The sequence below is a fragment of the Aneurinibacillus uraniidurans genome, from assembly GCF_028471905.1.
GTDB classification, from domain to species: domain Bacteria; phylum Bacillota; class Bacilli; order Aneurinibacillales; family Aneurinibacillaceae; genus Aneurinibacillus; species Aneurinibacillus uraniidurans.
Window position 1 is genome coordinate 2,932,501 of record NZ_CP116902.1, and the last position, 115,343, is coordinate 3,047,843.

General features: G+C 46.1%; 111 protein-coding genes, 1 pseudogene and 2 riboswitches (1 of these 114 running past the window's edge). Of the genes and pseudogenes, 37 read left to right on the forward strand and 75 right to left on the reverse strand.

The window, feature by feature from the left end:
• Window positions 1-86 precede the first annotated feature (86 nt).
• A complete protein-coding gene (locus tag PO771_RS14705; RefSeq protein ID WP_272560429.1) occupies window positions 87-722 on the forward strand; it encodes a glucosaminidase domain-containing protein in 636 nt (211 codons plus the stop codon).
• A 56-nt stretch (window positions 723-778) separates the two neighbouring features.
• Here PO771_RS14705 and PO771_RS14710 read toward each other — a convergent pair whose 3' ends face one another.
• The 14 genes from PO771_RS14710 to moaA all read right to left on the reverse strand — a co-directional run bounded on the left by PO771_RS14710 (window position 779) and on the right by moaA (window position 15,543).
• The gene (locus tag PO771_RS14710) at window positions 779-3,055 is read right to left on the reverse strand and encodes a YcdB/YcdC domain-containing protein (RefSeq protein WP_272560430.1); all 2,277 of its coding nucleotides are present in this window, start codon (window positions 3,053-3,055) and stop codon (window positions 779-781) included.
• Window positions 3,056-3,200: 145 nt separating this feature from the next.
• On the reverse strand, window positions 3,201-4,076 hold the full coding sequence (locus tag PO771_RS14715) for an SDR family oxidoreductase (RefSeq protein ID WP_272560431.1): 876 nt from the start codon (window positions 4,074-4,076) through the stop codon (window positions 3,201-3,203).
• Window positions 4,077-4,185: 109 nt separating this feature from the next.
• Complete coding sequence (locus PO771_RS14720; protein WP_272560432.1) at window positions 4,186-4,644, reverse strand: pyridoxamine 5'-phosphate oxidase family protein; 459 nt, start codon at window positions 4,642-4,644, stop codon at window positions 4,186-4,188.
• A 12-nt stretch (window positions 4,645-4,656) separates the two neighbouring features.
• A complete protein-coding gene (locus tag PO771_RS14725) occupies window positions 4,657-5,385 on the reverse strand; it encodes an ABC transporter ATP-binding protein (protein WP_272560433.1) in 729 nt (242 codons plus the stop codon).
• Window positions 5,379-6,167 (reverse strand): ABC transporter ATP-binding protein, encoded by a 789-nt coding sequence (locus PO771_RS14730; protein WP_272560434.1) that lies wholly within the window; start codon window positions 6,165-6,167, stop codon window positions 5,379-5,381. The genes PO771_RS14725 and PO771_RS14730 overlap by 7 nt, the downstream gene beginning before the upstream one ends.
• Complete coding sequence (locus PO771_RS14735; protein ID WP_272560435.1) at window positions 6,167-7,246, reverse strand: branched-chain amino acid ABC transporter permease; 1,080 nt, start codon at window positions 7,244-7,246, stop codon at window positions 6,167-6,169. The genes PO771_RS14730 and PO771_RS14735 overlap by 1 nt, the downstream gene beginning before the upstream one ends.
• A gap of 12 nt (window positions 7,247-7,258) precedes the next feature.
• A complete protein-coding gene (locus PO771_RS14740; RefSeq protein ID WP_272560436.1) occupies window positions 7,259-8,140 on the reverse strand; it encodes a branched-chain amino acid ABC transporter permease in 882 nt (293 codons plus the stop codon).
• A gap of 106 nt (window positions 8,141-8,246) precedes the next feature.
• On the reverse strand, window positions 8,247-9,428 hold the full coding sequence (locus PO771_RS14745) for an ABC transporter substrate-binding protein (protein ID WP_272560437.1): 1,182 nt from the start codon (window positions 9,426-9,428) through the stop codon (window positions 8,247-8,249).
• Window positions 9,429-9,454: 26 nt separating this feature from the next.
• Window positions 9,455-10,441, reverse strand: a complete 987-nt coding sequence (hpaD, locus tag PO771_RS14750; protein WP_272560438.1) for a 3,4-dihydroxyphenylacetate 2,3-dioxygenase — start codon at window positions 10,439-10,441, stop codon at window positions 9,455-9,457.
• The gene (gene hpaE, locus PO771_RS14755) at window positions 10,428-11,951 is read right to left on the reverse strand and encodes a 5-carboxymethyl-2-hydroxymuconate semialdehyde dehydrogenase (RefSeq protein ID WP_272560439.1); all 1,524 of its coding nucleotides are present in this window, start codon (window positions 11,949-11,951) and stop codon (window positions 10,428-10,430) included. Before hpaE ends, hpaD begins: the two co-directional genes overlap by 14 nt.
• A gap of 4 nt (window positions 11,952-11,955) precedes the next feature.
• Window positions 11,956-12,876 (reverse strand): 2,4-dihydroxyhept-2-ene-1,7-dioic acid aldolase, encoded by a 921-nt coding sequence (gene hpaI / locus PO771_RS14760; RefSeq protein ID WP_272560440.1) that lies wholly within the window; start codon window positions 12,874-12,876, stop codon window positions 11,956-11,958.
• A 70-nt stretch (window positions 12,877-12,946) separates the two neighbouring features.
• Window positions 12,947-13,642: a GntR family transcriptional regulator gene (locus PO771_RS14765; protein WP_422664956.1), complete on the reverse strand. Its 696-nt coding sequence runs from the start codon at window positions 13,640-13,642 to the stop codon at window positions 12,947-12,949.
• Between the two features lie 387 nt (window positions 13,643-14,029).
• On the reverse strand, window positions 14,030-14,533 hold the full coding sequence (gene moaC, locus PO771_RS14770) for a cyclic pyranopterin monophosphate synthase MoaC (RefSeq protein ID WP_272560442.1): 504 nt from the start codon (window positions 14,531-14,533) through the stop codon (window positions 14,030-14,032).
• A gap of 2 nt (window positions 14,534-14,535) precedes the next feature.
• Window positions 14,536-15,543, reverse strand: a complete 1,008-nt coding sequence (moaA, locus tag PO771_RS14775; protein ID WP_272560443.1) for a GTP 3',8-cyclase MoaA — start codon at window positions 15,541-15,543, stop codon at window positions 14,536-14,538.
• Window positions 15,544-15,688: 145 nt separating this feature from the next.
• Between moaA and PO771_RS14780 the strand changes: the two genes are divergently transcribed.
• From PO771_RS14780 to PO771_RS14795, 4 genes are all read left to right on the forward strand, one after another.
• The gene (locus PO771_RS14780; RefSeq protein WP_272560444.1) at window positions 15,689-16,708 is read left to right on the forward strand and encodes a ThiF family adenylyltransferase; all 1,020 of its coding nucleotides are present in this window, start codon (window positions 15,689-15,691) and stop codon (window positions 16,706-16,708) included.
• Window positions 16,709-16,864: 156 nt separating this feature from the next.
• On the forward strand, window positions 16,865-18,454 hold the full coding sequence (locus PO771_RS14785; protein WP_272560445.1) for a YcdB/YcdC domain-containing protein: 1,590 nt from the start codon (window positions 16,865-16,867) through the stop codon (window positions 18,452-18,454).
• A 219-nt stretch (window positions 18,455-18,673) separates the two neighbouring features.
• Window positions 18,674-19,297 carry a hypothetical protein gene (locus PO771_RS14790; protein ID WP_272560446.1) on the forward strand — a complete coding sequence of 208 codons (624 nt, stop codon included), beginning with the start codon at window positions 18,674-18,676 and terminating at the stop codon, window positions 19,295-19,297.
• Window positions 19,298-19,315: 18 nt separating this feature from the next.
• Window positions 19,316-19,972: a DUF3862 domain-containing protein gene (locus PO771_RS14795; protein WP_272560447.1), complete on the forward strand. Its 657-nt coding sequence runs from the start codon at window positions 19,316-19,318 to the stop codon at window positions 19,970-19,972.
• A gap of 150 nt (window positions 19,973-20,122) precedes the next feature.
• On the opposite strand, the gene PO771_RS14800 is transcribed toward PO771_RS14795, so the two are convergent.
• Window positions 20,123-21,412 carry an insecticidal delta-endotoxin Cry8Ea1 family protein gene (locus PO771_RS14800; protein ID WP_272560448.1) on the reverse strand — a complete coding sequence of 430 codons (1,290 nt, stop codon included), beginning with the start codon at window positions 21,410-21,412 and terminating at the stop codon, window positions 20,123-20,125.
• 276 nt (window positions 21,413-21,688) lie between these two features.
• Here PO771_RS14800 and PO771_RS14805 point away from each other — a divergent pair, with 276 nt between their 5' ends.
• Together PO771_RS14805 and PO771_RS14810 are read left to right on the forward strand one after the other, a co-directional pair.
• The gene (locus PO771_RS14805; protein ID WP_272563183.1) at window positions 21,689-22,501 is read left to right on the forward strand and encodes a DNA alkylation repair protein; all 813 of its coding nucleotides are present in this window, start codon (window positions 21,689-21,691) and stop codon (window positions 22,499-22,501) included.
• A 96-nt stretch (window positions 22,502-22,597) separates the two neighbouring features.
• A complete protein-coding gene (locus PO771_RS14810) occupies window positions 22,598-22,918 on the forward strand; it encodes a hypothetical protein (protein ID WP_272560449.1) in 321 nt (106 codons plus the stop codon).
• A gap of 100 nt (window positions 22,919-23,018) precedes the next feature.
• Here the strand turns inward: PO771_RS14810 and PO771_RS14815 are convergent.
• Window positions 23,019-24,446, reverse strand: a pseudogene (locus tag PO771_RS14815) (DNA translocase FtsK); the annotation flags it as partial.
• 1,217 nt (window positions 24,447-25,663) lie between these two features.
• Here PO771_RS14815 and PO771_RS14820 point away from each other — a divergent pair.
• The 5 genes from PO771_RS14820 (at window position 25,664) to PO771_RS14840 (ending at window position 30,448) form a co-directional block, all read left to right on the forward strand.
• Complete coding sequence (locus PO771_RS14820; protein ID WP_272560450.1) at window positions 25,664-26,608, forward strand: MerR family transcriptional regulator; 945 nt, start codon at window positions 25,664-25,666, stop codon at window positions 26,606-26,608.
• 20 nt (window positions 26,609-26,628) lie between these two features.
• Window positions 26,629-27,027, forward strand: coding sequence for a hypothetical protein (locus PO771_RS14825; RefSeq protein ID WP_272560451.1), 399 nt, complete (start codon window positions 26,629-26,631; stop codon window positions 27,025-27,027).
• A 76-nt stretch (window positions 27,028-27,103) separates the two neighbouring features.
• Window positions 27,104-27,487, forward strand: coding sequence for a hypothetical protein (locus PO771_RS14830; RefSeq protein WP_272560452.1), 384 nt, complete (start codon window positions 27,104-27,106; stop codon window positions 27,485-27,487).
• Window positions 27,488-27,583: 96 nt separating this feature from the next.
• Window positions 27,584-29,260, forward strand: coding sequence for a dihydroxy-acid dehydratase (gene ilvD, locus PO771_RS14835; protein ID WP_272560453.1), 1,677 nt, complete (start codon window positions 27,584-27,586; stop codon window positions 29,258-29,260).
• Between the two features lie 81 nt (window positions 29,261-29,341).
• The gene (locus PO771_RS14840) at window positions 29,342-30,448 is read left to right on the forward strand and encodes a L,D-transpeptidase (RefSeq protein WP_272560454.1); all 1,107 of its coding nucleotides are present in this window, start codon (window positions 29,342-29,344) and stop codon (window positions 30,446-30,448) included.
• A gap of 52 nt (window positions 30,449-30,500) precedes the next feature.
• On the opposite strand, the gene PO771_RS14845 is transcribed toward PO771_RS14840, so the two are convergent.
• The 6 genes from PO771_RS14845 to PO771_RS14870 all read right to left on the reverse strand — a co-directional run bounded on the left by PO771_RS14845 (window position 30,501) and on the right by PO771_RS14870 (window position 37,310).
• Window positions 30,501-31,448, reverse strand: coding sequence for an EamA family transporter (locus tag PO771_RS14845; RefSeq protein WP_272560455.1), 948 nt, complete (start codon window positions 31,446-31,448; stop codon window positions 30,501-30,503).
• Between the two features lie 133 nt (window positions 31,449-31,581).
• Window positions 31,582-31,779 (reverse strand): FeoB-associated Cys-rich membrane protein, encoded by a 198-nt coding sequence (locus PO771_RS14850; RefSeq protein ID WP_272560456.1) that lies wholly within the window; start codon window positions 31,777-31,779, stop codon window positions 31,582-31,584.
• Between the two features lie 20 nt (window positions 31,780-31,799).
• Complete coding sequence (gene feoB, locus PO771_RS14855) at window positions 31,800-33,809, reverse strand: ferrous iron transport protein B (protein ID WP_272560457.1); 2,010 nt, start codon at window positions 33,807-33,809, stop codon at window positions 31,800-31,802.
• Window positions 33,806-34,033, reverse strand: a complete 228-nt coding sequence (locus PO771_RS14860; protein ID WP_272560458.1) for a FeoA family protein — start codon at window positions 34,031-34,033, stop codon at window positions 33,806-33,808. The genes feoB and PO771_RS14860 overlap by 4 nt, the downstream gene beginning before the upstream one ends.
• Window positions 34,034-34,868: 835 nt before the next feature.
• Window positions 34,869-35,756: an NAD(P)-dependent oxidoreductase gene (locus tag PO771_RS14865; RefSeq protein WP_272560459.1), complete on the reverse strand. Its 888-nt coding sequence runs from the start codon at window positions 35,754-35,756 to the stop codon at window positions 34,869-34,871.
• Between the two features lie 69 nt (window positions 35,757-35,825).
• The gene (locus tag PO771_RS14870) at window positions 35,826-37,310 is read right to left on the reverse strand and encodes an alkaline phosphatase family protein (protein WP_272560460.1); all 1,485 of its coding nucleotides are present in this window, start codon (window positions 37,308-37,310) and stop codon (window positions 35,826-35,828) included.
• A 124-nt stretch (window positions 37,311-37,434) separates the two neighbouring features.
• On the opposite strand from PO771_RS14870, the gene PO771_RS14875 reads away from it, so the two are divergent.
• The 4 genes from PO771_RS14875 to PO771_RS14890 are packed head-to-tail and all read left to right on the forward strand — an operon-like array spanning window position 37,435 to window position 41,228.
• Window positions 37,435-38,625 carry an HlyD family secretion protein gene (locus PO771_RS14875; protein WP_272560461.1) on the forward strand — a complete coding sequence of 397 codons (1,191 nt, stop codon included), beginning with the start codon at window positions 37,435-37,437 and terminating at the stop codon, window positions 38,623-38,625.
• Window positions 38,625-39,395 carry an ABC transporter ATP-binding protein gene (locus PO771_RS14880; protein WP_272560462.1) on the forward strand — a complete coding sequence of 257 codons (771 nt, stop codon included), beginning with the start codon at window positions 38,625-38,627 and terminating at the stop codon, window positions 39,393-39,395. Before PO771_RS14875 ends, PO771_RS14880 begins: the two co-directional genes overlap by 1 nt.
• Complete coding sequence (locus PO771_RS14885; RefSeq protein ID WP_272560463.1) at window positions 39,388-40,542, forward strand: ABC transporter permease; 1,155 nt, start codon at window positions 39,388-39,390, stop codon at window positions 40,540-40,542. Before PO771_RS14880 ends, PO771_RS14885 begins: the two co-directional genes overlap by 8 nt.
• Before the next feature lie 14 nt (window positions 40,543-40,556).
• Window positions 40,557-41,228, forward strand: coding sequence for a TetR/AcrR family transcriptional regulator (locus PO771_RS14890; protein WP_272560464.1), 672 nt, complete (start codon window positions 40,557-40,559; stop codon window positions 41,226-41,228).
• Window positions 41,229-41,281: 53 nt separating this feature from the next.
• On the opposite strand, the gene PO771_RS14895 is transcribed toward PO771_RS14890, so the two are convergent.
• From PO771_RS14895 to PO771_RS14935, 9 genes are all read right to left on the reverse strand, one after another.
• Window positions 41,282-42,013, reverse strand: a complete 732-nt coding sequence (locus tag PO771_RS14895) for a pseudouridine synthase (RefSeq protein ID WP_272560465.1) — start codon at window positions 42,011-42,013, stop codon at window positions 41,282-41,284.
• An 86-nt stretch (window positions 42,014-42,099) separates the two neighbouring features.
• Window positions 42,100-42,441, reverse strand: coding sequence for a hypothetical protein (locus PO771_RS14900; RefSeq protein WP_272560466.1), 342 nt, complete (start codon window positions 42,439-42,441; stop codon window positions 42,100-42,102).
• A gap of 78 nt (window positions 42,442-42,519) precedes the next feature.
• Window positions 42,520-45,042 (reverse strand): PBP1A family penicillin-binding protein, encoded by a 2,523-nt coding sequence (locus tag PO771_RS14905; RefSeq protein ID WP_272560467.1) that lies wholly within the window; start codon window positions 45,040-45,042, stop codon window positions 42,520-42,522.
• Between the two features lie 166 nt (window positions 45,043-45,208).
• Window positions 45,209-45,436 (reverse strand): YqgQ family protein, encoded by a 228-nt coding sequence (locus PO771_RS14910; RefSeq protein WP_272560468.1) that lies wholly within the window; start codon window positions 45,434-45,436, stop codon window positions 45,209-45,211.
• Window positions 45,426-45,854 carry a preQ(1) synthase gene (gene queF, locus PO771_RS14915; RefSeq protein WP_096467077.1) on the reverse strand — a complete coding sequence of 143 codons (429 nt, stop codon included), beginning with the start codon at window positions 45,852-45,854 and terminating at the stop codon, window positions 45,426-45,428. The genes PO771_RS14910 and queF overlap by 11 nt, the downstream gene beginning before the upstream one ends.
• Before the next feature lie 31 nt (window positions 45,855-45,885).
• Entirely contained in the window at window positions 45,886-46,581 is a 696-nt protein-coding gene (gene queC, locus PO771_RS14920; protein WP_272560469.1) for a 7-cyano-7-deazaguanine synthase QueC, read from the reverse strand.
• An 11-nt stretch (window positions 46,582-46,592) separates the two neighbouring features.
• Entirely contained in the window at window positions 46,593-47,318 is a 726-nt protein-coding gene (locus PO771_RS14925) for a 7-carboxy-7-deazaguanine synthase QueE (protein ID WP_272560470.1), read from the reverse strand.
• Complete coding sequence (gene queD, locus PO771_RS14930) at window positions 47,311-47,787, reverse strand: 6-carboxytetrahydropterin synthase QueD (protein ID WP_272560471.1); 477 nt, start codon at window positions 47,785-47,787, stop codon at window positions 47,311-47,313. Before queD ends, PO771_RS14925 begins: the two co-directional genes overlap by 8 nt.
• A 145-nt stretch (window positions 47,788-47,932) precedes the next feature.
• Window positions 47,933-48,742, reverse strand: coding sequence for an inositol monophosphatase family protein (locus PO771_RS14935; RefSeq protein ID WP_272560472.1), 810 nt, complete (start codon window positions 48,740-48,742; stop codon window positions 47,933-47,935).
• Window positions 48,743-48,876: 134 nt separating this feature from the next.
• Here PO771_RS14935 and PO771_RS14940 point away from each other — a divergent pair, with 134 nt between their 5' ends.
• Together PO771_RS14940 and PO771_RS14945 are read left to right on the forward strand one after the other, a co-directional pair.
• Window positions 48,877-49,566 (forward strand): class I SAM-dependent methyltransferase, encoded by a 690-nt coding sequence (locus PO771_RS14940; RefSeq protein ID WP_272560473.1) that lies wholly within the window; start codon window positions 48,877-48,879, stop codon window positions 49,564-49,566.
• 79 nt (window positions 49,567-49,645) lie between these two features.
• A complete protein-coding gene (locus PO771_RS14945; protein WP_272560474.1) occupies window positions 49,646-50,155 on the forward strand; it encodes a hypothetical protein in 510 nt (169 codons plus the stop codon).
• Window positions 50,156-50,195: 40 nt separating this feature from the next.
• Here the strand turns inward: PO771_RS14945 and PO771_RS14950 are convergent, their stop codons facing one another.
• Both PO771_RS14950 and PO771_RS14955 read right to left on the reverse strand, forming a co-directional pair.
• Window positions 50,196-51,005: an ABC-2 family transporter permease gene (locus tag PO771_RS14950; protein ID WP_272560475.1), complete on the reverse strand. Its 810-nt coding sequence runs from the start codon at window positions 51,003-51,005 to the stop codon at window positions 50,196-50,198.
• Window positions 51,006-51,172: 167 nt separating this feature from the next.
• Window positions 51,173-51,856 (reverse strand): TerC family protein, encoded by a 684-nt coding sequence (locus PO771_RS14955; RefSeq protein ID WP_272560476.1) that lies wholly within the window; start codon window positions 51,854-51,856, stop codon window positions 51,173-51,175.
• A gap of 343 nt (window positions 51,857-52,199) precedes the next feature.
• Between PO771_RS14955 and PO771_RS14960 the strand changes: the two genes are divergently transcribed.
• Window positions 52,200-53,789, forward strand: a complete 1,590-nt coding sequence (locus PO771_RS14960) for a M2 family metallopeptidase (protein ID WP_272560477.1) — start codon at window positions 52,200-52,202, stop codon at window positions 53,787-53,789.
• Between the two features lie 36 nt (window positions 53,790-53,825).
• Here the strand turns inward: PO771_RS14960 and PO771_RS14965 are convergent, their stop codons facing one another.
• Both PO771_RS14965 and PO771_RS14970 read right to left on the reverse strand, forming a co-directional pair.
• Complete coding sequence (locus tag PO771_RS14965) at window positions 53,826-54,674, reverse strand: flagellin N-terminal helical domain-containing protein (protein ID WP_272560478.1); 849 nt, start codon at window positions 54,672-54,674, stop codon at window positions 53,826-53,828.
• Window positions 54,675-54,872: 198 nt separating this feature from the next.
• Window positions 54,873-56,246 (reverse strand): DEAD/DEAH box helicase, encoded by a 1,374-nt coding sequence (locus PO771_RS14970; RefSeq protein WP_272560479.1) that lies wholly within the window; start codon window positions 56,244-56,246, stop codon window positions 54,873-54,875.
• 138 nt (window positions 56,247-56,384) lie between these two features.
• Window positions 56,385-56,499: riboswitch (TPP riboswitch) on the forward strand.
• A gap of 94 nt (window positions 56,500-56,593) precedes the next feature.
• Between PO771_RS14970 and PO771_RS14975 the strand changes: the two genes are divergently transcribed.
• The 4 genes from PO771_RS14975 to PO771_RS14990 are packed head-to-tail and all read left to right on the forward strand — an operon-like array spanning window position 56,594 to window position 59,321.
• A complete protein-coding gene (locus PO771_RS14975; RefSeq protein ID WP_272560480.1) occupies window positions 56,594-57,220 on the forward strand; it encodes a thiamine phosphate synthase in 627 nt (208 codons plus the stop codon).
• Window positions 57,207-58,331 carry a glycine oxidase ThiO gene (gene thiO / locus PO771_RS14980; RefSeq protein ID WP_272560481.1) on the forward strand — a complete coding sequence of 375 codons (1,125 nt, stop codon included), beginning with the start codon at window positions 57,207-57,209 and terminating at the stop codon, window positions 58,329-58,331. The genes PO771_RS14975 and thiO overlap by 14 nt, the downstream gene beginning before the upstream one ends.
• A 12-nt stretch (window positions 58,332-58,343) precedes the next feature.
• Window positions 58,344-58,547 (forward strand): sulfur carrier protein ThiS, encoded by a 204-nt coding sequence (gene thiS, locus PO771_RS14985; RefSeq protein WP_272560482.1) that lies wholly within the window; start codon window positions 58,344-58,346, stop codon window positions 58,545-58,547.
• A 6-nt stretch (window positions 58,548-58,553) separates the two neighbouring features.
• Entirely contained in the window at window positions 58,554-59,321 is a 768-nt protein-coding gene (locus PO771_RS14990; RefSeq protein ID WP_272560483.1) for a thiazole synthase, read from the forward strand.
• 62 nt (window positions 59,322-59,383) lie between these two features.
• Here PO771_RS14990 and PO771_RS14995 read toward each other — a convergent pair whose 3' ends face one another.
• A complete protein-coding gene (locus PO771_RS14995; protein ID WP_272560484.1) occupies window positions 59,384-61,084 on the reverse strand; it encodes a putative bifunctional diguanylate cyclase/phosphodiesterase in 1,701 nt (566 codons plus the stop codon).
• A 142-nt stretch (window positions 61,085-61,226) separates the two neighbouring features.
• Window positions 61,227-62,852: a citramalate synthase gene (gene cimA / locus PO771_RS15000; RefSeq protein WP_272560485.1), complete on the reverse strand. Its 1,626-nt coding sequence runs from the start codon at window positions 62,850-62,852 to the stop codon at window positions 61,227-61,229.
• A 161-nt stretch (window positions 62,853-63,013) separates the two neighbouring features.
• Between cimA and PO771_RS15005 the strand changes: the two genes are divergently transcribed.
• Both PO771_RS15005 and PO771_RS15010 read left to right on the forward strand, forming a co-directional pair.
• Window positions 63,014-63,763, forward strand: coding sequence for a DUF3109 family protein (locus tag PO771_RS15005; protein ID WP_272560486.1), 750 nt, complete (start codon window positions 63,014-63,016; stop codon window positions 63,761-63,763).
• A gap of 70 nt (window positions 63,764-63,833) precedes the next feature.
• Window positions 63,834-64,088: a DUF2621 family protein gene (locus PO771_RS15010; protein WP_272560487.1), complete on the forward strand. Its 255-nt coding sequence runs from the start codon at window positions 63,834-63,836 to the stop codon at window positions 64,086-64,088.
• A 444-nt stretch (window positions 64,089-64,532) separates the two neighbouring features.
• Here PO771_RS15010 and PO771_RS15015 read toward each other — a convergent pair whose 3' ends face one another.
• Together PO771_RS15015 and PO771_RS15020 are read right to left on the reverse strand one after the other, a co-directional pair.
• A complete protein-coding gene (locus PO771_RS15015; protein ID WP_272560488.1) occupies window positions 64,533-65,732 on the reverse strand; it encodes an MFS transporter in 1,200 nt (399 codons plus the stop codon).
• Window positions 65,733-65,808: 76 nt separating this feature from the next.
• Window positions 65,809-67,017 (reverse strand): MFS transporter, encoded by a 1,209-nt coding sequence (locus tag PO771_RS15020; protein WP_272560489.1) that lies wholly within the window; start codon window positions 67,015-67,017, stop codon window positions 65,809-65,811.
• A gap of 238 nt (window positions 67,018-67,255) precedes the next feature.
• On the opposite strand from PO771_RS15020, the gene PO771_RS15025 reads away from it, so the two are divergent.
• Complete coding sequence (locus tag PO771_RS15025) at window positions 67,256-67,615, forward strand: hypothetical protein (RefSeq protein ID WP_272560490.1); 360 nt, start codon at window positions 67,256-67,258, stop codon at window positions 67,613-67,615.
• Window positions 67,616-67,669: 54 nt separating this feature from the next.
• Here PO771_RS15025 and mnmL read toward each other — a convergent pair whose 3' ends face one another.
• The 3 genes from mnmL to cshA form a co-directional block, all read right to left on the reverse strand.
• Complete coding sequence (gene mnmL / locus PO771_RS15030) at window positions 67,670-68,617, reverse strand: tRNA modification radical SAM protein MnmL/YtqA (protein ID WP_422665015.1); 948 nt, start codon at window positions 68,615-68,617, stop codon at window positions 67,670-67,672.
• Between the two features lie 47 nt (window positions 68,618-68,664).
• Window positions 68,665-69,108, reverse strand: a complete 444-nt coding sequence (locus PO771_RS15035; protein WP_272560492.1) for a DUF441 domain-containing protein — start codon at window positions 69,106-69,108, stop codon at window positions 68,665-68,667.
• Window positions 69,109-69,194: 86 nt separating this feature from the next.
• The gene (cshA, locus tag PO771_RS15040) at window positions 69,195-70,715 is read right to left on the reverse strand and encodes a degradosome RNA helicase CshA (RefSeq protein ID WP_272560493.1); all 1,521 of its coding nucleotides are present in this window, start codon (window positions 70,713-70,715) and stop codon (window positions 69,195-69,197) included.
• A 364-nt stretch (window positions 70,716-71,079) separates the two neighbouring features.
• Here cshA and typA point away from each other — a divergent pair, with 364 nt between their 5' ends.
• The gene (typA, locus tag PO771_RS15045; protein ID WP_272560494.1) at window positions 71,080-72,906 is read left to right on the forward strand and encodes a translational GTPase TypA; all 1,827 of its coding nucleotides are present in this window, start codon (window positions 71,080-71,082) and stop codon (window positions 72,904-72,906) included.
• Between the two features lie 31 nt (window positions 72,907-72,937).
• Here typA and PO771_RS15050 read toward each other — a convergent pair whose 3' ends face one another.
• Window positions 72,938-73,390 carry a hypothetical protein gene (locus tag PO771_RS15050; RefSeq protein ID WP_272560495.1) on the reverse strand — a complete coding sequence of 151 codons (453 nt, stop codon included), beginning with the start codon at window positions 73,388-73,390 and terminating at the stop codon, window positions 72,938-72,940.
• A 182-nt stretch (window positions 73,391-73,572) separates the two neighbouring features.
• Between PO771_RS15050 and PO771_RS15055 the strand changes: the two genes are divergently transcribed.
• Window positions 73,573-73,773 carry a cold-shock protein gene (locus PO771_RS15055; RefSeq protein WP_272563184.1) on the forward strand — a complete coding sequence of 67 codons (201 nt, stop codon included), beginning with the start codon at window positions 73,573-73,575 and terminating at the stop codon, window positions 73,771-73,773.
• A 44-nt stretch (window positions 73,774-73,817) separates the two neighbouring features.
• Here the strand turns inward: PO771_RS15055 and PO771_RS15060 are convergent, their stop codons facing one another.
• Both PO771_RS15060 and PO771_RS15065 read right to left on the reverse strand, forming a co-directional pair.
• Complete coding sequence (locus tag PO771_RS15060) at window positions 73,818-74,606, reverse strand: alpha/beta hydrolase (RefSeq protein WP_272560496.1); 789 nt, start codon at window positions 74,604-74,606, stop codon at window positions 73,818-73,820.
• Window positions 74,607-74,674: 68 nt separating this feature from the next.
• The gene (locus tag PO771_RS15065) at window positions 74,675-75,016 is read right to left on the reverse strand and encodes a hypothetical protein (RefSeq protein WP_272560497.1); all 342 of its coding nucleotides are present in this window, start codon (window positions 75,014-75,016) and stop codon (window positions 74,675-74,677) included.
• A 392-nt stretch (window positions 75,017-75,408) separates the two neighbouring features.
• On the opposite strand from PO771_RS15065, the gene pckA reads away from it, so the two are divergent.
• Window positions 75,409-76,989, forward strand: coding sequence for a phosphoenolpyruvate carboxykinase (ATP) (pckA, locus tag PO771_RS15070; protein WP_272560498.1), 1,581 nt, complete (start codon window positions 75,409-75,411; stop codon window positions 76,987-76,989).
• 178 nt (window positions 76,990-77,167) lie between these two features.
• Window positions 77,168-77,353, forward strand: coding sequence for a hypothetical protein (locus PO771_RS15075; protein ID WP_272560499.1), 186 nt, complete (start codon window positions 77,168-77,170; stop codon window positions 77,351-77,353).
• A gap of 78 nt (window positions 77,354-77,431) precedes the next feature.
• Here the strand turns inward: PO771_RS15075 and PO771_RS15080 are convergent, their stop codons facing one another.
• The 6 genes from PO771_RS15080 to PO771_RS15105 form a co-directional block, all read right to left on the reverse strand.
• Window positions 77,432-78,640 (reverse strand): acyl-CoA dehydrogenase family protein, encoded by a 1,209-nt coding sequence (locus PO771_RS15080; protein WP_272563185.1) that lies wholly within the window; start codon window positions 78,638-78,640, stop codon window positions 77,432-77,434.
• 23 nt (window positions 78,641-78,663) lie between these two features.
• Window positions 78,664-79,905, reverse strand: coding sequence for a CaiB/BaiF CoA transferase family protein (locus PO771_RS15085; RefSeq protein WP_272560500.1), 1,242 nt, complete (start codon window positions 79,903-79,905; stop codon window positions 78,664-78,666).
• 201 nt (window positions 79,906-80,106) lie between these two features.
• Complete coding sequence (locus PO771_RS15090) at window positions 80,107-80,865, reverse strand: HAD-IIB family hydrolase (protein WP_272560501.1); 759 nt, start codon at window positions 80,863-80,865, stop codon at window positions 80,107-80,109.
• Complete coding sequence (locus PO771_RS15095) at window positions 80,807-82,075, reverse strand: glycosyltransferase (RefSeq protein ID WP_272560502.1); 1,269 nt, start codon at window positions 82,073-82,075, stop codon at window positions 80,807-80,809. Before PO771_RS15095 ends, PO771_RS15090 begins: the two co-directional genes overlap by 59 nt.
• Window positions 82,076-82,169: 94 nt before the next feature.
• Window positions 82,170-83,129 carry an MBL fold metallo-hydrolase gene (locus PO771_RS15100; RefSeq protein ID WP_272560503.1) on the reverse strand — a complete coding sequence of 320 codons (960 nt, stop codon included), beginning with the start codon at window positions 83,127-83,129 and terminating at the stop codon, window positions 82,170-82,172.
• 162 nt (window positions 83,130-83,291) lie between these two features.
• Window positions 83,292-85,031, reverse strand: coding sequence for a methyl-accepting chemotaxis protein (locus PO771_RS15105; RefSeq protein ID WP_272560504.1), 1,740 nt, complete (start codon window positions 85,029-85,031; stop codon window positions 83,292-83,294).
• 193 nt (window positions 85,032-85,224) lie between these two features.
• Between PO771_RS15105 and PO771_RS15110 the strand changes: the two genes are divergently transcribed.
• Together PO771_RS15110 and PO771_RS15115 are read left to right on the forward strand one after the other, a co-directional pair.
• Window positions 85,225-86,244, forward strand: a complete 1,020-nt coding sequence (locus PO771_RS15110; RefSeq protein ID WP_272560505.1) for a glycoside hydrolase family 16 protein — start codon at window positions 85,225-85,227, stop codon at window positions 86,242-86,244.
• Window positions 86,245-86,318: 74 nt separating this feature from the next.
• The gene (locus tag PO771_RS15115; RefSeq protein WP_272560506.1) at window positions 86,319-86,972 is read left to right on the forward strand and encodes a cupin domain-containing protein; all 654 of its coding nucleotides are present in this window, start codon (window positions 86,319-86,321) and stop codon (window positions 86,970-86,972) included.
• 72 nt (window positions 86,973-87,044) lie between these two features.
• On the opposite strand, the gene PO771_RS15120 is transcribed toward PO771_RS15115, so the two are convergent.
• The 5 genes from PO771_RS15120 to PO771_RS15140 form a co-directional block, all read right to left on the reverse strand.
• Complete coding sequence (locus PO771_RS15120; RefSeq protein ID WP_272560507.1) at window positions 87,045-90,152, reverse strand: S-layer homology domain-containing protein; 3,108 nt, start codon at window positions 90,150-90,152, stop codon at window positions 87,045-87,047.
• 175 nt (window positions 90,153-90,327) lie between these two features.
• Window positions 90,328-90,933, reverse strand: coding sequence for a YdcF family protein (locus PO771_RS15125; RefSeq protein ID WP_272560508.1), 606 nt, complete (start codon window positions 90,931-90,933; stop codon window positions 90,328-90,330).
• Between the two features lie 86 nt (window positions 90,934-91,019).
• Window positions 91,020-91,712: a LutC/YkgG family protein gene (locus PO771_RS15130; protein WP_272560509.1), complete on the reverse strand. Its 693-nt coding sequence runs from the start codon at window positions 91,710-91,712 to the stop codon at window positions 91,020-91,022.
• A 1-nt stretch (window position 91,713) separates the two neighbouring features.
• Complete coding sequence (locus PO771_RS15135; RefSeq protein ID WP_272560510.1) at window positions 91,714-93,126, reverse strand: LutB/LldF family L-lactate oxidation iron-sulfur protein; 1,413 nt, start codon at window positions 93,124-93,126, stop codon at window positions 91,714-91,716.
• Window positions 93,123-93,851 carry a (Fe-S)-binding protein gene (locus PO771_RS15140; protein WP_272560511.1) on the reverse strand — a complete coding sequence of 243 codons (729 nt, stop codon included), beginning with the start codon at window positions 93,849-93,851 and terminating at the stop codon, window positions 93,123-93,125. The genes PO771_RS15135 and PO771_RS15140 overlap by 4 nt, the downstream gene beginning before the upstream one ends.
• A gap of 181 nt (window positions 93,852-94,032) precedes the next feature.
• Here PO771_RS15140 and PO771_RS15145 point away from each other — a divergent pair, with 181 nt between their 5' ends.
• Window positions 94,033-94,215, forward strand: coding sequence for a hypothetical protein (locus PO771_RS15145; RefSeq protein WP_272560512.1), 183 nt, complete (start codon window positions 94,033-94,035; stop codon window positions 94,213-94,215).
• A 79-nt stretch (window positions 94,216-94,294) separates the two neighbouring features.
• On the opposite strand, the gene PO771_RS15150 is transcribed toward PO771_RS15145, so the two are convergent.
• From PO771_RS15150 to paaX, 12 genes are all read right to left on the reverse strand, one after another.
• The gene (locus tag PO771_RS15150) at window positions 94,295-94,924 is read right to left on the reverse strand and encodes a fumarylacetoacetate hydrolase family protein (protein WP_272563186.1); all 630 of its coding nucleotides are present in this window, start codon (window positions 94,922-94,924) and stop codon (window positions 94,295-94,297) included.
• A gap of 29 nt (window positions 94,925-94,953) precedes the next feature.
• Window positions 94,954-95,739, reverse strand: coding sequence for an SDR family oxidoreductase (locus PO771_RS15155; protein ID WP_272560513.1), 786 nt, complete (start codon window positions 95,737-95,739; stop codon window positions 94,954-94,956).
• Between the two features lie 154 nt (window positions 95,740-95,893).
• Window positions 95,894-97,471 (reverse strand): long-chain-fatty-acid--CoA ligase, encoded by a 1,578-nt coding sequence (locus PO771_RS15160; protein WP_272560514.1) that lies wholly within the window; start codon window positions 97,469-97,471, stop codon window positions 95,894-95,896.
• A 25-nt stretch (window positions 97,472-97,496) separates the two neighbouring features.
• A complete protein-coding gene (locus PO771_RS15165; protein WP_272560515.1) occupies window positions 97,497-98,330 on the reverse strand; it encodes a MetQ/NlpA family ABC transporter substrate-binding protein in 834 nt (277 codons plus the stop codon).
• Between the two features lie 147 nt (window positions 98,331-98,477).
• Window positions 98,478-98,587, reverse strand: a riboswitch (SAM riboswitch).
• A 76-nt stretch (window positions 98,588-98,663) separates the two neighbouring features.
• The gene (locus PO771_RS15170; protein ID WP_272560516.1) at window positions 98,664-100,640 is read right to left on the reverse strand and encodes a methyl-accepting chemotaxis protein; all 1,977 of its coding nucleotides are present in this window, start codon (window positions 100,638-100,640) and stop codon (window positions 98,664-98,666) included.
• 51 nt (window positions 100,641-100,691) lie between these two features.
• The gene (fliD, locus tag PO771_RS15175) at window positions 100,692-101,393 is read right to left on the reverse strand and encodes a flagellar filament capping protein FliD (protein WP_272560517.1); all 702 of its coding nucleotides are present in this window, start codon (window positions 101,391-101,393) and stop codon (window positions 100,692-100,694) included.
• A gap of 109 nt (window positions 101,394-101,502) precedes the next feature.
• Window positions 101,503-101,787, reverse strand: coding sequence for a hypothetical protein (locus PO771_RS15180; protein ID WP_272560518.1), 285 nt, complete (start codon window positions 101,785-101,787; stop codon window positions 101,503-101,505).
• A 14-nt stretch (window positions 101,788-101,801) separates the two neighbouring features.
• The gene (locus PO771_RS15185) at window positions 101,802-103,214 is read right to left on the reverse strand and encodes a radical SAM protein (RefSeq protein WP_272560519.1); all 1,413 of its coding nucleotides are present in this window, start codon (window positions 103,212-103,214) and stop codon (window positions 101,802-101,804) included.
• Complete coding sequence (locus PO771_RS15190; RefSeq protein WP_272560520.1) at window positions 103,204-103,968, reverse strand: prolipoprotein diacylglyceryl transferase; 765 nt, start codon at window positions 103,966-103,968, stop codon at window positions 103,204-103,206. Before PO771_RS15190 ends, PO771_RS15185 begins: the two co-directional genes overlap by 11 nt.
• 174 nt (window positions 103,969-104,142) lie before the next feature.
• Window positions 104,143-105,471, reverse strand: a complete 1,329-nt coding sequence (locus PO771_RS15195) for a phenylacetate--CoA ligase family protein (RefSeq protein ID WP_272560521.1) — start codon at window positions 105,469-105,471, stop codon at window positions 104,143-104,145.
• 15 nt (window positions 105,472-105,486) lie between these two features.
• Entirely contained in the window at window positions 105,487-106,275 is a 789-nt protein-coding gene (locus tag PO771_RS15200) for an enoyl-CoA hydratase-related protein (protein WP_272560522.1), read from the reverse strand.
• Window positions 106,276-106,314: 39 nt separating this feature from the next.
• Complete coding sequence (gene paaX / locus PO771_RS15205; protein WP_272560523.1) at window positions 106,315-107,142, reverse strand: phenylacetic acid degradation operon negative regulatory protein PaaX; 828 nt, start codon at window positions 107,140-107,142, stop codon at window positions 106,315-106,317.
• A gap of 192 nt (window positions 107,143-107,334) precedes the next feature.
• On the opposite strand from paaX, the gene PO771_RS15210 reads away from it, so the two are divergent.
• Window positions 107,335-107,619, forward strand: a complete 285-nt coding sequence (locus PO771_RS15210; protein WP_272560524.1) for a hypothetical protein — start codon at window positions 107,335-107,337, stop codon at window positions 107,617-107,619.
• A 46-nt stretch (window positions 107,620-107,665) separates the two neighbouring features.
• On the opposite strand, the gene PO771_RS15215 is transcribed toward PO771_RS15210, so the two are convergent.
• Genes PO771_RS15215 through PO771_RS15235 form a run of 5 tightly spaced genes read right to left on the reverse strand, consistent with a single transcriptional unit; the run spans window position 107,666 to window position 110,425 of the window.
• Complete coding sequence (locus PO771_RS15215; RefSeq protein ID WP_272560525.1) at window positions 107,666-108,070, reverse strand: thioesterase family protein; 405 nt, start codon at window positions 108,068-108,070, stop codon at window positions 107,666-107,668.
• 16 nt (window positions 108,071-108,086) lie between these two features.
• Window positions 108,087-108,866, reverse strand: coding sequence for an enoyl-CoA hydratase-related protein (locus PO771_RS15220; protein ID WP_272560526.1), 780 nt, complete (start codon window positions 108,864-108,866; stop codon window positions 108,087-108,089).
• 16 nt (window positions 108,867-108,882) lie between these two features.
• A complete protein-coding gene (locus PO771_RS15225; RefSeq protein WP_272560527.1) occupies window positions 108,883-109,656 on the reverse strand; it encodes an enoyl-CoA hydratase-related protein in 774 nt (257 codons plus the stop codon).
• A 38-nt stretch (window positions 109,657-109,694) separates the two neighbouring features.
• The gene (locus PO771_RS15230; RefSeq protein ID WP_272560528.1) at window positions 109,695-110,087 is read right to left on the reverse strand and encodes a PaaI family thioesterase; all 393 of its coding nucleotides are present in this window, start codon (window positions 110,085-110,087) and stop codon (window positions 109,695-109,697) included.
• Window positions 110,088-110,125: 38 nt separating this feature from the next.
• Window positions 110,126-110,425, reverse strand: a complete 300-nt coding sequence (locus tag PO771_RS15235) for an EthD family reductase (RefSeq protein ID WP_272560529.1) — start codon at window positions 110,423-110,425, stop codon at window positions 110,126-110,128.
• 337 nt (window positions 110,426-110,762) lie between these two features.
• On the opposite strand from PO771_RS15235, the gene PO771_RS15240 reads away from it, so the two are divergent.
• A complete protein-coding gene (locus PO771_RS15240; RefSeq protein ID WP_272560530.1) occupies window positions 110,763-111,830 on the forward strand; it encodes an HD-GYP domain-containing protein in 1,068 nt (355 codons plus the stop codon).
• A gap of 70 nt (window positions 111,831-111,900) precedes the next feature.
• On the opposite strand, the gene PO771_RS15245 is transcribed toward PO771_RS15240, so the two are convergent.
• On the reverse strand, window positions 111,901-112,290 hold the full coding sequence (locus PO771_RS15245) for a VOC family protein (RefSeq protein WP_272560531.1): 390 nt from the start codon (window positions 112,288-112,290) through the stop codon (window positions 111,901-111,903).
• A 150-nt stretch (window positions 112,291-112,440) separates the two neighbouring features.
• On the opposite strand from PO771_RS15245, the gene PO771_RS15250 reads away from it, so the two are divergent.
• Window positions 112,441-112,959: an acyl-CoA thioesterase gene (locus tag PO771_RS15250; RefSeq protein ID WP_272560532.1), complete on the forward strand. Its 519-nt coding sequence runs from the start codon at window positions 112,441-112,443 to the stop codon at window positions 112,957-112,959.
• A 35-nt stretch (window positions 112,960-112,994) separates the two neighbouring features.
• Window positions 112,995-113,339 carry a hypothetical protein gene (locus PO771_RS15255; protein WP_272560533.1) on the forward strand — a complete coding sequence of 115 codons (345 nt, stop codon included), beginning with the start codon at window positions 112,995-112,997 and terminating at the stop codon, window positions 113,337-113,339.
• Between the two features lie 263 nt (window positions 113,340-113,602).
• Here PO771_RS15255 and thiC read toward each other — a convergent pair whose 3' ends face one another.
• Window positions 113,603-115,343 carry the 3' portion of a phosphomethylpyrimidine synthase ThiC gene (gene thiC / locus PO771_RS15260; RefSeq protein WP_272560534.1) on the reverse strand. 23 nt of this gene lie beyond the right edge of the window, so 1,741 of the gene's 1,764 nt are visible here — the last part of the coding sequence; its start codon lies off the right edge, out of view — the gene reads right to left on this strand; the stop codon is at window positions 113,603-113,605.

Here is a 115,343-nt window from a genome sequence, read left to right on the forward strand (position 1 = left end):
ACCTTATTCCCTTCTTGTTTGCTGAAAACTATGGTAAAACTGGTTATAGCTTCACTAATTCTATTTAGAAAAGGAGAGTTGTTCACTTGTTTCGCATTGTTTACGTACGCGTGTCCACGGCCTTCCTACTAGCCGCCGCACTGTACACTGTTTTGTCATGGTTTCCCTCATCGGTACAGGCAGAGACTAACACTCAGTTTTACATCGATGAAAACGGAAGTCTTCAAATGAATACAAATACGATCACGGGCGAGTCCCAAGTTTCAGAAGAACAAATGCTTAATTTTGCCCGTAAGGTGAATCCAAAGTTCCCCGCCGATCTTCCGGCTCTGTATCTGTCTATTGGCAACAAATACGGCATTCGAGGCGATGTAGCCTTCTGTCAAATGCTTAAAGAGACCGGATACTATCGCTTCGGTGGTGATGTTCGCGCAAGCCAGCATAACTATGCAGGTCTTGGCGCCTCTGGCAAAGGAAAACAGGGGCTGGCTTTTGCAACCCCACAAGATGGGGTGCGGGCCCATATCCAGCATCTGTTTGCCTATGCTACTAAAGAAAATATTCCAGAGGATGAAAAAATCATCGACCCACGCTTCCGCTATGTTTCTCGCGGCAGTGCCCCTTACTGGACAAGCCTAAACGGAAAATGGGCCATTCCCGGGCGCGGATATGGTCAAGATATTCTTAGACTTCATGAGAAAATCATATCGCAAAAACCATAACAAAAGCCTGAAACTACTGCAAATGCAGTAGTTTCAGGCTTTTTTCTTACTTCATGTTATTGTATGCTAACCTTCTCTTTCACTTGCAGATAGCGATATAAAATAACAGCCGCTTCCGCTTTCGTTAGCTGGCGCTGCGGCTCAAATTCATTCTGCGCATCTGTATTCATAATGTGTAAACGTTTTACAAGACCTGCATACCCTTTATGCTTCATTGATGCTGCATCTGCTAAAGGTATATCAAAAACACCGTCGATCTCAGCTAACTTATCGTACCCAAGCCCCCGCACCACAATGTCTGCGATAAACTCACGTGTAGCTGCTCCATTCGGATCAAAGTTCATCGCTTCTTTCTTCAGGAGACGCTGCTGCACAGCCCATTCTACCGCCTGACTGTATTCACTGTCTTGCCCAACATCACTAAATGTCGGATTCGAAACACCTGGATAATAATTATACAGATAACGGTGCATCGAGTAGACAAGATTCATCAACTCTCCACGTGTAAGCTTCTGATCCGGGTTCACCTTTCCATCTTTCACTTCAATTAAGTTTGCTTCTATTATTTTTTGAAGCTCTTTTTCCAGTGCATGTCCTTTAATATCCTGAACTGGCAGTCCCGTATTATTTACAAGCTGATTTCCGTACGTTTTCCATTCCCCTGTTCGTGCGTCCATGTACTGTGTCATATAAGGAAGAAAAGTCTTATCCTTGAGACCAATCGTGTACATTAGCTTCGCCGAACGATTAGTCTTTCCATCTGATGGATTATATGGGCTTGGTGCTAGATAGTTTAACTCTGCTTTCAGAAGACCGACAATCTTCTCCTTTGCCTGCTCCGGAGAAATGACATTTTTTATTTCCGGAAGTGACTGCTTAAATCCATTGAAATTATAATTGGTAATATCTCCTGTTTCAGCATCTACTGTAACCCATGCTCCTTCACCGATGACACGGACACCCTTTTCTTTCCGCACAAATGTTATGGAGTAATTCAAAATTTTGTCCGGATCACCATTATACAAATTCGGTGTCACACTCGCGATGTACAAGCTTGATAGGCGCCCCGGAACTGCACGACGTACATACTCTTCCGCCTTTGCCTGCGCCTGTTGCTGTGTCACATTTACCTTGATTGCAGCGCCGTCTCTCATTTTCATGTCGTACGCCATTCCGTATGAGTTCATGTTAATGACCTCACCTGTCTCGGCATCTACTGTTGCATTTGTATATTTAGATGTACCATCTTTGGATTGCCAGGAGATATCCCATATTTTACGTTTATACGGCATCGTTTCTTCCCGGTAACTCTTGCCTTGTAATTCCATCTTATCATCCAACTGCACCATTTGACGTGCTCTCGCCATTGCCTGATCTGCATCAAGTTTCAAATTCGTCGGCACGGATACAGAAGTAGAGGACAATGGTGTAGCGCTTTGAACGGTATAGCCCGATTCCAATCCTGTGTTAATATCAAGCGGCTTACCTGTTCTCGCATCAATCGCAGCCGTCGGAAGTGTGCCATAGAACGAATCTGTCAACTGGACAGAAGGGACATAAGCTAGTTCCACTTTACCATTTGGTCGATCCGTGTTTGGTAAATACGCTACTTCCATTTGCAGATTATCTGTATAGTTCTTCAAAACCTCTTCCTTTGATTTCACCTGTCCTTTTTCAAATGTAAGCTTTTTGTCCCAGGAGAAGTCCAGATATCGCATATTTCCTTTGCGATCATATGAAAGGCGCAATCCCTGATTTACTACCGGAACTCCGTCTTCAAGTCGTTCAAAATAGAGGGAATGGTCAAAAAACTGATTCCCTGTATTACTACGAAATTGCTTCTCTGAATCGGCATTAAGTCGTAGATTGTTAGCATATGGCCCGTATTGTTTTTTTACAAAAGAGCGGGCATCCTCAATCACTTTTTCATAGTCCATCTTTGGAGGGAGCGGGCTTGCCAGCCCTTCCTGAGAAGACCAGCGCTGAATGCTCAACAGCGTTCCATCATTTGCATCAATCGATACAGTAATTCCACCTTGTTCCTCTGGTGTATCAGAACGCCATGACAAATTCCACTGGGTCCGTTTCAGATAATTGTTGGCGTCAAGCTCTACGCGCTCTTCCTTGTAAGAATCAGGGATCGAAACAATTTGTTTCGCTTTCTTTATAGCCTCTTCCCGTTTAATAGCTGTATCAGTTTCTTGTACGGTAGAAACCGCAACTTTATCTGCTTTTACCTCTTGTGCAAAAACATTATAGGGTAACATGCCCCCTGTTAGGATAACACCTGCCATAACTGCTCGCGTCCATCGATACTGTCTGCGCTTTTCCATGCACACACTCTCCCCTTGTACTTTTTCCATTACAATATGTATGACGAGATTTATAAGTAATTGTTTCAATTTTTTCTAAAAATAAGAAAAAAATAAGCACCCTGCTTTTCACAGAGAAAGGCAGGGTGCTTTATGTCAGATTATTTTATCCATTTAGTACGGTTCCCCCATTTACATGAATGACCTGGCCGGTAATATAAGAAGCATCCTCAGAGGCAAGAAACACATAGCTTGGTGCCAGTTCATCCGGCTGCCCTGGGCGCTTCATCGGCGTATTTTTACCGAACTGCGCCACCATCTCCGGTGGAAAAGTAGCGGGAATCAGTGGTGTCCAGATCGGTCCTGGTGCAACTGCATTGACGCGAATACCTTTTTCTACAAGCGATTGCGACAGCGATCGTGTAAAAGATACGATAGCACCTTTACTTGATGAGTAATCAATTAACATCGGATGTCCTTTATACGCTGTAATGGATGCCGTATTAATAATCGTGCTGCCCAGTTTGAGATGAGGAAGCGCAGCTTTTGTCAAATAGAACATGGAGAAAATATTCGTCTGAAATGTGCGATGCAGTTGTTCGGATGTAATGTTTTCGATCCCATTCTGCACATGCTGCTCACCCGCATTATTTACAAGAATGTCAAGACGACCGAATTCACTCACAACTTTTTGGACAGCATCCTCGCATACGTGCTCATTGCCCACGTCCCCAGTAATGAGCAGGCAGCGCCTTCCTTCCTTTTCGATGAACTGTTTCGTTTGTTCCGCGTCCTCATGCGCTTCCAGATATAAAATGGCAACATCTGCTCCCTCTTTTGCATATGCGATGGCCACTGCTCGCCCAATGCCGCTGTCACCGCCGGTAATAAGCGCAGCTTTTCCTTGTAGCTTTCCAGCTGCTTGGTACGATGCGCATTCTGCCGCAGGCTGTGGCGTCATTTGCGCTTCAATGTCTGGCTGTAGATATCCTTCTTGAGCAGGCTGAGTTGAAGGGGCAACGATACGATCTGACTGATTCATGTGGATCGTCTCCTTTCTAAAATACGTCTAGGCTACACTAGATGTTGTTCCCCTTTTTCCTCTTCCTGACACAAAAAAAGGACGAAACCACGCGGCTTCGCCCCTCCTACTATTTCAGCATTGCTGCATAGACTTGCTCATCAAGTGCCTTCGCTTTTTCCAAATCATACGTTTTCTCGAAAACGGGTTCCTGAGTGATTTTTGCGCCCCAGAACATCGTTTCGTACACGCCTTTGATCGCAACCTCAATGTTGGATAACGGCATCGCTACTCCTTCCATCTTATCTTCCAGAATGGTGCAGCTTCCAGCGATGGAATACACGGTACCCAGTCCGATCACACATAACGTTACGTTTGGATTCGCCTTTACGTTCGCTACGATTCGGGATGAATTCGTTACTGAGAAACGTACACGGTCAGCCGCCGCTGCCTTCACCCATGAAATTGCATTTACATTTGGTACATTCGTCTCTGCGTCAACTGTGCTTAAAAGCACCAATGTTTCACCGTTGAACAGTTCCATCTGCTGTTCTGTTAATGCTGTTGGGACCTCTTGTTTGCCTGCCATATTCGTTTCCTCCTACATCGCTTTTTTTCCTTTGCCGAGGTAAGCAGCACGCACTTCCGGATTCGTGGCAACTTCACGAGCAGTTCCGCCAATCACAATCTGACCGCGTTCCAGCACACAGGCATGATCAGCAATCCCTAAGGCAGCTTTGACATTCTGCTCGACGAGAATAATAGTCGTGCCGAATTCATCTTTTAACTGCCGCAGCATTTCCATAATGCCTTTGACAATGAGCGGTGCTAATCCGAGAGAGGGTTCATCGAGCATAAGCAGCTTCGGATTCGCCATCAGGCCGCGTGCAATCGCTACCATTTGCTGCTCTCCTCCACTCAAAAGCCCACCCGGACGATCAAGCATTGATTGTAAGCGTGGAAATACCTCAAGTACTTTTTCATAATCGTGCATAACCTGACGGTGCTCCCGGCGAAATCGATGGTACGACCCTAGCATAAGATTATCTTTTACAGAAAGAGAATCAAATATTTGCCGACGTTCCGGAACAAGCGCAATGCCTTTTTTCACAACACTCTCGGCTCGCATGCCTCTAATATCTTCGCCTTCAAACATAATTTTCCCTTCTTTTGGATTGTAAACTCCGGCAATGCTTCCAAGCAGTGTGCTTTTGCCTGCTCCATTCGATCCGACAATCGCAAAAATCTCTCCTTTTTCAAGCGAGAAGGTAATCCCGTTTAGGACATGCAAATAACCGTGATACGTATGGAGACCGTTTACGCTTAGCATATAATCTCCTCCTCGCCCTCTTCTCCGAGGTACGCAGCAATGACCCTCGGATTGTTATAGATCTCTTCTGGTGTTCCTTCTGCAATCTTGCCTCCGTAATCTAATACGACGATGTTATCGGCTACCGCCATAACGGTTTCCATGTCATGTTCAACAAATAAGAACGTCATGCCCTGCTCGCGCATTTGCAAAATTACCCGGACAAGCTCGCGTGATTCCTCTGGATTGAGCCCAGCCATCGGTTCATCAAGCAAGATCAGTTTTGGTTCAGACGCGGCTGCACGGGCAATCTCAAGCAGGCGTTGGTTGCCGTATGGTAGAAGAGCCGCGCTCTCGTATGCGTATGGAAGCAAACCTACCGCCTCTAGGTAGCCAAGCGCCTTTTCTACCATCTCTCGCTCTTCCCGTCCAACGCCAGGCAGGCGAAATCCTGCTCCAAGCAAGCCCGTGCGCGTCCGCAGGTGCATGCCGGTCATCACATTCTCAATTACCGTCATATTGTTGAAAACCTGTAAATTTTGAAAGGTACGGGTAATGCCAAATTTCGCAATCTGATGCGGCTTTTTGCCCGCAAGTTCCTGCCCTTGAAATCGAATCGATCCAGTTGTCGGTGGCATCAGTGCCGTAATCATATTAAACAGTGTTGTCTTCCCTGCTCCATTCGGACCGATAACCGCTACGATCTGCTGTGGATGCATAACGAATGACACGTCATGAACAGCTGTAACCCCCCCGAAACTTTTGGTTATATTATCAACTTCCAAGAGTATAGGCGCTGTCATTATTTCTCCCCTCCTGCCATCCGTACCGTAGTTTCAGTTTGTTCCTCTGAAGCTGTCACTACAGGAGCAGCCGCTATCGGTTTCACTTTCTTTGTGCTGAACCACCTACCTGCGACCTTCTGTAGGGACGGCAGCAAACCTTCCGGCATGTAGATCAGAAGCGCAACAAGCAAGATGCCAAAAAATACAATTTCGAATTCTCCGCCCGCATTGCTTATGACCATTGGGATCACTTCTTTTAATCCTTCGCTTAAAAAAACAAACGCCATGGCTCCTACCAGCGGCCCCCATATATTCGCCACACCGCCAATAATAACCATGATCAAAAAATTAATGGATGCTGTTGCTTCAAACAATTGTGGACTAATAAATGTAATGTAGTGAGCATACAAGCTTCCAGCAACAGCTGCATACGCAGCACTCATCATAAAAACTTGTAGTTTATACGTCTGGCTATTCACTCCGATTGCATTCGACGCTACTTCACTGCCGTGAATGGAACGAAGTGCCCGGCCAACCCGTGATTGAATGATATTACGCGCAAATAGAATGCCACAAAATGCAAGCGGCCAGACTAGATAGTAATAGTCCATATCTGTTATAAATTCCATACCAAACAAATTCAGTACTGGAATACCCGAAAATCCATCTAGACCACCTGTCAAGCTCTTAAACTGCTTAAAAAAGATAAAAATAATCACGCCAAAACCGAGTGTCGCTAGCCCAAGATAATGCTCTGTTAGCTTCAATGCTGGCACACCTATGATGTACGCAATCACAATCGCTACGAGAATACCAACCAGAATACCAGCCAAAGCGGGCCAGCCTAACTTCACCGTGCAAATCGCTGATACATATGCTCCTATTCCATAAAAAGCCGCATGTCCAAGCGAAATCTGCCCAGCATATCCCATCAGCATCGATAACCCCGTCCCGACAATCGTATACAAGCCGACCAGTACCATCATGCCATGCACGTATGGAGATGGGATAATGATTGGAAGAACGAGAAGGATCGCAAGCAGCAGGAGCGGGCCCTTAAGACTTCGATTGTACAGTAAAGCAACTCCCGTTTTCATACACACACCTCCTTACACCCGTTTTCCAGACGATTTAGCAAAAATTCCGTTTGGCAATAAAAATAAAACGAGCAGCAGTACCCCGAAACTGACCGCATCTTTAAAGCCGGTCGTCCACAATCCTTCTGTAAAAGATTCCAGCAGTCCAATAATCATCGCGCCAAGAATAGCTGCAGGAGCATTGGAGATTCCACCTATCACCGCAGCAATAAACGCTTTCATCCCAAGCATTAAGCCCATATTGTAGGAAGCACCGGAGATCGGTGCGATAATAATGCCTGCAATCGCGCCAAGTCCGCCACTCACACTGATAGACAGAAATGACATTTTTTCCGGTCGAATGCCCATCAGTCTGGCGGCAAACCGATTCACAACACAGGCAATGACCGCTTTGCCGACAAATGTTTTCTCAAAAAACAAATACATAGCTACCAGGCTTAAGAGGGAGACGACTATCGCCCATACGCTCTGCTGCTGAATAATCGCACCGCTAATTGAGAAGGGCTGCCCGTCAGTAAGCGGACGCAGCATATGCGGCTCTGTCCCCCATATGAATAAGGCAATCCCCCGAAATGCAATGGCAACACCAATCGTAATAATAATGAGCGTTGGCACACTCGAGTGTCGGGCCGGATAAATCGCCACCCGCTCAAACAAACCGGCGATCAACACGACAGCGAGAATGCTTATGATGATCGCCACCCCATATGGCAGACCTGCCCCAACCGCTGAAACACATATAAGAGCACCAAGCATCGCAAATTCACCCTGCGCGAAGTTAAGTACACCGGTAATGTTATACGTAATAACAAATCCCATCGCGATTAGCGCGTATATACTGCCAATCGTCAATCCGGAAAAAATAAGCTGAACGATCTGACTAAGGGACTCCACGCTCTATCACTCCCCTGGATTATTTTCTTGCCAAAATATCGTAAAAAGAAAGGAAGGCCGACTCCCGCTCCACCGGAAAGCGGATGCCGGAATCAGCCTGTCCCTATTAGTTCTCTTTCAATGTCCACTTGCCATCTTTGATTTCAATAATCGCCAGGGAGTCAGATTTCAGACCATTATGATCTTCTGCTGACATATTGAATGTGCCGGTTACCCCGACAAACCCTTTCGTATCTTCCATCGCTTTCACAATCTTCTCTTTATCATCTCCCGCTGTTTTCAGCGCACTTACGAGAATTTCAAATGCATCCGATGCGTGACCGCCGAATGTACCTGGGGAATAACTGTATTTTTCGGTAAACAGCTTGCTGTAAGAATCAAGAACCGGCTTTTGCTTACTATCAGCTGGTACCTGATCGGCTACAAGTAGGCGGCCTGCTGGAAGGATCACACCGTTCGCTGCCGGACCTGCCAGCTCGATGAATTTGTTATTCGCGATGCCATGCGATTCAATGATCGGCATTGTCATGCCTAGCTCACGGACGTTCTTTGTTACAACCGCTGATTCCTGTGCTGTTCCCCAGATTACAACCGCCTGTGGATTTGCCTGTTTCACGCGCGTTAGCATCGGTTTCGCATCGTTAACGGTTGCTTCAAATACTTCTCTGCTTACAATTTCGATGCCCACTGCTTTCGCCAGTGCTGCAAATTCTTCTTCGCCACTGGAACCAAATGGATTATCTACACCGAGCCAGGCTACCTTTGTCAATTTGTTCGCTTTCAAGTACGCAACAACGCGCGGTACTACAACATCGTCGCCCTGCGCTGTTTTAAACACATACTTTTTCACCGGCTTGTTAACCTTCTTGCTCGCTGCTAATGAAATGTATGGAACTTTCGATTTTTCGACCTGTGGAATCATCGCAAGCGAACTGCCAGATATTGTTCCCCCGATAACGGCTACCACTTTGTCCTGCTCGATCAGCTTCTTCACTGCAATAACCGCTTCATTCTGATCAGACTTGTCATCATACGCCACAACTTCGATTTTCCGACCATTAATGCCGCCTTCTGCGTTTATTTTGTCTGCCATCATCTTAATCGTATCCATCTCCGGCTTACCAAGTGAACTTGCACTGCCAGATGCGGAGAATACCCCGCCAATTTTGATCGTCTCGCCCGCTTTTGCATCACCGGATGCTGGTTTTGTTTCCGTTCCTTTGCTTGAACAGGCTGTGATGGAGGAAGCCAGGAACAAACTGCATACTACAAAAGGCCATTTCTTCATGTGATAAATTCCCCTTTTCTTCTCTTTTATTTTTTATGGTTACTGTGCAGCAGCGGTTCTGTGATCTCCATCAACTCTCCTGTTAGAATGTGCTGCACGGGCATGGCTTCTGTTTTCCAGCTATAAGGTGGTTCTGTTCCCCAAAATGTTGCCCGCTGCGGATCACTGAGATGCCACTTTACAGGTTCCCAGTCCGGGTCATTTGTGAAGTAATCTCCGGTGTACAATTCAATGCGATGCCCGTCTGGATCACGTACATATACAAAAAAAGCATTAGATGTACCATGACGCCCCGGGCTGCGCTCAATATTGGCCGAATATCCGGCCGCTGCCAAATGGTCACATGCATCAAGAATCGTTTTCGCATCATCAATCCAAAAACCAATGTGATGCACACGTGGACCGCTCTCATTAATGAGGGCAAGATCATGCACGCTCGGCTTACGATGCAGCCAGGATGCCCACAATGTCTCTTCTTCCGCCGCTCCCGTTACGGTATATTCTGAGCAGCGGAAACCTAGATTGTTCATATACCAGTCATTAATCATGTTAATATCCGTCACAAGACAGTTGGCATGATCAATCCGTTTCACACGTGCAGCCCGATGATGGGTGAACTTCTGCAACATCCGCTCGACTTTCTCCATCTCACAGAAAAATTCAACCGGAATACCTGACGGATCTTGAATCCGAATCGCTCGTCCCTGTCCTCGCTCCTCATCCTTTGCCAGCCAGCGTACTGGCAGATTATTTTCCAGGAAAAGCTGTGCCAGCCGATCCAGTTCATCTTCCGAACCGACGCGATATGAAATATGATGCAAACTTGCCTTCTCTGCTTTCGTCAGAACGAGACAGTGATGGTTCGCATCTTCTAAGGCACGCAAATATATATGATTGGCATCTGACTCGGTTTCAATGAAACCGAGTCCCCCCACATAAAAGTCACGTGCTTTTTCCAAATCTGTTACGCAAAATTCTGCATGAGCAAGCCGAATAATATCAAACTGGGCCATATGTTTGCTCCTTTGCACCCGTACGCGGTTTTTTGCCGAACTGTGGAATATGATGATCGCCTGTCGCTACGTGAACAACCTGTGTTTCAGTATAAAATTCGAAGCTGTAATGTCCCCCTTCTCGCCCGATCCCGCTTGATTTAGACCCCCCGAACGGAATACGCAAATCGCGCACATTTTGTGAATTCAGCCATACCATGCCGCTTTCGATTCCTTGAGCCATCCGGTGGCCTCGCTTAATATCTCTCGTCCAGATATACGCCGCCAGCCCGTATTTACTATCGTTTGCCATACAAAGCACTTCTTCTTCAGTCGTAAACTTCATAACGGCCATTACAGGCCCGAAGATCTCTTCCCGGGCTACACGCATGTCATTGGTACAGCCTAATAGAAGTGTAGGTGCTACATAGTTCCCTTCCTTATAAGCCTCCGGAATGTATCCGCTTACAACTCCTGCACCTTCCGTCTGGGCAATGGCGATGTAGTTCATAACATTCTCCCAATGTTTGCGATGAATGAGCGGCCCTACTTCCGTCTCTTTTTCCATCGGATCACCGACCACGATGTTTGCTACCCGCTCTTTTAGCGCATCAACGAACGTGTCATGAATGGATTCATGAAGGAATAAGCGAGAATTCGCGGTACACCGTTCTCCATTAAAAGAAAATATCCCCCACACGATTGCATCAAGTGCACTCTCGATATCTGCATCTTCAAATACAATAGCCGGGGACTTACCACCAAGTTCCATCGAGCAGCGTTTTAATGTATCAGCACTGTTCTTAATAATTTCTGAACCAGTTGTGGTCTCACCCGTGAAGGAAATCAATTGTACATCCGGATGCGCCACAAGCGATGCACCGGCTGTCTCACCGAAGCCATGCACGATATTGAAGACGCCTGACGGAAGCCCGGCTTCATCGATAATGTGTGCTAGCTTATTCGCCGTAAGTGGTGACCATTCTGCCGGTTTGAGTATACACGTATTACCAGTTGCCAGTGCAGGTGCTACCTTCCATGTTTCCAGCATAAACGGTGCATTCCATGGCGTGATGAGGCCTGCCACGCCTACTGGTTTATGAATGGTATAGTTAATGAACGATTGGTCGACTTGATACGCCTCCCCAATCATGCGGCTTTTGACCATCTCTGCATAAAAGCGGAAGTTCTCCGCCGCACGCGCCGCCTGCTTCTTGGTCTGACTCACAGGAAGCCCTGTATCAAGCGATTCCAAATACGACAGTTCTTCTGCATTCGCCTCGATTAATTCAGCAATTCTGATGATATAACCGAGACGTTTCTCCACACTCATCGTACGCCACGGTCCTTCATCAAACGCTCGCCGTGCTGCCTGAACAGCTCGGTCAATATCTTCCTTGAATCCTTCTGCTACCTCATTGATTGGCTGATTATTAAATGGACTGATATTTGTGAAGCTCTTGCCCGCCAGCCCTTCGACAAATTGGCCGTCTATATAATGAAGAACACGCTCAATGTTGGATGTGCTCATCGGCTTATTCCGCTCCTACTTTCTCGGTTAGCATCCCATAGCCTACTAGCGTCTGGCGAATCTCCTCCTGCAGGGCATCAGATGGCGGCCCCATCGGCAGGCGCAGAGCCGGATTAATTTTGCCCATCATGCCCATCGCTGCTTTTAACGGTCCCGGGTTCGTGTCTTTAAACAACACATCATTGAGCGGCATAAGCTTATAATGCAGGTCAATTGCCGCTTCCACATCACCAGCTGCCCACAGATTATAAATATCAGCCACTTCTTTTGGCGCAATATTAGCTGTAGCACTCACATGTCCGGCTCCTCCAATGGCAAGCATCGGGTAACAAAGAAGCTCGATACCCGAATAAAGCAGGAAGTCACGACCGCAGTTGAGTAACACACGATTAATATGTTCAAAGTCTTTATTCGATTCTTTCACACCAATGATGTTTTTGCAGTCTTCTGACAGACGCGCAAGCGTTTTCACTTCCAGGTTTGTAGCGGTACGTCCCGGAATATTGTAGATAATAACCGGAATATCAACGGAATCCGCGATAATCTTGAAATGGTTATACAGCGCCTGCTGGTTCGGCTTATTGTAATACGGCACGATAACCATCGCCGCATCCGCCCCCATCTCCTGCGCACGCTTCGTCAAATGCAGCGCTTCTGCATGATTGGTTGAACCTGTACCTGGAACGACAGGGACACGTCCTGCCGCCGTCTTGATCGCTGTCTCCATAACCTGCTCCCGCTCCTGGATGGTCAGCGAACTCGGTTCACCGGTTGTTCCGGTTACCGAAATTCCGTGACTGCCACTTTCGATGTGCCACTCGATCAAACTTTTCAATGCATCATAGTCAACATTCATCTCCTTATCAAATGGAGTCACAATAGGCGCAATCGAACCACGGAGTTTTTGTTTTGCTTCTTGGTACATGTATAGAACCTCCTATAATCATATATTATTATAAAATATTTTATTTTCAGATATTTTATCTGAAAAAAATTTATCTTTTTTGTGGCAGGCTTATGTCTGTTATCCCATTCTCTGATGGTTCCTGGCGATTTTGGAAGGCACGAACAGTGTTCATCTTATGCTCCCGAGCTACAGCTTCAATCTCAGAAGGCTGCGCTTTCTCACGCAATAGCTGAATAATTCGGCTATGCTCCTCAATGGAACGTCGTATTCGCTGAGGCACAAAGGTAAAAGCAGAGCGACGCAGTGTATCCATCCGGCTGGCCACACGTTGGATCTCATCTCGTACATAATCATTATGGCATTTGTCACAAATCACACGGTGGAACTCCTGGTTAAAGCTTCCAAACGCCTCAAATTCAAAATCATTAAGCGCCTGATTCATCTGTTCGTTCAGCGTTTCAAGTCTGATCAAATCTTCTTCTACCAGATACTGTGCACCAAGAGCTGTCGCATACCCTTCCAGCACAGCCCAGACAGACAGTGTTTCACTGTACTCTTTCTCATTAATGGTACTGACAATCGCTCCACTGTACGGCTTATACTGTATCAGTCCATCAGACTCTAACTGTCGAATCGCCTCCCTCACTGGTATAATGCTTAATCCGAGGTCTTTTGCGATCTGGTCAATCACAAGTCGATGACCAGGGCCGTACGTTCCTTCGAGAATTCTGGAACGAATCGAGTTGTACGCATACTGTGTCTTGCTCATCGTATTTTTTTTCATGTCTTAATCATATATAAAATCATATATGATTTCAATCTATTTTCCAAAAAAATCATATATGATTCGTCCATTCACATGTTTGGCACACTTTCGCTTTTACGGCAGTCGGAATAAGGGAACTCCCCTATTCCGACTGCGGCAGAAATATAGTAATTTTAAAAGCATAAGACAAACGAAAAAAATCAAAACAATAAAGGAGAACTTATACGACATGAGTCCTTTTCTAATTCTGTTTATCATTTTTAAACTCGGTCTGATCGCAGCCGTTGTCTATTTCTATCGTTTAATTAAAAACGCGTAAAAAGCAGTTCCTATGCTTCATACGCGTTTCTTCCCTTATAACTAACCCCGGAACTCTATGTTTAATGAAGAGAATCCGGGGTTTTTTCATTTTTTCGCTTCAATTAATACTTCGATATCGTTCACAAAGGTACCGCTTTTTCCACCTTCCTTGGCTACAAGGTATGTCGGACCGATGATCATTTCTTTATCCATCGCTTTGCACATGTCATACACCGTCAGCGCTGTAACCGAAGCGGCGGTCAGGGCTTCCATCTCGACACCAGTCATTCCTTTTGTTTTCGCTGTCGCCTCAATGTGCAGTGTATCTACCCCATTATCCGTGAATTGAATGTCGACCCCAGTCAGTGGAAGCGGATGACACATCGGAATCAGGTCCGCTGTTTTTTTCGCTGCCATGATACCCGCTACCTGTGCAACTCCCAGCACATCTCCCTTGCTGATCTGCCCCTCTTTAATGCGTGTGAGTGTCTCCGACTTCATGATCACACGGCTCCGCACAACAGCGGTCCGGTGTGTGACATGTTTTTCTGTAATATCTACCATACGGGCACGATTTTGCTCATTAAAATGTGTTAACGTATCACTCATCATTAACCCCCTATTTGTGACATACGCCGTGCTGTCGGTTTATGCGACTGCGTCTCCTGATTTAAGGCCAGTGCCATCTCATGATTTTCTGGTTTTGTATTAATGGAACGAACGAATAAGTCCTGAATCGCTTTCTCATCTCCGACAAGAGGACGCACATTCCACTCATCATCCCAATATAAACATGATTTAATATGACCATCTGCCGTCATACGCAGACGGTTACAATTCCCGCAAAAATGATCGCTTACCGGATGAATCAATCCGAACGTACCAGCCGCTCCCGGAATACGGTAATTCTCTGCCGGACCGTTCCCATATACATTCTCGACTGACTCGTACGTAAGCCCCATCTCTGTTACGCGGTCAAACACTGTCTGAAGCGATAAATAGCTCGTACGCCATCCATCATCATTATGTCCAATCGGCATGTATTCAATAAAACGAATCTGTAGCGGCTTATCTATAGATAGACGAAGAAAGTCCATAATCTCATCATCATTCTGCCCCTGCATGAGCACCACATTTAACTTGACGGGATTAAGACCGACACGCAGCGCTTCATCAATTCCTGCCAACACACGCGCTAGTTCCCCTCCGCGTGTAATCATGGCGAACCGATCTGCACGCAGCGAATCAAGGCTGATGTTAACGCGTGTTAACCCGGCCTGTTTAAGTGCTTCTGCTTTTTGTGCGAGAAAAATGGCGTTTGTTGTTAATGCAATATCTTCAATGCCTGGGATTACAGACAACATTCCAATCAGCTTTTCAATTTCTTTACGCACAAGCGGTTCCCCACCTGTAATACGCAGCTTACGGACCCCCATTTTGGCTACAGCTTCCACTACAGCAGCTATCTCTTCGTAGCTCATAATTTTTTCATGTGGTTCAAACTGCATCCCTTCAGCGGGCATACAGTACACACAGCGCAAGTTACAGCGGTCCGTTACTGAAATCCGCAAATAATCATGGACGCGATCAAATCTATCAATGAGGGTATTCACAGGCATCTAGCTCCTTACTACATTCTTTACACAACAACCAATACTATACCATTTTCCCTATTAGAAAAGAAGAGCGCCCACTACTTGCCGCAGACGTAAGCCTGCGCTACACTGAAAACATTCATTTGATAGAAGCTAAGGAGATACAAACATGGACACACGCTACTCAAGACAACTGTTATTCGCTCCAATCGGACGCAACGGACAGGAGCGCCTCGGTAAAAGTCGGGTCGCGGTCGTCGGCATGGGAGCGCTCGGCACCGTGCTTGCCAATCATATGGTACGAGCAGGCGTTGGCTTCGTTCGTCTGATTGACCGGGACTTCGTGGAACCAAGTAATTTACAACGTCAAATGCTGTATGACGAAAACGATGCACGCAATCACCTGCCAAAAGTAATAGCTGCCTACGAAAAACTGCATCAGATTAATAGCGATGTGACGATAGAGCCAATCATCGCTGATGTCACAGCAGTCAATGCCGAACAACTCCTGCAAGACTGCGATCTTATTCTAGATGGAACAGATAATTTTCAAATTCGTTTTTTGCTTAACGATGTTGCGGTCAAACACCGTATTCCATGGGTGTACGGCGGGGCTGTCAGCTCTAAAGGGATGTTTGCTGCGATTCGTCCACACGAGACACCGTGCTTGCGCTGCCTGTTCCCGAATCCGCCAGAAGGTGGGGAAACGTGTGATACGGCAGGCGTCATTGGCCCAATCATTCATATCGTCGCCTCCTATCAAGCAGTGGAAGGGTTAAAGCTTTTGCTTGGGGATGAGAAAAACTACAACCCGAATCTCGAACATATGGAAGTGTGGCGTAACCTTCATACGCAGATGAATATCGGAAGTTCTCGCAACCCGGACTGCCCGACATGTGGACATGAACAGTTTGATTTCTTGACGCTAACGGGAGACGAAGATACGGTTACCTCAATGTGCGGACGTAATAGTGTCCAGATTAGTCCCGCAAAAGAGCGCTCGCTTGATCTAGAACAATTAGAAGAACGGTTCCGTCCGCTTGGAGAGGTCGAGCGTAATCGCTTCCTGCTGCGGTTTCATGTTGGGGAGCATACACTTGTCATCTTCCCGAACGGGCGAGTAGTGATTCAAGGAACGGACGATATTTCGGTGGCGCGGACGTTGTATGCGCGGTATATCGGAGTCTAACATATCATACGAAGCCAAATAAAGCTGTCCTGAAATTAAGGGCAGCTTTTTTACAGTGAGAATCCACATAAGGAAAAATAAGGATCAAAATTGGAACATTTTTCTTGTCGAGTACGTCTTGTATATGTAATCATATTTTATATAGGAGGTTACTTGATGAAAAAGACAACATTCATGTTATCAGCAGTATTAGCTAGTAATTTGCTTCTGAGTTCGGCCGTCCTAGCAGAAATACACGAACCGTCTGCTTCTCTAGAAAAAGAGCACGTACTATCCATTCAGGAATTACCCCAGCCCGTAAAGGATTCACTGGATAAGCTGTACGTATATAAGCCAGAGTTGAAAGGGCTACCAATCAAGATTACCCAAACAAAAGACCCGGTTTTTTCGATAAATCAATACTCCTTAGATTTCAAAAACGACCCTACCATGATACAAGCTATTATTGGACAAGATGGAACCTTACATTATTTTCAGATGGATAAGCCCGATAAAAAGTCAGAACGTCGTCCATCCGATGAAGAGGCAATTAAAAAGGCAAAAGAATTCCTAACGGTTATATATGGTAGCAATAGTAACTACATAGTCTCACATGTTACAAATGGAGGGTATACCTCCACCGATAGAGATGGAAAAGAGTCCGTAAGAGCCTATGCAAGTGTTATATTTATTCCTCTTGTAAACGGAATACCATATGACGGTTCTTTTTTCCTTCAAATCGATGTCAATCAAGCCGGGGAAGTCGTTAACTACTTTAATCGTAATGATCGTATCGATCCAAAGGACTTTCCTATTGCAAAAAATGTCCTCTCTAAGGAAGAAGCCGAAAAGGCTTTCTTACAGTCTCTCACCATGAACTTATATTATGAGGATGAAGAAACCGTCCGTGGAACAACCGATCCGAAAAACGTTAGAACCATACTAAAGTATCAGCCTCAAATGAAGCCTATTGATGCAGTAAGCGGTAAGCCTGTTGAGGAAAATATTGCATACACCCAACACACAATAAATAAGCCTGTTACAGGTCAAGGTAAAGTTTTACAAGCATCGAATGCTAAAGAAGCTACCGCACTACTGAAATCAGAACTTGGCATTCAAGTAGATGGACTTACCTATAGAGAAGATGGAGATGGAATTAAACGGGCAAAGTTATATGAATGGACAACGAAAGACGAGCTGGTCTATGGTGTCCAGACAACAGATAAAGGAGAAGTCATACAATTTGGAGCATTGTCTGTACATAATCCTGACAAAATGAAAGGGGAAGAAAAGATACCTCGGGATGAAGCTGCTGTCAAAGCTCTGGACACGATTAAAAAGTACCTACCAACTTACGTAAAAGAAGTTCAAGTCAATTACACAGAAGAGAATTATCCACATTGGGTAGACAAAAACAACATTCCAAAAAACAATATTCTATTAGTAAGCTTTCGGGAGTTGCATGATAACATTCCGATTATGACCCGTTCAGTTGATGTATGGGTCAATCTTGGTACAGGTGCTGTTGAACAAGTTTTCTTGCCACCTTCGATAAATTCAGAATTACCAGATGCTAGCAAACGAATTACTAAAGAAGAAGCGGTCAAATCATATCTGGCTCATCATCCACTGCAACTCCAATATGTCTGGCCGCATTATTTTGACCGGAAGGCAGAAAAACCAATTTTGGTTTATGCGCCACAAACGAAACATGTTGCTGAATACGTAGATGCACTAACCGGTCAGATTGTTAGACCTTACGAATAATAACAAGATTACCCCATATTCGATCTTCACTTAATGCAAGCGCTCTTTAATATAAAATATGGAAAATGACGAGTACGGATCAAAATGGTGAGAGAGAAGAGAAGAAGAGAAAAATAAGTATGATGTCAATGTAGGAAAAGACAAACACCCTTTCCGTCCCGAGATCACTCTTATGTTTTCTCTCCCTCCATCTTATTTTCACAGAAAAAAGGTGATGGCATGAAAAAGTATTTTTTCTTACTTATCCTAATATGCCTCTTTACTTTTACAGGCTGCAATCAAAAAGAAAAAGAAGCTGCAAATTCACAAGAGACAGCAAAACCAGCTACAGCTAGTGAATCCAAACTACATCAAGCAGGGTTTACATACTCAGTAGATGAAGTCAAAAGCAGACTTTCCAACCCATCATCACACTACAAAGGGAAGAATACGAAGCCCGAGATCAAAGCAGGTGAATGGTCATTTAAACCAATGAAAAATGATAAGGAAGGAAAAGCTCTCTCCTCTGCTAATGCAGTAAATACATATCAAAGATTCATTATTACGCCTAATAAGAAAAATAAAGTGACTATCATATGTGCTGCTACATTTTTTTCAGGTGAATTAACAGATACAACGTTAGAAGAAGCGATTAGAGCAGCAGAAATAACGGCTTCTGCTATGGGAATAGAAGGCGACGAAATAAAGAAAAAAATCCGTGAGTTACTTGTATCAGAGAATGAGTTCAATCTAATCGAATTCGGAGAACTCGGACTAATGAAGCGTGTCAGAAAAGATGACCAATTAGGTATAACCGAACTTTCATTCATTATGGTTACAAATGGAAACCGGGATAATCAATAAATACTAAGGAGAAAACATATGAAAAAAATAGTAGTAGGTAACACTGTTGCAGTTGCGGCCCTTTTATTTTTAGTCGGTTGCGGAGAAACAACCACGTCTTCTAGTCAACAAAAAACAGTAGAAATTAACCTAGTAAAAGGCGATAAATACATCGGTGAGACAAAGATGAGACGTGTTCCTGATGGGCAAGGGAGAGTTGTAACTGCAGACGGATCACCTTCCTACGAAGGGACATTCAAAAATGGGCAAATCATCGAAGGGAAATACTTTGACAGTGGAAAGTTATTCTATGAAGGCAGCTTTCAAAATTGGAAGCCTGAAGGAAAGGGAACCCTTTACAAGGATGGGAGTCCAATGAACGTTGAGTTTAAGAATGGGAAGCTTATATCTATGGTGGATGTAAGCAAAAAAACAGCGGCAAAACCAAAAAACAATACAATCACCATCACACAAGCACAGTTTAATCAAGTTAAACTTGGGATGTCGCTCAACCAAGTTGAGCAAATCGTTGGTGGACCAGGACAAATATCTTCCGAATATGGAAAATCTGGTGATAAGTCTTACTGTATGACTATCGTGTATCCAGGGAAAAGAGATGACGATCTCATAGCTACAGCGCACTTCACTTTTGTAGATGGAAAACTCTATAGTAGAACACAAACAGGACTGCAATAGTTATGAAATAATGAGTTCCTTTTTGGAAGATACTTTTTTTGGAGTAATTTCATTGCTTGAAAGTAATATCCTATAACACGAGTGGCAACTACTCGTGTCAAATTGTAGATAAAAGGCCGTACTCTATATACAGAAGTACAGCCTTTATCTTTAATTATTGTATTTGAATCTTAATTTGATTACGCCAATACCTGCTGTACCTGATGGTCCAGATCCTGATTTAAAAGCCCCGCAATCAAGTTTATAATTTGAACCAACAAGTGCATCAACGTCAGTTCCACTCCAATTCGCGCGATTACCAAGCATTCCAGAAGACGATCCATCCGAAAACACAACTTCAATTCTACACATAACCCCATTAGCAAATCTCATTTTCATTCCAGTCACATACTTATTCTGATCTACATCTAGGTAGTGAGGAGCACCACCTTTTGGATTTCCAACAAAGTTTCCTGAATGGTCAGTATAAATGAATTGAATTCCATCAATAGAGTTGTACTCACGAACGCATATTTGTTTAATTTCACCTGGTTGATCAATTATGTTTGTGGCAGATACTCCTTTACTCTCTTTTCCGAGAGTTGCTAAACTATAAGGTCCCATCCAAATCGTTTCTAAGTTCGGATCTACAATAGCTGGTTCGCTCTCACGTCCAGGCAAGTAATTGTGGAGTTTGAAGGTTGTAGACATATCTGCTGCCATTACAGCAATAGCGTCATTTATCCATCTTTCTTTTATGGCCTGGCAAACACCTTGGAACGTTGTTTCAACAGAATTAAAGTCGTCACTGTAATTAATAGTTGATTTTGTTAGTGTATCTTCAGCCTCTCCATGAGCAGTCCAATAAAAAAATGGAGGGACTGTTGTACCGTGTTTGTCTGTATACCATCTCGTAGTAATTTGATTTTCTCTCCATGTTTTCCACTTAGGATAAATATCGAGGAAAAACTTATGATAGTCTTGATATCTGCTTGTTAGATCCTTTTGCCATACGGTCGTATTATCCTCACTATATATTTCTCTACCATGACTGAATCGTTCCCTGAGAAGGGTTAAGTGTATGTTAGCGATAGTAATTGTGAAAGGGATAAGGTGAAAGGAGTTAGATGACTTTGTGAGTTTATGATGCATGATATTTAGTTGTGTAAGCATCGAGGTCATAAACCCACCTCTTTCATGGTTAGCAGCCTCGACGTATTGCCTCATAGTGTCTTCTAAGCCTTCAATCTCGTGCTTCCGTTCCTCCATCTCTTTGTCTAATATGGATTTATCCACCAATTGCTTCGTTTGGTCTTTTATTAGACTCCAAATATCCACTTTATCAGTTGGCCATAGTTGCCCAATAGCAAACGAAACGAGTGATCCCACAACGGGAATTTTTTTTACTACAGCATCTGTAATGTTTTTAATTCTATTATTCCAGGTATCAGCAGGTATCAAACTTTTACTCCCCTTCCTTAACGAATCCACAAGTCTTAACTATGGGACTAAATAAAAAATTCTGTACATAGTAAATAATCCCTGCTGAAAGTTAGGAATTATTTATCTTGCTATTTTCGTTTACCAGCTATCAAGGATATAGCTTCTCCACTTTCCAAAATCCATCTTATGGATTATACTTAATAACGAACAAATGTTTCCATCAAACTTACTAATCTAAAAAGGTAGGATTTTTCATATGAAAAACCAACATTACCAAGAAAAAATTTCAGAACAATTTTAAATCGAAAGGGAGCAAATAAAATTTCGAACATCCCCTCCGAGGTAGTAAGTCTATTAAATATGGGGAAAATTGAAAGTGTAAATCTGACGGAATGGTTAGCTGTTAATCATATCTCTCTGCTACACAATACCCTTCCTGAAATTGGTTTACAGAATTACATAGATGAAATATCAAATGCAGTCAATAACTTAAAAGAAAAGACAATAATGAAAGTTATCCCGACTATCGGAGGGAAGCTACTCGAAATACTTAGCAAAAAAAGTGAAGAAGACTATTCTGCTTATTTCCTTCCGCTTGCCATGCATAGATCAGATAGCGTTCGCTGCTGGGCAGCCTATGTAATTGGATTAAACCGTGATCTATCTATTACGGAAAAGCTTTCGCAAATTAAACCCTTTGCTGCGGATAAACATTTTGGTGTAAGAGAGATTGCCTGGATGGCAGTGCGAGAATCGATTACACAAGAGTTAACAAAGTCCATCACTATTTTAGAAAAATGGACTGTCGAAAATGATGAGAACATCAGGAGGTTTGCTATTGAATCAACACGTCCCCGAGGGGTTTGGTGTAAACATATTACTCAATTAAAACAATGCCCTGAGTTGGCAATATCATTATTAGAACGTGTAAAATCTGATCCAAAAAAGTATGTTCAAGATTCGGTTGGAAATTGGTTAAATGATGCCAGTAAATCACATCCTGAATGGGTCAATGTTCTTTGTGACGAGTGGCTAAGAACTTCTGATACAAAGGAAACAAAGCGGATTGTGACCAGAGCCAAGAGAACGATCACGAAAAAAAAGTGAGGTTTTTCCATACATCTTTATGTTACAAAAGAGGAAAAACATCGTAAAACAGGTGTATGTAAAATATGGAAAATAGAAGGATGGTTAAGTGAGATCATGAAGGTAATAACAAAATGGTATCAAAATCTACAAGAAAAAAGTGAGCGCAGACGCGATACTTTAGGTCAGTTACTGCATACTTGTATTTTCTACCCTTTACTGATGACAGCAACTATGTATCTTATGAATAACTACGGGTGGAAAAGTACGATTCCACTTCTTATCATCGTTATTATCTTCGGACATAAAACAGAAGATGTCGTTTTTCGTGTACTTGGTCCATTTGGGTTGAAGATTATAAAGCAGCCGTATCACTTCCTGATTTCTCTACTTGTTGTGTTTAGCTATATATATTTTGTATCAGGCATGTATCACTAACATGTAAAATACCGTCCCTCCCTCAAAACTGAAAGGATGGAAAAAGCGAGTGCCTTTTCCATCCTTTCCACCGTTCTCGTATCTTCTCTCTTCTCTCCCTTTACTCCAACTCTCCACTTTCAAACAACTGATTATACTCGCTTCGACTCAAAAGCACATCTCGCGGCTTGCTACTTCCTGTATAACCAGAAATAAATCCTTTCTCTTCCATCATATCGATCAGGCGTGCTGCCCGGTTATATCCAATCTGGAAGTTACGCTGCAAAAGGGAGGCTGATGCCTGTCCATTCTCCACGCAAAACCGAACAACTTCCGCAAACAACTCATCCAGATTCTCATTCAGCACCGCATGGTTCAAATCTTCTTTCTCAAACAAATACTGCGGTTCACCCTGGCTGCGTACGTATTCCGTAACTGCTTCAATTTCCTCATCCGATACATACGGTCCTTGTAGACGCTGTGGTTTTGAACTGCCACTTGAATAGAGCATATCGCCGCGACCTAGGAGACGCTCGGCTCCTCCCATATCAAGAATCGTACGTGAATCAGTCTGCGACGATACCGAGAATGCTACACGAGTTGGAATATTTGCTTTGATTAGCCCAGTAATAACATCGACGGACGGTCGCTGCGTTGCAACGAGCAGATGAATGCCGCAGGCGCGTGCTTTCTGAGCGATGCGGCAGATCGATTCTTCGACATCCCCTGGTGCCACCATCATCAAATCTGCTAACTCGTCAATAATAATAACAATGCTCGGCAGTACAAGATCTGGCTGGTCTGGATAGTTGCGGCGCATTAGCTCATTGTAGCGCTTCATGTCACGAGCACCTGCTTCCGCCAATTTTTCATAGCGGCTATCCATCTCCTGCACCGCCCATTTCAACGCCGCAGTCGCCTGTTTTGGATCGGTCACAACTGGTGTAACTAAGTGCGGCAAGCGATTGTACGGTGCTAACTCGACCATTTTCGGGTCAATAAGCAAAAGGCGCACTTCTTGCGGTGTGGCTCTATACAGCAAACTTACAATGATCGAGTTAATGCATACACTTTTACCGGAACCAGTCGCCCCCGCAATCAGACCGTGGGGCATTTTAGCCAGGTCCACGACAACTGGCTCCCCGCCAATGTCGACGCCAAGCGCCACCGTAAGTGGTGCGTCTGATTCCTGGAATACAGGCGTCTCCAGAATCGAGCGTAAGTAAACCGGTAGACTATGCTCATTCGGCACTTCGATCCCGACTGCCGAACGGCCTGGGATGGGTGCTTCAATCCGAATATCACGGGCAGCTAAACTTAGTTTAATGTCGTCAATTAGATTGGTAATTTTATTTACCTTCACACCCGGAGCAGGTTGAATCTCATAGCGTGTTACAGTCGGTCCTTGTACGGCTCCGATTACTTCAGCGTTCACATTGAAATTGGCAAGCGTACGCGCTAATACATCCTGCTGATGATACACAAACGCCGTATCATGCGGCTCTGCGTCCGGAGCCGCAGCTAGCAGTGCAAGTGACGGATTATCGTAGACAAGTGCCTCCGGGTGTACGGAATGCAAGGATGCTTCTACAACCTGTGGCGACGAAACCGTTCTCCCCGGCACAAAAGGCTGTATAGTCGGTGCTTCTTTCTTCTCCTGTATCACCGTCGAAATCTCAGGAACAGTAGGCAAGACAGCACTTATCTCTTCCTCTGGTTCAGGAATGATCGGTAATGACTGTACGACGATCTCAGGTACAGGTTCTTGTTCTAACGGTGTAGGTGGCGCTACATATGTAATTCGTACGTCTGGAACTGTTGCCACCGACGTTTTCGACTTCGTTTCTACGGTTGGCATCTCTGGCTCTGGAGCCGATACTGCTACCATTTCCGCAGCAGAGACAAGCTCAGGTTCAGGCTCAACCTTCTCCGTTTGCACCAGCGGCGTCGAGGCGCTCTTGTGCTCCGGCTCAGTCGGATACTCTATCACCGGCGGCGTAGGATTTTCAATCGACTCAGGCGATGTCTCCTTAAATGACATTGGATGCCGGAGTGACGGCGTGAGCGCCGTCGGCTTCCAGCGCTCGGTCTCTTCTTCTGATTGATCTGGTCTACGGCGACCGTATACAGGGGAGATGACTTCGGTCGGTCGGAACGGTCGCTTCTCCTCTCGCTTGACAACAGAACGGTTCGGCGTCTGTGTATTTACCTGTTTTTGTGACTCAATAGATGTACGAGATGCAGACGGCGAAGAAACCGAACGACGTGCCTCTTGTTCTTGTACCTGCTTAGCCTCTTTTGGTTCATCTGGAATCAGCGGAAAACGAAACGTTTCGTTACGACGCGTCCGCTGCGTCCTACCTTGCTCTTCTGTCTGCGGATGTTCGCGCTCAGCATCTGATGGGTAGCGTTCCTTTTTGTTCTTTGGGTAAATCGTAGCCGTACGAATAGCCAAATTACGGTTGGCAATCGGCATGGAAGACGACGCATCCGATTCTCTTCTAAATTCTTCTGTTTCAACTTCTTCTTCATCTATTTGAAACCACTTTTTAAATCGCTCAATCCAATTTTTCACTGTTCTCTCCCTTTCCCCACAGCACTGTACGATGTGTTGCTCTATTATTGTAGCATGCCTTTCCTTGCTTTTCCTATCTTCTCCTCGTATATGAGTGAAATGGGACCATTTTCTCTCCGCTTTCTTTTTGTGTATAATGAACGTACAAAAAATTTTCAAGTAAAGTTGAGCATGAAAGAAAGGTTTTTTGTATGAACCATATACAGGGCAAGTATAATATTAAAGCGGTTTCTACCATTGTGGGAATCACGACGCATACACTTCGTGCCTGGGAACGACGCTACGGAATTATTGAGCCGCAGCGTACTGAATCCGGGCATCGACTATATACAGAGGAAGATGTCGCTACGCTGCGCTGGCTCAAGGAACACGTTGAAAAAGGACTTCATATTAGTAAAGCTGTCAGTCTGCTAAAGGATGGAAGGATGCACCACTCCTTCTTACCACCAGAACCAACTCTGCGATCCGCGCATGTTACTCACACTGAGCGTCCACTGATCACTCGCAAACGACACGAACTCATCGGAGCCCTGCTCGCGTTTAATGAATCAGAAGCCCATCATGTTCTTGACCTATGTCTGTCCATGTGGGATGTAGAATCTGTACTACACAATATCATCATCCCGGTATTTATTGAGATTGGCGATCGCTGGGGGCGCGGAGAGATTAGTGTGGCACATGAGCATTATGCAAGTCAGCTGCTTACCCAGCGCATTCACCAGTTTTTCCGACACACCCGTGTGAATCCTGCCATGCCACGTATTATCACAATGGCAGGGCCAGGCGAACAACACAGCATCGGCATCGCGATGTTCTCCCTTTTTCTGCGGCATCGTGGTCTGGATGTGTATTTTCTAGGAGCGAATATGCCTGGAGAAGGATTACACGCCATCCTCACTACAATTCAGCCTCATGCTATCTGTATATCTATTACACTAGAGGAAAATCTTACACATTTGTTGAAGCATGTTCATGAACTTCGGAAAGCTTATCCGGCTCTCGTGATCGGCATCGGTGGACAAGCAACTCAGCTGCCCGCTTTCCCGGAAAATCTTGCTCCATATGCAATCGGGACGACACAATCCGATTGGGAGAATTGGCTATCTAACCTGCTCGATGCATTTTATCATTCGTAACAGATGGAGGCTGATGAACGATGAAGATACCACGCATGGCTGCTTTCCTGTTCCTGCTTGCTAGCTTGCTTCTTACCGCCGGGTGCAAAGAATATGGTACCCAAACTGTAGAAGCGCTCGGTGAAAAAGAATTGAGCGGTTCATATTCTACTTATAACAAAACGATAGATAAATCGTTTGCCATTGACATGAACACGACGCTTGCGATACAGATCGAGGAATTGAGCTTTAAAAAAGGAACGATGTCACTCATTGTCACCGATCCAGAAGGAACGCCAGTCCTGACTAAAACATTCCAGCCTGGTTCCCATCAAGATGGCTACATCGTACACATGAACAAAAAAGGGTCGTATACGATGACCTTCTCCTTCAATCATGTAGAACAAGGAAAGCACACCATCCACTGGGAAACGGACTAGCGTTTTCTATTTACATGTACACGCGACTATCCTATTATGGAAGACATCCGTATGTACGATAAGGAGGCATGGTACTATGAATCCTGATTTCATTCATGTGAAAGAGATGGAAGGAACGCTCTTGCTTTCCCAAACGCTAAGAAACCATAGCTGTCGCGTCACAACAAAAGAAATTATTTTGCAGCGTCCGCATTGTACGTATCAGATTTTATTTGCCGACATTATTAGCATACTGCCGCATGAGGTGCCTAGCAAAAGCATGTTGCTGCCCACACCAGGCAACTCGGTCGAAAAAGTTCCGGCCTACCTAGCAGCCGACTACTACAAGATCCGGGCAGAAAAAATTCGCATTTATAATCGATCTGGCGTCCATGAGACCGCCGAGACTGATTTCATTCTGCCACTGCATGCACGTTTTTTCCCGTATGTGCAGAAATACAGCAATTTGACCGCCATTTGACAGGCGGTCTTTTTATATTGCGAAATATACAATCTTTTAAAATAGTGGTACAATAATTGAAATTTAAAAAAGTTTTAGTAAGTGGAGGGATTTATCGTGGCAGAGTTACGCAGCAACATGATTAAAAAAGGATTTGACCGTGCGCCACACCGCAGCCTTCTTCGCGCGGCTGGTGTAAAAGATGAAGATTTCGATAAACCATTTATTGCGGTGTGCAATTCATATATTGATATCATTCCGGGCCACGTTCACCTTCAAGAATTCGGAAAAGTCGTAAAAGAAGCAATTCGTGAAGCTGGCGGTGTTCCATTCGAATTTAACACAATCGGCGTAGATGATGGCATTGCAATGGGCCATATTGGTATGCGTTATTCCTTACCAAGCCGTGAGATTATTGCAGATTCTGTTGAAACTGTAGTAGCGGCACACTGGTTTGACGGCATGATCTGCATTCCGAACTGTGACAAAATCACACCAGGGATGATGATGGCGGCTGTTCGTCTGAATATTCCTACAATTATGGTCAGCGGTGGCCCGATGGCAGCTGGTAAAACAAGCGACGGACGCAAAATCTCACTTTCTTCCGTATTCGAAGGTGTGGGCGCGTACCAGGCTGGCAAGCTTGATGACAAAGGGCTGCAAGAACTCGAACAGTACGGCTGTCCAACATGCGGCTCCTGTTCCGGGATGTTTACCGCTAACTCAATGAACTGTCTCGCCGAAGCACTCGGTCTCGCACTCCCAGGAAATGGTACAATTCTGGCTACTTCTCCAGAGCGTAAGGAGCTGGCGAAGAACGCTGCGAAACAATTGCTTGAACTGATCGAAAAAGACATCAAACCTCGCGACATTATAACCGAAAAAGCAATCGACAACGCATTTGCACTCGATATGGCGCTTGGTGGTTCTACTAATACTGTACTTCATACGCTCGCTCTCGCTAATGAAGCAGGGGTTGAATACCCACTTGAGCGTATTAATGAAGTAGCGGCACGCGTGCCACATCTGTCCAAGCTCGCTCCGGCATCAGACTGGCATATCGAAGACCTGCATGCAGCAGGCGGCGTATCTGCTGTCCTGAATGAGCTGGCGAAGAAAGAAGGCGCCATTCATCTTGATACGCTGACAGTAACCGGCAAAACACTCGGGGAAAACGTAGCTGGACATGATGTAACGGACCATAACGTTATTTACCCGCTTGATAAACCATACAGTGAAACAGGCGGCCTGGCTGTTCTGTTCGGCAACCTCGCTCCAGACGGTGCGATCATTAAAACAGGCGGCGTTCAAGGCGGCATTACACGCCACGAAGGCCCGGCGATCGTGTTTGATTCGCAAGAAGAAGCACTGGAAGGCATTTCTGCTGGCCGCGTAAAAGAAGGACATGTCGTTATTATCCGTTATGAAGGCCCGAAAGGCGGACCAGGCATGCCAGAAATGCTGGCACCAACGTCGCAAATCGTTGGCATGGGCCTCGGCCCGAAAGTGGCACTTGTAACAGACGGTCGCTTCTCCGGCGCATCCCGTGGTCTCTCTATCGGTCATGCTTCTCCAGAAGCGGCTGAAGGTGGTCCGCTTGCATTTGTACAAGATGGCGATCATGTTGTGATCGACATTGCAGCACGCCGTATGGATGTAGATGTGCCAGAAGACGAATGGGTACGTCGTAAAGCAGAATGGAAAGGATTCGAGCCAAAAGTGAAAACTGGCTATCTAGCTCGTTATTCTAAACTCGTAACATCTGCTAGTACAGGCGGCATTATGAAAATCTAGTTTTCTGCCGATAATGAAGGTACGTGATCCAGAAATGTTGTCTGGGTTGCGTACCTTTTTTGCTGTACGTAAGGAGGAGCTATGAAACGCCTTGTTCAAATTATCAGTATTCTGTTTTTATTTTTTTATTTTCAACTTCTTCCAGCTGAGCCGGCTGCTGCTCCACCGCCCGAGCACAAGCCGTTTTATGAACTAATCGCAGTACCGACCGGACAGACCAAAATCCAATTGGAAGCACAGCTTGAGGCGTACAAAAAGGCCAGGAATTATCCACCTGGTGAGGAACCGATTATTGTAGCTGTACCACAAGTCCGCTACATTCCTGTCTATACACCGATTCCGTTCTATCAGCCAGATACGCTGTACTATATTGCACCACCGGGCGGTCCGGTAAAATTTTTTGATCCGACATGCATGTGTGAGTCTGATCAAGAGGTCAGCGGGCTGAAAAAAACGCTTGACCAACAACGGCTGCAGCTCGAACGTATACTCTCAGTTCGTAGTGCGCTGTACAACTATTACTTATACAACAAGAAACTTCCTGATTCACTCACAGAGCTGACGAAGCCATTTCCAAATAACTACTTGTCTGAAATTCCGTTTCAGTCTCCGATTCACGGGGACATTCCAGCCCTCGAAGAGACTGGGGTAATATATAGGCCAGAATTGTTCAATCCGAAGCAAGCTTGGCAAACATTAGACGAGGTGTTTCGTGTCGGCGGCATGCGAAAGCCGACGTTTCCACTTATGCCACTTGAAGTGGTCGTCTATCAATCTTCTTTCCGCATGATTGTTTACACGGGTGCGATTCCGGTGCGTTCCTACTACATCGGACTCGGTGCGGAAAACCGGACACCACTTGGTACATATTTTATTAAGCTGAAGGTAAACGAGCCATTGTCCCAGAGCAAAGTATACGGAACACGTGGACTTGTGCTAAGCGATACAGACTATGCGATTCACGGCACGAACAATCCAGCCTCCATCGGGCAGGCGGTATCCAAAGGCTGTGTACGACTGCATAACTTCCAGGTGGAGGAGCTGTTCAGTATAGCTCCGATCGGTACAAAAGTGACCATTACGAACAGCTCCGCTCCCGAATTTCGGCAGCCTAATGCACGTGGCTACTACTTGAAGGCTCGTGAGAATGAGAAGAATCCGACGCAAGTCTACCATTGGAAGGAATAAATAAGAAGAGCTGTCCCAAAAGCCAGGATATGGCGATCAGGACAGCTCTTTTTTATGATACAGCTTCCGTAGCAGGACGTATCTCCTTACTGCCTTCCATCGGCTTCTTAATCGCCAATAGTGTTACCGTGGCGATAATACATAAGCCGCCAATTCCTTGTAGTAGCCCAAAAGCAACATGCAGCCAGAGAAAGGACACAATGACAGCAGCAAGTGGCTCGGCACTCGATAACACACTCGCTTCTGTTGATGTAATATAGCGTAAACTTTCAATAAACATATAAAACGGTACAAGTGTTCCAAATAGGATAACAAATGTAACATAGGAAGCAGATAGAAGTGACCAGTGCTGTCCCGCTACCTCCCATAACGGATTAAACGTTGCAAGACACAGGCTTCCTAATACCATTGACCAGCCTACGACAATCGTAGAGTTCCATCTAGCCAGTAGCCGAACCGGATACACGGTATAAAATGCCGCTGCAAGTGCTGAAACAATTCCCCAGACAAACGCATCCATCGGGATCGATAACCCCTGAAGCGATCCATTTGTAATGAGCAAAAATGCTCCAATAAGAGCCAGCACAAGCGCACTCAGTTCCCATCGATTCGGCAGACGGCGGCATTTCCACGCTACATACACGGTAATAAATATTGGACCGAGATACTGCAAAAGGGTTGCGGTTGCTACATCTCCTGTACCGACTGCCATAAAATATGTATACTGTACCCCTACCATACCGCCCACAGCAAAAATAAGGAGGCGTACTCGATCTTTTGTATGTCGAAAAATGTGCCAGATCTCCTGCTGACCACTTTTTACGACTGTCCAGAGCAGCAATAATATACCTGCTGCCATCATGCGCACCGTTACAAGCCAACCGGGCTGAAATCCTTCATTGGTAAATAATTGCTGTGCCACTGCTCCCGATATACCCCAGAGGGCGGCTCCGCCGACAATCATCATAATCCCTTTATATCGTTTCTGTGCTGTATTCATGCTGTTTCCCTCTTGTCTCCTTTCTTTTTACTTACAATTTCTACTTTACTTTATTTTCTTATTTTCGCCTACTCTTCTTCTCCATGAAAAAAGCTGCCTTTTCCTCTAAGGGAAAAAACAGCTTTTGCTTTTGCTACTTTAAAGAATGCTCCTCACGGTAACGCGTGTAAAATGTCACTTCAGCCGGTGTGCTCTCATCGCAGTTCGATGCGCAGCTTTTATTAGACGAGCAGCTGACGCATTTTCCTTCCTTGCTTTTGACGGTAAATCGATACAGGGACCAACCCGCATAACCGAAAATCACAGCCCCTATCATAATGTTGATAAACATGGCTCTCCCTCTTTTCTCACTTACTGAAGACCGAGCAAACGGCCACCCTGATAGATTACAAGTGCAATGATATAGGCAATCACAAGCGCGTAGCCAATCGAAAACCATGTCCAGCGTGCAGACCCGGTCTCTTTACGAATAACACCGACTGTAGCTAGGCACGGTACGTACAGCAGAATGAAGGCCATAAAGCTGTAGGCCGAAAGCGGCGTGAAATGTGTCGCCAAAATCTTCTGCAGCGAACCTTCATTTGGTGCTGCATAAATGATGTTCATTGTCGCAACTACAACTTCTTTCGCCATGAATCCGGTTAGAAGAGATGCGCCTGCTTCCCATGTTCCAAATCCAAGCGGAGCAAATAACGGTGCCAAAAATCCGCCAATCATCGCCAAAAAGCTCTGATTCATGTCCACATTCAGCCCACCTGGTCCTGCATAGCTTAAGAACCAAATCGCAACCGATCCTCCGAAGATAAGCGTACCCGCTTTTTTCACGAAACCTTTGCCCTTCTCCCACGTGCTGCGCAGAAGTGTACGCCACTGTGGAAAGCGGTACGGTGGAAGTTCAACGACAAACATCGAGCCTTCTTGCTTCAACAATGTAGACGAGAATAGCTTAGCAAGCAAAAGGGCTACTACAACCCCCAGTACATACATCGACAGCACAACCAGTGCCTGATTATGTACGAAAAACATCCCGACAAACAAGCTATATACCGGAAGACGGGCCGAGCACGACATCAGCGGCGTCAAAAGAATCGTCAACAGTCGCTCTTTCGGCTGCTCTACCGTCCGAGCTGCCATAACACCCGGCACATTGCAGCCAAAACCGATAATCATCGGAATAAATGCTTTGCCGTTAAGACCAATCGCCTGCATAAGCCGATCCATTACCATCGCAACACGCGCCATGTAGCCTGAATCTTCAATAAACGAAATCAAGAAGAACAAAATAAAAATCTGCGGTACAAATACGAGCACGCCGCCTACCCCGGCTACAATCCCATTCAGCACAACCGCCTGAATAAAATTAGATGCCCCTGCTGCCACAAGCGAGCTTCGCAGCATATCAGCAAACGTACCGTTTAAAAATCCATCAATCTGGTCAGATAACGGCGTACCCAGCCAGTCAAATGTTAATTTAAACATCAAGAACATAAACAACAGGAAAATCGGAATACCGAGCACCCGGTTCGTTACAATGTGATCAATCCGCTCCGATAACGTATACGTTTCATTTTTAGTTCGGGTTATCGCATCCTCCATAACTCCGGTAATAAATGCCCCACGCACAAGCCGGATATAATGCGGCAGTGAGCGGGCGTCGGATGATGCAAGCACCTCACGCTCCGTAGCTGCAAGTAATTGCACAAGCCGTTCTGCTGTAATGTGAGATTCGAGAAGTTCGCGAACAAGCGCATTCCCTTCAAAAAACTGAATCGCCAGCCAGCGCTTCGGTAGCGTAATCTCGGCAGGCATCATATCCACCAGGCGCTTAATTGAACGCTCGAGTACAGGGCCGTAATCAAGCGCAAATGTAAACGCCTGCTGGTTCTCGGTGCGAATAAGCTCCACCCCAAGCTCCTCACATCCAGCACCCGTCCGCGCCACAATCGGCAGCACCGGAACACCAAGACGTGCCGACAGCTTCGCTTCATCAATCATAAACCCTCGTCCACGCGCTACATCCATCATATTCAATCCGATAATAACCGGCTTGCCGTATTCGAGAAGCTGTACAGTTAAATAAAGATTACGTTCAAGCTGAGATGCGTCCACAATATTAAGAATCGACGTAAACGATTCTGAAAGCAAAAATTGTGTCGCTACCCCTTCATCACGCGACAGGGGATTAAGTGAATAAATGCCCGGCAAGTCAACTAACTCGCCTTGTTTATTCCGCAATATCCCTACTTTCTTCTCCACCGTTACACCTGTCCAGTTTCCCACATACTCGTATGATCCAGTCAGAATGTTAAACAGTGATGTCTTTCCTGTGTTCGGGTTTCCGGCAAGCGCAACGTGAATCATACGGCCTCCACCTGAATCAGACCTGCTTCTCGACGACGGATACCAATCCATTGTCCACTTGCTTCAAGTGCACACGGTCCCCCGAACGGCAATAGACGCTTCATGCATACTACGGTTCCTTCCATAATCCCCATGTCAAGCAAGCGACGGCGTACCACCTCTGTCACTTGGGTAATGTCCGTAATTTTGGCTTTACTACCTGGTTTAATTTCTGATAACCACATTCCGCATTCCCCCTCGTACGGTATTTCTCTTTATATCGAGTAACTGATATTGATTTTCATTTAGCTCTTTCTTTATTATATGAGATAGATTCTCATTCGTAAAGGATAGATGCGGAAAAAATTATGACAAATCAGTTGCAGTTTAGAAGAGGGGCTCTCCAAAGTGTGGTGAAGGAGTCGGGATCGGGTGGGGCCTCGTCACTTCGATACGCTTACAGAGAAGTGGAGACTGTCCGCTTCAGGTGCCAGACGAACTCGCCCACAAAAGATTCATGAGATGAATTTTCATTGAAGTATTGTGGGCAAAAGCCCGTTCGTCTGCCCCCTTCCGCTGGGAAGTCGCGTACAGGCGTTCCGCTGCCCCGCCCGATCCCGCTCCTAACACAGTTTGGAGAAACTCTTCCCTTATAATCAAGAGGATAAGCTTTGCTACGTAGGTAAAAAGCGAGTAAGCCCTCTTAAAAAAAGCTAGTGTCTACCGAGCAAATTGGTTCTCGCATCGGTGTGTTTTTTGTAAAGTGAAACGTTGTGCGGGGAGTGGGAGAAGGGAGGAGCAAGAGAGCTTTTGTACGTGCCTACTCAGCGGAGGGAGAACGACGAACGGGCCTTTGCTCGCAATCCTTCGGCGAATCAACAGCGTCGGCTTTTCTTTGCGAGCACGTTCGTCGGGCTCCCGGAGCGGACAGTCCCCACTTCTCTGCAAGTGTACCGAAGCGAACGGCTCCTCCCTTCTCCCACTCCCTCACCACCAAACGTTGTCGATTTCACAATAAAAAAGCCATCCTATTCGCCATGTTCTAGCGTTTAGGACAGCTTCTTCTTTCATTCTTTCTTCTTATTTTTTCGATACACCCGACTGATTAAGCAACTCAGCAAACACCACGGCCATATCTTGCTCGTCTAAGCCATGATTCATCGCAGCGGTATAGCTTTGATATGCCGCTGCTGTCGCTGGCAAAATACTTCCGTTACGACGTGCCTGCTCCAATACAAGCCCAAGATCTTTATGCATATGCTTGAGTGCAAAAGCAGCCGGATATTCTTCCTTCTCAAGTGACGGGCGCTTAAATCCAAGGAACGGAGAAGATACTGCCGCCTGCTGCATCATATCAAGCACCGTCGTGCGTTCTAACCCGAATTTTTCTGCAAGCACAAGCGATTCCGAAATTCCCTGCATAGTCATGCCAAGAAGCAAGTTAATCACGAGCTTCGCCTTCGAACCACTTCCGTTTTCTCCAAAATAAAGCGAGGCTTTGCCCATTGCAGCAAACACTCCTGCAAGTTCATCAAACACATCTCGTGGACCGCCATACAAAATCACAAGCCCGGCACTCTCCGCCGCATTTGTGCTGCCGGACACGGGTGCATCTACCATCGTAATCCCCATCTCGAAAGCTGCTTCTGCTAATGTACAGGATGTATCTGGAGAGATGGTGCTCATATCGACAAGAATCGTTGGTGCTTCCATATAATCAAGAACACCGCCATCTCCCACAATCATCTGCTCAACTGCTTCGTCATTAGATAGCATCGTAATGACCACATCTTTTTCTCGCACTGCCTCTTCAAGCGAATCCGCTACCTGCAATCCTTGCTTCCCCAGCACCTGTGCTTTCTCTGCCGTCCGGTTGTATACGGTTACGTCAAATCCTGCTTTATGGAGATTTACCGCCATCGGACTTCCCATATTGCCCAGGCCGATGAACCCAATTCGTTTGCTCATCCTCTGTCACTCCTCTGCTTGCACATAGTTTTTCACGCTTTTCTTATTATAGCGTAGGAGGCTATATTCTTAATAGCCTCCGCTGTGCAAGCATCCAAGCATATACGATTTTAGGTCAACCAGGCGAGGATGCGCAAAAGCAGCCTTTGTCTCTCCCGTAATGATAAGCGGCACAAGCGAATCAGTGTGATGCAAAGAGCCGTGACTTGCTCCGCCCTGATGAGTCGGATCACTCGGAGTGTAAAACTCGGTACCTGGCTGCGCCGTAATGACAATTACCTGTCCATCTCGCGCGTAAAGCGCCCCATACAATCGGGAGAACGCATCTGGATACTGTCCGAACTGCACAATCTGTTTTCCGTCCTTCTCGGCAAGAGATCCATCAAGCAAGGTAAGATCTCCGTCAACCGTCCAGCGTGCTCCGTACACATCCCTCACCTGTCCCCCTCGAGTAAAAAACAGTGTTTGCTCGCCCCGTCCTACGCGAACACCAGTCTCGTCTTTCCAGGCAAGCACATCAATGCGCGACTCACCTAGAAGCCGCTTGATCACCTCTTCCTGTACCCCTTCTTTGAGTGGATATAAAAAGCACATCCGCTCGTTGTTGCAAATCACCAGATCATCTTGCTCCGGGTTTACCTTCTCCGGACATGATACTCGCATGCCAATGAGTGAGTCCAAAACCGCAATGAGCGCCTCCCTCTCCACCCCAATCTTTGTCTGCCCGTGATCGCCTGTGATAATAAACCGGCACTGCCGCACCGCTTCTTCCCAGCTGCCAAATGAATCAAGCAGACGTCCAATCTGGCGATCAGCCCGAGCTAAAATATCGACACCTTTATCAGGATAACGATGATACATATAGTCATTATCCGGCATATATATGACCGTTAGCGCTGGTAGACGCCCTTCTTTACGCAACCGAATGGCCATATCAATCACAAATGAATCATTAAGCCCATATTTCTTAAACACACTAGCGTTCCACTGACCAAAGCGAGCTCGTAGTCCAGTTGAATGAAAAAAGCGCCCCAGCAGTGCCGGCTCCGGCCCTGTGACGCTATCAAATTTTGTACCAAGCAGTGCGAGCTTCATCAAGCCAGGTTTCTGCACCGAATAGCAAACAGGTCCACGGTGAATGCTAAAATTCAACGACGCGCTTGTACGGTGATGGCGAGCGGCCTCTTCAAATATCGTCTTCACATCCCGGCTTAGGTGCTGCTCATTCAGGCTTACTAGCACATCCCGCGCACATTTACGTGTACCAAGGCGCCATACCGCCTTTCCTCCATTAATATAATTCACCACTCGCTGCTCATCCCGATCATACCAGACCAATCCGGGAACGTGGTGCTCGTCTGGATACGTCCCTGTCATCAAGGAAGCATCTATATTTGCTGACATAGTTGGGAACACGGTGACACAATCATTCCAGTAGGCACCGTTCGCCTTCAAAAAAGACAATGCCGGCACTTTTTGCTGTGCCTCTGCCTCCTCGAACACATGCGGCATAAACGAGTCAATCAAAATGAAAATTGTCTTCTTCCACATCATGCTTCACCTGCTCCTTTATGCCTTTCTACATAGTATGAGCAGTTTCGATTCCTCTTATTTACAAACTATACGTATCCATCTAGAATAATAGTGAGTAATCACTCATTTTGAAAGGAGTGAAATAATGAAACCTATCCAAAAAGCATGCTCAGTCTTTCTTTGCCTCCTTCCACTGCTCGGCTGCCAGCCAACTGAACAAGTACATGTCTATAGTGGAACGATCGAAGGACAGGAACGACTCGTACAGAGCGAATCAGGTGGGATTCTCATCAAAACAACAGCCGAAGAAGGTCAGCCTGTAAAAGAAAACGCCATTCTCGCCCGCCTTGATGACCGCGATGAGCAACTCCGTATCAAGGAAGCGAAGGCAGCCGTTGACATTGTCCAGGCAAAGCTAAATGAATCCGGTGCCGGAACGAGACCAGAAAAAATAAACGAAGCGTTCGCCCGAGTAGAACAGGCACATGCCACAACCGGACAAACAGTCGCCAAACAAAACGCAACCGCTGCGCAACTGAAAATTCTACAAACAAAAAAAGAAGAACTCAGCAAGCAGCTTGAAAGCTCACGCAGTACTGTTGTCTATCAGCAGAATCGTCTCAAGCGAGCTCAGTCACTGCTTGAAGCCGGCGCCTCCTCTCGTCAGGAAGTGGATACATTGCAGGAAGCCGTCAATCAGGCACAAGGAATTGTGAATGACTTGATTCAACAGGGCTATACCGTTGATGCCCAGATCAATCAGGCACAGCAAGAAGTGGAAGCGGCTCGTGCGGCTCGTGATTCCTCTGCAGCAGCAGAAAAAGCAGCCCAGGCAAACCTTAATCTGCTGCGCACCGGAGACACCAACTATACGGTGCAAGGTCTGCTCGCTCAGAAAGAACAGGCAGAAAGCGTACTTGAACAGATGGTACTCCAAAAAAACAAAAAAATAATTACCGCACCCGAGAGCGGAATCATTATTCGCCAACATTTCCATAAAGGTGAAGTCATCAAGCCAGGTGCTACCTTGTATACGTTGCTGCAAGCAAACCGTCTTGAAGTCGTCATCTACGTGCCAGAAGCAGAATTAAACCGGGTCAAGCTCGGTCAGACTGCTCACATTAAAGTCGATGCCTATCCAGATCGCACGTTTGCTGGTACCATCATCAAAATCGCGACCAAAGGAGAATTCACGCCGAAAAATGTTCAGACACCTGAGGAACGCACGAAGATCGTATTTGCTGTCACCATCCGGCTTACAGAAGGATTTGATCAAGTAAAACCAGGTATGCCAGCAGATGTTACCCTTACCGAAAACAAGGCAGGTGGTAAGTGATGGATGATACGTGCGTAATCTCCTGCCAGAACTTGACCAAAACATTCGGCAAACGTACCGTTGTCGATCAAGTATCTATGACTGTACCCAAAGGGAAAATCGTCGGTTTCCTTGGCCCGAACGGCTCCGGCAAATCAACCGTCATTCGCATGATAAGCGGCATTCTTTCTCCCACATCTGGGTCGGGTCAAGTACTCGGCTACGATATTCTCACCGAATCAGAAACCATTAAACATCGGATTGGCTACATGTCACAAAAATTTAGTCTATATGAAGAATTAAGTGTCGGAGAAAACCTTGATTTTTATGCAAGCATCTACGGGCTGTCTGCCGCCGAGTCAAAGGAGCGCAAACAGGAACTCATTGCAATGGCTGGGTTAACCGGTCGGGAAAAACAGGCAGCTGGCTCACTGTCCGGCGGCTGGAAACAAAGACTAGCTCTTTCTTGCGCCTTGATTCATGATCCGGAACTACTTATTCTTGATGAACCAACCGCAGGTGTTGATCCAGTCTCCCGTCGGATTTTCTGGGAAGTCATCCACAACCTTGCCCGCGAAGGTACCACCGTTCTTGTAAGTACACATTATATGGATGAAGCAGAAACATGCGATTTAATTCATTTTATTTTTTTCGGGAAACTTCTCGTATCCGGTACTCCTCATCAATTAAAAGAACAGCATGCGACTGCCACACTCGAAGATGTATTCATCCAGCTAGTAGAATCACAGGAGAAAAATTTACTGTACGGGGAGGATCAGTCCCGTGTCTAGATCACACAGTAAACGGTTTAGCCTGCTTCGCTTCAAAGCGATCGTGCGGAAAGAAATTCTACAAATCCGCAGAGACCGGGCAAGTATGGTTATTGCTATCATGATGCCACTTATGATGCTACTTATTTTTGGCTATGCCGTGAATACGGATGTCGACCACTTGCCAACGGCTGTCTGGGATCAGGCCAAGACAAAAGACAGCCGGGCACTGTTACGAAATTTCACCAATACGCTTTATTTTGACACCCAGTATACAGTGGAAGGCTATAAAGATATGCAAGCGCTTATGGACACGAATAAAATAAAAGTCGGCATCGTCATTCCAGCCGATTACAGTTATCGCCTTGATATGGGGCAGCAAACGTCCATTCAGATTATCCTGGATGGCAGTGACCCGGGAGCAGCGCGTACCGCCCTTGCCAATGCACAAGTAATCGTCCAGAATCGGGCACTTGATGTGCAGCAGGATACACTTGCTGCACAGGGAATGGGAAAGATTGAGCCTTTGATTACAGCCGAAACCCGTGTTCTATACAACCCGGATATGAAAAGCAGGGTGTTTAATATCCCGGCGCTTATCGGGCTCATTATGCAGAACGTCACGGTTATCCTGACAGCATTTTCCCTTGTGCGCGAGAAAGAACGGGGAACACTTGAGCAGCTCATGGTTACACCCATTCGCTCCGCTGAACTAATCATCGGGAAGCTCGTACCGTATGTCTTTATCGGCCTGTTCTCGTTTAGCATCGTACTCATTACTGGCGTAGCCTGGTTTGGCGTTCCGGTGAAAGGAAGCATACTGCTTCTGATCACTTTAAGTTTGTTATTTCTTATTACGTCACTTGCGATCGGCATTTTAATATCTACGATCTCCAAAACACAAATGCAGGCGATGCAACTTTCGTTTGCAACCATTTTACCAGCCGTATTATTGTCAGGCTTCATGTTTCCACTTGAAACAATGCCTACTGTGCTACAATTGTTTAGTGCAGTCATTCCACTTACCTATTTTATGGATATTTTACGTGGGATTTTCCTAAAGGCAGTCACAATACAGGAGCTGTGGCACCAGACCGCTATGCTGGCGGGATTTGCTACTTTATTCTGCTTCCTTGCGATTATCAAATTCCGCAAGAAAATTGATTAATGGAGGAACCTCATATGGATAAAATTCCTTCCCCCCTATTTGATGAAGCGATTAAAAATATGCTTGATTCCTTAAAAGATGAAGAAGAGATGACGGACAAACAGCGCCGCATTCTCGAATCTGCGATCAAAATCTTTGCCGAAAAAGGGTTCCATGGCAGCTCAACAAGCGAAATTGCTCGAGATGCTGAAGTCGCGGAAGGTACCATTTTCCGCCATTTCAAAACAAAAAAAGACTTACTGTATGCCCTTATTGCACCAATGATGATCAAATTCGCCTCCCCGCTTCTGCTTAAAGACGTACAGCGCATCATCCATGAGGATCTGGCCGCTGATGAAATGCTCTACAGGTTGTACAAGAATCGGCTAGATATAATCGAAGCCAATTGGTCGCGCATGCGAATCATTGTACAGGAAGCATGGTTTCATCCGGAGATTATGGATGCGCTAATCCAGAATATTACTTGGCAGGGACGTAATCTGGGAGATTCCTTCGTCCGGGCACGCATTGAATCTGGTGAATTCCGTGATCTTCCCGTTCATGCGATCACACGCGCTGTTTTTTCCACTTTGTTCGGCTGCGTGATGTTCAGCCACATGTTCACGAGTAGTACCGAGTCAATGAACACGGAGGACGACATCCGCCTGGCCGTTGATATTTTATTGAACGGCATTCGCAACCGATAAAAAGAAGCCCCCGAAGATCGTTTTCTTCTGGGGGCTTCCTACTTAATTCCGTATTATTCTACATCTTTTACAGCAGCCGATGGACGAAGCAGAAGAAGCTCCTCCTCTGTCAATTCCCGATACTCACCAGGTTCAAGCTCCGGATCAAGCTCGAGCTCTCCCATCGCCAGACGCTTTAAGTACACAACCTTCTTGCCCACCGCTTCAAACATACGCTTCACTTGATGATATTTGCCTTCATAGATGACAAGCTCAATCTCCGATACGTCTCCTGATTCCAAAATGGTTAACTGGGCTGGCATCGTATGATAGCCGTCATCGAGTACGACCCCTCGCTTGAATGCCTCTCCGTCCTTTTCTGTTACTACACCACGAACTTGTGCATAATATCGCTTTGGTACGTGTTTTTTCGGAGACAACAATTCATGGGCAAGCTTCCCATCGTTTGTCAGCACAAGCAGCCCTTCCGTATCTTTATCCAGACGACCGACCGGAAATACTTCGAAGTTGTAGTAATACTCGTCCAGCAAATCAACAACCGTTTCTTCCAGCATATCTTCCGTAGCCGAGATCACACCGTCTGGCTTATTCATCATCAGATAGACAAATTCGCGGTAGATCACACGCTCTCCTTCTATCTCTACCACCTGCACCTCCGGATCGACATGCATGCTGCTATCTTTTACCGGTTTGCCATCTACGGTAACCATTCCAGTTCGACATATTTTTTTAATTTCCTTACGCGAACCATATCCCATGTTCGCAAGCAGCTTATCAAGCCTCATTCGTCATCCTCGCTTCTCTACTGTGTATATGAAAAAAGAAGGGAGACACAAGCTCCCCTCCTTCTCCTGTTCATCTGTGCGGCCCTTTACTCGTCAGCGCCGACTTCTTCCTCAAGCTTTTGCTTATCATCCTGATACCAGTGATCAAGCACACGTGCTTCAAGCACTTTGCACTCTATATACTGGACTTGCGCCGCTGTAAACCATTGCTTCCACTCTACTTCCAGCTCGCCAGCCAGTCGCACAACCGTCAGGAGTTCCTGCCATGCCACATAGCGTTTGTACCAGAAAAACTGCGGATGCTCATTCATGTACGGATACAGGTCATCAAACTCTGTATGTTTACAGTCAAGCGCACGCTCGAAATGCTTTTTGGCATTTGCGATCTGTGTTGCAAAAAAACTGGACATATCTCGACTTGCGATCATAACAATCCCTCCTTAAATTCTCCCTATCTTTTATTATACCAGAACATTAGACGGTTGCAGAGAACTCTTGTGGTTCGCCTACGGATTTACTCCTGTAGGAGCTTGTTGATTGCGGCCATTCCCCTGTCCGTCTGTTTTGTTCTTTCTTCCTTTGTCCGGCTGCTGTTCCGGATTCGCCTGGGTTGTTCCCTGCTGCTGATTCGCATCGCCCGTTCCCGTAGTACCTTGATTCTGCTGATCAGGCTGTGTTCCATCCGGATTCGGAGCAGTCGGAGGCTGCTGCTGATTCGAATTCTGCTGATTCGAATCAGTTGGATTTTGCTGTTGGCTATTGGAATCGGTCGGCTGTTTTTGATCCTGAGTGTCCTTTGGAACCGGAGTATCCGGTATCGCCGTATTAGCCATATTCGACATGCCGCCTTCTTCCCCTGTATCCGCATTATATGGCACAACCACATAGGTGTATAACTGATTTGGATCAAAAGGTGCTGTAAAACTTGTTGATGAGGTATCGGCAATCAGCTGCTTCTCAGATGGAGAGCCCAGGAACTGATACAAGCGATACTTGATATTATTCCCGCCACCACTCCAGGTGATCTTTACGAATTTATTTCCATTTTCCTCTTTTACAACAGCAGCTAGGTCAGATGCTGTCGGAGCCGTAACCTGCGGCGCAGGGTCCTGTGCAAGCCCTTCTGGTCGCTCAAAGTCTTTGCGCTCCTTGTCTTTCATCGCTTTCTCCATGACCCGACTGAACAGCTTCGCCGGGTATCCGCCCCCGGTTGTTTTTAGATAATGGTTTTTGTCCGTTGTATCAAATCCCATATATACCGCACCTACATAGTCTGGCGTGTAGCCAACAAACCAGGCAAATCGGTTGGCTCCACTTACTCCATCATACTGCTGGGTCCCGGTTTTACCCGCAAGCGGATATCCGAATGCTGCGGCACGTCCTGTACCACTGTTGACTACACTCTGCAGCATCTCCGTCATGTAGTACGCGCTCTTCGGCTTAACGACTGGTGTTGTTTCGACATTCTCTTTCATGATAATCGCATCGTCTTTCGATCTGATCTCCTTGATCACATGACCAGTCGGACGATTCCCATTATTAGCAAATGTCGCATATGCCTGTGCCATCTGGATCGGACTTGTTCCTTTTTCCATACCACCAAGCGCTAAAGACAAGTTGTTCTCTTCGGTTGGCTCCGGTTTGATGCCAAATTTCTTCAAGTAGCTCACACCGTTGTCCAGACCTACTTCATTCAACGTCCATACGGCAGCAGCATTACGAGAATCCACAAGCGCACGCTCCATCGTAATACCACCTGCGTATCCTTCTCCCGGGAAGTTACGCGGCGTCCAGCCACCATATTTTTTGTACGTTACACGATCATCACGTACGGTTGAATTAGGTGTCCATCCTTTTTCAAGCGCTGGCGTATAGTCAATAAGTGGCTTGAGAGTCGAACCTGGTTGGAAACGAAGTTTCGCACGATTCGTACCTTTTGGTGCATAGTCCCGTCCACCGACCATCGCTGTAATACCGCCGGTTTTCGTTTCCATAATCACCATTGCAGACTGCACCTTTTTGCCGTCCGAAGCATCACGCGGGAAGTTTTCCTCTTTTTGGTACTCATCAAACATTGCCTTCTGGGCATCTTTATCCATATACGTAATGATTTTGTATCCGCCCTGGTACAGTTCTTCTCCGCTAATACCAAGATCGTTCTCCGCTTCTTCGACAAGGTAATCCAGATACGCCTGATACGCTACGTCTGTTTTTTTCTTTTCTGTTTTGATAACGCCCAATGGCTTCTGCTGGGCTTCTTTCATTTGCTGCTCGGTAATGTATCCATTCTTCTGCATGAGACCAAGCACCAGATTACGACGCTTCAGCGCAGCCTCTGGATGATCAATCGGTGAATACGAGTTCGGTGCTTTCGGCAAAGCGGCTAGCAAAGCTCCTTCATCCAACGTCAGCTGGCTAACATCTTTTCCAAAGTAATATTTGGATGCGGTCTGCACCCCAAATACACCTTTCCCTGCATAGATGACATTTAAATACATTTCCAAAATCTCATCTTTTGAATGTTTTCGCTCAAGGTTCATCGCAATCATCATTTCTTTCGTTTTGCGCATGAACGTTTTGTCTTTAGACAAAAATACGTTACGGGCAAGCTGCTGCGTAATCGTACTTGCACCTTCCGCCTTGCTTCCCGTCACAATGTCTTTAAAAATCGCCCGTGCGATCCCAATCGGGTCAATTCCGTTATGTTCATAAAACCGACTGTCTTCTGTTGCAACAAAAGCATCTACGACATGCTTCGGAATTTTGTCAAACGAGACTTTCTCCCGATTTTCCGATGGTGTTAGCTTGGCAATCACCGTCTTGCCATCTGCGGCATATACGGTGGACGTCTCCATTAAATCAAGCTTCTTCTCGTCAATCATCTGGTTGCCCGCTATATACATAGCGGAGCATCCTGCAATGCTCAACGTCAGAAACAAGCCCGTCATCAGGAAAACAATTAGCCATGGTTTGCGTCTTGCTCTCCGCTTTTTCCGTCTCGCCGGTTGTGTTGCTTTATTTTTATCCATTTTGCTATATTACCCCCTAAAAATGTGCAGAAGGATGTCTGTACATACTCTAGTACTACCTGAAAAGACAAAAGGTTGCACCAAAAGTGTAACTTTTGCTTTACCTACATGATTCTACTCTCTTTTACAAAAAGAAAAAAGAGCCTAATATACAGGCTCTTCCTCATTACGTTCCGAGGTAGGGAATTTTCGCCCGCTGGATAACAGCCATCGCCTGGCGGAACTCTTCCACCGTGATCAACTTCTCCATGTATAGCTCACGCAACTCATCTTCCCATATCTCATAATCGGCAAGCGGGCTGCCCATATAAATGACAATCCCGAAACGACGCAACAGCGCCTTTACATCCAGAATGGTAGTAATAGTATCCATTACCGGTACGCTACCCTTCATATCCTTCTTTCCGGTATTCTACAACAACTTCTGTGCCAAGTCCACCACGCGCATTCCATAGCGCCGTGATCTTCATATACAATGGATCACACAGTGCCACCAGGTCATTTAGAATCCGATTCGTCGCATGTTCCTGATAAATGCCGACATTACGGTACGATGTCAGATAAAATTTGAGTGACTTCATCTCTACTAGCTTCTCATTCGGTACGAAGGCAATCTGAATATCTGCAAAATCTGGCAGACCTGACCACGGGCAAACAGACGTAAATTCATTTGTCGGAATTACAATTTCTGTCTTTTTACCTGCATATTCATATGGAATCGTCTCAAGAATATCGACGAGAATCGCTGTCTCATCCTGTGTATCAAAGCGAATTTTGTTATATTTTTCATGATTATGTTCTACTGTACTCATACTCGCATCTCCTTTTTGTCTGTATTACATTCTAACCTCTGTTACTGTAGACGATCGGGTCTACAGCTCCAGCTTCTGCAAATCCTTGCAAACGTAAGCGACAACTGTCGCATACCCCGCATGCTTCCTCTTCTCCCTGGTAACAGGACGTGCTTAGTTCATATGGGACACCGAGGCGTAAGCCAAGCTGAACGGTTTCTTTCTTGGACAAGTGTGAAAGCGGTGCTTCAATGCGTAAGTCCGTTCCCTCTACGCCTGCTTTCGTCGCCAATCGGATTGTCTCGCTCATAGAAGCGATAAATTCCGGACGGCAGTCCGGATACCCGCTATAATCAACCGCACTTACCCCGATATAAATGACTTCTGCCCCGACGACTTCTGCATACGCTGTCGCAAGTGACAGAAAAATCAAGTTCCGAGCCGGAACATATGTCGAGGGAATCTCTCCCGACTCCTCATGTGTTCCTACTTCAGTTGGCACGTCAATCGAATGATCCGTTAGCGCACTTCCACCGATCTGGCTTAAGAAATCCATCTTTACAATTCGGTGATCGGCTGCTTCAAAATGGCGCGCAATTTTTTTAGCCTGCTCAACCTCGCGATTGTGCCGCTGACCGTAGTCAAACGTAAGCGCATGAATGACATATCCTGCATCCCGAGCAATTCCCATACATGTTGTGCTATCGAGACCGCCGCTTAACACGACGACTGCTTTTTTGGCATCCATTGTTTCCCCTCCTATACACCACGCTGCTGCGGGTCCCAGATGATTTTGTGGAGCTGTAGATTCAACCGCGCCCGGCCTTCATTCGGGCGGTGCGCAAGAAGCAGCTCCACCAGGCGTGCTGGCGGCATTGACTCCCATACCGGGCTGAATGATACAACGGCTGCAGTCGGATAATCGGCAAGCACAGTCAGCGCATGCCTGAAGTCCTCTTCACTTGCTACTACGAACTTTAATTCATCGCGTTCAGTAAGCAGTGCCATGTTTGGGAGATGCATGCGTACTGTCTCACCACTAGCAGGTAGCTTATAATCCATAATGAAGCGAATCGACGTACCTGCCTCCCCCATCTCTTGACGCAGGCGAACAAATGGCTCTAGATCAATCGCGCCATTCGTCTCTACATGCACGTCACGAATATACGGCTGCCGAGCGAGATGGTACAAGAGCGCCTGCGATTTCTCACCGTGCATCAGCGGCTCTCCGCCTGTCAGACAGATGACACCATGTCCATATTCCCGCACACGCGCTACAATCTCTTGAATGCTGGCCACAAATTCTGGTTGTGCTGGAGCATAGCTGTACGGTGTGTCGCACCACGTACAGCGCAAGTTACAGTGAAACACTCGGACAAATGTCGTCGGATAACCCGCCATTAGTCCTTCACCTTCTACGGTCTCGAACACTTCTACAAATGGCAGCTCCCATGTATCCGGGTAACGTATCGCACCATCATTCATCCTGCATCCACTCCCGTTTGAGTGTAGCATAGCTGGTCGGTGTCTCATATAGCACCAATTCTTCAAGGCGCGTGCCTTTCTCCGTAAGCCCTTCTTCTGTAAGGCGGCGATCCAGCTGTTCCCAGATCCAGACAATCATATTTTCCGCCGTTGTATTCATCAGCGGCATGACATCATTTAAATACCGATGATCCAGGCGCTGCTTAATTGTTTCTTCATATATGCGCTTCATATCGGAAAAGTCAACACAAATGCCAATCTCATTTACATATCCGCTTAGCGTCATCACAAGCTTATACGTATGTCCGTGCATACTCTTGCATTTACCTTCATACAGGTGAAGATGATGGGCGGAATCAAATGTGAACTCTTTCGTCAGTGCCACGCGACGGGTATGATATCGAAGATCTGAGGGTTGAATATCTTCATACAGACGCTGAACTTTTTGTGGAATCTCATAACCGGACATAAGTGGTCCCCTCTCTTTCTCACAATGATCACACCATCCGGAAAACAAAAAATCCCCTGCACCAGGGGATTATACATGAATACTGTATAAGCTTGCTCCGGTGGTATTTTTAACGTTGGTTGACCCACATAACAACGTGCCCTTATTATACAGGGCGAGTTTCCAAAAATTCAAGTACAGATTTATACAAATACGGATTTACTGCCAGAATACTGCTCCGGTCCGCAAACGGGATGTCTGTTCCGTCAATCTGTGTAATAATTGATCCCGCTTCTTCGATAAGTAAGCGCCCGGCTGCATAATCCCATGGATTCAGACCAAGGCTGAGATAGGCATCTAGTCTTCCCGCTGCCACGTACGCCAGCTCTAGTGCAGCCACACCGTATACACGGGTGCCGCGCGACCGTTGAGCGAGTCGCTGTACTCTCTCGGATAGTCCACTCTTCATAGCACGCCGGTTCCAGAGAAGACTTGTGGAGAGTATCATCTCATGCATGCTAATCGTACGCGGTGGTGCCAATTTCACCTCGTTAAGAAAGGCCCCCGCCCCACGTTCTGCATAGAATAGCTCATTGCGTGTCGGATCATAGACGACACCAACCTCGCAAACTCCATGATGACATACGGCAATCGATACACAATAGTTCAACTGTTGGTGTACAAAGTTCGTTGTTCCATCAATCGGATCAATAATCCATACGGTATCAAATTCGGTGGGATTACACGTGACAATACCTTCTTCTCCAAGAATCCCGTGATCTGGATACGTTTTGAGAATAGCATCCGTTATGAGTTGTTCGACCGCCCGATCCACGCTTGTTACGAGGTCGGATGCGGATGATTTATACATCACTTCAAGGGGCCCCACCAGCATGCGTTCAATCAGTTCCCCCGCGTCCTTCGCACACTGCTTTGCGAACGCTCCCCATTCTTGTGTTTGGTTGCTTGTTTGCACGTCTTCTCGCCTCGCACTTCTAATGATCCTGTCCCCTTAACTTTACCCCATTTTCACTCTGGACATAAAGTTTTTTTCTATCATACTGACCGAATGTTCTGATAAGATAGAAGAAAATGGAGAGGATGCTGTTTATGTCGTTCAACTGGCACACCGCATGTGCGGCACACTGGAGTAAAATGTCTAATAACTGGCAGGCCAATAGTAAAGAAATGTGGGATACAGGAAGCCGGCAAACCATTATTCCAAAGCTTACAGAATGGATCACACCGGACGCTGGCCCTATTCTTGATATTGGATGCGGAGATGGCTACGGAAGTTCAAAACTGGCTGCACTCGGATACGAAGTCGTTGGGCTGGATATTTCGGATGAGATGATTCAAAAAGCAGCGGAACGTACCACGCAAAATCTGTCGTTCGTCTGTGCAGATGCACGTGAACTTCCATTCGAGAAGCATTCATTTCAAGCAATGATGGCGATTAATGTAATTGAATGGACCGATTCACCGCGTGACATGCTGCTTGCATGGAAGTCATTTCTGAAACCGAATGGGATCATCGCACTTGGCATTCTCGGACCAACTGCCGCCCCGCGTGAGCACGGCTACCGCCGCCTGTATGGGGATGATGTTGTCATTAATACGATGATGCCGTGGGAATGTAGCCGCCTGCTTGAAGAAAGTGGCTACACGATCATTCACCAGGAAGGGGTGTACAAGCGCGGTGTTACGCCAGATATGACTCATGCGTTATCACTGGAGCTGTGCCAATCCCTGAGTTTTTTATGGATGTTTTACATCCAGCCCAGCACACTCACCGAATAGGATCTGTAAAACGCAACAAATGAGCGCCCCAACCGTTTAATTGAATAGAGAAGACGGCATTGGGGAGGAATTATGCGCAATGAGAATAGGAAAAACGATCACAGCCGTTCTATTCGGCCTGATGATACTATGCGGAGCAGTCGGCTGCTCCGTTGATCCCGATACATCCACTGTCCAGAGCCAGGAATCCAAACAGTGGATAAGCAAACAAACTGCGATCCGCCAGCAATCCATTATCAAGTGGAAGAAAGCCGCAGCAGACAAGACTAGAACTTCATCAGAACGTGCCCTAGCATCATTTGCTGTCAATGCATTGGCAAGCGATATGAAGCCGCTTATCGAGGCCAACGATGCAGACAGGCAGAAACTTTTACGCAGTCTGGCAAGTCAAAAACCACCGGCGACTCCAACCGGTCTCCCGGCTTTATCGAGCCTTAGCATTGAGTCTGTAAACCAGCTTGACGGCGGCAAAACGCTGTATACCATTCACGGTACGATTTTTACCTCAGTTCCAGATAAGCTGTATCCCATCACCCTTCAGGTACGAATGAATAAGTCCGGACAGCTTGAATCCTCTAGCATCGACTAAAAAAAGCAGACGGAAAGCATCCGTCTGCTTTTTGATGTAACTATTGTCTTTTTTTCCGCTTCTGTCTGAGCGGCAGTTCGCTGCCATCTGTCCGGGTCTGCACCTGCTGATAATTCGGATGCTCCTCGACAATACGACGCATACTTTCAAACCAGACCCGAATACCCATAACCCTGTCTATGTCACGATTCGTGAGCACAGTCCGCTGAAAATACGGCTGCAGATCATACATCTGCTCCTCAAGCATCCGAGCAAATCCATTCCAGACCATCATCTGCCGTACATCCTCGTGATGATCCATCACGTCACGAATCCAGTAATAATCCGATTGGGTATCCCGAATCATCTCTAATACCTGTCGCTGTTCCCTTGCGTATTCTTCCTCTTCCTGCACTTTACGCTCCCCTTTGCCAAAAGCAAACCGAGCAAAATAATGCAAAATCGTCACAAGTAGAAGCCCCAGTGTAAAAATAAGTCCCCCATAATATACGACATCCGGCAACATTCGTGAACTAAGCAAACCCATTCCCAGATGATAAAGTACCGATAATACCCAGCACGCAATAATAAACGGATTCGGCCTGAAAAATCGCTCGGCCTGATTGTTCGGACGTATCGACAAAACCGCAAATGCCTGCATATACATATCAAGCAAAATAACACTTAGAAAAAATAGCCCTACTTCCAGCCCAATCCGCATCGCATAACTTGTCGGCACTTTTACAAAATAAAAAAGAATACCAAAGCTTGCGACATATAACAAGCCTAATATCGACCAAAATACAGGGCGGCCTGCTCTCCCTATATCATGTCGTTTTCGATATGTATCCATTCGAGATAATGGCTCCACTCTGCACACCTTCTTTCTCTCTTCTACTCTTAATATATTTGACCTACGTTTGTAAAGGACAAAAAGCACGAATTACAATGTCATTTGCCTCATATTCAGAGCATATATACAAAAAACAGGCGAAGATGTACCCTTCACCTGTTTCTTACTTGCTTTCCCAGCTTATTCTACATGGAAGCTGCTGTCGTAGACTGTTTGTCTTTTTTCAATTTACCTGCAACTAAAACACCCGCTACCATGATCGCTACTATGCTCCAATATATAATCGGATTATCATCAAGCTGATTTTTAATGAATGCTTCCTCCAGAATCATTCTAGCCGCTGTAAAAGCTAGCACACCACTTCCGACATAAATAAGCATCGGAAAGCGATCAAGCAACTTCACAATCATCTGGCTCCCCCAGACAACAAGCGGAACACTGATCAGAAGACCAACGATAACCAGTCCGGTATGCCCTTTGGCCGCTCCTGCGATCGCCAGCACGTTATCCAGACCCATCATCACATCTGCCACGATAATTGTGCGAATAGCACCCCATAGGGATGAACTACTTTCAATGTTCTCCTCTTCATTCTCACCAATGAGAAGCTTGTAAGCGATCCATATGAGAATAACACCACCGATTGCATGCAGTCCTGGAATTTTGAGAAGCCATACTACGAAAACCGTAGCAAGCGCCCGGATGATAATCGCGCCGACTGTTCCCCAGATAATCGCCTTCTTCTGCTGTTGCTTCGGCAGATTGCGTGAGGCAAGACCGATTACAAGTGCATTATCACCTGCAAGTACAAGGTCGATAACAATAATGGACAATAACGTCGAAAACATTTCTGCCGATAAAAACTCCATCAACCATCCCCCCTTTTTTGTGCATACTGTACAGCATGTTCCATCTTGCCTGTTTATCCAACAAAAAAAGACCAATGCCGAATAAAACTAAACGGCAAAGGTCTTGCTTACAACATGGAACACGCTGTCGATAGAGCCGGGGTTCCCTAGGTTCCCGTAATGACGACACTATCGTTCTCAAAGCTACTCCCCTTTGGAAATATGCTGTTACTGTTACTCTACACCGCATATTTCTTCTTGTCAATCAAATCTCAGGTGGGAAAAAGATTGAATAAGCTCTTTCTTTAGCATACGATAAAGAAGATAGAACCCCATTTTTTTGTAATGGAAAGGGTGAGATTCGATGGTTACAGTAGCACAATTCCTCGGTACATGCCAGGAGCGAGTCGAGACGCTCTCCAAAGCAGCAGCAGAAGCTTATTGGAAGACAACCACGACTGGAGAAGAACAATATGAACAAGAATACATGAAACTGCAGCAGGAACGAATTGAACTATTCTCCAACAAAGAAGATTATGCGACACTCAAGGTTCTGCTCGCTGACCCGAAGTGCCAGCGCAACGGAGTCGTACTCCGTCAGCTTACTCTACTGGAGCACGAATACACACCGAATCAACAAGATAAAGCGTTACTTGCTGCTATTGTAGAGGCAGAAACCGAAATCGAAAGCGAGTTTACCCGCTTCCGTGCGCAGATCGATGGACAGGCCGTACCGGACAATGAAATTCTCGAAATTTTACAAAAAGAGACGAACAGCGAGCGCCGTCGTCAGGCATGGGAAGCAAGCAAACAAATCGGCAGTCAGGTGGCGGACCGAGTCGTTGAGCTAGCTCGCATGCGCAACCGAATTGCCGCAGAAGCCGGATACAAAAATTACTATGCGATGTCGCTTGCCCTGCAAGAATTGAACGGACATGAGCTATTCGCGATTCTCAAGCGTCTCGAACAGTTGACCGATGAGCCTTTTCGCCGTATGAAAGCCAAGCTTGATGAACAGCTAACTCGCAAATTTGGCATTACAGAAAGTGAGTTAATGCCATGGCACTACGCTGACCCGTTCTTTCAGGAAGCCCCAATACTTGAGAACCTTGATCTTGATCCGTATTTTAAGGAAAAAAATATTGAAGCACTTGCTTGTCAATTTTTCCAGGATATCGGGCTTAATGCGGCAGATATTCTTACACGCAGTGACTTATATGAGCGAGAGAATAAAAATCAGCACGCTTATTGTATTGACATCGACCACGCAGGGGATATACGTGTGCTCGCTAACATTCGCGACAACGAATGGTGGATGAGCACGATGCTACATGAAATCGGCCATGGTGTATATGATAAGTACATTGATCGAACGATGCCGTATCTTCTTCGGACGCCGGCTCACACGCTGACGACAGAAGCAATCGCTATGTTTATGGGCCGCCTGACGAAAAACACCGACTGGCTTATCCGCTACACAGATATTTCAGCAGCAGAAGCCGAGCGTCTTCAGCCGCTCATTGACGAACAGCTTAACATGGGCATGCTGATCTTTATCCGCTGGGGCCTTGTTATGGTCCATTTCGAACATGAGATGTACCATAATCCTGATCAAGATCTGAATGCGCTCTGGTGGTCACTTGTCGAACGGTTCCAGCTAATCCGCAAGCCAGAAGGCCGTAATGCGCCGGACTGGGCTGCCAAAATTCATATCGGCACAGCACCGGTATACTACCAGAATTATATTCTGGGTGAATTGATGGCCTCCCAGCTGCACTACAGCATTCTCGATGAGCTTGGGCATCCTTCGTATATCGGAGAGCGTGGCACCGGTGCCTTTTTGATCCGACGTATTTTCCATCCAGGAGCCAGTGTAACGTGGAACGAACTTCTAAAAAATGCGCTGGGTGAAGGATTGAATCCTGACTATTTTGTGCAACAGTTTATCGAATAGAAAAACTTTCCGTACTATGTATGCAAATAAGCCATCCTATCTGGATGGCTTATTTGCATATAATGAATCTTCTAAAAGCTTAAGCACTAATTCCGCATTTCTCCTGGAGTGCACCATCATGATCTGTGCCATCTGAGCCAAAATACTATGTTTTGTATACTCCATCATTTCTTTTGCCATATCGGCATCCCGAATGCGCGATTCGGCTGCTGTTAAATTTTCTGCCATATTATCTAGGTTGTTAATCGTATGCTCCAAGCGATTCGTATACGCACCGATTGACGATCTTTGCCGAGAAACGGTTTGCAACGCTTTATCCAGAGCGTCGATTGCACTTGATGCATTCGTATGATCGCTGAATTTTGTATGAATGCCCGCAATTCCAAGCGCAGTGGTACTAGCTGAACCGATACTTATCGTGATGGAGTCACCACTATTAGGACCGATTTGGAAATGTTTATTATTGAATGTACCATCTAGCAACTGCTGTTCATTAAATGCACTGCTCTTACTGATTCGATTTAATTCATCTTCTAGCTGCTTTACTTCTTCCGTAATCGCGGTGCGATCAGAAGAAGAATTTGTATCATTAGCTGCTTGCACTGCTAATTCTCTCATCCTCTGAATAATAGATTGTGCTTCGTTCAGCGCTCCTTCTGCTGTTTGTAACATGGAAATTGTATCTTGGGCATTACGTGAAGCCATGTGCAGCCCGCGAATTTGCGCACGCATTTTTTCGGAGATGGATAACCCTGCTGGATCATCCGCTGCTCGATTGATTCGCTGTCCTGTTGCTAATCGTTCCATATGGACACCCATCTGATTAACATGATACGAGTAGTGTCTATATGCCATAGAACCAAGATTGAACCACGATACTTGCATTTCTCCCACCTCCTTCCAAATTTAATGTAATAAACACTCAAAAACCCTACAAAAAAGTAATATTATGGAACATAATCTCTTGCTATAATAAATCGGAAATAATCGGGTAAAAAATAAATGTAAACGGACTCTTTTTTACCAATCTACATACAAAAAGCTGTGAGATCCTTATTTGTAAAGGATCTCACAGCTTTTATCTTAGCTCTTGCTATTCTTCTTGCGATACGAAGCCTGAATGTTTTTCCGACGCGCGCGACGCTGTTCCTTCTCACGCTCCAACTGGACTTTTTTCTTATAGCCCGGCTTTACCTTCGGAGCCTTTGCTTTCGCGCGACCACTCTGCGCAGCAGACGGCTGTGCTGCAGACGAACGAGACACCTTCTTCTCTTCACCATTCTCTGCTACTTTCTTCTCTTCTGCTTCTGGACGCACTGGTTTTTCCTTGCGACGCACTTTCTTTGCACCACCGAGGAATTTCTCTTCCGCTCCCCCGCTGATTGCACGTGTAAAACGGCTGAAAATCTGGCGTTGGCGTGGGGAAATCAGCGAAATCGCTTCTCCCTGCTGCCCGGCGCGCCCCGTCCGGCCAACCCGGTGAATATAGCTTTCTACATCAGACGGTAGATCATAGTTAAATACATGTGTAATACCTTCCACATCAAGACCGCGTGCGGCAATGTCAGTCGCAACGAGATACTGAAAGCGTGCTTCGCGGAAGCGGTCCATAATCTGCTCCCGCTTCTTCTGGCTCAAATCGCCGTGCAGCGCTTCCGCTTCGACCCCGTTCTCCTGTAAGCGGCGCACCAATTCATTAACCCGCTGCTTCGTATTGGCAAAAATCACAGCCAGATACGGACGTGCATCTGCCACAAGCTTGATTAGCATGTCCGTTTTATCGCTCTGGTTCACAACATAGTACGATTCTTTCGTATTTTCTGCCGTCATCTGACGCTTCTCTACCTTGACGATCTGCGGCTGATTCATGAAGTTATGTGCTAGCTTACGCACCCCATCCGGCACAGTAGCTGAGAACAGCAATACCTGTTTCTTCTGTGCAGTCTGAATAAACACTTCCTCTACTTCCTGTACAAAGCCCATCTCCAGCATTTTATCCGCTTCATCCAGCACCATTGTATGAATGCGTCCGAAATGCAATGTTTCACGACGCAAATGATCAAGAATACGTCCCGGTGTCCCCACTACAATCTGAATCCGACCTGATAACTTGCTAATCTGGCGCATGATGTCCTGTCCACCGTGCAGCGACAATACTTGTACGTTCATATGTTTACCCAGCTCAGCAATATCATCGGTGATCTGGATCGCTAGCTCACGTGTCGGCGTCATGACCAGCGCCTGCACATCACTTGCGTTCGGATCGAGCTTCTGAAGAATGGGAATAACGAACGCTGCTGTTTTCCCCGTTCCCGTCTGCGCCTGCCCAAGCACGTCTTTTCCTTCAAGGGCCAATGGAATTGCCTGTTCCTGAATGGGAGTCGGCTGTTTATAATACAGGTCTGCAATCCCCTGCATAATTTCCGGTTTTAGCTTAAACTGCTCAAATGATTTCATATGTTTCTTCCTTTCTTAATGCCAAAAAAAGCATACTGCTTCTATTGTACCCGAACTTTTGTATTTAGACCACTTTGCATTTTTTCCTTGCATTATGTATGAGGTGCAGTATAATAAAAGCAAAATTTGATACCTTTCGTAAACTGCTGGGGGATCCCGATGAGTCGGGCTGAGAATGAAACGCGATGAAGTTTCTAAACTCCTGGGACCTGATCTGGTTAGTACCAGCGTAGGAAAGCAGGCGACTATACATAGCGCATGAAGCGTTCTCAAGTCGGGTCCCATAAGTGGGACCCGACTTTTTTGCTGTGAAAATAGATGAGGGAGCGAAAAAAATGAGGGAATTCATGCGTGAATTTCATGTGATCAGCACCGGGAGACAATCACCAGAGCAAGTAGTAGAAATCGTTCGAACCATCGCACCGTATGTGGATGTGTTTCACCTGCGAGAGAAACAGCTGACCGCCCGTGACTTGTATACCCTTGGGCAGACACTTTTGCTCGAAGCAGACCTGCCTCCCCACAAGCTTGCGATAAATGATCGACTCGATGTAGCCATAGCGCTAGGGGCTGGTACGGTTCATCTCGCCGGACATAGTCTCTCCCCTGATATCGTACGTAGCAACGCACCCGGCATACGAATCGGTGTCTCGGTTCACAGCTTAGGAGAAGCTACGGCGGCAGAAGCTGCCGGTGCAGATTATCTTCTTTTCGGGCATGTATTTCCATCTGGCTCCAAGCCAGGACTCACGCCGCGCGGAACAGAAGCGCTGCGGAGAGTAGCAGAAGCTTGTACGATTCCCGTACTTGCACTTGGTGGTATCACTTCAACTGTTCTGCCCGATATCATCGAGGCCGGGGCTATGGGGGCAGCTGTTCTATCTGCCGTGATGGATGCTGCACAGCCTGCTGAGATCAGCAAACAACTCTATACCATTCTGAGACAAGGAGTGATCAACGATGAAAACATATGATGCCGTTATTATTGGCGGCGGTGTGATCGGTACAGCCATTGCTTATTATGCGGCAAAACGCGGACAAAAAGTAGTTGTATTGGAAAAAGACTGCCTGGCCGCTCATGCTTCCCGTGCAGCAGGCGGTATGCTCGGCGCACAGGTAGAATTCCCTGAGCCGGGACCACTTGTCGAACTGTCGCTGTACAGCCGCGCGATGTTCCGCGAGCTTGCAGCAGAACTACAACAGGCGGCAGGCGTTGATATTGGTCTTAATGAATCTGGGATGCTGCGCACAGCCTGGACAGAAGAAGAAAAGCAAACGCTGCTTACACAAGCAATCTGGCAACGAGCTGCAGGACTGCAAGCAGACTGGATGGAGACAGCAGACGTGCAGGCGCTGGAACCAGCTGTCAGCTCAGAAATCAAAGGGGCGCTCTGGCTTCCAGATGACACACAAGTATCCGCTCCCCATCTGTCACGTGCCTTTGCCGCAGCCGCAGCCCGACTTGGAGCGTCTCTTGTTGAGCGCTGTGCTGTCACAAACTTTCGGATGAATGGCTCTCATATTGAAGCTGTGCAGACTAGCAAGGGAGAATTCAGCGGTGAACAGTACATCATCGCAGGCGGGGCTTGGAGCGGTGAACTTACAAAGCTGCTTGATGCTCCACTGCCTGTATTCCCATTAAAAGGCGAGGCCTTCTCTGTACTTGCTGTGCCGCAGCCAATCGCGCGCACTGTTTATTCTCACGGTTGCTATATCGTGCCAAAAGAAGGAAATCGTCTACTTGTTGGTGCATCCGTGAAGGACTGCGGTTTTGACGATCGGCTAAGCATTGGCGGTCTGCATCAGTTAATGGCGAAAGCCGTACGGATTCTGCCAGACATTGCCGCCTATCCGCTTGAACAAACATGGGCGAGCCTGCGGCCACAGACAGCAGATGGTCTCCCGTATCTTGGTCGACTTGCATCCGTATCAAACGTAATTGTTGCATCCGGGCATTTCCGCAACGGAATTCTATTAAGTCCGGCAACTGGTAAGATTGTATCTGGCCTGCTCGCAGGTGAAGCACCGGGACTTGATCTTTCCGCATTTGCTCCAGACCGCCATCGGTCGATTCCAGCATCATAAGGAGGTGAGTAGATGAACATCATCATTAATGGAGATGCTCAGACTGTTCCGGACCACATCGAAACGGTGCAGCAGCTTCTCACTTATTTGCATCTGCAAGATCGAATTGTCGTGGTAGAGAGTAATCGTACGATTTTACAGAAAGACGCGCATGAAGCAACACCAGTGCGCGAAGGAGACGTATTTGAGCTCGTACATTTCGTAGGGGGAGGTTGATTTATTATGTTAAAAATTGGACCGTATTCATTCACATCACGCCTGTTACTTGGCACAGGAAAATTCCCGGATTTCGCGATTCAACGCCAAGCCGTTGACGTATCCGAAACGGAGATTCTTACATTTGCCGTACGTCGCATGAACATCTATGACCCGGCACAGCCAAATTTTCTGGAGCAGCTTGATCTAAGCCGCTTCAAACTGCTACCAAACACAGCCGGAGCATCTACTGCGGAAGAAGCAGTACGCATCGCACGTCTTTCAAAAGCATCTGGCTTATGCGACATGATTAAAGTAGAAGTCATTGCCGATAGCAAAACCTTGCTTCCAGATCCAATCGAGACACTAAAAGCAACCGAGCAGCTTGTCCGTGAAGGATTTATTGTTCTACCGTATACAAACGATGATCCGGTACTCGCACGAAAGCTGCAGGAAGCGGGGGCTCATGCTGTCATGCCTGGTGCTTCCCCAATCGGGAGCGGACAGGGCATTCTCAATCCGCTTAACATTAGCATCATTATTGAAGAAGCACGTGTTCCTGTGATTGTCGATGCGGGAATTGGCACACCGTCAGATGTAGCAATTGCGATGGAGCTTGGCGCAGATGGTGTATTGCTAAACACTGCTGTTTCAGGTGCAGCTGATCCGGTGAAAATGGCTGAAGCAATGGGATTGGCTGTAAAAGCTGGACGTCTTGGTTTTGAAGCTGGACGCATTCCGAAAAAACGCTACGCACAAGCAAGTAGTCCAACCGAAGGCATGGTTCAATCTTGATTCAACACTGCTAATAAAAAAGGACTACAACCAAAAGAAAGAACGCTGACCTGTACATCAGATCAGCGTTCTTTCTTCTTATCACGTAACATCTCTTCGAATTTATCAGCTGCGATCGGTTTACTAAATAAATATCCCTGTCCTTCATGACAGCCTTCCTCACGCAAAAAATCCCACTGGTGGTCCGTCTCAATTCCTTCCGCCAGAACTTTAAGCTGTAAGGCATGCGCCATGGAAATAATCGCACTTACAATCGCTTCATCATTAGCGTTAGGCAATCCACTCACAAAAGATCGGTCAATTTTCACCACATCAATCGGTAGGTTTTTCAGGTGATTAAAGGAGGAGTACCCCGTTCCAAAATCATCAATTGAAATATAAATACCCATTTCCTTTAAAGCATTCAACTTTTTAATAATTTCACGATCATAATTAATTAACACACTTTCGGTAATCTCAATCTCTAGCCAGCGGGCTTCCAGATCCGCTTCTTTCAATGCATCCGCAATCATCTCCACCAGGTTTTCCTGCTTAAACTGTAACGTGGACAAATTCACTGACACAACGAATGGAGAATATCCTTCATCCTGCCATTTTTTATTTTGTTTACATGCCGTCCGAATGACCCATTCGCCAAGCGGGATAATCAGCCCAACATTCTCCGCAATCGGAATAAATCGGTCAGGTGGAATAAATCCAAATTCTTCATGATGCCATCTGATCAATGCTTCTACCCCAAGCATCTCTCCCGTCTTAATATCCACTTTTGGCTGATAATGCAAATACAAACTGTCATCTTTTATCGCCTGGCGCAATTCCTGTTCAATCGTAAGCCGACTAATAAATTCTTTCTCCATTTCTACTGTATACATTTCATAACGATTTTCACCTTTGTCCTTGGCGCAGTACATCGCTGTATCTGCACGACGCAGCAGGCTTTCTGCATCTTCACCATGAACCGGATACACAGAAACACCAAGACTTGGCGTCATCGTAATCTGGTATCCTTTGCTGTCAAAAGGGGCTTTGAATATATCCAAAATGTGCAGGGCAGCCTGTTGTGCTTCTTCTTCCTGCTGCATACCTGACCAGACAACTGTAAACTCATCGCCACCAATTCGAAATACCGCAGTCGATTCAGACTCTAGGAACTGCTCCATTCGATAGGCGATTGCTTCAAGCAGCCCGTCTCCTATTTTATGTCCGAGTGTATCATTCACATGTTTAAACCGATCGAGGTCAATGAAAATCGTCGCAAACATCGATTGTGATTGTTCCGCCGTTTGCACTGCCTCTTCCATAAATTCATGAAATCCCCGACGATTTCGCAGATTGGTCAACGGATCATAATAAGCAAGGCGATAAACTTGAGCTTCGGCCTCTTTCTGCGCAGTAATATCACGCCGGATCGAAACATAGCTGGTCGGCTTATCAGCCCCTTTAGGAAAGGGGACAATAATCGTATCCACCCAATAAAAAGAGCCATCTTTCTTTCTGTTTTTGATTTCTCCCTGCCAGACTCTTCCCTTGCTAATCATTTCCCACATATTCTTAAAAAAATCCCGGCCGTGATAATCTGCATTTATTATTCGATGAGTATTACCGAGTAACTCTTTCTGACTGTACTGGGAAACCTCACAAAACTTATCATTCACATATGTGATGACACCGTTTGCATCTGTGACCGCAAGTATAGAAGATTGGTCAAGCGCATATTTAATGTCTACTAGTGTTTCTACAAACTTTTCTGAAATATCACCCATAGTCTTCCCTCTCATTTATCTATACGTGAAATCAAGTATATAGCACCGTTTACAAAAAAATAAAGTTAAATTTACAATACAGACTTTTTTTTAACAAAAAAGAGGCCGCCTTGTCAAAAGGACGGTCTCCTCTGCATATTCCTCAATGGTTCACAATTCCCTGACGCTCGATTTCACCACCTGTCAACTCTAATGCTTCATCCTGACGCCCCATTAATGCATAACGCATACTGTCAATCAATGCTTCCCAGCTTGCTTCAATTACATTCGGAGATACGCCAACCGTACTCCAGCTTTCTTCTCCGTCTTTAGTCGACTCAACGAGCACACGAACTTTAGATGCGGTCGCATCCTGCTCGCTCAATACCCGAACTTTATAGTCGGTCAAATACATTTTACTGATATCCGGGAAGGCCACTTCAAGCGCCTTGCGCAGCGCGTTATCAAGCGCATTGACCGGGCCATTACCTTCTGCAACCGTATGCACGGTTTGCCCACCTACTTGTAGCTTCACCGTTGCTTCGGTCGTACTGTCCGCTCCACCATGCTTCTCCATTAGCACTTTGAATGACTCTACCGTAAACACGTCCTCATAATTACCAAGCCCCTGACGCAGCAGCAGTTCAAATGATGCTTCGGCTCCTTCATACTGATAGCCCTGATGCTCCATTTCTTTAATTTTTTGAATAATCGCTCGACCTTCCGGCTTCGTTTTATCAAGCTCAATATTTAATTCCTGTGCTTTAAACAGCAAGTTACTTTGTCCTGATAATTCTGACACTAATACGCGGCGCGTATTGCCTACGTCTTCTGGACGAATGTGTTCATACGTTTCAGCCGCTTTCAAAATTGCGCTCACATGCATCCCGCCTTTATGGGCAAACGCACTATGACCAACAAACGGCTGCAAGTTCGGTGGATTAATGTTCGCAATCTCGTACACGTAGCGCGACGTGTTCGTCAACTGCTTCAGCTGCTCTGGCGGTACACACTCATACCCAAGCTTTAGCTGCAAGTTTGGAATGATGGAGATTAAATTCGTATTCCCACACCGTTCGCCAAACCCATTGATTGTGCCTTGCACTTGACGTGCCCCTGCCCCAACAGCTGCTAGTGAATTCGCCACCGCCAGTTCCCCATCATTATGACAATGAATCCCTACTGGTGTTGCAAACTCCTTACAGACACGACCAACGATCTCGCTAATCTCATGCGGCAGAGAGCCACCATTCGTATCACACAACGCAAGCCAGTCTGCCCCCGCTTCGGACGCCTGACGCAGCGTTGCCAGCGCATAGTCTGGATTGTGCTTATAGCCATCGAAGAAATGCTCCGCATCATAAATAACTTCCAGTCCATTTTCCTTTAAGAAGCGGACAGAATCATAAATCATACTTAAATTCTCATCAAGCGTCGTACCAAGTGCCTCTGTTACATGAAAATCCCAGCTCTTGCCGAAGATGGCTACTGCCGAAACACCACTTTCCAGAATCATTCGCAGATTATCATCCGCCTCTGCAGTCACACCGAAGCGGCGCGTGCTACCAAATGCGGTAACTTTGGCATGCTTCAATTTAAGCTCTTTAACACGTAGAAAAAACTCCATGTCTTTTGGATTGCTTCCGGGCCAACCGCCTTCGATATAAGAAACGCCTAGCTGATCGAGCTTACGAGCAATTTTAAGTTTGTCATCGACAGATAGGCTGATCCCCTCTCCTTGCGTCCCATCTCGGAGTGTTGTGTCATACATGTATACGTGCTTGTTCACCTGAACATATCCTCCCTCATTGCATTCTCTCCAACTTATTTTTAGAGTTTTCGTAATATATTATTTTTTTCTATAAATCATACCATACGATGAACAGGCTGGCTAGCCGAGCGGTTTTTCGCTATGATGAAGGAGACTTTGTACAAAGAGGGGGCACGGACATGCGAAGCCGTTATTATGGCACAGCGGAAGCGCTCGGATTTCAGGAAGCTCTCGCTGCCTACCATTATCTCACATCACGAATCGACCGGACTATCCTTCGGCATGGCCGCTTTCTCATTGATACGGATGCGTTGCTCGTTCCGGTAAACCTTGACTGCTTCCACTGTCACCTGGTACACGGGCAGACATGCTGTGAGCAAGGGCAACCATATTCCATGACAGGTGCGAATCTGTCACAGTTTGAAGCACATGCACTGCCGATTCTAGAGCGGCATGCGCAGGATGAGCGCATCGAGATTGCACGAAAACATGGTATTTTCGAAGCAACGGCTGCCACGAATCATCATTCGTGTATCCGTAAGTTTGCTGGGGATTGCTTGTATCTTGTAAAACAAGATGAAAAACATCTCTGTGCGATTCATCGCTATGCGCTGGAGGAAGCGATCGAACCTGCACAACTGAAACCGTTCAGCTGCTCACTCTTCCCGCTCGAAATTATCGAAATGGACGAAGGCATACTGCTTACAGCGGTCACACCAGATACGATGGACTTCAGTCGCTGGGGTGATTTTTATCATAAGCATTACTCATGTGTAAACCCGGCACGACGGCCTAAAGGAACACCTTCGCACTATTTTGCTGCTACGGACTACCGGCCTGCCTGGATATGGGCACGTGATCTGCTTGTGTCGTACTGGGGAGAAGCGGACGTTGCCAGTATTGAATCCAAACTGCCGCTTCCGGTGTAATCTGCTTCTTTTTTTTAGATAGTAGGCGTATAATGAAAGTAACTAGGCAAAGAAAGGGAGTAAGTTATTCATGAAATGGCAGGACGAATCTTCCGCATTGCTGGACGAGCTGCTTAAGCCACTTCCAGTATTCGTACGCCCAATGGCGAAGAAATCAATCAAAAGCAAAATCGAACAAGTAGCTCAGGAAAACGGTGCTGAAGAAATCAGTCACGACCACGTGATTCGCGGCTACATTTTGGCTGCTCCAGATAAGGACCGTGCCGTAACGGCTCTGGAAGCTCATAATATCGATTTGGCTCCTTATGGAGAACTATTAAAATAGGCAACATACATTAAAGAGAAAGAGGATGTCTCAAAGTCGTAACATAGCGACTGAGACAGCCTCTTTTTTCTTGGTTTATGTTTTCGCCAAAATGTGGTGGAGGAACGGGATCGGGCGGGGCCTCGTCACTTCGGTACGCTTACGAAGAAGTTGGGACTGTCCGCTCCAGGTGCCAGACGAACTCGCCCACAAAAGATGCCCCCGATGTATTCACATCGAAGTATTGTGGGCAAAAGCCCGTTCTCCTGTCCCCTTCCGCTAGGAAGTCGCATACAGGCGTTCCGTTGCCCCACCCGATCCCGCTCCTAGCACACTTTGGATAAAAATCATCAAGAAAGATCAAGAGGCTGAGCTTTGCTATGCAGGCAAAAAATACGGAAGCCGTCTTTCGAGAAGTCAGTGGCGATCAAGCAAACCCGTTCTGACGCAGCATGTTTTTTATCATTATGCAACAGCTGAATCATCTTTCTTCTCTGTTCGCTTCATTACGTACGCCATATAGACCGCTATGTAAACAACAAGTAGCAGGATCGAATACCGATACATATGCGCATAATTTACTCGTTCAGCAATTGCCCCAAGAATGAGTCCCCCGCCGCCGATCCCTAAATCAAAGGCATTGTAAAACGTCGCATTAGCCGCCCCACGTCGAGCCGGAGCTACACGATTGATAACCCACGCCTGTAGAGAAGGCTGAATCGCACCAAATCCAGCTCCATAAAAGATGGCCGCTATAATCAGAAGTAGTGTGGATGTCGCAGATGATAATAGAAATAAACCAAGTATGCTACACACAGCACCCGGAAGCAGTACCCAATAATGCCCCTTTTTATCAAAAATTTTGCCTGAAATCGGACGAATAACAAATATGCTTGCCGCATTAACGAGAAAGAACCAGCCGACGTTCGCAATTCCTGCCTCTTTTCCGAACAACGTAATAAAACTTACAATTCCTCCATATGTCACACCAAGCAACAGAGCAAGAAAAGAAGGAAATAACGCTTGCCGTTCTACTAACCGAGCTAATAATGAAGTAAATGATTGTTTGACTATACCTCGTTCTGGATAAGGAATGGAGATGAACGGCGTCAAACCGAACGAAAGGAGCGTACTTACGAATGTACAAATAAACAAGCTATTGAATCCATAGTCTCTCATAAGCCAAATCCCAATGAACGGACCGAGAGCCATCGCCAGGGTAGAACCGAGTCCAAAATAGCCCATCCCTTCCCCTCTACGTGCAGCTGGAATGATATCAGACGCAACCGCTCCATACGTTGTCGTCGAAATTCCCCATCCTACTCCATGCACGAAACGTAACACTAATACAGCAAAGACAGTCGTAGCTACATAATAGCCACCCATCGCAAGTAGCGTCATAATACCTGCTCCAGCAAACATGACATGTCGGTTCATTGTTTCCAGCGCAACACCCGTAAAAAATCGAATGATGATCGCCGACAGTGTTAAAAGCGCAATAACAAGGCCGACCTCAGTTCCATTCCCTCCATGCTCTGATACAAATACAGGCAGTGTAGGCAAAAGCATCTGGAACCCCATAAATAAAAAGAAATTAGAAAGCGATAGAAGAATAAAATTTTTGGTCCATAATGGTTCTTTTTTTGCAGGAATATTTGTCGCCATCACATCACCCCCGCTTATACTTTTCCATTATTATACTACATCTATTTCCCATATATAGTTATCACATCAAACGTAATCATACAGAGAACACATCAACCTCTTTTTTCCTGTGCAGCTTTCCTCTTACCCAGAAAGCATTTATCAAAAATAAGACAGCAGCAAGCAAAAACAGCCCATGCAGGCCAATCCAACTACTTAACGGGCCACCAATTACAGGTCCTAAGAGATTGCCTAGGTTCATCGCACTCGTGCTGTATGCAAATGTCCGACTCTCCATGCCCTTCGGCGCGTACTGGCGAATTAAATTATGCACAGAAGGTACAAGCCCGCCCAGACATATTCCAAGTAAGAAGCGAAGAATAACCAAGAGCCAGACTGAATGTACGAACGCCTGTGGGATTAGCAAAACAGCCGTTCCAAGCAAGCAAATGAGCAATACATTGTGTGAGCCGACCTTATCTCCCCATTTCCCGAGCAAAGGCGCCACCAACACAGTAGAAATTCCGGCCGCAGACACCGTCAGCCCGATCACAAACGATAACAAATTCCGCCCTTGCCACAGCTCCTGTACATAGGAAGACAAAAACGGATTCGTGCTCATCATCGCATACTGAATTAAAAATCCGACTAAAAACAGCGCAAGCAGCGGCTCTGTATGCAAAATGCGGCGAAATCCACCTTCCTCACCTTCTACTACCTCCTTCGGCTGTGGACGATTCACTTCTTTTACAAACAAAACAACAAAGATCGATGCAGTAAGCAGCATACTACCTGTCACCAAAAATACATGACGAAACCCTACCCACTCTGCCAACAGTCCACCTAACAGCGGTCCAAGAATCGTACCCGCAACCGCCCCTGACTGTAGAAAGCCAAGCGCATACCCGGTATGCTCCTTTGGGGTGTTGGTTGAGACAAGCGCAACTGCGGCCGGAATAAAACCCGAAATTATCCCATTCAGAAGCCTAAGTCCAAGCAGCTGTTCCGGCGATGTCACCATTCCCATAAGAACAGTGACAGTCGCCATGCCGATACCCGAACGAATGAGCATCACTTTACGTCCGGTACGATCCGCTAATCGCCCCCATACCGGAGCCATCAAAAATGCGGTTAAGAAATTGGCACCAAAAATCCAGCCTGTCCAGCGATGTACCGCATCCATATCGGTCATTCCCATATCATGCTGAAGATACATCGGCAAAAACGGTATAATCAAACTCATAGCCGCCGTTACAATAAACTGCGCAGCCCACAAAATATACATGTTACGCTTCCAGATTGGCATTGTATCTTTCTCCTTCCGCTGAAAACAACAAAATCCCCGGCATAACACGCACGAGGAACGTATCGTATAATCAATTAAGTAACTTTTTCATTATACCCCTGTTGTTTTCTAAACAGAATAGACTTTTTTGAAGGTAGGTCCTATTTCATTCTCGGTCGCGTTTCAGCAAAGAATGCGCTACTATGTACTAGAGAAACGATATGACACAACGATCCTAACTATAAGGAGTGCCCTTCCTATGACAGAACAAGACATTCACCGCTTACTTGATCAGGCGCGACACGCTATTTTTCTCGGAGAAGAACTGCCAGCCGAAGCCTCTGCTCTCACACAGGAGGACTATTTGGCTCAGTATGAGGCACGCACAGAGCGTAACCCGCTCCATGAAAAAGAACTTCTCAGACAAGCGATCGCCCCACTGCTTGCTACATACCAGCACGTATGGAAGATGAATAACGCAGCTGCGGCTCTTATGACCGGAGACTCGCTTCCGGAGCCGGAAGACGAAGAAGAATGGCTGCTGGAAATATACGATGAGATCATGAATACAGATACCGAAGAGGAATGGGAAAAGCTCACCCAGCGCTTTATGCCTTGATTTGCAAAAAAACAGCCATTTTTTCCGATGTATAATCAGAAAAAATGGCTGCGCTTATGATTGGCTGTATTTCTTGCCCTGCCATGATTCACGGCGTACAAGTTCACGATCAATCGCTGTGAGGATCTCCCACTTATTCCGACTCCACATCGGACCAATTAACAAATCTGGTGGGCCATCACCCGTCAGTCGGTGAATAATCATCTCCGGTGGAAGCATCTCCAACGTATCTACAATCAAGCGCACGTATTGATCCTGCTCCAAAAATTCAAGCAAGCCTGCTTCATATTGCTTCACCATCGGAGTTTTCCGCAACAGATGGAGCAGATGCAATTTAACCCCCTGCACATCCATATGAGCCACAGCACGTGCTGTTTCAAGCATCATCTCTTCCGTCTCACCTGGAAGACCGTAAATAATGTGGGAGCAGACACGAATATTATGCTTGCGCAGCTTTTCTACCGCTTCATAATAGCACGCTGTATCATGCGCACGATTAATCAATTCTGATGTTGATTCATGAATCGTCTGTAAGCCAAGCTCCACCCATAAATACGTTTTTTCGTTCAATTCTGCCAACAGCTCAACTACATCATCAGGCAAACAGTCCGGACGAGTCGCAATCGATAGTCCGACTACATCCTCTTGTTCGAGAATCGTCTCATAGCATTCTCTAAGCACCTCAACTGGCGCATACGTGTTGCTGTACGCCTGGAAATACCCAATGTATTTCGCATCCGGCCATTTGCGGTGCTGGCGATTCCTAACTTCATTGAATTGTGTCACCAGGTCATCACGCCGCCAGCCGGCGAAGTCACCTGAGCCGCGTGCGCTACAGAACGTGCAGCCGCCGGTCGCAATGGACCCGTCGCGGTTTGGGCAGGTAAACCCTGCATCCAGCATCACTTTAAATACCTTCGTGCCAAATGTCTTGCGTAAATAACTGTTTAATGTATGATATCGTTTATCGCCCCAGAGAAGCGGAGCGGTTGTGTCTTGCATGCTGTTCATTAGGTATTCTCCTCCTCCATTCAGTATAGCAGGATCGACTACTTCATCCAATCGGCAAACAACGCCAGAATGCCTGCCGCAATAAGCGGTCCAACTGGAACCCCACGAAACAATGCCACTCCGACAATCGTACCGGCTAGAAGTCCTGTCACAATGTGCGGTTCAGACGTTAACAGCCCGGTTCCACGCCCACCAAGATAAGCGACAAAAATCCCTACTGCTACAGCAAAAATTCCGATCATACTCTGACTTGTAAGCCAAAGATCCGCCAGTGTAATTTTGCCAAGTGCAATCGGTGCCAATACTCCTATCGTCAATACTGTAATCCCGATCTTTAAGCCATATTGATTCGTCCAGGTTAGTAGAGAACCAGACGGTACAACTTTTACGATCATCAGCACGACAGCTGCGACCCATACCGTAGCATTCTTTGATAAAAAACCAAGTAACGCTACGGCACCCAAAATGATGTATGCATCCATTCCCCCACCTCCCTTCTCTTCGATTATAGATGAATATACAGGAAGTCAAAAAGGACAGAAGCCGAATGGCCCTGTCCTTTTGCCTTCTATCGATCCTGCTTCGGCTTGCCACCTGAGCGCGGACGACGGTCACGGTCACCACCGCGATTGCGGTCACCACTGCCACCGCCACGATTACGATCGCCGCTGCGTCCACCACGATCACCGCCACGATAATCACCACGTCCACGATTGCCACCGCCGTTACCAAACGGCTTGCTGTCGCGGCGCTTGATTTTTTTCGAACGAACCGGTGCTTCAGCTGTCAGTTGAATCTCTACATCATTGTTTGTACTCTTTGTCAGCATTTTCAGCGCGGCTGCTACGAGATCAATGGAATTGTACGTATGTAGTACTTCTTCCGCCATGCCCTGGTAATCATTCAGCCCGCCTTCTTCCATTACCTCTACCAGACGGTCCAATGCAACACGCTGCTTGCCTTCCATCGCTTCTACCATGCTCGGAATCGGACGACGATCCATCTGACGCTTCGTAACTTTCTCGATAATCTTACGGTGATCAGACTCACGCGGCGTTACGAATGTTACAGCAGAACCTGTTTTACCCGCACGTCCAGTACGACCGATACGGTGTACATAACTTTCCGGATCCTGCGGAATATCGAAGTTGTATACGTGCGTTACGCCACTTACATCGAGGCCGCGTGCCGCTACGTCTGTTGCGACAAGTACTTCAAGCTGACCTTCCCGGAATTTACGCATTGCTACGTCACGCTGGCGCTGGCTTAAGTCACCGTGAATGCCTTCTGCCATATAGCCGCGCTTGTTAAGTGCATCATTCAATTCATCAACCCGACGCTTCGTGCGGCCAAATACGATCGCAAGCTCCGGTGAATCAATGTCGAGCAAACGACACAGCACGTCAAACTTCTGACGTTCCTGTAGTTCCATATAATACTGAGAAATGTTCGGTACTGTTACTTCTTTTGCCTTAATCGCTACGTGCTCTGGGTTACGCAGGAATTTCTCTGTCAGGCGTTTAATCTGCGGTGGCATCGTCGCTGAGAAGAACAGGCCTTGGCGCTCTTCTGGAATCTCTGTGAGGATCGATTCAATATCCTCAACAAAGCCCATGTCGAGCATTTCATCCGCCTCATCAAGTACAACCGTTGCTACGTTTTGCAGACGAATCGTCTTCCGACGGATATGGTCAAGTAGACGACCTGGTGTCCCAATAATAATATGAGGGCGGTTTTTCAATGCCCGAATCTGGCGGCTGATCTCTTGTCCACCGTATACCGGCAATACGCGAACGCCCGAACGAGAACCAAGCTTGCCGATTTCTTCTGCAACCTGAATCGCCAACTCGCGAGTCGGTGCCATAATCAATGCCTGAATAACCGGATTCGTCGGATCTACTCGTTCAATTACCGGAATTCCGAAGGCTGCTGTTTTACCTGTACCGGTCTGTGCTTGTCCAATAATGTCAGATCCTTGCAGTGCAAGCGGGATCGTTTTTTCCTGGATTGGTGTTGCTTCTTCAAATCCCATCTCGCTAATAGCGCGTGTCATCTGGGGGCTTAAACCTAATTCATTAAATGTTGCCAATCGTATTATCTCCTTTATATTTCAATGGAATATTTTCGTACCGTTTATTTTTCGGACATTCTTACAGTATACTCTTTTTCTACATAAATATATAGCCTAAAATTTAATAACTTATACAAACTTACCCGTATAGAATACGTGTGGGCGAGTTCGTCTGGCACCTAGAGCAGACAGCCCCTTCTCTTAGCCAGCGTACCGAAGTGACGAGACCCTGTCCGATCCCGCTCCTCCACCACACATTTGAGAAAACCAACCCCTTTTTCATTCAGAGGGGTTGCGGCGAGGTAGTCGAAAGAAGTATGATGAAAGGGTTGTAACCCCGGAACTAAACGCGGGGGATTTGGAAAGGAGCTTTCACAAGCATATGAGTGTACGCAAAGACCTCCGCAATATCGCAATTATTGCACACGTTGACCACGGGAAAACAACCCTCGTTGATAAAATGCTGATCCAATCCGGAACTTTCCGTTCTAATGAACAAGTTCAGGAACGCATGATGGACTCAAACGATTTGGAACGTGAACGCGGCATTACGATTCTGGCCAAAAATACGGCCGTAACGTTCGAAGACTATACGATTAACATCATGGATACACCAGGACACGCCGACTTCGGCGGTGAAGTAGAACGTATTATGAAAATGGTAGACGGTGTTCTGCTCGTTGTTGATGCGTTCGAAGGCTGTATGCCACAGACACGCTTCGTGCTGAAAAAAGCACTCGAGCAAAAAGTAACACCGATCCTTGTTATTAACAAAATCGACCGCGAAAACGCCCGCCCGGCAGAAGTCGTGGATGAAGTATATGACCTGTTCATCGACCTGGATGCAACAGAAGAACAACTGGACTTCCCTGTTATTTACGCATCGGGTATTAACGGTACAGCCAGCCGTACACCGGAAAAGCAGGACGATGACCTGCGTGCACTGTTCGAAACGATTGTTGAGTATATTCCAGGACCAGCAGGCGATTTTGAAGCGCCGCTACAGTTCCAGGTAACGATGCTTGACTATAACGAATACCTCGGTCGCATCGGGGTAGGCCGCATTCAACGCGGAACAATCCGCCGTGGCGATACCGTAGCCCAAATGCGCCGTGACGGATCTGTTAAACAGGTCCGCATCAACAAACTTTTTGGTTTCCTTGGCTTAAAACGTGTTGAGATTGAAGAAGCAAAAGCAGGCGATATTATCGCTGTTGCAGGTGTAGATGAAATTAACGTTGGGGAAACACTCTCCGATGTAGAAGTACAGGAAGCACTGCCACTGCTCACAATCGATGAGCCAACGCTGCAGATGTCTTTCCTTGTAAATAACAGTCCATTTGCCGGTCGCGAAGGCAAGCACGTAACATCCCGCAAGCTGCGTGATCGTCTGATGGCTGAGCTTGAAACAGATGTAAGTCTGCGTGTTGATGAAGTCACACCAGAGCAATATACCGTATCCGGACGCGGTGAACTTCACCTGTCCATCCTGGTTGAGAACATGCGCCGTGAAGGATATGAGCTTCAAGTATCTAAACCAGAAGTTATCGTTCGTGAAATTGACGGTGTAAAATCCGAACCGACGGAGCGTCTGACGATTGATGTTCCAGAAGAATATACGGGTGCTGTTATGGAATCCCTCGGTGCACGTAAAGCCGAAATGGTCAACATGATCAACAACGGCTTCGGCTCTGTCCGCCTTGAGTTCATCATTCCATCCCGTGGCCTAATCGGATACCGGACAGAATTCCTGACGCAAACACGCGGCTATGGCATTCTGAACCACTCATTTGACAGCTACCGTCCGGTTGTACCAGGTTCTGTCGGTGGACGCCGTGCCGGTGTACTCGTATCCATGATTGATGGCAAATCAACCATGTACGGTATGCTGGGCGTAGAAGACCGCGGTCTTCTGTTCGTAAACCCAGGTACAGAAATTTATGAAGGCATGATCGTAGGCGAGCATAATCGTGATAACGATCTCGTTGTAAACATCAGCAAAGAAAAGCACGCAACCAATGTTCGCTCCGCAACAAAGGACGAAACCGTTAAGCTGAAAACTCCGCGCATTATGTCACTTGAAGAAGCGCTTGAGTACCTCAATGACGATGAGTACTGTGAAGTTACGCCAGAATCAATCCGTCTGCGTAAGAAACACCTCAAGAAGTCTGACCGTGAACGTGCGGCCAAACAAGCAAAATTCGTATAAAAACAAAACGGAGAGCCGTCGTGCTCTCCGTTTATTTTTCTGTCTGGCTCGTTTCTAACTTAAATTCTATTTTCTTCGGTGCAGTCGGTGCTTCCGGTTTTGCCGGTGCTGTTGGTCCGATCCGTTCAGGCACTTCCTTCATCTCAATGCTCTCACTAACCGGTTTTTCTGGATCAAGTAATGGCTTCGCCTCTTTCTGTTTGCTTTCTTGTTCTTTCTGCTTTCCAGATGATTGCTGTACAGCTTGCTTATCTGTTTTTCCCTTGTTCTCTTTACTGCTTGTCTGTTTTTTTACCTCAGCAGATTCGACCTTCTTATCATTCGGTTTTTCACTCGGTTTTGCTTCGTTTGCAGTCGGTGAAAAGAACCCATTAAGTTGCAAGGTAATCACTCCAGCCACTCCTACAATAAATAAAAACAGCAAGAGCAACCCTATCCATGTTTTTTTAGGCTGTGACTTTTGCTTAATTTCCTTCTTATTCATAAGATTGTATGTACACCTTTCCTTTCTTCTAAAAAACCTGCGCCTTTTCCAACGATAATCAACTTTATTCGTTTATTCAACTCATTTCTCTCCAGCCTCATAATTGTTTTCACTGTAAAAATATGCTATAGTATTTACGTATTCAAAATTATCTATCTTTTTCAAATGCTTTCAGGAGGGTTATTATGACTGGTACAGTAAAATGGTTTAATGCAGAAAAAGGATTCGGATTCATCGAAGTAGAAGGCGGAAGCGACGTATTCGTACACTTCTCCGCTATTCAGCAAGAAGGATATAAGTCACTTGAAGAAGGCCAGGCTGTTGAATTCGAAATCGTTGAAGGCGCTCGTGGTCCACAGGCCGCTAACGTTAGTAAATTATAATTATACGTCATCTGCATATAAAACCCCGGCTATACACCGGGGTTTTATCTATGGTCCGCAAGCCAGCTAAGCAGCTGGTCCACTACGTTTATCTTCTCCGGTTCATTAAAAATCTCATGATATAACCCACTCCACTCCACGTAGTCAATCCGTTCCACAGGCTGACCTTCTACCCAGCGACGTACCGCCTGCACATCTACAATACGATCATCGCCTGCCTGCATCACAAGCGTAGGAATCGCAGGATAGCGGTCCGCTTCCTGATGAGCAGCTTCCATCGCACGACAGAGTTGCTTATACCAGCGCACGCTTACCCGTGTCGTAATATACGGGTCCGTTCCGTACTGCTTAGCAATCAACAAATCCCGGCTTACTTCATCTGCTCCAATCCCGGCGGAGAGACACAGGCGAGGAGCAACTACATTCAACAAAGAAGCTAGGCCATCAAGCCATGGCGGAATACTCCGTACAAGCCCTAGACACGGTGAAGATAACACGACCCCGGCGATGTCTGGTTGCTTTTCTTCCATATACCGAATCGTAATCAGTCCTCCCATACTATGCCCAATGAGAAAGACTGGCTTCTTATATCCATATGCGCGGGCAAGCCACTCGTCAAGCGCCTGATAATACTGATTGAAGTCATCAATATGACCGCGCCTTCCCCCTGAACGGCCAAGCCCCGGCAGATCTCCGCCAATCACATGGTACCCAGCCTCCTTCAGTCTGCCTGCAAGCCACTCATACCGCGCAAAGTACTCACCGGCTCCATGAACGAGTACAACCGTTGCATGTACGTGTTCAGCCAGATGACACTCTGTATAAATATTCATACGTCTCCTTTCCTCACCACACATAAAAACTCTCCTGCCGAACGTTCAACAGGAGAGCGCTTTCTTATTTAGTGAAGCTGCTGTGAGCGGTGATATGTGCTTAAATAATCTGCCACTTCTGAAAGTTTACATGCTGCTGCCCACGATACTGAGCGAGGTACACCTTCCTCTTCCCCCATACCATTTCGCACATACGCATCTCCAAGTCGGACAAGCTGATCATTCTGCTTCTGCTCTTCCTGAAACGGAATTTCAAGTGCATACAATTGATGTGTCGCGGTGTCAATAATGTTCATGCGATACACCGGCGCTTCCTTACTTCCCTTGCGCTGGAATCCCTGATCCACTAATACTTGTTCAACGAGCTGGAGTGGTTTCGATATACCGGATAACTTCTTATTTCTGAGCACATTGTTTCCTCCTTCTTGCTATTTCTTACACAAGAGCTGAGTGACATTTCGATTGTGCCATACATAATAGTAACGGTAGCAGCGTGAATTGATGCTTATTTGATTGTAGACTGATCGTATCACAAATGAAATATAGGGGAAAATGAAGAAATGACGGTTTTTCTGTACTATTTGATCGAATTCTGAAAATTATGCGCAATATTACTCCTATGCTTACAATTTCTCAATTTTATGTGTCGACCTTTTTTTATATGCCTAAACTCGATTATTTTTTCTTTATAACGGTTGCGTAAAACAGCAAACCATACTATTATTAAGACATACTATTCACTCGATAAGTGACATACTAATCTTTCAACATAGGTGAAAGACGGAGGGAAAGGACAGGGAAAATGGAGACTAAGACGAACAAGGAATTGAAGGATATTCTCACAAATGAGAATGTGCACTTTAATTTGTCGGTGGCACAACTGTCTGAAATGGCAGTACTGCGCAACGGCAGCAAGCTGACTTCTACAGGAGCTGTAAGCGCTCAGACAGGCAAATACACCGGACGTTCTCCTAAAGATAAATTTATTGTTGATGAACCTTCTGTACATGGCAAGGTTGACTGGGGTGACGTAAACCGACCAATCTCAGAAGAAGTATTCGACAACTTATACCAAGAAGTTCTGAACTATCTCGACAAAAAAGAACTATTTGTATTCGACGGCTTTGCAGGAGCTGACAAAAAATATCAACTTCCGATTCGTGTTGTCAACGAATTCGCATGGCATAACCTATTTGTACACGAACTGTTTATCCGTCCAACTGCAGAAGAACTTACAACACACGCACCAGAATTCACAATTGTAAGTGCACCGACGTTCCAGGCTAATCCAGCTGTTCACGGTACGAATTCTGAAGCGTTCATTATTGTAAACTTTAAGAAAAAAATCGTTCTCATCGGTGGTACACACTATGCAGGCGAGATGAAGAAATCCATCTTCTCTATCATGAACTACCTGCTTCCACAACAAGGTGTACTGTCCATGCACTGCTCTGCTAACATGGGTAAAGACGGCGATGTAGCACTGTTCTTTGGTTTGTCTGGAACAGGTAAAACTACTCTGTCTGCTGACCCAGAACGCATGCTGATCGGTGATGATGAGCACGGCTGGTCTGACCACGGTGTATTCAATATCGAAGGCGGATGCTATGCAAAATGCATCAATCTGTCCGCTGAAAAAGAACCTGAGATCTACAACGCCATCAAATTCGGTTCCGTACTGGAGAACGTTGTCGTTGATGAAAATACACGTGAGGCTGACTATGATGATAACAGCCTGACAGAAAATACACGGGCTGCCTACCCGATCGATTACATTCCGAATGCGCTTATTCCAAGCGTTGCAGGTAACCCGAACGTTGTGATTTTCCTGACAGCTGACGCATTCGGCGTACTGCCTCCAATCGCGAAGCTGACAAAAGAACAGGCGATGTTCCACTTCCTGTCTGGCTACACAAGTAAACTTGCTGGTACAGAGCGTGGCGTAACAGAACCAGAAGCAACGTTCTCTACATGCTTCGGCTCGCCGTTCCTTCCACTCGCACCACGCGTATATGCAGAAATGCTCGGTGAGAAAATTGATCAGCATAACGCACAAGTATATCTCGTGAACACAGGCTGGTCTGGTGGTCCATACGGCGTAGGTAAGCGCATGAACTTGCCATACACACGTGCGATGATTACATCTGCTCTTAAAGGTGAACTGGATAAAGAAGAATTCGAAGCACATCCGGTATTCGGTGTACTCGTACCGAAAAATGTAACAGGCGTTCCAGCTGACATTTTGAATCCGCGTAACACATGGACGGATAAGGAAGCATATGATGCACAGGCGAAGAAACTCGCTACCCTGTTCGTGGAAAACTTCAAGAAGTTCTCCGATATGCCTGAAAACATTCGCAACGCTGCTCCAAAAGCAGACTAATTATTTTGATACATTATATAGAAAGTCCGGAAATATATTCCGGACTTTTTCTAGTAGATGAATAGTTGCAAGCAAATGTGATAGAATAACGATATGGGCGCTTCTATACCCGGCAGCACTACCTGTATGATGGATGTTCTTTTATGTATGACGATACTAAACGAACGAGGTGATGTCCGTGGAAACTGTAAGACTCGAAACGATTGTTACGAGTGTAATGCCCGAAGTACTTCATGTGTTAACCCCTAAAGAACTAGATGTTCCAATCGTTCTACGCAACGGGATGCATACACTTGATCGGCATGATGTACTCGAAATTGTAGAGGCAACGATTCACACACATTCAGGAAATATCTTGCATTAACGCAATGTGCATTATATAAAAAAGGCCAGGAGCGAATCCTGGCCTTTTTTATTGTCTACCTTTTTTACGTAATCAGGTTTAGATTTCTACTGCTTCTTCTGAGAAGGGCCAAGCAGGAAGCATTTTGCGCAGCGCCTTATCCTGACGATAATCAAGCGCATATTCCGCCTGCATAACGGTATGAATCTCGCGCGTTCCTTCATAGATTACCGGCGCTTTTGCATTACGCATGAAGCGTTCAACCGGATATTCGTTTGAGTATCCATATGCACCGTGAATCTGTACCGCATCGCATGCCGCTTCAAACGCCGCATCACACGCATGCCACTTGGCCAGTGACGTCTCACGTGTATTGCGTTTCCCTTCATTTTTCAACCAGCCAGCACGATATACAAGCAGACGGGATGTTTCCAGGCTACTTACCATTTTCGCAATCATCTGCTGAACAAGTTGATGCTTACCGATTTCTTTGCCGAATGTACTTCGCTCATGACAATACTTCAAGCTTTCTTCAAGGCATGCCTGAATCAAGCCGCACGCCCCAGCCGCCACTGTAAAGCGTCCATTATCAAGGGCAGACATCGCAATCTTAAACCCTTCTCCTTCTTCTCCCAGTAAGTTTGCAGCCGGAACCCGCACATTATCAAAGAAAATTTCACCGGTATTACCCGCGCGAATCCCCAGCTTACCTTTAATCGCTTTAGATGAAAATCCTGCAAATTCACGCTCTACGATAAAGCAGCTAATCCCTTTATGCTTCTGTGATTTGTCCGTATAAGCGAACACAAGGAAATAATCGGCTACATCACACAACGAAATCCAAGTCTTCTGGCCATTAAGAATGTATGCATCTCCATCCTTCACCGCCGTTGTTTGCATCGCTGCTACATCTGAGCCCGCGTTCGGCTCTGTTAGCCCGAATGCACCTATTTTTTCACCTTTAGCCTGTGGTACCAGATATTTTTGTTTTTGTTCCTCATTTCCCCACTGAAGAAGCGTCATACTATTTAGACCCGTATGCACAGATACGGCTGTACGGAATGCTGTATCCCCCCGCTCCAGTTCATCACATACAATCGCAAGCGTATTATAATCCATGCCCGTGCCACCGTATTCTTCCGGAATGCATACACCCATCAGATCAAGATCGGCTAGGCGGGTCATAATGCTACGTTCGAAATGACCTTGTGCATCCCACTCCTGAATATACGGCAGAATCTCCTTATCTACAAAGCTACGTACCATCTTACGCACAGCATCTTGTTCTTCTGTCAAAGCAAAATTCATCATCTTCCTCATCGCCCCTTATATTAAATGATACAATCATGAATCCACTGCTCAATTTGTTCTTGTCCAAAGCCGTGCTCTAACAAAATATCGCGTGTATGCTCACCTGCCATTGGCGGGTGCTGTCGAATCTGGACCGGTGTTCTTGATAGCTTAAGCGGAGTGCCCACCATCGGAATGCTCCCGACAGTCGGATGATCCATCTCTACTTTCATTTCTCTTGCCTGTACATGCGGATCATCAAATAACTGCTTCAAGTCATACACCGGAGCATTGGGTACTCCCGCATCCGTCAGCAAAGCCAGCCATTCGGCAGCCGGTCGTTTGCTCAACTCTACTTGCAATAACCCGCATAGCTCCTCACGGTGTGCAAGGCGCGATGAATTCGTCGCGAAACGGACATCATGTCCCCATTCTTCTTTCCCCAGCAACGCACACAGTTTACGGAATTGTCCATCATTTCCTACTGCAACAACCATATCGATATCAGCGGCAGAAAATAGTTGGTACGGTACAATGTTAGGATGAGCATTGCCGTAACGTTTTGGTGTGTTGCCAGATACAAGATAATTACTGGCTACATTGACCAACAGCGAGATCTGGGCATCAAACAATGCCAGATCAATCATCTGGCCCCGCCCAGATTGCTTTCGTTCATGGAGAGCGGCCAAAATCCCAATAGTAGCGTATAAACCAGTAGCGACATCTGCAATCGCTACCCCTACTTTCATAGGCCCTGTTTCCTCACTCCCTGTAATGCTCATCATGCCACCCATAGCCTGTACAATATAATCATATCCTGGTACGTCTTTGTACGGCCCGGTCTGACCAAATCCACTAATGGAAGCATAAATGAGGCGGGGATTGATTTCAGCCAATGCTTCGTAGCCGAGTCCCCATTTTTCCATCGTACCGGTTCGGAAGTTATTAATGACTACATCTGCGTCTTTTAGCAGATGCCGCAGTACATCCCGCGCTTCACTTTTTTTCAAATTTAATGTCAAAGCTCGTTTGTTGCGATTAGTGCACAAATAGTAAGCGCTTTCTCCTCCTACATCCGGCGGACCCCAGCCGCGAGTTTCATCACTGCCTCCCGGTGCCTCGATTTTAATCACATCTGCACCTAGATCTCCAAGGATCATCGTGCAAAATGGCCCTGCCAATACTCGTGTCAGATCAACAATCTTAATCCCTTTTAGCGCACCAGACTTATCCTTTTCGGAAAAATCAGTCTCTTCTACTCCTTCTGACGTCGACGTAATCATACGTTCCCTCCTTTTTCCGTCATACATGAAAAAAGCCAGAACAATCCCAGGTATCGTAATACGCAAAGGAGTGCGACTGGCTATTTTGCCTGTGGACTCATTTCTGGTAGGAAAGAGGACAGCCATAAACAGTCATGTACTTTGACGTTTCTGTCTTACAGGCATAATTATACTATAAGGTTAGTATTTTCCGTCAAACACTTATCTTGTCGAAATATTTGTTCTTTTGTCGGTAATAATTCCATCATAAAAATATTTCCACGCTTCCCGTATCCCGCCGGCACAAGCATGTTTTGCTCGAAACACTGACGGATGAGCGGGCAATTGCAGCAATTCAGGCTGTGCATTGCTGACAATAACCGCAGGATAGCCAAGCATGATCATCTCATGGTCGTTGCCAGAATCTCCAGCGACGAGTATCCGTGCCCTCTCCCAACCACGAGATGCAAGCACATAACGTAACACCTCCCCTTTTCCCCCATTCGGAGGAAGGATATCGACATCACGACCGCTACTTACAATAAGCTTGTGCGGAATTCCTACCGACTGCAATCGTTCTTCCAGCTCATAGATCGGATGCTCATTCCAAACCGTATAGGAAAGACGGTGAGCGGCTGGAACATTCTGAGGCACAAGCCCTGCGCAGCAGGCTGCAACCTCGGCAATTCGTTCCGGTTCCCAGGAAGCTTCCATCCGCTGCTTCCAGCCTTCATCCCGCACAAAGTCTGGCCCACTATATACCTCTGTTCCAACATCTGTAATCAAGATATCTGGCAGCGGCAGCTGCTCCTGTTGAATTAGCTCCATTGCTGATTCCTTATGACGACCTGTGATATAGATCAGTGCTACCCGATACGGAAGCTCACTGTAATACATAAGCAGTTCGCGCAAAGCCTTTTCATCACCAACCAATGTTCCGTCCAGATCCGTAGCTAAAAGATGTGTGACGGACTGCGCCACGGGCAAGCACCTCCTCATATAAAGCATCCATCCGTTCGGAAATAGCTGTCCATTGATAATCCCGTTGTGCTACTTGTGCCGCCTGCTTACCTAGACGCTGCGCCAGCAGATCATTCCCGACAACCGCCTCAAGTGCTAGCGATAAATCTTCAACATTTCTCGGCTCTACAAGTAGTCCTGTTTCCCCGTCATGCACAACATTCTGCAAACCGCCGACCCGCGACGCAATAACTGGACTGCCGCATGCTTGTGCTTCTGCTGCTACCATGCCGAATGATTCATAGTAAGACGGCACAACGGTTACCGTTGCTGCATTAAACAACTCGGCAAGCTCTGCCTGTGATTTCGACCCGACGAATTCCACGTGATCTTTCAGCCCACATGTCCAGGACAACACCTGCTTATCAAGTGGAAGTCTCGCGTTTAAATCAATCGCACCCATCTGTCCTCCTGCCAGTACAAGGCGTGTCCCTTCCGACGTGCCTTGTCGTGCCAGAAGTTGACGAAATGCTTGGAGAAGCGTTCTCACTCCTTTTGTTTCTTCCAGGCGACCCGCAAAGAAAATAAGCGGTCCCTTATATCCGAGCTGACGCCGCAGATGCATACGATTCGGACGCATATAAAAAGAGGACGCCACACCGATCGGAAGTACCGATACCGGAGCAGGCTGTGCTACAAATGCATGTATGAGTTCCGATTCATTCACAGTTGTGGCGACAATTGCGTCAACGGAACTGAGCACATCTCGCTCGGCTTCAAGTCTGACCTCATCTTTTATACCTGTTGCTTTCTGTTTAGCAATTCCTAAAGAATGCGATGTGTGTACAAGTGGAACGCTGTATTCATTACGGATACGCTTGCCAAGCAGTCCGGACAGCCAGTAATGAGTATGAATAATGTCATAAGAACGAGGCAATAGAACTTGATTCATTTCTTTATAAAAAGCTGATAATCGATCGTACATTTCATTCTTCGATACAAATCCTTTGTACCCTGCAGCAATGCGAATCACTCGGCATCTCTCACCAAACGACTCAAAGCGGGGGGCATCTGCATCACACCAGTGTGTAACTACATCGATTCGGTATCCACGTTTTTCAAGGGCCAATGCGAGCTGACGTACATAATTATTCTGACCACCTGCCTGAACCCCGCCCAGTTTGGCCAGCGGATCGCCATGATCAGAAATAAACAGGACTCTACGCTTCACTATTTTCCGTCCCCTTTCCTCTTCCGTGGGTAACAGCCCTCCTGTTCACTACACCTTCTTTCGCCATGAACAGGAGAACAAATAAAAATAGCAATTATCTTACCTTCTGATACATATTCACGCCCTGCTCGTCATATACCGTTATAATGCCCGTCTCTTCCAAATAGCGAAGATGCGCAATCGTCTCGCCAATGGCAAACCGGTGTTCATGTACACTTAACTCTCGGTCAAACAATGCACACGAAACATCATACGCACTCATTGCACCTGACATACGTTCGAGCATAAATGCTAGCCGTTCTTCATGATGGTGAACAATCTCTTCAATCCGCTCTTTCACATCGGTAAAGATTGGACCATGCCCTGGAAGCGCTACACGAATGTCGCGCCGATTCATCTGCTCAAGCGAATGCAAATACGTGGCGAGTGGATTAGGATCGCCGTATCCATGATATGAAATATTCGGGGTAATTTTTCGTAAAATATGGTCTCCAGCAATGAGCACTTGCTCAGTCTGATTGTAAAAACAAATATGACCTTCCGCATGACCCGGTGTATGAATCGCTTCGTAATCAAGATCACCAATCCGGTATGTATTCCCGTCTACAAGCGGCTTCATTTGCTGCGGCAATGGACGCACCAGATGATAGAAAGCGCTATCATTCTCAGCAAGCTTCTGCCGCAATTCGCTAGGCATTCCCGCCTGCGCAAAAAATGTACGATTGCACGCAAAACGCTCCTCTGTCCAGGTAGAGAGTCCAATCTGCTGGGCAATCTCACTCATATAAACGTCTGCTCCTGTCCACTGCTGCATCGCCCCTGCAAAGCCAAAATGATCCGGGTGATAATGTGTGACAATAATTCGGTGAATATCACGTTCCGGTATAATGCCATGGGCAGCAAACGCTTCTTTCCACGCCGTGCGCGTCTCTTCCCGATTCAATCCTGGATCAATTACAGTCCAGCCGTTTTCTTCCTGAGCTAGATATCCATGTACATGATTAAGGCGGAATGGAAGAGGGATAGTTACTTGATAAAGTCCATACTGTTCCATATTTTCGTCCTTTCTAAAGGTGAGTAGTGATGTTTGCTTCTTCTCTATCTTAGCACATCGGTATTCAACGAGTAGCAGAAAAAGCCTGACGCACTACCCCGATAAAGGATATGTCAGGCTTTTATGTATTGCTACCTATTTGGGTAGTTGTTAACTATGTACTTATACTTTAAACTTGGCTGCTTCACTATTTAAATTGTTGGCCAATGCCGCCAACTGACTGGCGCTTGATGCGATTTCTTCTATCATGCCGGATTGTTCCTGAGCTGAAGCAGCTACTTCCTCTGTACCTGCTGCCGTTTGTTCTGTGATACTTGAGATTTCCCCAATAGCATTAAGTACTTCTTCAACATTGCGGCTTAAGCTAGACAGCGTATCTTTCATTTTTCTTGAATCGATATCGGTCTGCTGCACATGGTCTACAATCGTCTGAAGAATGTCCCCGCTTTGACGTACAAAGACAGCTTGCTTTTCAACGCCTTGCAAACTACTTTCGATTTCCGCTACCGTCTCGTTTGTTTCCAACTGAATGCTTTGAATTAAATTGGTAATTTGGCCGGCTGCACGATTAGATGCCTCTGCTAATTTCCGAACTTCATCTGCTACCACAGCAAATCCTCGCCCGTGTTCCCCAGCCCGAGCCGCTTCGATCGCAGCATTTAATGCCAGCAGATTAGTCTGCGAGGAAATATTCGTGATCAATGTGATGATATTTCCGATTTCTTCTGATCGTTTTCCTAGCTGTTTGACCGAACTAGCAACATGATATACAGTCTGACTCACTTCTTCTGTATTTTTAACTGCTACTTGCACACCCTTGCTTCCTTCAAGTGAAATTTCCTTGGCCTGACTTGCATTCTGCACATTGCGCTCAGCCTGACGATTTCCAGACGCCATTAGCCTCTGTGCCTCTTGTATCATGTGAAGAATGCGACCGGATCCTTCTGTCTGACGAGATGCACCTGCAGCGATTTCATCGATGGCATCAGCTACATGGACGGATGTCTCTCCCGCTTGAGAAGAAGCCTGCGATAAGTCTGTAGAGGCATCCAGAACATTTTGCGCGGTATATTGAACCTGGCGAATTAAGTGTCCGATATTTTGTCTCATGCTTTCAAATGCCTGCGATAGACGTCCGATTTCATCCTTGCTGCGAACGCTTATCAAGTCATTTTCCCCGTCCAAAGCTTTGATATTTCCTTGTGCCATGTTCGTGGCAATTTCACTAATAAACTGAAGAGGTCGCAAGCTTCTTTTTACAATGTAATTGGCTAATAATATGATAACTACTAATAAAACTGCACTTCCAATCAGAAAAACAGGTAGACTACTACTGATTACTTTTTGAATCAGTGTATCCACAAACGTAGCTGAAATGTCCACCTCTAGTATTCCGATTACCTGCCCGGTCTCGTCTTTAATTGGGACATATGCTGGTAGAAACTTTCCATACCTTTTATCAGTAACAATATCTTTCGATGTTACTCCTCCTTTTAGTACAGGAGCTAGTTCCTCGGGGCTCACATTTTTTGTCTTTTCTTTGATAGGGGAAGCGATATCGGATCCACGAGGCTGTCCATCCACCATAACTTCCACAGTATTCCCGTTAACTGCAAGCGTATCGATATACAACGCTCCTGTCTTTTCTCTTACATCGTTTAGCACGTTACGGATATTCCAGTAGGCAGTGGTTTCCTCGGGATTTTGTAAAAATTCCTTATATGCTGTAACATCAATGTACTTCACGGTGTTAGAAGCAGTTTGTATGCTATATTCTGCAATCGTTTGTTGCACTGCTTTCTGTAAAGTATGATACGATATGATTCCAAGCGTTAGTATGACAAAAATAACGACAAACGCTATCAGTAATGATACCTTTTGTCTTAGTCCCATATTCCTCATGTTGCCCTATCCCCCAATGTTGTCTCTTTCTTATTCAGGTCTTTTATCCCCTGAATAAATCCCTAAATATAACTCTAACACTTTTGCAGTAAAGTAACTATTATAGAAGCGCTAAGATTTTGTTAAAATTGAAGAATAAACCTTCCGACTCCTACTAGATAAAGAAGCGATCTCCTAAAAAAGAGGAACCGATATGAAAATCAAAAATAGTTATATCATCGCTAGTATCTGCCTCGCTTTTATCCTGGCTCTTTCTTCCGTTTTAACTAGTACTAGCGCAGAGCAGAAAGTCAGTGTTGTGTCATATGGAACAAATGGAAATGTATTTACCATCGGAGATACTATTTCTTCTTTTATTCAAATAAAAAATGGGAATAAGGATGCGCGAACCTACTGGATTGGGGCCAGCATTATCGACCCGCGCGGCATAGAATTCCCAAGTCCTTCCCATAAAGTCACTGTTTCATCGGGTGGTACATCAGGAAAGGAAGAGAGCCACTGGAACACTTCTCTTCTTGCGTCGAAGATGATTAGCGGCAAACATACTGTCATTTTATCCGTATGGGACGGACCACCAGAAAAAGGATCAGCCCACCGCCTGGCCTCCGTTCAATGTAAACCAATTGACATCTTTCGAGGAATCGATGACTTCACTACTTTAGACTCAAGCAAATGGACAAAAGCAAATCATCGCCTTGGTAGGGGAACGGTAGCTTCTCAAAATACAGCCATTCAAAACAAACAGTTAGTCCTAACCACTTTGCCATCTTTTCTTGAAGGTGCAGAAATACAGTCAAAAGACACTTTTCTCTACGGCAGCTATCGAGCCCGAATCCAAACACCTATTTCTCCGTCTTCTCTTACTGGATTCTTTCTGTATACAGAACCTGATTTCTACTATGAAATCGATATCGAGATTGTAAATCGTCCACGTAGCACGATCATGTTTACTACATATGCGGGTGGTAAAAAGACAAATACAAAAAGTATACCGTTGCACTTTGACCCATCAAAAGCATTTCATGAATATCGATTTGATTATTATCCAAATCATCTTTCGTTTTATGTAGACGGAAAATTGGCGTATACCGTCTCCCATGGTCTGCCACAAAAACCGATGCGTTTAATGATAAATCACTGGTTTCCGGACTGGCTTCCTGAACTTGATACGACCGATGAAAAAAATCTCTATGTTGATTGGGTAAAATACTAGGCTCCTCCCTATAAACAGATACATATGTTATCTTATTAATCCAACATATGATAAACGAAGGGCGGAAACTGCGAATGGCGATTTCTTATATGGACTATGCCTCACCCTCAACCCAATTTACTTACGATCTAAGCAATAACCAATCATTCAAAAAAAATGATCAGAACTTTATTAATGAGCTATCCATTAACCAATTAAATACTTTAGGGAATGTGTCATTGCTTGATATTTACCTTAGCACAGGTAATATTATTGAGCCTCATATTCATCAAAATGCTTCTGAGCTCGTATACGGTATCTCCGGGTCAGCGATTGTTTCTTTAATAAACCCATTTACGAATCAACTACTTAACTACCCGATTCAACCAGGCCAGGTCGTTAATATCCCGCAAGGCTGGTGGCATTATGAGATAGCTTCCACTGATAACACGCATTTGCTCGCTATTTTTGATGCGCCCGTTCCAGAAACCATCTTTGGGTCCGATATTTTGCGCCTGACACCCGCAAATGTCCTTGCACATTCGTACTGCCTTGATGAAGCGAAAGTAAAAGATACGCTCGCACCTATTAAACAAACGACCGTCATCGGCCCACCTAGTGACTGTAACCAAACGCAATCACAAATGAAGCCTGCCACGATGCAACATGTAAATCAAATGTATATAAACCCAGGTTATCAATATCAAGGGTATTATAACCCTATGTACTCGCAACAGTATCCCTATTGAAATGAAGGTACTCGTCAAAAAAGCCGGACATACCACCCTGTCAGGGAATATGTCCGGCTTTTTATTACTTTGTTATTTTATTGTGAGCGCATTAGCAATCATCGTGACCGCTTCTGCCCTCGTAGCTACCTTTTTCGGTTGGAAGGTTTGATTCGGATAGCCCGTAATGATTCCTTCCTCTACCGCTTGGCGTACTGCTTTCTGTGCCCATGTGGAGATCAAAGCTGTATCTTTGAACGATACTTGCTTTCCTTCTGTACCGCTCTTCTTGATGTTCGTCAGAATTACCGCCATTTGTTCGCGCGTGATCGTATCATTTGCGCCAAACGTTGTGGTGTTATAGCCGTTGATGATGCCGTTTGTGTAAGCGGTACGAATCGCTTCTTTCGCCCAGTGGTTTTTCGTATCAGTAAAAGCAATATCCTTATTCTCTTGCGGCTGTAATTCAAATGCTTTGACGACCATTGCCACAAACTCGGCACGGGTAATCGTCTTGTTTGGTTTAAACGTTCCGTCTGGATAGCCTGTAACCGCTCCGCTTTGTACAAGTTGCTGAATACGTGATTGAGCCCAATGACCTTGAATATCGGTGAATACCGGAGCTTGCGGTTTCGGATCGTCTTTTGTTTTCGGCAGATTAACAAGCGTGAACGTGCTGAATTTATCTACCCAAACAGAGAGACCGATCGGATTATGCTTCTCATCATATTGAATCTCGCCTTTGTCGACTTTTTTCTCCCCATCACTATGTTCAATAAAGATGGCAAGTGATTGGAGAAAATCTTCCTGTTTCTTCGCGTCTGTCGGAATGTTCATTCCGGTTAATGGAAGCGTGATTTTCGTACGACCAGAGAAGTTCGTCTCGATGTGTAACGGTGTTCTGATTACGCTTCCATCTTTCGCTTGTACGCCCAACAGCGCTTTCGTTTGCTGGATTTCTGTCGCTTTGGTGACCGGCTCGATTTTCATATACACATCTTGTTTCGTTAGCGCTGCTACCGTTTCTTTTGGAAGCTCAAGAGTCACCTTATCGGTGATGACTTGCGTAGCGAATCCGCTGTCAGCTATTTTCGTCAGCGCATCTTTTGGCAAGTTGGCCACGATTTGCTGCGCTTCGTTTCCTTTAAGATCCGGGATCGGGATTACCAGAGTGTTCATGTTAGCTGCCGCTTTTGCGATGGCTTCGGCTGCTTTTTTCGCATCAAGTGTTACACTATCCTGTTTTTTCCCGTCTGCTGTGATGGTTCGAGTGATGGATACTTGAGCAGCTTCTGTTCCTTTGGTATTCGTGCCGACTAGAACGGAAGCTGGTCTTGTATTACTGGTAGTGGAGGAACCACCGCCACCACCGGAAGAACCGCCATTGGTGGCTGCCGCACGTACGACTGTAATCGTATACGTCTTGGAAGTGACTGTATCTTGAGCGGTAACGACAACAGGAATCGGATTATTTCCTACAGAAAGCGTGATCGTATCCGCTGTTGTCTCCCTCCCCTTGATGGCAACTTTCGCGTTCGCATCGTTGGCCGTCGCGGTAATCCCAATCGAAGACACATCATTAGGGACGTTCACGTTATATGAATTCGTATTGGCAGAAAAAGCAGGACTTAATGTTCCGGTACTTACTTCTAGACTATTTAAAGTGGCATCACTTGAACCCTGCGGATTTACGGTAATCGTATACGTTTTGGAAGTAGTTCCATCTTGTGACGTAGCTTTTACTTTAATGACATTCATGCCTGGCACAAGGGAGAGCGTATCTGCGGTGGTGGTTGTTCCGTTAAGCGACATCTCAAGCGAATCGTTCGTATCGGTTAGACTCGGTGTCACCGTAAGCGAAGTGATATCACTACCTAATGTAACCGAATATGACTCCGTATCAGGTGAAAAAGCAGGCTGGAGCTTTCCAGAGTCTATCGCAAGAGAACTGAGTGTCGGCTGTACGGTTACCGTGCAGGTTGCTTGGTTAGCTATCCCCCCCCATGCTGTAATGGCTGTAATGATTGCAGTTCCTGCCTTCTTGGCAGTAATCGTTCCGTCGCTTGACACACTAGCGATTGCGTCGTTACTAGATGTCCAGGTCACACTTTTAGTTATGACATTCGCAGGTGTAATCATAGCCGTCAATGTGTCGGTCTTGCCGACTGTTAAGGTAGTCGTAGTTTTGTTAAGTTTAAAGCCATCTGTCATCCCAAACGGATTCATTCCCCAGGTCACAATTGTTCCATCAGCCTGCAAGGCTACGGTAGTATTCAATCCAGCGGCAATTGCCACTACATTGTTTAATCCAACAGGAACATCCGTCGGCCCACCAGGGATCGGTGGAAAACCAGGGGGAATGTTAAAATCCAAAGCCACAATGGTTCCATCATTTTTCAAAGCTATCATATGATTCATTCCAACTACAATCGTCTTTACATCTGTTAAGTTAGTAATCCAGTCAGTAATCCATGGAGACGTTGGTGGAAATATACGGAAATCCTTAATGATCGCCACTTTCCCATCCTGTTTTACTGCCATGAGATAAGATCCGTTAACTGCGATATCTACTACTGGAGATCCGGTAGGATTTATTACTTCAGGTGGTAGTGACAGGCCCCATACGACAATCGAACCATTCTTCTTTAAGGCTGCGCTATACATACCTCCTGCCGCAATCTCGACTACATCTGTTTGAGCCTCAATAGGTACAGACTCTGGTGGATTAGGAACCGTTGGTATACCCCAAGCTATTCCTCCCCAGCCCACGACTTTTCCATTATCCGTTAATGCCAACGTATGGTTTTCTCCGGCGGCGATTGCGATTACATTTGTGAGATCAGCAGGTACATTCGTCGGTCCACCTGAACCATTAGAAGGGAGAGTTGGCCAGGCTACGACTTTTCCATTACTTTTCAATGCTACTGCCTGGCTTAGCCCAGCCGCAACCGCGACTACATCTGTTTGAGCATCAACAGGTACATCCGCCACGCTACCAAAAAACGACATAGCATTTCCCCAAACGATGACTTTTCCATCCCGGATTCCCATACTATAATTTCCATTAGTAGAAATTTTCCCTTTATAGTCCCCGATATTGGCAGCAGAAACAGGGGCGGGTGCATAAAGGGCGAGCAGGGCGAGTATCATGAAGCACCTTATCCAAAATCCTTTCTGTTTTTTGTGTGTACTTTTTTTCATTCCGTGTCCTCCTTTTTTCAAAGAAATAAGTCGGTTATTTTTTCATGATGTCTCTCTATATCCATACTATCACCTGCCTCTGAACAAATTCTGAACATACAAAAGCCTGGCATCTATCCCCATGAAAAAGAAGATGCCAGGCCAGTTCCATTTTTAAAATTAATTTTTTTAATCTCTAATACTTCACATAATACACAAGCATCCGCGCCCACTCGCTAGCAATCACCTGAAGGCTTTCATGATCCAACCACCATTTTTTAAAGCGTACAGTACGCAGTTGGTGTGAACCAACACTAGCAATCTCAATTCCCGTATGGGCGAATACATGCCGGAATACATAAACCGCACGCCTTGTATGCCAGTCATCTGTCACTAGCGTTAGTCGTTTGACCGAACGGCCGCTCTTCTGTAGTAACTCCTTTGTATACAAAGCATTCTCATATGTACTAAGCGATTTCTCTTCTTTACTGATCGCGTGCGCAGGAATTCCAAGTTCAAGCAGCAGGGCTACCATCTCTCTTGATTCCGTTGTACGCCAAGATAGTTGTCCACCGCTTGATACGATAATAAGCGGTGCAATGCCCTCTTTATATAGTTCAGCCGCCTTACGCGTGCGCTGTCCGTCCTGTTCTCCGCCGAGCAGCACAATCACATCACTCTTTTGTCGGTTGTCAGGGTAGACGAGATAGCGGGCTGCTCCTTCTAAGATCGGCTCGTACGATAGCCAAAGTATTAACAGGAGCACTACGATTACGGCTGCCCCTTTTTTTCGTTTTGTCACATCCACTTCCCCCCTTTTTGTTTATCGTACTCCACATCCAATCAAAAAAGGAACAGTCAGCGAAAGACTGTTCCCTATACGTTCTTTTATTTCTGAAGCAAAATCACATGTACACTGCCTGGTCCATGCACACCGAACACCAGATCCATCTCGATATCCCCGGTCCGGCTTGGTCCTGTAATAAAGTTCAAACAAGCCGGAATCCCACCCGGAACCCGTTCATGAATGTAGGCAGCAGCATGTGTAAGACGCGGCAACAATGTATCTTCCGCCAGGACGAGTACAAGACGTGGTGGCAGTAGACTCACCATTCTCCCTCTCCCAGCCCCATTCCAGAGCAGGACGGTTCCGGTCTCACATAAGCCTAGATCGGCATATACAATCCCTACATCTGTTTCAGCAGCATAAGCACGAAGCTCATCTGCATCCTCTTCTGTACGCCAGGTTTTGTAATTCATGCCTGCTTCCTCTAACGCTTGATGTAGCCCCAGTTGATTCAGACGCTCATCATCCCAGCCAAGAGCATCTTGCACGTCCCATTGTTTCAGCACAGCTGCCAGTGCTTTGCCCGCTTCTTCTGGACGAACGCGCGTTACTTCTGTGCGAAGCTCTTGCAGATTTCCGATAAACTGTTCGACAAGTGCAGCCTGATCCATCCCAGCATATAAGTGCGTATACGGCTTGTCATTCCATTCTGGCATGCGCACGCCACTGCGCCGCGGGCGACCAAGACGATCCGCAAGCCGATTCAGAAAAGCTTCTCTTTCTTGCGTACTCATCTTATCGGCCCCCTTCCTTTTTCTCTTTCCACCAGGAGCGAAACGATTGCTCGGCTGGCTGTGGCAAATCACGCACATTCGTCCAGCCAGCCATCATGCCTGGACCCGATGAGATCACGCCGTCTTTTGCGAGTCCGTCTGTCATTTTATGCGCACTGTTTACGGCCGCATCATATACAGCCGGATGGCTCGTCATAAAGCCAAATCCTTTAAACGCCAGTTTGTCCTGCCACTTGCCATGCCCTTGCTCCACCTGATCCTTGCGGTGCTCTAATAAAAGATCATGCAGCGGAATTTTGACTGGACATACATCTGTACAAGCTCCGCACAAGCTTGAAGCATTCGGAAGGTCCTTCCAGTCTTCGTATCCGTCAAAAAGCGGTGTCAGTACCGAGCCGATTGGACCGCTATACACACCACCATACGCATGCCCACCGATATGACGATACACCGGGCATACATTCAGGCAGGCACCACAACGAATACACTTCAGCACTTCCTGATACGCGGTGCCAAGAATATCCGAACGACCGTTATCAAGTACAATCAGATGGAACTCCTCTGGCCCATCTGTATCTTCCGGGCGACGCGGACCGCTCAGCGCCGTTACATACACGCTAATTTTCTGGCCGGTCGCACTTCGCGTCAGCATGGAAATCACGATATCAAGCTCTTCCCATGTCGGAACAAGACGCTCCATCCCCATAATCGCAATATGAACTTTCGGCAATGTCGTCGTCAGACGAGCATTCCCTTCATTGCTGACGAGCACAACGGAACCGGATTCGGCTACCCCGAAGTTGCAACCAGAGATTCCGATGTCAGCATCAAGAAATTTACGGCGCAGCTCTTCACGTGCGAATTGACACAGCTCTTCTGTCTGATCTGATAATTCGCGCCCGGCTACTTCCGAGAATAACTCCGCTACCTGAGCGCGGTTCTTATGAATGGCAGGGGCAATAATATGAGAAGGGGTTTCCCCGGCTAACTGAATGATATATTCCCCAAGGTCTGTCTCTACTACCTGCACACCTGCTTCTTCAAGATGGCGATTCAGGTGAATTTCTTCCGATACCATCGACTTCGATTTTACAACCGAGCGTGCTCCACTTGCCTTAGCAATGCGCAGCACATGATTTACTGCATCGGATGCTGTCTGTGCAAAATGCACGTGTCCACCGTTTTTCTCTACATTATCGGCGAGCTCTTCCAAATAGCTATCCAGATTCTCAACAGTATGACGGCGAATACGCGAGGCCAATTCGCGCCATTCTTCGACATTCCCCAGCTCGTCTGCCGCTTTAAAACGTCCTCCACGCAGCCGATCCTGTGTAAACGGGGTAGCTTTTTGCAACTGCTCGTCTAGCAATGCTTTTTTCACACGCCCGACAAATGGGAGAGACTGTGCGCTCATTTTGCTCCCCCCTTCGCCAATACTTCTGCGACATGCATAACTTTCACCGATTTACCAGTACGCTGCAAACGACCACCAATATTCATCAGGCAGCCCATGTCCGAGCCAATCAATAACTCAGCACCTGTTTCTTCGATATGCTGAACTTTCTCATCAACCATCGCTTCGGATATCTCGCTCATCTTCGCGGAGAATGTCCCACCGAATCCACAGCAATCCTGGCAGTACGGCAATTCTTCCATATGCAACCCCTTCATGCCAGCAAGCAGCTTACCCGGCTCTTCTTTTACACCAAGGGAACGGCTCATATGACAGGAATGATGATACGTTGCATGCGCCGGAAGTTCCCCTTCCAGCTTCTCTAAACCCATCACTTTTACAATAAATTCAGAAAATTCATATGTTTTAGCTGCTAATTCAACAGCTTCCTGATGCCAGGTCGGATCATCTTTTAACAACTCTGGATACTCCCGACGGATCATCGTGACACAAGAGCCTGATGGTGCTACTACATATTCACTTTCCCGAAAAGCCGTGATCATCTGCCGAGCCGCTTTGGCTGCATCTTTCTGGTATCCACTATTATAAGCAGGCTGTCCGCAGCACGTCTGCGCCGCCGGAAAATCCACTTCCACCCCAAGCCGCTCCAACACTTCTACTACACTTTGCCCTACCTGTGGGAAAAAAACATCAGACAGGCATGTGATAAACAATGAAACTCTCACATTTCCACCTCTTTAGTATTGCAATTCTGTTATCATTTCTTTTCACTCTAACACGCTTGTTAACTGTTAACAATAGAAGAGCAGGATTTTATAAAAAATATTCAGAAAAGGCGTGAAAAAAATGCTTTAATCCATTACTATAGAACATAAGTAAAGAAAGAATGAAAGCGGGGACGTGTCAATGGAGAACGAGAAGATTATGATTTTAATGCCGCTAAGTGGAAAGATTCTCTGGGAGATGTATGGGGAATCATTTGGGTATTTTCAAAAACCGCCTTCTCTACACGTACCGCTCGAAGAACACGAAGTTCACACCGACTGGATTCAAGAAATTGAACGCGGCGTCATTTATCTACAGAGATAAACATATAAGCCACCGATTGTCCAAGACGGACACTCGGTGGCTTTTTCTGTGGAAATAAATGAGGGAGTCTTGCGGTTGATTATGAACGCAGCTTAATCGTGCAATTCCCCCATACCTCTTCACCATATACGAGTTCAAGGCTATCGCCGTCCGCAACTGGACCAACGCCTGCTGGTGTCCCCGTATAAATCACATCGCCTTTGCCAAGGCCAAAATGCTCGGCTGTGAATACGACAATCGTTGGGATGTCAAACAGCATGTCCTGAATGTTTCCATCCTGAACCGTTTCTCCATTTTTGCGAAGGGAGAAATTTTGCGCCGCACACGCTTCTACACTCTCGAACGGGCGGAATTTCGTCAGCAATGCCGCATTCGGAAATCCTTTCGCCCGCAGCCACGGATGACTTTTTTTCTTCAGATCACTCTGCACATCACGAAGGGTAAAATCGATCCCTAACGCAATCTGATCAATGACATCTTCCATCCGCATCCCCTGCTCATATGAGCGGGCAATATGCAGCACAAGCTCAGCTTCATGATGCACTTCTCCTCGGTTTCCAGGAAGATTAACCTCCTGTCCATTCGCTTCTACAAGTGAATGAGTTGGCTTTCCGAACAGGAACGGCATAGTTGGCACGGCATTGCCGAGTTCTTCTGCATGCAGGCGATAATTACGCCCCACACAATATATGTTGCGAATCGTTTCAATCATCATGCTTCCTTCTTTCTTCCTTAAGATTAAATACTTTTGATCATGCCACCGTCTACAAGTATCGAACTGCCGGTCACATATGTATTTGCCCCAGATAACAAGAATGCAACCACACGTGCGAATTCTTCCGGTTGTCCGTAACGACCAAGCGGAATATTTGCTTCCATCTGCTGCTGAATCTCTTCGCGAGACACACCCTGCCGCTGTGCATTCATCTCATCTAGATAAATAAGACGATCAGTCGCAATTCGTCCTGGTGCTACCGTATTGACGAGAACATTATACGGTGCTAATTCCACCGACAGTGTCTTTGATAATCCTACGATGCCCGTGCGGAATGTATTGGACAGCACAAGCCCTGGAATGGGTTGTTTAATAGAAGAAGAGGCAATATTGACGATATGGCCGCCCCCCTGCTTAAGATCAGGTATCACTTCACGAATGACACGAATATAACTTAACAGTGTCAGCTCAAATGCTTTTATCCAATCCTCATCCGTAAACTGTTCAAACGTACCGCTTGGAGGCCCACCCGCATTGTTGACTAAAATCTCAATGCGGCCAAACGTATCACGCACCGCCTGAACAAGTGCTTGAATCTCTTCTACTTTCGTAATATCAGCACGGCAGTAAGCCGCTTTACCAGCACCAAGTGCATTCAATTCATCTGCTACCTGCTTTAATTTTTCTTCATCGCGGCTCGTCAGCATAACGTTTGCGCCTTCTTTAACGAGCTGCTCGGCTATCGCCCGCCCCAATCCCTGGCTAGAAGCGATAACAAGCGCTGTTTTTCCGGTAAGATTCAGATCCATTCGGTTCCTCTCCCTGCTGTCAGTATTTTCACTCTCTTCCGATTGTACGGGATGAACTGCTATCGGTCAAACCAAGCTGGACGCAGGAAAGGCGAACAAGCAGGTGAGAATACTCTCGCTACTTGTTCGCCTATAAGCCAGACTTCGTATCGATTTATGCCTGTATCTCCTCTTTCACTTCTCCTTCTAATACAAACTTCTGGATTTTTCCGCTTGCCGTCTTCGGTAATTCATCTACAAAGCGATATTCACGTGGGCGCTTGTACGACGCAAGCTTTCCGCCATCCAGCAGGAACGTATTCAGATCGGCTTCTGTGAGATTACTTCCTTTGGCGGCTACAATGTATGCCAAAACAATCTGTCCCCATTTCGGGTCTGGCTTGCCAATTACAGCGGCTTCCTTCACACCTGTATGTTCCACCAGACGGTCTTCTACTTCACGTGGATAGATATTTTCTGCACCCGAGATAATCATATGATTCATCCGATCACGAATCCAGATGTATCCATCCTCGTCATATTCGCCAAGATCTCCTGTATGATACCAACCGTACGCAAGCGCCTTTTCTGTTGCTTCCGGTCGATTGTAATACCCATTCATCATGCACGGGCCTTTGACGAGAATCTCACCGACTTCCCCCACTTCACAACGGTCAGCCGGATTCGTTGGCTCCCCATCCTCTTGAACACGGGCAATTACGACTTCATGCGTTAAGCTTGCCTTTCCAGCTGCCCCGGCTCTTGTAAGCTGTTCGTCTGGATGCAGCACGGCCATACACGGTCCCATCTCTGTTGTACCGAATATTTGCACCAGGTCTGCACCGATTTTTTGATCGAACTCATGAATTAAGACAGGTGCCATCGATGCTCCGCCGTATTCCACCAGGCGAAGCGATGACAGGTTGTATTGTTCAATATTCTCAACGTGCAAAACCATTGTGATCATCGTAGGTGCTGCAAACATATGCGTCACTTGTTCACGCTCAATGATCGCCAGCACTTCTGTCGCATCAAAATGGTGCAGCAATACGTTCGTCGCTCCGACTTGAACACGCGGTAAGAATGATGTATGCAGTTCTGCTGTATGATTCAGCGGTGCTGCCGAAAGCCCAATGTCATTCTTGGTTAGCCCCATGCACTGCATCATCATAAAATTATGGTGGATCTTGCTGCGGTGCGTGTGAAGTACGCCTTTCGGACGGCCAGTTGTACCACTTGTATACATCATGATGCAGTAATCAGTCTCAGCAACAGTCACTTCCGGCTTCTCTACTGATTCTGCATCGAGAAGTTGATAGAAGTCCAGAGCACCTGCTGGCACGGATGAATCTACATAAATCCAGTGCAGCACTGGTGTTCCGATTTGACGTGCCTGTTCTACGATCTGTGACCCCATCTCTTCATACAACACCACTTTAGCGTTCGCATCCTGCAGAATGTATTGTAGTTCATGTGAAGCTAAGCGATAATTAATCGGGTTAAAAATCGCCCCGATTTTCGCTACAGCAAACATCGCGATGACATATTCACTTGTATTGTAGAGGAATGACGATACAACGTCCCCTTTTTCTACACCCAGGCGCTGTAGCGCCCGGGTAAATTGATTCACTTTATTGTCAAGTTCGCGATACGTAAAGTGATGCTGTTTTACTCCGTATTCATACACAAGAGCAAGCTTCTCCGGATAATTCCGAGCTGACCACTCTACTATACTTCCGATTGTCGTACTCACAGCAACGCCCTCCATATTTTACCGATTATTTCAAATATTCAGGTTTTTGGAACCCTTGAAAATCCTTCTCTACAACCGCTTTAAATTCTGGTGATTTGTATGCTTCGATGATATCTTTTGTAATTTGGATATCTTTGTCTGCTGTTTTTACAGCTACAATGTTCATGTATTTTTCCGGAAGCTGCTCTAATTGCAATGCTTCTGTTAATTTAAGTCCAGATGCAATGGCGAAGTTACCATTTACGAATGCATAGTCTGCATCAGCAAGAGAACGCGGAAGCTGCGCAGCTTCAAGCGGCTTCAGTTGAATATTTTTCACGTATTGTGTCACGTCTTTTTCTGATGCTTTTGTCGGGTCAATGCCTGCTTTTAGTTTAATCCAGCCAAACTTCTCCAGCATTCCAAGTGCACGTGCCTGGTTAGTCGGGTCATTTGGCAGCGTTACCGTCGCGCCAGCTGGTACTTCATCAAGCGATTTGTGCTTGTTAGAATATACGCCAAGCGGTGCCGTTGGAACTTGCAGCACATTCGTAATTTGGAGATTATGATCCTTCGCAAATTTATTCAGATACACAACATGCTGGAATACGTTCGCATTCAGCGATCCTTCTGCTAATGCATTATTCGGCTGCACATAATCATTGAACTCTACTACTTTTACGGTATAGCCTTTCTTCTCAAGAATCGGCTGAATCCCTTTTTTAATTTGATCACTATACGGACCGGCTGTTGCACCAATCGTGATTTCTTTTGTTCCTGTCTGTCCAGAGGAAGCAGCCTTATCTCCACCACCGCATGCAGCAAGCAATCCTGCTAGAATAACGAATACCCATGTTAAAATAAATGATTTTACTTTCATCTGTATGTCCCCCTTTTTTTATAAATGACATGCATCAAAATCATAATTCTGTTATCTCCCTAGCTTGCCTATTCCCCCCTTGCAAATAAAAACGACCTCTTACCAAAGTAAGAGGTCGACGACAGACGTTTAGAAGCTCCGCCGGACCTCTTATCTCTCAGCGTCATTACGCTGCTGGAATTGGCACCGTTTGAACCATATAGTTCAAGGTTGCCGAGGCTTCATAGGGCCAGTCCCTCCGCCTCTCTGGATAAGAGTCCGAAACTATTTAATTTTCTTGCTGTTATGGTTATTCTACCACATTAAACCACAAAGTCAACTAGGAATTATAAGTTATTTATCTGTTTTAAATTGCTGCATCGCTTCCTCAAGTTCAACTGCCATTCGACTTAACGCTACAGAAGCCGCAGCAATCTGATCAATGGAGGAAATTTGTTCTTGTGCATACCCGGCTACATCACGCGATTTCTCGGCAGACTTTTTCGAAACACCAAGTATCTCCTGCCCAGACCTCAGGATGTTTTCAGAACGGACTGCCATTTCTTCAGACGAGACAGAAATCTGACTACTTTTCTCAGAAATAGACTCTACCGAATTCATGATACTTTGAAAAATGAGCCCTGCTTCATCAACGGCCCGGATCCCTGTGTCAACTTCCTTCGTTCCTTTATCCATCGATTGTACAGCTCGCAATGTCTCTCCTTGAATCTCCTGAATCACCTGGGCAATCTGATCAGCAGACTGCTTGGACTGCTCGGCCAGCTTACGTACCTCATCTGCTACCACTGCGAATCCCTTGCCTTGTTCACCAGCTCGTGCCGCCTCGATTGCCGCATTCAACGCTAGCAAATTTGTCTGTTCAGCAATCGATGTAATCACGCCAATGATCCCACCAATCTCCTGCGAACGTTCTCCAAGTAACCTCACTACACCTGCTGCTTCTTCCACCGATGTACCAATCGTATTCATCTGCTGTACCGCCTGCTGAATGGTTTGGTTTCCTTTGTCGGCTTCTACAGCTGTCCGCTGTACCGCTTCTGTCACAACCGAAGATGACGAAGCAATCTGCTTGGCACCATTCGTCATATATTCCATTGTTTGTGCTGTCCTCGTGATGCCCTCCATTTCTTGCTGGGCACCAACAGCCACTTCCTGGGTAGCCACTGTAATTTGATTCAATGTACTACCGGCATGCGCTACGCCTGCTGCCAGCTCCTGCGAAGACGATGCAACCTGCTTGGCTGTCTGATTGACCTGGTGAATGAGGTGACGCAAGTTTGCTAACATACCGTTCACAGCATGAGATAAGTGACCGATCTCATCTTCTGTATCCACTGGAAGCTCTTCTGCCCGCAGGTCCCCGGAGGAAATCTGCTCTGCAACCGATGCAATATCACGAATTCTCCGCACTGGGCGCAATAAGGAGATATATACAAAGAGTGCAATCGCCAACAGCGTAACCAGTCCTGAAACTACAACTTTTACAAGCAGCGAAGTAAGTGGGCTTATAAATTCATCTAACGGCACTTCAAGCGCCATCATCCAACTTGTTCCAGGCACTTGATGATAAAACACCATATAATCGCGCCCATTTTTCGTAAACTCTTTCATTCCTTCTTTCGTTTTAAGCATCTCAGCTGCGAGTCCTGTGCTATCCTTCAGTACATTTTCTTTTAGGATCTTGTTTTTATCTGGATGATGAATAACTAGGCCATCTGACTGAAACACGTATACTTGATCAGATTGTCCGACTTTAAAATTCGTAGCCTGCCGGAATACTTCTCCGATCGGAGACGCTCCACTGACCAGACCTTTCACGTTATTATTCATATCCCGCACAGGTGCCTCGAAAGAAATAATCAAATTACCATTCTCTTTAGCAGGAAATGGATTCGAGACAATCGGCTTACCTGCCATAACATCTGGAAATGTCGGTTCGCTTCCAATCTGAATCACTAGATTTTTATCAATAATAAGATTTCCCTTTGTGTCTCCTATACTGAGGGATGCATACGTTCCATTCATACGTGCTTTTTCCCGCTCAAAATAGGCTAAAATTTGATCCGTTGTACCAGTTCGGACAAGATCTGTGTTCGCCATTACAATAATCTCGGACAAGCGTGTGTTTAACCACGTTTCTAGTTGTGTCGCATGAATGCGAACTTGCGAACTCGCATTATTCTGTAAGGAGGTCTGAATGATTTGTTTGGCAGAAATATAATTGATCGTCCCCATTACGGTAAGCGCCATCCCCGTCAAAATCAAAATAATCAATAAAATTTTGACAATAAAAGATTTTCCCTCTCTCATAGCATCCCAACCCTTCTATATGCTTTTAATTGATAAGCATGCTTACCACGATTATAAGTACGTATCGAGCATCGTTCCGCTAGTAAATGCTTGTGTATACATCATGTTGGAAACTGTGTGGTAGTATCTAGATGGTTGTTGATTTAATAAAGAAGAAGTAAAAATAGCAGGTATAGATAGTAGCAATCCAGAGGCGGGGACATATTTTATTGCTTGAATCTGTTCCGATATGGTAGATGCAATTCCACCACTCCCACTAATCACTGATTGGACACGAACAGCGTCGTTCGTGAGAGCCTTGTTAAGTTTTTGCGAGTCAATCTCAAGTACTCCGTCTGCTTGAACCGAAATTCCAACGTTCTGTAGGACTTCCGAATCGAATAATAGACTGCGAGACATGTTGTGTACAGTCTGCTGTGGCAGCCCGTCTTTCTCATCCTGTACAGTACGCAGCATATCATTATACGCAGCAGCAAAATCTCCAATGGCCTGATAGATTTCTCGATGATCCTGCTTACTGTATATACCGTCTAGATTCGACTCAAGAAGCACTTCCGCTGCTTTGCTCGCTTCTGCTATACTGCGGTGTACTTCCACAGCCGCTGCTGTTCCACTGCGAACGATACCAGACAAATTGCTCTGGGGCGGAAAGGATATCGTAGGCATCGTACTTCCTACCCGGCGTGTTTGTGGTTTCGGCCATGCAGCAGGCTTGTTGTACCATTCTGTATAGTGCTGGATTTGCGAAATCACTTCAATCACTCCTCTCCTACCATAGAAGTATTTTACAACATGTGGATCACGATGCACACTATGCAATCTAACTTTATTCCTGCAAAAAACTGCCCAGATGGACAGCTTGCTACGCAAAAGTAACCACAAAATAACCATAACAGGCAGCATTCACCAAAAATGTTACAACAGCCGCCAGCCACAAACCCTGCATCGTTCGAACTTTGCCTTTGGTATTAAAATAAAGGGCTGCCGGTATGATATACACCAGTTGGACAAGACCAATCGCAAAAATGGGGATACCACCAAACAGTAAAATCGATGAACCACCTGCCACGCTCACGTGCAGCCCAATTGCAAGAAAAATTCCAAGCGCCACACTCCCTTTATCCTCCTCATTTTGATACTCTTCCATCATCCCTCTCCTTTCTAGCCCCGCTGAATTTCCATCTGCTCCCGCATCTCTTGCAGCTGCTCTTCTTTATCATCGCGATAGAACATGTTATACGTGTCAAACGGAATAATACGTCCGTCCGGATGCACGATATGCACACACGACTTTTTGACAGAGCGCACATCAAAATTATATGGATCAAGAAACTGCATAATGAGCACGCGAAATACATGATCGTATCCAAGCGACTTCGGCAGCATCACTTTCGGCAAACAGCACAATAATTCTTTGAGCGACGAAAACGAAGACGCCGGTGAATGATTAAGCGAGAACAACTGAAACACTTTTGCTTTCAGTGTTTCATCCTGTTCAAAAACAATCGTATTCCGTCCCCCTTCAAGCAAAATCTCTGGGTCGATCATGCCGGTCAGCGGCGTTACCTGCTCTCCCATCTTGAGCGCGTAGCCCATCGCCAGGCAGTCCGGGTGACACGGAACCGGAATAATATCTTCTTCGTTAAAAACACCTGACTGGTCAATAATCATCCGGCGCACTTCTCCAAGTGTCAGACGGTCCTGTACTGGGTCGAACTGTTCGAGGCGACCTGCAATCTGAATCGGCTGGAATGTTACGCCCCGTACTGCTCGCTGCTTCAAGCCGTATTGAATAATCTCGCCTACTTCGTGATCATTGAGTCCTTTTTTCAGCGTCACCACAAGTGTCGTCGAAATATTGAACTCATTCAGGTGTTCAATTGCTTTCTTGCGAATATCTCGCAAGTCCGCACCGCGCAGCTCCATCAGCGTATTTTTCTCAAAACTATCAAACTGCAAGTACAACTCAAATCCTGGCAAATATGATGAAAGACGACGCACAAACTCCCGGTCCTGTGCAATGCGAATACCGTTCGTGTTAACCATCAGATGACGAATTGGTTTTGTTTTGGCAAGGTCCAAAATCTCAAAAAACTGCGGATGCAGCGTCGGTTCCCCACCGCTAATCTGGACAATATCGGGTGTCCCTTCATTCCGCACAACACAATCCAGCATATACTCGATCTCATCAAGTGAACGCCATGTCTGACGCGCAGGGGACGCTTCCGCATAGCAAATTGGGCACTGCAAATTGCATGCATCGGTTACTTCTACAATCGTCAGACAGCTGTGCTGTTCATGGTCAGGACAAAGCCCGCAATCATACGGACAGCCATACTTCACCGGCGTGTTCCACACAAGCGGCATTTCGGATGGCTTACTGAATTCCCGGCACTGCTTGTAATAAGCAGCATCGTTAGAGATCAGTACTTTCTCCATGCCGTGCTTGAAGCATCGCTTCACCATATAAACACAATCGTTTTCAATGATGATTTTCGCTTCGATTTTCGTATAACAGGTGGAGCAGATACTGTTGGTCAGCTCATAAAATAAATACGGTCTATTATTCGGCATATGGAATAACCTCGCTTTTTCTTTGAACTATATGGCGTGCAATGAGGCGGCCGTAATAAAGAAGACCAGCCAGCGCTGCGATCTGAATGTTATTGAATCCCCCATATGGATGAGGAGTTGGCTTAATAAAGTCGATGCCAAAGCGAAACAGCAGGTAGCCCACCATAAAAAACTGAAACCCGCTTCCTTCCCACAGCGTGTAATTCCGTTTCACTCCCCACAATATAAGACCAAGACAAAATAAAAAGACAATTTCATACAATTTTGTCGGGTGCCGCATGATGCCGTCTCCAAAATCCACGCCAATACTCCAGTCAGTGGCGATTCCATACGTATGGTCAGACAGTCCAGTCAAAAAACAGCCGATCCGTCCAATACTCATTCCAACCAGCAGCGGGAACACAAAATCATCACCTGTTGACCGTGTCCATCCGATTCGTTTTTTCATATACTCAACACCGATCAATCCACCAAGCAGACCTCCGACGATCGTTTTGCCTGCGAGCAAATAGTGCACATCTGTGATGTGCTGTACAGTAAGGGTAGGCTGTTCGAGCCAGTACAGCGCCTTAGAGCCAAATGCCGCTCCGGTAGCGGCTCCAATCATAACCCAGATGGCTTTGTCATAAGGAATGCGTTCTTTATTGCGCGTGTACAGGTAAATACGAAATCCAATAAAATAAGCAAGACATTCAAAGATAAAGTGCGGGTGAAACGTCCAAGAGCCAATATGGATATAATACGGAAATGTCATGATTCACCTCATTTCATCCAAAAATCATAGTCAATCCCATTTTATAACATAAAAATCCGGAAGGATATGGAATTATGAGATCAACCTGTGTTTTTACACAAGAAGGGAGCCAGGCAGTATAAACAGCCTGGCTCCCTTCTTTATCTATTGATTTGCAAACGCTTTCTATTTTGGCTAACCAATCAATGATTTTGTCCGGTTATCTACAATTCGTACCGCTTTTCCTTCACTACGCATGATGCTGTTCGGCTCACGAATCCGCAGCAGTACCGATACGCCAAGCGCATTTTTCATCTCATGGCCAATGCGGCGTACAAGGTCAGCAATCGTATCGTTCTCTTCCAGTGATCCGACAACTGCTTTGTATTCCTTTGTTATCTCAGCATGCACCTCGAAGCGATCCAGTGCACCGTCTCTTTCAATTACGACTTGATAATGCGGGGCAAGCTCACGGAATTGGAACAATACGCCCTCGATCTCAGTCGGGAACACGTTCACACCACGAATGATCAGCATATCGTCTACGCGGCCCTTAATGCGTGACATACGCAAACTCGTCCGCCCGCATTTACAGGTAGCAGGATTCAGCGACGCAATATCTCCAGTCCGATAACGAATGACCGGAAAAGCTTCCTTCGTCAACGAAGTAAAGACGAGCTCTCCTTCCATACCGTATGGCAGCACCTCACCGGTTTCTGGATCTACAATCTCAGCAATAAAATGGTCATCTGCGATATGCAGGCCATCCTGTGCCTCAATGCACTCAATCGAAACACCTGGTCCTAGTACTTCACTCAGTCCATAAATATCAATCGCCTTAATATTCAGTCTTTCTTCAAGCTGCATCCGCATCTCTTCCGACCATGGCTCTGCTCCGAAGATTCCATACTCAATTGTAGTCGCACGCGGGTCTTTTCCCATCCGCTCCATCTCTTCCGCAATGTTCATCACATACGACGGTGTTCCGGAAATGCCGCGCGGCTTAAAATCTTCAATCAACGTAATCTGACGCGGCGTATTCCCACCTGATACCGGAACGGCAACCGCACGCAAATGCTCAATACCATAGTGTAGACCAAGGCCCCCCGTAAACAAGCCATAGCCGTACGCATTATGAAAAATATCCCCTGGTCTTCCGCCTGCTGCACAGATCGCACGAGCGACAATCTCGCCCCAGTTCTCAATGTCCTGCTTTGTATAGCCAACAACTGTTGGCTTGCCTTTCGTACCCGAAGAGCCGTGGATCCGTACAACGTCTGACATATCTACCGCGAACAAATTGAATGGATAATTCTCTCGTAGGTCCGTTTTTTTCATGAATGGGAGACGCTGCAAGTCTTCAAGCGATTGAATGTCATCCGGTGTAATTCCAGCTTGATCAAGCGCTTCCTTATGAAACGATACACGCTCATACGCATGTCGTACCGTTTGCTGCAACCGTTCAAGTTGAAGCGCTTCCTTTTGTTCACGCCCCATCGTCTCCATTGCTTCATTGAAAATCACATGAACGCCTCCCTTTTATTCGCCGAGAAATATCGGTTTTCTTTTCTCACTGAATGCTGTCAGCGCCTCTACCCGGTCCTTCGTCGGAATAATTACCTCGTATGCTTTCGTTTCAATATCAAGACCTGTTTGCAAATCTACACTGCTGCCTTTGCTAATCGCGTATTTAGCCTGATACACAGCAAGCGGCGCATTCTGAACAATCTCTTCCGCCAATGCGAAAGCTGCCGCAAGCATTGCATCGCAGTCCTCGGCCACACCGTTGAGAATGCCATATTCATACGCTTGCTCTGCCGTAATTTTACGAGCTGTGAACACAAGCTCCTTCGCTTTCGCTGGGCCGATCAGACGCGTCAAGCGCTGTGTACCGCCCGCTCCCGGAATAATGCCCAAGCTAACTTCTGTCAATCCCATGCCTGCTCCGGCTACAGAAAAGCGGAAATCACAAGCAAGCGCTAACTCAAATCCTCCGCCAAACGCATACCCATTAATAGCTGCAATCACCGGCTGCGGCAAACGCTCAACCGCTGTAAACACATCACGGATTTTCGCAACATTACGACGCACTTCCTGTTCATTCAATGTACGGCGCTCTTTCAAATCAGCACCGGCAGAAAATGCTCTGCCGGCTGCCGTGATGATTACCGTACGAATATCTTTCGTACGCTGCGCAATATTTTCTACTAGTTCACCGAGTTCCTTAAGCGTTTCGTAATTAAACGTATTCATGCTCTCTGGACGATTCAAGGTAATAATCCCAATATATCCTTTTTGCTCAAATAAAATATTTTCTGTCTTTACCATGAAAAATTCTCCTCTCTAGTACGATGATGATCGCGTCAACTATACAACGGGAGCTGTTTCAAAAAACGACAGAAAGAATCGGACAGCACCCGGATGCAATAAATCATAATAGCCACGGAATAGCTCTTCTGCTTCCTTCCCCAACCAGAAATCCGGCAGCAGTACATCTGGCAAACTTGGATCAATAAATAAAAATTTCCTATATTCATGTACAAGCTTCGTCTTCTCTACAAAACATTCATTGTCCTGTAAACCTTCACGCTGACGTAATTTTTCTTTTATATCATCATATTTCGGACGATACTCTGTAATGAACGCTTCATACGCAGCATTAATCTCATCCAGATTCCAGCAGCGGCTCACCAGCCCAGCCGGGTCGCTCCAACCAAGATGCTGTGCGTGAAAAATCTCTACATACGATGTAATCTCATATGCCTCGTTCATATCTTTAACCCGCTCTTCAAGATTGTGCGGGCTAATCCATGTGCTGTTCGCCAGCATTCCAAATCCCATCCACGATAACTCTTTGCGCAGCTGATCGCGTAAATGTCGTTTCTCTTCTGGAATGTTATAGCTCACAATACTCCAGTTGCCATCCCATTCCGCAGGCATCTCCTTATAAATACGCAATGCAGCTTCATCTAACCGCTTCTTGCCGCGCGATGTCATACGATAATAGCTCCGATTCCCGATCTTGCGCGATTCAATCCATCCCTGCTTCATCATGCGTGAAATTGCAGCACGGATGGCCGGCTCGGATAGTCCGAATTCTCCCATCAGCTTCGTCAGACTTCCAACCCATATCTCGCCACCATAATGACGTACATATTCACCATAAATGGTAAACAACATAGACTGAGATTTCACTTTGTTTCCCTCCAACCCTTCTGTAAAACATTTTGCTTGTCTATTATAGCGCATCACATCCCTTTTTTTCCGCTGATGCGTACCGATATTGACGCTCGTTCAGAATTTGATTACTATAAAAAAGAAAAGTATAGCGCTATAGAAACGAACTTATAATAAAGCGTTATACAAAAGTAGGGTGGAGGAATCTCAATGAATATAACAAAGGTAAAAGGATTAGATTCGACAGCCAATCCTTATCCATATGAAGCACACATCATAAATATTCAGCGCTCGGATACAACAAATGCAGAAGTCATTACCTGGCAGTTTACGAATGGTGAACTTGTTCAGCTTATGCTATATAGCCCGGATGACGCCGTTCTACTATCTGTATCACCTGCTATTGTACTTCCAGAAGAAAACGAAGAGGGACATTTCTTTACCGCAGGTGAGATCAAACTGTTTCTATCTCGTATCAAAAACCATAACAGCTAGCAAAAAAGCCGGAGTCAGATGATTCCGGCTTTTTTGCCGGGTACGCCTATGATTCGAGTGCTTCTCGTAGTTCCTGAAGCTTCTTCTCCATACGAGCCTTGCGAAAAATCGCTTGTGTAAATGTACCCTGTCCAATCACTCCGTGTGAGGTACGAGCCGTTACTTCACATACAACTCGACGTTCCGTTACCTGTGTACAGACTGCGGTAAATACCACTTTCTCGCCTACGATCGCGGGCCCCGTATGCGTAATCGACACATCATAACCCGCTCCTTCTTCCCCCTCTTCGAGGTAAGGCAAAATGACATGTCGGCCGGCTTTTTCCATATAATAAATCATCGTTACCGTAGACATGACTTGATGGACTACTTCTCCATCAAAAGCGGGACGCATCTCGTCTGTCACTGTAATCTCGAGATTCGCTGTCACACCCGGTGTAAGTTCCTTCATACTCTCACCCCCACGGTTATTTCCCCGTGAACACTGGCACGCGCTTCTCGAAAAACGCCTGTACGCCTTCTTTATGATCAGCGGTATTTCCTGCGATATCTTGCGAGTATGCTTCATACTCAAGCGCTTCTTCAAGTGTCATATGAAGGCTTTTATACATCGCCTTTTTAATTAAACCAATGCTTCTCGTTGGCAGCACAGCTAGACGCTCGGCGTATGCACGTACGCGTTCTGCAAACTGCTCCGCTGGATATACTTGATTGACCATGCCAATCCGGTGCGCTTCTGTAGCATCAAGCTTATCCCCACTAAGCGCCAATTCAAGTGCACGCCCGATGCCTACGATACGCGGGAGAAAATAGCATCCACCGGAATCCGGCACAAGTCCAATATTGATGAACGCATTACTGAACACAGCATTGTCTGCCGCCAACCTGAGATCACAAGCAAGTGCCAGACTCATTCCAGCTCCTGCTGCTGCACCGTTCACAGCCGCAATTACCGGCTTACCCATATTTTGAATCTGCATAACCATCGGATTGTATCGCTCACGTAACAGTGCGCTGAACTCTACTGGTTCACCCGACTGTACTTCTCCGAGATCTTGCCCGGCATTGAACGCCTTACCTGCGCCAGTAATGACCACGCACCGTACATCTGCATCCTTCTCTGCCTGCTTGAGCGCCGTAATAATCTCCTTATGCATCTGCTTCGTAAACGCGTTATATCGTTCCGGGCGGTTCAGTGTCAGCGTTGCCACATGATTGATCACTTCGTATTGAATTGTTTCGTACATGGAGACACTCCCTTCCTTATTTTCCGGTAAAATTCGGTGTCCGCTTTTCTATAAACGCATTCATACCTTCTGCCTTATCTTCACTTGCAAACAAAAGATAGAAGCAATTGCGTTCATATTCAAGCCCTTCCATCGTTGTCGTATCAACTGCTTTGCCGACAGATTTTTTGATCAGACGTACCGCAAGTGGAGGCATGGTAGCGATGCGACGAGCAGTTTTGAGCGCTTCCACCCGGTATAGCTCAACCGGAACTACCCGATTAACAAGCCGATACTGCAGAGCTTCCTGTGCTGTAATCGGCTCACCTGTCAAAAGCATCTCCATTGCTTTCAACTTGCCAACCGCTTTTGTTAAGCGCTGTGTACCACCCGCACCCGGCATAACACCAAGCTTAATCTCAGGCTGTCCGATCCGTGTGGTCTCAGATGCGATGACCATATCACAGCTCATCATCAGCTCACAGCCACCACCGAGAACAAAACCGCTAACCGCTGCAATAATCGGCTTTGTCACAAGCATAATTCGATCCCACACAGCAAACTGGTCCTTGACGAGCATCGAGATGACTCCATCGTGTGCCATCTCTTCAATATCTGCACCGGCAGCGAACGCTCGATCATTTCCTGTGATCACCATACACCGTATCGCCTGATCTCGATCAAACGCTTCAAGTGCTGCGACAATCTCCTCAACCATCTGAAGGTTAAGCGCATTCAATACGTATGGTCGGTTCAACTCAATGATTCCAACGTTTTCTTCTACTGAAACAGTAATGAATGTATCGTTCATAGCTATCTCCTTACTTATTCAACAATTACGAGTAGCTTTTAAGATGTAATCGCTTTCGTTTTTCGCGCATACGTGCCAAGAGCAACGGCGACAAGTTCACCTTCTCCTGTTCGTACTTCCGCTTGCATAACGATTGTGCGTCCCCCACGCTTTACCACCTTGGATTGGGCAATCAACTTATCCCCTCGTGCAGGGGCAAGATAATTGACTTTACTCTCAAGGGTGACACACTGCTGCACACCATCGATATGAGGAGCTGCTGCATGTCCCATAGCCACATCAGCTAGCGTACTTGTAACACCGCCGTGTACCACACCTTCGATACTATTGTAGTGTTCCGGTCGAATATCGAGCACAGCCGTGCATGTATCTTCATCCTGATGCTCGATTACAATGCCAACATACTGATTAAATCGGTTATTAGATATCATCTGCAATCACGTTCCTATTCTGTGAATATCAGGATGAATTACTCAACTTCTGCGAAGTGCATCGAAACCAACTTCCCTGCAAATCCCATCAGATCTTTGCCTGCTGCCCGTCCTTCTGGAGAACTCAATGCTTCCGTGAGCGCTTCCTTTGTTTCGAAATACATCTCGGCAATAAGATGAAGGTTGCTGTCTCCCATTGGTCCACCATAAATCCGATTTACTTCGAGTTTAATGAGACCTGGCATTTTTGCTGCAAGCGGAGCATGCACTTCATTATAATGTTGATCAAAAGCTCCTGTATCTTCTGGCTTCTTATAAATAGCAATTAGCTTAACCATATGTCCCTCCATGTATAAACGAATTAATATTACAAAATAAACGTACAGCGTGTAAAAATCGTATAGTAATAGTTAAAGTATAGTATTAAATGAGAACAAACGTCAATATTTTTAGAAAATTTCTATGATTCATTTACACCTTCTGCTACCTTACTAGTGCTTTATCATTACTTTACAATTACTTTTCATCAATCGAACTAATGCCATATTCCTAGCTATTCCATAATATCCAATTGATAGTTGAAATACTCACAAGTCTTACGATATGATCTAACTAATTACAATGGATTACTATACGATTTAGATAGAAAGACAGGCTTTTCAGGGGGGACTTGATGTGAATCGTAAAAAATTATCGTATCTTCTAAAAGATGCCGTTCTAGCAGAAGATATTTATTCAAATACTGGCACACTATTGCTTGAGAAAGGCTCTCGGCTGCGCGGTACGGATATTACACTCCTTTTTAACCACGATATTGACAGCATTATGGTAGACGATGAAGAAAAGCATATTAAGCGAGACCTGATTCAGCAAATCCGAAATATTACCGGATCAGATAATAAGTCATTCGGTAACTCCTATGTAAATAATCTGGATCAGATTAAAAGAATGTTTGAAGAAATTGAAGAAAATCGCCCAGTTTCTCTTCACTCGTATCTGGCCAGTTACTCCAATCTATTGGAATCGGCACTTGAGAATACATCCATGCTCCTAGCTCTGCATAAAGTACGCGGCTTCGATGACTACACATATCGGCACAGTCTTAATGTCAGCCTGTTATGCGGTGTGATCGCCCGTCTGCTTCGACTCTCACCAGACGATATCTGGTTATACGGTCAGTGTGGACTGCTACATGACATCGGAAAACTTAAACTCAACCCGATTCTTATTCAAAAAGACTATCAAAAACTAACAGATAGAGAAGAAGAACAGCTTCGTTCTCACACATCATCCGGGTATGAAATTCTCTCTCTAGTCTCCGGTGCGAACGATACAATTATGGAAGCAGCGCTATACCACCACGAATTTTTGGATGGCTCCGGTTATCCGAATGGTCTGCGAGGAGATCAGATTCCATTCCCTGCACAAGTAGTTGCTGTTGCCAATGAGTATGATCGATACTGTTCAGATCAAGTCGGCTCCCCGCATCTTTCACCTTACCAAGCCGCTCAGGAATTAACCAATGCCGCTTTCGCCAACCAGCTGAATCCTCGCATTGTTCTTCCTTTCGTACACTTTATCGTCGGCGGCTATATCGGCCACAATGTGACCCTTAATGACCAGACACGCGGAACGATTGTCTATTTAAACCCGGATGAACCGTTACGACCGCTTATTAAAACGGAAACGGGCTATATAGACTTGCGTCAGGCACGCATGCTTTCCATTATCGAAATCGACTGATTACAGAAAGGCTCCGATCGTCTACCAAGCATGTAGACAGTCGGAGCCTTTTTTCTATATTTGTATTCGATTATTTTCCGGCGGGTTCAACAAATTGTAGAAGTTCCTGATCCGGTCCATGGAAGAAAATTGTTCGTCCCCCATCAATTGCCCGCTTCGGCTCTTCTGTCGTAAATATAATCCCTCGTTCCCCGTAATATGCCATCGCTTCTTCTATATTGTCCACTGTAAATGCAAGATGGTTTACTACGCTCTGTGTACTGTATTCACTGCCTGAGGCAAGATCTCGAATCAGTTCAATCTCAAAACCTGGTTGATTCGGATGTAGCAGAAAAGCCATCTCTCGTACAGCATTCTCTCCACGTGCGCGTACTTGATAGCCAAACATTTCTGTATAAAAAGAAATAGAGCGGTCCATATCTACTACGACAAGTGCTACGTGTTCTGCTTTTCTAATCATCGTATGTATCCTCGCTTTCATATCGTATGTAACCATCTTACTATACAATCTTCATGTACTGGGTCGATGAATACATTTTCTATCAAGCAAAATTCGTGCCAGTATGATAAAATGGCAAAAGGTATTGTTATTTCGTAGGAGGATCACAGCATGACACAACAAACAATACAAGCCAAATACGTACGCGAGTCGCGTACAATAAAAGAAAGCATGGTGCTACCACCTGATACCAATCACCATGGTACGATGTTCGGTGGTGAAGTGATGGCCTACATTGATGATGTAGCAACAATTGCAGCAACGAAACACGCTCGTCACCCAGTTGTAACTGCATCGACTGATTCCGTCGACTTCCTTCATCCGATTAAAGCAGGCTATGCGGTGCGTCTCGAATCATTCGTTACCTGGACACACAAAACGTCTATGGAGATTTTCGTCCGCATCGTATCAGAAGACTTGCTGACCGGTGAAAAAATCGTCTGCGCTACCTCGTTTCTGACATTCGTAGCACTTGATGAAGCTGGCAAACCGATCTCGGTACCACCCATCGTACCAGAAACACCAGAAGAAATCGCCCTGCATGAATCTGCCCCACGTCGCGCCTCCGCACGCCGCGAACGCCGTAGCGAAAGCAAAGTATTCGCCGCAGAGTTTGGTATCGTGAACTAGGGATCATTCTTATTTCATAGAATAGGAGACACACAATGAGTACAATGCACCCAACTCTTGATTTCCATATTGATGCCTTCCGTCCAATGATGGACGAACCTACATTCGAACTGTTCACAGACTGGTGCCACCGTTATCAGGAAGATACGATGCCGTATCCATTCGCGATGTTAAGTTGGATGCTTGATGATTATGGCTACTGGGGCAAGCAGATTGGCAAAGAGAACCTTTATGAGTACTATTATGACGCACTTGAATTCGATGAACTGTACGCGCTGCTGTACAAAATTCAGGCGTTTACGCTGTATGGCTATGGCAACTGGTCAAACAATGACCGCAAACGCAAAGGGCTGCAGCCAGTTCGATTTAAACAAGTATAAAGACCGTCAAGAGAGACTGCCCCAAGCCAGAACATGGCCATAGGGGCAGTTTTTTTGTGGTATCGACAACGTGTGGTGGTGAGGGAGTGGGAGAAGGGAGGAGTCGTTTCGGTACGCTTGCAGGGAAGTGACGAGGTCCCACCCGATCCCGGCTTCTCCACCACACTTTGGAGAAAACAGCCACCAAGAAAAAAGAGGCTGTCTCAGCCGCTTTGTTACAGCTTTTGAGACAGCCTCTTCCTTTTAATCACAACTCTTCTTGCTTACTTATAAATTTGGCTTCCTGATGTACGGAATTCCTCCGCTTTTTCTTTCATTCCCTGATCCACTGCTTCTTCTGTATCTAATCCGTTGTTCTTTGCGTATTCACGAATATCCTGTGTAATACGCATGCTGCAAAACTTCGGTCCACACATCGAGCAAAAATGGGCTGTTTTCGCTCCCTCTGCTGGAAGGGTTTCATCATGGTATTCAATCGCACGTTCAGGATCAAGCGAGAGGTTAAATTGATCTCTCCAGCGGAATTCAAAACGAGCTTTCGAAAGAGCATCATCGCGGATCTGGGCACCTGGATGTCCTTTGGCCAAATCAGCAGCATGTGCAGCTAACTTATATGTAACTACCCCTACTCGAACATCTTCTTTGTTCGGTAGGCCAAGGTGCTCTTTTGGTGTCACATAGCATAACATAGCTGTTCCATACCATCCAATCATCGCCGCCCCGATCGCTGATGTGATGTGATCATATCCCGGTGCAATATCCGTTGTCAGTGGACCGAGCGTATAAAACGGTGCTTCCTGACAAACTTCTAGCTGTCGATCCATGTTTTCTTTAATTTTATGCATCGGCACATGCCCCGGTCCTTCTACGATCACCTGTACGTCATGCTTCCAGGCAATCTTCGTTAATTCCCCGAGTGTTTCTAATTCAGCGAACTGTGCCTCATCATTCGCATCGGCAATACTGCCTGGGCGCAATCCATCCCCTAATGAGAAAGCAACATCATATGCTTTCATGATTTCGCAAATTTCCTCAAAATGTGTATATAAGAAGTTTTCCTGATGATGAGCCAAGCACCAAGCTGCCATAATGGAGCCCCCACGCGACACGATACCAGTTACCCGTTTCGCTGTAAGAGGAATGTAGCGAAGGAGTACACCCGCATGGATGGTAAAGTAATCTACCCCTTGCTCTGCTTGCTCAATCAATGTATCGCGGAAAATCTCCCACGTAAGTTCTTCCGCCTTTCCTCCCACTTTCTCAAGCGCTTGATAAATCGGAACGGTACCAATTGGAACGGGAGAATTACGCACGATCCACTCACGTGTGGCATGAATGTTTTTCCCCGTAGAAAGATCCATAATCGTATCCGCACCCCAGCGAATCGCCCACGTCATTTTTTCTACTTCTTCCTCAATCGACGAGGTAACGGCTGAATTCCCGATATTGGCATTAATTTTCACGTGGAAGTTACGTCCAATAATCATCGGCTCGCTTTCTGGATGATTAATATTAGACGGGATGATCGCACGTCCTGCTGCAATCTCTTGTCTTACAAATTCCGGCTCCATGTTCTCGCGAATCGCAACAAACTCCATCTCAGGTGTGATGATGCCGCGACGTGCATAATGAAGCTGCGTAACATTTTGCCCTTGTTTCGCCCGGAGTGGTTTCCGAATCAGTCCCGGAAATACCTCATGATTCTCTAATTCCTCTCCAAGACGCAAACCATTATCTTCCGGCTTTACCGCTCTGCCTTCATATTCCTCAGCATCTCCACGCTCTTCAATCCAGTTCTGACGGATTTTCGCAATTCCTTCGCGAATGTTTACCTCACATGCTTCATCTGTGTACGGACCACTCGTGTCATAAATGCGCACTGGTGCATTTTCAACTACCACTTCCCCGTTTTGGGAAGGAGACAAAGCAACCTCACGAACAGGTACACGAATGTCTGGTCGTGACCCTTCTATGTATACTTTCTGACTGTTTGGAAACCCTTTG

What these genes read in the sequence shown, in the direction of transcription:
- PO771_RS14710 (WP_272560430.1), bottom strand. Translation starts at nt 3,055, where the DNA reads ATGGAAAAGCGCAGACAGTATCGATGGACGCGAGCAGTTATGGCAGGT.
- PO771_RS14715 (WP_272560431.1), bottom strand. Translation starts at nt 4,076, where the DNA reads ATGAATCAGTCAGATCGTATCGTTGCCCCTTCAACTCAGCCTGCTCAA.
- PO771_RS14720 (WP_272560432.1), bottom strand. Translation starts at nt 4,644, where the DNA reads ATGGCAGGCAAACAAGAGGTCCCAACAGCATTAACAGAACAGCAGATG.
- PO771_RS14725 (WP_272560433.1), bottom strand. Translation starts at nt 5,385, where the DNA reads ATGCTAAGCGTAAACGGTCTCCATACGTATCACGGTTATTTGCATGTC.
- PO771_RS14730 (WP_272560434.1), bottom strand. Translation starts at nt 6,167, where the DNA reads ATGACAGCGCCTATACTCTTGGAAGTTGATAATATAACCAAAAGTTTC.
- PO771_RS14735 (WP_272560435.1), bottom strand. Translation starts at nt 7,246, where the DNA reads ATGAAAACGGGAGTTGCTTTACTGTACAATCGAAGTCTTAAGGGCCCG.
- PO771_RS14745 (WP_272560437.1), bottom strand. Translation starts at nt 9,428, where the DNA reads ATGAAGAAATGGCCTTTTGTAGTATGCAGTTTGTTCCTGGCTTCCTCC.
- hpaD (WP_272560438.1), bottom strand. Translation starts at nt 10,441, where the DNA reads ATGGCCCAGTTTGATATTATTCGGCTTGCTCATGCAGAATTTTGCGTA.
- hpaE (WP_272560439.1), bottom strand. Translation starts at nt 11,951, where the DNA reads ATGAGCACATCCAACATTGAGCGTGTTCTTCATTATATAGACGGCCAA.
- hpaI (WP_272560440.1), bottom strand. Translation starts at nt 12,876, where the DNA reads ATGTACCAAGAAGCAAAACAAAAACTCCGTGGTTCGATTGCGCCTATT.
- PO771_RS14765 (WP_422664956.1), bottom strand. Translation starts at nt 13,642, where the DNA reads ATGAAAAAAAATACGATGAGCAAGACACAGTATGCGTACAACTCGATT.
- moaC (WP_272560442.1), bottom strand. Translation starts at nt 14,533, where the DNA reads ATGAGTGATACGTTAACACATTTTAATGAGCAAAATCGTGCCCGTATG.
- moaA (WP_272560443.1), bottom strand. Translation starts at nt 15,543, where the DNA reads ATGCCTGTGAATACCCTCATTGATAGATTTGATCGCGTCCATGATTAT.
- PO771_RS14780 (WP_272560444.1), top strand. Translation starts at nt 15,689, where the DNA reads ATGGACACACGCTACTCAAGACAACTGTTATTCGCTCCAATCGGACGC.
- PO771_RS14785 (WP_272560445.1), top strand. Translation starts at nt 16,865, where the DNA reads ATGAAAAAGACAACATTCATGTTATCAGCAGTATTAGCTAGTAATTTG.
- PO771_RS14790 (WP_272560446.1), top strand. Translation starts at nt 18,674, where the DNA reads ATGAAAAAGTATTTTTTCTTACTTATCCTAATATGCCTCTTTACTTTT.
- PO771_RS14795 (WP_272560447.1), top strand. Translation starts at nt 19,316, where the DNA reads ATGAAAAAAATAGTAGTAGGTAACACTGTTGCAGTTGCGGCCCTTTTA.
- PO771_RS14810 (WP_272560449.1), top strand. Translation starts at nt 22,598, where the DNA reads ATGAAGGTAATAACAAAATGGTATCAAAATCTACAAGAAAAAAGTGAG.
- PO771_RS14820 (WP_272560450.1), top strand. Translation starts at nt 25,664, where the DNA reads ATGAACCATATACAGGGCAAGTATAATATTAAAGCGGTTTCTACCATT.
- PO771_RS14825 (WP_272560451.1), top strand. Translation starts at nt 26,629, where the DNA reads ATGAAGATACCACGCATGGCTGCTTTCCTGTTCCTGCTTGCTAGCTTG.
- PO771_RS14830 (WP_272560452.1), top strand. Translation starts at nt 27,104, where the DNA reads ATGAATCCTGATTTCATTCATGTGAAAGAGATGGAAGGAACGCTCTTG.
- PO771_RS14840 (WP_272560454.1), top strand. Translation starts at nt 29,342, where the DNA reads ATGAAACGCCTTGTTCAAATTATCAGTATTCTGTTTTTATTTTTTTAT.
- PO771_RS14845 (WP_272560455.1), bottom strand. Translation starts at nt 31,448, where the DNA reads ATGAATACAGCACAGAAACGATATAAAGGGATTATGATGATTGTCGGC.
- PO771_RS14850 (WP_272560456.1), bottom strand. Translation starts at nt 31,779, where the DNA reads ATGTTTATCAACATTATGATAGGGGCTGTGATTTTCGGTTATGCGGGT.
- feoB (WP_272560457.1), bottom strand. Translation starts at nt 33,809, where the DNA reads ATGATTCACGTTGCGCTTGCCGGAAACCCGAACACAGGAAAGACATCA.
- PO771_RS14860 (WP_272560458.1), bottom strand. Translation starts at nt 34,033, where the DNA reads ATGTGGTTATCAGAAATTAAACCAGGTAGTAAAGCCAAAATTACGGAC.
- PO771_RS14865 (WP_272560459.1), bottom strand. Translation starts at nt 35,756, where the DNA reads ATGAGCAAACGAATTGGGTTCATCGGCCTGGGCAATATGGGAAGTCCG.
- PO771_RS14870 (WP_272560460.1), bottom strand. Translation starts at nt 37,310, where the DNA reads ATGATGTGGAAGAAGACAATTTTCATTTTGATTGACTCGTTTATGCCG.
- PO771_RS14875 (WP_272560461.1), top strand. Translation starts at nt 37,435, where the DNA reads ATGAAACCTATCCAAAAAGCATGCTCAGTCTTTCTTTGCCTCCTTCCA.
- PO771_RS14880 (WP_272560462.1), top strand. Translation starts at nt 38,625, where the DNA reads ATGGATGATACGTGCGTAATCTCCTGCCAGAACTTGACCAAAACATTC.
- PO771_RS14890 (WP_272560464.1), top strand. Translation starts at nt 40,557, where the DNA reads ATGGATAAAATTCCTTCCCCCCTATTTGATGAAGCGATTAAAAATATG.
- PO771_RS14895 (WP_272560465.1), bottom strand. Translation starts at nt 42,013, where the DNA reads ATGAGGCTTGATAAGCTGCTTGCGAACATGGGATATGGTTCGCGTAAG.
- PO771_RS14900 (WP_272560466.1), bottom strand. Translation starts at nt 42,441, where the DNA reads ATGATCGCAAGTCGAGATATGTCCAGTTTTTTTGCAACACAGATCGCA.
- PO771_RS14905 (WP_272560467.1), bottom strand. Translation starts at nt 45,042, where the DNA reads ATGGATAAAAATAAAGCAACACAACCGGCGAGACGGAAAAAGCGGAGA.
- PO771_RS14910 (WP_272560468.1), bottom strand. Translation starts at nt 45,436, where the DNA reads ATGAAGGGTAGCGTACCGGTAATGGATACTATTACTACCATTCTGGAT.
- queF (WP_096467077.1), bottom strand. Translation starts at nt 45,854, where the DNA reads ATGAGTACAGTAGAACATAATCATGAAAAATATAACAAAATTCGCTTT.
- queC (WP_272560469.1), bottom strand. Translation starts at nt 46,581, where the DNA reads ATGGATGCCAAAAAAGCAGTCGTCGTGTTAAGCGGCGGTCTCGATAGC.
- PO771_RS14925 (WP_272560470.1), bottom strand. Translation starts at nt 47,318, where the DNA reads ATGAATGATGGTGCGATACGTTACCCGGATACATGGGAGCTGCCATTT.
- queD (WP_272560471.1), bottom strand. Translation starts at nt 47,787, where the DNA reads ATGTCCGGTTATGAGATTCCACAAAAAGTTCAGCGTCTGTATGAAGAT.
- PO771_RS14940 (WP_272560473.1), top strand. Translation starts at nt 48,877, where the DNA reads ATGTCGTTCAACTGGCACACCGCATGTGCGGCACACTGGAGTAAAATG.
- PO771_RS14945 (WP_272560474.1), top strand. Translation starts at nt 49,646, where the DNA reads ATGAGAATAGGAAAAACGATCACAGCCGTTCTATTCGGCCTGATGATA.
- PO771_RS14955 (WP_272560476.1), bottom strand. Translation starts at nt 51,856, where the DNA reads ATGGAGTTTTTATCGGCAGAAATGTTTTCGACGTTATTGTCCATTATT.
- PO771_RS14960 (WP_272560477.1), top strand. Translation starts at nt 52,200, where the DNA reads ATGGTTACAGTAGCACAATTCCTCGGTACATGCCAGGAGCGAGTCGAG.
- PO771_RS14965 (WP_272560478.1), bottom strand. Translation starts at nt 54,674, where the DNA reads ATGCAAGTATCGTGGTTCAATCTTGGTTCTATGGCATATAGACACTAC.
- PO771_RS14970 (WP_272560479.1), bottom strand. Translation starts at nt 56,246, where the DNA reads ATGAAATCATTTGAGCAGTTTAAGCTAAAACCGGAAATTATGCAGGGG.
- PO771_RS14975 (WP_272560480.1), top strand. Translation starts at nt 56,594, where the DNA reads ATGCGTGAATTTCATGTGATCAGCACCGGGAGACAATCACCAGAGCAA.
- thiO (WP_272560481.1), top strand. Translation starts at nt 57,207, where the DNA reads ATGAAAACATATGATGCCGTTATTATTGGCGGCGGTGTGATCGGTACA.
- thiS (WP_272560482.1), top strand. Translation starts at nt 58,344, where the DNA reads ATGAACATCATCATTAATGGAGATGCTCAGACTGTTCCGGACCACATC.
- PO771_RS14990 (WP_272560483.1), top strand. Translation starts at nt 58,554, where the DNA reads ATGTTAAAAATTGGACCGTATTCATTCACATCACGCCTGTTACTTGGC.
- PO771_RS14995 (WP_272560484.1), bottom strand. Translation starts at nt 61,084, where the DNA reads ATGGGTGATATTTCAGAAAAGTTTGTAGAAACACTAGTAGACATTAAA.
- PO771_RS15005 (WP_272560486.1), top strand. Translation starts at nt 63,014, where the DNA reads ATGCGAAGCCGTTATTATGGCACAGCGGAAGCGCTCGGATTTCAGGAA.
- PO771_RS15010 (WP_272560487.1), top strand. Translation starts at nt 63,834, where the DNA reads ATGAAATGGCAGGACGAATCTTCCGCATTGCTGGACGAGCTGCTTAAG.
- PO771_RS15015 (WP_272560488.1), bottom strand. Translation starts at nt 65,732, where the DNA reads ATGGCGACAAATATTCCTGCAAAAAAAGAACCATTATGGACCAAAAAT.
- PO771_RS15020 (WP_272560489.1), bottom strand. Translation starts at nt 67,017, where the DNA reads ATGCCAATCTGGAAGCGTAACATGTATATTTTGTGGGCTGCGCAGTTT.
- PO771_RS15025 (WP_272560490.1), top strand. Translation starts at nt 67,256, where the DNA reads ATGACAGAACAAGACATTCACCGCTTACTTGATCAGGCGCGACACGCT.
- mnmL (WP_422665015.1), bottom strand. Translation starts at nt 68,617, where the DNA reads ATGCAAGACACAACCGCTCCGCTTCTCTGGGGCGATAAACGATATCAT.
- PO771_RS15035 (WP_272560492.1), bottom strand. Translation starts at nt 69,108, where the DNA reads ATGGATGCATACATCATTTTGGGTGCCGTAGCGTTACTTGGTTTTTTA.
- typA (WP_272560494.1), top strand. Translation starts at nt 71,080, where the DNA reads ATGAGTGTACGCAAAGACCTCCGCAATATCGCAATTATTGCACACGTT.
- PO771_RS15050 (WP_272560495.1), bottom strand. Translation starts at nt 73,390, where the DNA reads ATGAATAAGAAGGAAATTAAGCAAAAGTCACAGCCTAAAAAAACATGG.
- PO771_RS15060 (WP_272560496.1), bottom strand. Translation starts at nt 74,606, where the DNA reads ATGAATATTTATACAGAGTGTCATCTGGCTGAACACGTACATGCAACG.
- pckA (WP_272560498.1), top strand. Translation starts at nt 75,409, where the DNA reads ATGGAGACTAAGACGAACAAGGAATTGAAGGATATTCTCACAAATGAG.
- PO771_RS15080 (WP_272563185.1), bottom strand. Translation starts at nt 78,640, where the DNA reads ATGAATTTTGCTTTGACAGAAGAACAAGATGCTGTGCGTAAGATGGTA.
- PO771_RS15085 (WP_272560500.1), bottom strand. Translation starts at nt 79,905, where the DNA reads ATGATTACGTCGACGTCAGAAGGAGTAGAAGAGACTGATTTTTCCGAA.
- PO771_RS15100 (WP_272560503.1), bottom strand. Translation starts at nt 83,129, where the DNA reads ATGGAACAGTATGGACTTTATCAAGTAACTATCCCTCTTCCATTCCGC.
- PO771_RS15105 (WP_272560504.1), bottom strand. Translation starts at nt 85,031, where the DNA reads ATGAGGAATATGGGACTAAGACAAAAGGTATCATTACTGATAGCGTTT.
- PO771_RS15110 (WP_272560505.1), top strand. Translation starts at nt 85,225, where the DNA reads ATGAAAATCAAAAATAGTTATATCATCGCTAGTATCTGCCTCGCTTTT.
- PO771_RS15115 (WP_272560506.1), top strand. Translation starts at nt 86,319, where the DNA reads ATGGCGATTTCTTATATGGACTATGCCTCACCCTCAACCCAATTTACT.
- PO771_RS15120 (WP_272560507.1), bottom strand. Translation starts at nt 90,152, where the DNA reads ATGAAAAAAAGTACACACAAAAAACAGAAAGGATTTTGGATAAGGTGC.
- PO771_RS15130 (WP_272560509.1), bottom strand. Translation starts at nt 91,712, where the DNA reads ATGAGTACGCAAGAAAGAGAAGCTTTTCTGAATCGGCTTGCGGATCGT.
- PO771_RS15135 (WP_272560510.1), bottom strand. Translation starts at nt 93,126, where the DNA reads ATGAGCGCACAGTCTCTCCCATTTGTCGGGCGTGTGAAAAAAGCATTG.
- PO771_RS15145 (WP_272560512.1), top strand. Translation starts at nt 94,033, where the DNA reads ATGGAGAACGAGAAGATTATGATTTTAATGCCGCTAAGTGGAAAGATT.
- PO771_RS15155 (WP_272560513.1), bottom strand. Translation starts at nt 95,739, where the DNA reads ATGGATCTGAATCTTACCGGAAAAACAGCGCTTGTTATCGCTTCTAGC.
- PO771_RS15165 (WP_272560515.1), bottom strand. Translation starts at nt 98,330, where the DNA reads ATGAAAGTAAAATCATTTATTTTAACATGGGTATTCGTTATTCTAGCA.
- PO771_RS15170 (WP_272560516.1), bottom strand. Translation starts at nt 100,640, where the DNA reads ATGAGAGAGGGAAAATCTTTTATTGTCAAAATTTTATTGATTATTTTG.
- PO771_RS15180 (WP_272560518.1), bottom strand. Translation starts at nt 101,787, where the DNA reads ATGGAAGAGTATCAAAATGAGGAGGATAAAGGGAGTGTGGCGCTTGGA.
- PO771_RS15185 (WP_272560519.1), bottom strand. Translation starts at nt 103,214, where the DNA reads ATGCCGAATAATAGACCGTATTTATTTTATGAGCTGACCAACAGTATC.
- PO771_RS15190 (WP_272560520.1), bottom strand. Translation starts at nt 103,968, where the DNA reads ATGACATTTCCGTATTATATCCATATTGGCTCTTGGACGTTTCACCCG.
- PO771_RS15200 (WP_272560522.1), bottom strand. Translation starts at nt 106,275, where the DNA reads ATGGTAAAGACAGAAAATATTTTATTTGAGCAAAAAGGATATATTGGG.
- PO771_RS15210 (WP_272560524.1), top strand. Translation starts at nt 107,335, where the DNA reads ATGAATATAACAAAGGTAAAAGGATTAGATTCGACAGCCAATCCTTAT.
- PO771_RS15215 (WP_272560525.1), bottom strand. Translation starts at nt 108,070, where the DNA reads ATGAAGGAACTTACACCGGGTGTGACAGCGAATCTCGAGATTACAGTG.
- PO771_RS15220 (WP_272560526.1), bottom strand. Translation starts at nt 108,866, where the DNA reads ATGTACGAAACAATTCAATACGAAGTGATCAATCATGTGGCAACGCTG.
- PO771_RS15225 (WP_272560527.1), bottom strand. Translation starts at nt 109,656, where the DNA reads ATGAACGATACATTCATTACTGTTTCAGTAGAAGAAAACGTTGGAATC.
- PO771_RS15230 (WP_272560528.1), bottom strand. Translation starts at nt 110,087, where the DNA reads ATGATATCTAATAACCGATTTAATCAGTATGTTGGCATTGTAATCGAG.
- PO771_RS15235 (WP_272560529.1), bottom strand. Translation starts at nt 110,425, where the DNA reads ATGGTTAAGCTAATTGCTATTTATAAGAAGCCAGAAGATACAGGAGCT.
- PO771_RS15245 (WP_272560531.1), bottom strand. Translation starts at nt 112,290, where the DNA reads ATGATTAGAAAAGCAGAACACGTAGCACTTGTCGTAGTAGATATGGAC.
- PO771_RS15250 (WP_272560532.1), top strand. Translation starts at nt 112,441, where the DNA reads ATGACACAACAAACAATACAAGCCAAATACGTACGCGAGTCGCGTACA.
- PO771_RS15255 (WP_272560533.1), top strand. Translation starts at nt 112,995, where the DNA reads ATGAGTACAATGCACCCAACTCTTGATTTCCATATTGATGCCTTCCGT.